Annotated in this window: 108 protein-coding genes, 4 tRNA genes, 1 riboswitch and 1 other annotated feature (2 of these 114 cut by a window edge); of the genes, 70 read left to right on the top strand and 42 right to left on the bottom strand. The window is 42.1% G+C overall.

Annotated features, from left to right (window positions below; translation table 11 throughout):
* Window positions 1-136: the 3' portion of a betaine-aldehyde dehydrogenase gene (gene betB / locus HFU86_RS07225; protein WP_132494689.1), read on the top strand. It extends 1,343 nt beyond the left edge of the window; the window shows 136 of its 1,479 coding nt (coding positions 1,344-1,479); its start codon lies beyond the left edge, outside the window; it ends in the stop codon at window positions 134-136.
* Window positions 137-169: 33 nt separating this feature from the next.
* Window positions 170-1,837 (top strand): choline dehydrogenase, encoded by a 1,668-nt coding sequence (betA, locus tag HFU86_RS07230; RefSeq protein WP_187128982.1) that lies wholly within the window; start codon window positions 170-172, stop codon window positions 1,835-1,837.
* 61 nt (window positions 1,838-1,898) lie between these two features.
* Here betA and HFU86_RS07235 read toward each other — a convergent pair whose 3' ends face one another.
* Complete coding sequence (locus HFU86_RS07235; protein ID WP_036951341.1) at window positions 1,899-2,246, bottom strand: carboxymuconolactone decarboxylase family protein; 348 nt, start codon at window positions 2,244-2,246, stop codon at window positions 1,899-1,901.
* A 359-nt stretch (window positions 2,247-2,605) separates the two neighbouring features.
* The gene (gene cutA / locus HFU86_RS07240) at window positions 2,606-2,953 is read right to left on the bottom strand and encodes a divalent-cation tolerance protein CutA (RefSeq protein WP_132494695.1); all 348 of its coding nucleotides are present in this window, start codon (window positions 2,951-2,953) and stop codon (window positions 2,606-2,608) included.
* 697 nt (window positions 2,954-3,650) lie between these two features.
* Here cutA and HFU86_RS07245 point away from each other — a divergent pair.
* Complete coding sequence (locus HFU86_RS07245) at window positions 3,651-5,123, top strand: anion permease (RefSeq protein ID WP_036951333.1); 1,473 nt, start codon at window positions 3,651-3,653, stop codon at window positions 5,121-5,123.
* 291 nt (window positions 5,124-5,414) lie between these two features.
* The gene (locus HFU86_RS07250) at window positions 5,415-5,735 is read left to right on the top strand and encodes a lipoprotein (protein ID WP_036951331.1); all 321 of its coding nucleotides are present in this window, start codon (window positions 5,415-5,417) and stop codon (window positions 5,733-5,735) included.
* A gap of 90 nt (window positions 5,736-5,825) precedes the next feature.
* Here HFU86_RS07250 and HFU86_RS07255 read toward each other — a convergent pair whose 3' ends face one another.
* Window positions 5,826-6,917: an NADH:flavin oxidoreductase/NADH oxidase gene (locus tag HFU86_RS07255; RefSeq protein WP_187128983.1), complete on the bottom strand. Its 1,092-nt coding sequence runs from the start codon at window positions 6,915-6,917 to the stop codon at window positions 5,826-5,828.
* 607 nt (window positions 6,918-7,524) lie between these two features.
* Here HFU86_RS07255 and HFU86_RS07260 point away from each other — a divergent pair.
* The 4 genes from HFU86_RS07260 (at window position 7,525) to HFU86_RS07275 (ending at window position 12,056) form a co-directional block, all read left to right on the top strand.
* Window positions 7,525-8,841: a CitMHS family transporter gene (locus HFU86_RS07260; RefSeq protein ID WP_108479059.1), complete on the top strand. Its 1,317-nt coding sequence runs from the start codon at window positions 7,525-7,527 to the stop codon at window positions 8,839-8,841.
* Window positions 8,842-9,174: 333 nt separating this feature from the next.
* Entirely contained in the window at window positions 9,175-9,996 is an 822-nt protein-coding gene (locus HFU86_RS07265) for a VanW family protein (protein ID WP_187128984.1), read from the top strand.
* Window positions 9,997-10,215: 219 nt separating this feature from the next.
* The gene (locus tag HFU86_RS07270; RefSeq protein WP_132494703.1) at window positions 10,216-10,926 is read left to right on the top strand and encodes an RNA ligase family protein; all 711 of its coding nucleotides are present in this window, start codon (window positions 10,216-10,218) and stop codon (window positions 10,924-10,926) included.
* Window positions 10,923-12,056, top strand: a complete 1,134-nt coding sequence (locus HFU86_RS07275) for an AAA family ATPase (protein ID WP_187128985.1) — start codon at window positions 10,923-10,925, stop codon at window positions 12,054-12,056. Before HFU86_RS07270 ends, HFU86_RS07275 begins: the two co-directional genes overlap by 4 nt.
* Before the next feature lie 48 nt (window positions 12,057-12,104).
* Here the strand turns inward: HFU86_RS07275 and HFU86_RS07280 are convergent, their stop codons facing one another.
* The 8 genes from HFU86_RS07280 to citC form a co-directional block, all read right to left on the bottom strand.
* Window positions 12,105-13,160, bottom strand: coding sequence for a 4-oxalomesaconate tautomerase (locus HFU86_RS07280; protein WP_187128986.1), 1,056 nt, complete (start codon window positions 13,158-13,160; stop codon window positions 12,105-12,107).
* A gap of 83 nt (window positions 13,161-13,243) precedes the next feature.
* Complete coding sequence (locus HFU86_RS07285) at window positions 13,244-14,677, bottom strand: anion permease (protein WP_036951311.1); 1,434 nt, start codon at window positions 14,675-14,677, stop codon at window positions 13,244-13,246.
* 269 nt (window positions 14,678-14,946) lie between these two features.
* The gene (gene citG / locus HFU86_RS07290; protein WP_187128987.1) at window positions 14,947-15,840 is read right to left on the bottom strand and encodes a triphosphoribosyl-dephospho-CoA synthase CitG; all 894 of its coding nucleotides are present in this window, start codon (window positions 15,838-15,840) and stop codon (window positions 14,947-14,949) included.
* A complete protein-coding gene (citX, locus tag HFU86_RS07295; protein WP_154600281.1) occupies window positions 15,821-16,366 on the bottom strand; it encodes a citrate lyase holo-[acyl-carrier protein] synthase in 546 nt (181 codons plus the stop codon). Before citX ends, citG begins: the two co-directional genes overlap by 20 nt.
* 3 nt (window positions 16,367-16,369) lie before the next feature.
* A complete protein-coding gene (gene citF, locus HFU86_RS07300) occupies window positions 16,370-17,896 on the bottom strand; it encodes a citrate lyase subunit alpha (RefSeq protein WP_108479053.1) in 1,527 nt (508 codons plus the stop codon).
* 11 nt (window positions 17,897-17,907) lie between these two features.
* Complete coding sequence (gene citE, locus HFU86_RS07305) at window positions 17,908-18,804, bottom strand: citrate (pro-3S)-lyase subunit beta (RefSeq protein WP_006657569.1); 897 nt, start codon at window positions 18,802-18,804, stop codon at window positions 17,908-17,910.
* Window positions 18,804-19,100 carry a citrate lyase acyl carrier protein gene (gene citD, locus HFU86_RS20095; RefSeq protein WP_187128988.1) on the bottom strand — a complete coding sequence of 99 codons (297 nt, stop codon included), beginning with the start codon at window positions 19,098-19,100 and terminating at the stop codon, window positions 18,804-18,806. Before citD ends, citE begins: the two co-directional genes overlap by 1 nt.
* A gap of 18 nt (window positions 19,101-19,118) precedes the next feature.
* Window positions 19,119-20,171, bottom strand: a complete 1,053-nt coding sequence (gene citC, locus HFU86_RS07315) for a [citrate (pro-3S)-lyase] ligase (RefSeq protein ID WP_187128989.1) — start codon at window positions 20,169-20,171, stop codon at window positions 19,119-19,121.
* 371 nt (window positions 20,172-20,542) lie between these two features.
* Here citC and dpiB point away from each other — a divergent pair, with 371 nt between their 5' ends.
* The 7 genes from dpiB (at window position 20,543) to HFU86_RS07350 (ending at window position 27,877) form a co-directional block, all read left to right on the top strand.
* Window positions 20,543-22,180 (top strand): sensor histidine kinase DpiB, encoded by a 1,638-nt coding sequence (dpiB, locus tag HFU86_RS07320; RefSeq protein ID WP_187128990.1) that lies wholly within the window; start codon window positions 20,543-20,545, stop codon window positions 22,178-22,180.
* Entirely contained in the window at window positions 22,173-22,853 is a 681-nt protein-coding gene (gene dpiA / locus HFU86_RS07325) for a two-component response regulator DpiA (RefSeq protein ID WP_132494753.1), read from the top strand. Before dpiB ends, dpiA begins: the two co-directional genes overlap by 8 nt.
* A 64-nt stretch (window positions 22,854-22,917) precedes the next feature.
* Window positions 22,918-24,072 (top strand): ATP-grasp domain-containing protein, encoded by a 1,155-nt coding sequence (locus HFU86_RS07330; protein ID WP_187128991.1) that lies wholly within the window; start codon window positions 22,918-22,920, stop codon window positions 24,070-24,072.
* Complete coding sequence (locus HFU86_RS07335) at window positions 24,069-25,208, top strand: GNAT family N-acetyltransferase (protein WP_187128992.1); 1,140 nt, start codon at window positions 24,069-24,071, stop codon at window positions 25,206-25,208. Before HFU86_RS07330 ends, HFU86_RS07335 begins: the two co-directional genes overlap by 4 nt.
* Complete coding sequence (locus HFU86_RS19945; protein WP_187128993.1) at window positions 25,205-26,209, top strand: Rieske 2Fe-2S domain-containing protein; 1,005 nt, start codon at window positions 25,205-25,207, stop codon at window positions 26,207-26,209. Before HFU86_RS07335 ends, HFU86_RS19945 begins: the two co-directional genes overlap by 4 nt.
* Window positions 26,210-26,818: 609 nt before the next feature.
* Complete coding sequence (locus tag HFU86_RS07345) at window positions 26,819-27,370, top strand: helix-turn-helix transcriptional regulator (RefSeq protein ID WP_036951284.1); 552 nt, start codon at window positions 26,819-26,821, stop codon at window positions 27,368-27,370.
* A 24-nt stretch (window positions 27,371-27,394) separates the two neighbouring features.
* Window positions 27,395-27,877 (top strand): glutathione peroxidase, encoded by a 483-nt coding sequence (locus HFU86_RS07350; RefSeq protein ID WP_187128994.1) that lies wholly within the window; start codon window positions 27,395-27,397, stop codon window positions 27,875-27,877.
* Between the two features lie 42 nt (window positions 27,878-27,919).
* Here HFU86_RS07350 and HFU86_RS07355 read toward each other — a convergent pair whose 3' ends face one another.
* Window positions 27,920-28,981, bottom strand: a complete 1,062-nt coding sequence (locus tag HFU86_RS07355) for a tetratricopeptide repeat protein (protein ID WP_187128995.1) — start codon at window positions 28,979-28,981, stop codon at window positions 27,920-27,922.
* Between the two features lie 1,019 nt (window positions 28,982-30,000).
* Between HFU86_RS07355 and dtpA the strand changes: the two genes are divergently transcribed.
* Window positions 30,001-31,470, top strand: a complete 1,470-nt coding sequence (gene dtpA / locus HFU86_RS07360; protein WP_108479045.1) for a dipeptide/tripeptide permease DtpA — start codon at window positions 30,001-30,003, stop codon at window positions 31,468-31,470.
* Between the two features lie 78 nt (window positions 31,471-31,548).
* Here dtpA and glpX read toward each other — a convergent pair whose 3' ends face one another.
* Window positions 31,549-32,526, bottom strand: coding sequence for a class II fructose-bisphosphatase (gene glpX / locus HFU86_RS07365; RefSeq protein ID WP_181478713.1), 978 nt, complete (start codon window positions 32,524-32,526; stop codon window positions 31,549-31,551).
* Between the two features lie 173 nt (window positions 32,527-32,699).
* On the bottom strand, window positions 32,700-33,623 hold the full coding sequence (locus tag HFU86_RS07370; protein WP_036951272.1) for an AEC family transporter: 924 nt from the start codon (window positions 33,621-33,623) through the stop codon (window positions 32,700-32,702).
* 508 nt (window positions 33,624-34,131) lie between these two features.
* Between HFU86_RS07370 and HFU86_RS07375 the strand changes: the two genes are divergently transcribed.
* From HFU86_RS07375 to HFU86_RS07450, 16 genes are all read left to right on the top strand, one after another.
* Window positions 34,132-36,888 carry a DUF2339 domain-containing protein gene (locus tag HFU86_RS07375; protein ID WP_187128996.1) on the top strand — a complete coding sequence of 919 codons (2,757 nt, stop codon included), beginning with the start codon at window positions 34,132-34,134 and terminating at the stop codon, window positions 36,886-36,888.
* Between the two features lie 2 nt (window positions 36,889-36,890).
* A complete protein-coding gene (locus HFU86_RS07380; RefSeq protein ID WP_243698951.1) occupies window positions 36,891-38,420 on the top strand; it encodes a DUF3999 family protein in 1,530 nt (509 codons plus the stop codon).
* 61 nt (window positions 38,421-38,481) lie between these two features.
* A complete protein-coding gene (locus HFU86_RS07385) occupies window positions 38,482-38,892 on the top strand; it encodes a GFA family protein (protein ID WP_132494767.1) in 411 nt (136 codons plus the stop codon).
* A gap of 223 nt (window positions 38,893-39,115) precedes the next feature.
* Entirely contained in the window at window positions 39,116-39,523 is a 408-nt protein-coding gene (gene psiE / locus HFU86_RS07390) for a phosphate-starvation-inducible protein PsiE (protein ID WP_187129826.1), read from the top strand.
* Window positions 39,524-39,815: 292 nt separating this feature from the next.
* Window positions 39,816-41,369: an AbgT family transporter gene (locus tag HFU86_RS07395; protein ID WP_036951266.1), complete on the top strand. Its 1,554-nt coding sequence runs from the start codon at window positions 39,816-39,818 to the stop codon at window positions 41,367-41,369.
* Between the two features lie 16 nt (window positions 41,370-41,385).
* Window positions 41,386-42,618: a peptidase T gene (gene pepT, locus HFU86_RS07400; RefSeq protein WP_187128997.1), complete on the top strand. Its 1,233-nt coding sequence runs from the start codon at window positions 41,386-41,388 to the stop codon at window positions 42,616-42,618.
* A gap of 229 nt (window positions 42,619-42,847) precedes the next feature.
* Window positions 42,848-43,534 (top strand): LuxR C-terminal-related transcriptional regulator, encoded by a 687-nt coding sequence (locus HFU86_RS07405; RefSeq protein WP_036951262.1) that lies wholly within the window; start codon window positions 42,848-42,850, stop codon window positions 43,532-43,534.
* Window positions 43,501-45,333 (top strand): excinuclease ABC subunit UvrC, encoded by a 1,833-nt coding sequence (uvrC, locus tag HFU86_RS07410; protein ID WP_036951260.1) that lies wholly within the window; start codon window positions 43,501-43,503, stop codon window positions 45,331-45,333. The genes HFU86_RS07405 and uvrC overlap by 34 nt, the downstream gene beginning before the upstream one ends.
* A 56-nt stretch (window positions 45,334-45,389) precedes the next feature.
* Window positions 45,390-45,938 carry a CDP-diacylglycerol--glycerol-3-phosphate 3-phosphatidyltransferase gene (gene pgsA / locus HFU86_RS07415; RefSeq protein WP_006657588.1) on the top strand — a complete coding sequence of 183 codons (549 nt, stop codon included), beginning with the start codon at window positions 45,390-45,392 and terminating at the stop codon, window positions 45,936-45,938.
* A 164-nt stretch (window positions 45,939-46,102) separates the two neighbouring features.
* A tRNA-Gly gene (locus tag HFU86_RS07420) sits at window positions 46,103-46,178 on the top strand.
* A 25-nt stretch (window positions 46,179-46,203) separates the two neighbouring features.
* Window positions 46,204-46,277: transfer RNA gene (locus tag HFU86_RS07425), tRNA-Cys, on the top strand.
* Between the two features lie 7 nt (window positions 46,278-46,284).
* A tRNA-Leu gene (locus HFU86_RS07430) sits at window positions 46,285-46,371 on the top strand.
* Window positions 46,372-46,476: 105 nt separating this feature from the next.
* Window positions 46,477-46,563: transfer RNA gene (locus tag HFU86_RS07435), tRNA-Leu, on the top strand.
* A 236-nt stretch (window positions 46,564-46,799) separates the two neighbouring features.
* The gene (locus tag HFU86_RS07440) at window positions 46,800-46,958 is read left to right on the top strand and encodes a hypothetical protein (protein WP_036953708.1); all 159 of its coding nucleotides are present in this window, start codon (window positions 46,800-46,802) and stop codon (window positions 46,956-46,958) included.
* 98 nt (window positions 46,959-47,056) lie between these two features.
* The gene (gene fabV / locus HFU86_RS07445) at window positions 47,057-48,256 is read left to right on the top strand and encodes an enoyl-ACP reductase FabV (RefSeq protein ID WP_036953705.1); all 1,200 of its coding nucleotides are present in this window, start codon (window positions 47,057-47,059) and stop codon (window positions 48,254-48,256) included.
* 131 nt (window positions 48,257-48,387) lie between these two features.
* Window positions 48,388-49,590 carry a nicotinamide mononucleotide deamidase-related protein YfaY gene (locus HFU86_RS07450; protein ID WP_132495140.1) on the top strand — a complete coding sequence of 401 codons (1,203 nt, stop codon included), beginning with the start codon at window positions 48,388-48,390 and terminating at the stop codon, window positions 49,588-49,590.
* A 68-nt stretch (window positions 49,591-49,658) separates the two neighbouring features.
* Here the strand turns inward: HFU86_RS07450 and HFU86_RS07455 are convergent, their stop codons facing one another.
* The gene (locus HFU86_RS07455; protein WP_132494773.1) at window positions 49,659-50,078 is read right to left on the bottom strand and encodes a hypothetical protein; all 420 of its coding nucleotides are present in this window, start codon (window positions 50,076-50,078) and stop codon (window positions 49,659-49,661) included.
* Window positions 50,079-50,378: 300 nt separating this feature from the next.
* Between HFU86_RS07455 and map the strand changes: the two genes are divergently transcribed.
* Together map and HFU86_RS07465 are read left to right on the top strand one after the other, a co-directional pair.
* A complete protein-coding gene (gene map, locus HFU86_RS07460) occupies window positions 50,379-51,149 on the top strand; it encodes a type I methionyl aminopeptidase (protein ID WP_187128998.1) in 771 nt (256 codons plus the stop codon).
* A 262-nt stretch (window positions 51,150-51,411) separates the two neighbouring features.
* A complete protein-coding gene (locus HFU86_RS07465; RefSeq protein ID WP_036953694.1) occupies window positions 51,412-52,218 on the top strand; it encodes a bestrophin-like domain in 807 nt (268 codons plus the stop codon).
* A 59-nt stretch (window positions 52,219-52,277) separates the two neighbouring features.
* On the opposite strand, the gene HFU86_RS07470 is transcribed toward HFU86_RS07465, so the two are convergent.
* From HFU86_RS07470 to HFU86_RS07480, 3 genes are read right to left on the bottom strand one after another with little or no spacing between them, the layout of a single operon-like run.
* Window positions 52,278-53,534 (bottom strand): PTS ascorbate transporter subunit IIC, encoded by a 1,257-nt coding sequence (locus tag HFU86_RS07470; RefSeq protein ID WP_006659411.1) that lies wholly within the window; start codon window positions 53,532-53,534, stop codon window positions 52,278-52,280.
* An 11-nt stretch (window positions 53,535-53,545) separates the two neighbouring features.
* Window positions 53,546-53,833, bottom strand: coding sequence for a PTS sugar transporter subunit IIB (locus HFU86_RS07475; RefSeq protein WP_006659412.1), 288 nt, complete (start codon window positions 53,831-53,833; stop codon window positions 53,546-53,548).
* Between the two features lie 20 nt (window positions 53,834-53,853).
* A complete protein-coding gene (locus tag HFU86_RS07480; RefSeq protein ID WP_036953691.1) occupies window positions 53,854-54,300 on the bottom strand; it encodes a PTS sugar transporter subunit IIA in 447 nt (148 codons plus the stop codon).
* Between the two features lie 236 nt (window positions 54,301-54,536).
* On the opposite strand from HFU86_RS07480, the gene HFU86_RS07485 reads away from it, so the two are divergent.
* Window positions 54,537-55,571, top strand: coding sequence for a LacI family DNA-binding transcriptional regulator (locus HFU86_RS07485; RefSeq protein ID WP_187128999.1), 1,035 nt, complete (start codon window positions 54,537-54,539; stop codon window positions 55,569-55,571).
* A 222-nt stretch (window positions 55,572-55,793) separates the two neighbouring features.
* Window positions 55,794-56,687: an endonuclease/exonuclease/phosphatase family protein gene (locus tag HFU86_RS07490; RefSeq protein WP_036953685.1), complete on the top strand. Its 894-nt coding sequence runs from the start codon at window positions 55,794-55,796 to the stop codon at window positions 56,685-56,687.
* Between the two features lie 54 nt (window positions 56,688-56,741).
* On the opposite strand, the gene HFU86_RS07495 is transcribed toward HFU86_RS07490, so the two are convergent.
* The 3 genes from HFU86_RS07495 to HFU86_RS07505 all read right to left on the bottom strand — a co-directional run bounded on the left by HFU86_RS07495 (window position 56,742) and on the right by HFU86_RS07505 (window position 59,934).
* Window positions 56,742-57,029, bottom strand: coding sequence for a hypothetical protein (locus HFU86_RS07495; RefSeq protein WP_036953682.1), 288 nt, complete (start codon window positions 57,027-57,029; stop codon window positions 56,742-56,744).
* A gap of 517 nt (window positions 57,030-57,546) precedes the next feature.
* Window positions 57,547-59,169 (bottom strand): FGGY-family carbohydrate kinase, encoded by a 1,623-nt coding sequence (locus HFU86_RS07500; RefSeq protein ID WP_187129000.1) that lies wholly within the window; start codon window positions 59,167-59,169, stop codon window positions 57,547-57,549.
* 36 nt (window positions 59,170-59,205) lie between these two features.
* Window positions 59,206-59,934, bottom strand: a complete 729-nt coding sequence (locus tag HFU86_RS07505; protein ID WP_036953676.1) for an SDR family oxidoreductase — start codon at window positions 59,932-59,934, stop codon at window positions 59,206-59,208.
* A gap of 238 nt (window positions 59,935-60,172) precedes the next feature.
* On the opposite strand from HFU86_RS07505, the gene HFU86_RS07510 reads away from it, so the two are divergent.
* Window positions 60,173-61,222 (top strand): LacI family DNA-binding transcriptional regulator, encoded by a 1,050-nt coding sequence (locus HFU86_RS07510; protein ID WP_132494781.1) that lies wholly within the window; start codon window positions 60,173-60,175, stop codon window positions 61,220-61,222.
* Between the two features lie 56 nt (window positions 61,223-61,278).
* On the opposite strand, the gene fetB is transcribed toward HFU86_RS07510, so the two are convergent.
* Window positions 61,279-62,064, bottom strand: a complete 786-nt coding sequence (gene fetB, locus HFU86_RS07515; RefSeq protein WP_132494783.1) for an iron efflux ABC transporter permease subunit FetB — start codon at window positions 62,062-62,064, stop codon at window positions 61,279-61,281.
* A gap of 9 nt (window positions 62,065-62,073) precedes the next feature.
* Window positions 62,074-62,727, bottom strand: coding sequence for an iron efflux ABC transporter ATP-binding subunit FetA (fetA, locus tag HFU86_RS07520; RefSeq protein ID WP_132494785.1), 654 nt, complete (start codon window positions 62,725-62,727; stop codon window positions 62,074-62,076).
* 144 nt (window positions 62,728-62,871) lie between these two features.
* A riboswitch (Fluoride riboswitch) is annotated at window positions 62,872-62,941 on the top strand.
* A gap of 108 nt (window positions 62,942-63,049) precedes the next feature.
* Between fetA and crcB the strand changes: the two genes are divergently transcribed.
* The 3 genes from crcB (at window position 63,050) to HFU86_RS07535 (ending at window position 66,515) form a co-directional block, all read left to right on the top strand.
* Window positions 63,050-63,430: a fluoride efflux transporter CrcB gene (crcB, locus tag HFU86_RS07525; RefSeq protein WP_132494787.1), complete on the top strand. Its 381-nt coding sequence runs from the start codon at window positions 63,050-63,052 to the stop codon at window positions 63,428-63,430.
* Between the two features lie 596 nt (window positions 63,431-64,026).
* Window positions 64,027-65,250, top strand: a complete 1,224-nt coding sequence (locus HFU86_RS07530) for a hypothetical protein (RefSeq protein ID WP_036983683.1) — start codon at window positions 64,027-64,029, stop codon at window positions 65,248-65,250.
* Between the two features lie 80 nt (window positions 65,251-65,330).
* On the top strand, window positions 65,331-66,515 hold the full coding sequence (locus HFU86_RS07535; protein ID WP_132494789.1) for an amidohydrolase: 1,185 nt from the start codon (window positions 65,331-65,333) through the stop codon (window positions 66,513-66,515).
* 160 nt (window positions 66,516-66,675) lie between these two features.
* Here the strand turns inward: HFU86_RS07535 and HFU86_RS07540 are convergent, their stop codons facing one another.
* Together HFU86_RS07540 and HFU86_RS07545 are read right to left on the bottom strand one after the other, a co-directional pair.
* On the bottom strand, window positions 66,676-66,852 hold the full coding sequence (locus HFU86_RS07540; protein WP_108479034.1) for a DUF2526 family protein: 177 nt from the start codon (window positions 66,850-66,852) through the stop codon (window positions 66,676-66,678).
* Between the two features lie 27 nt (window positions 66,853-66,879).
* On the bottom strand, window positions 66,880-67,449 hold the full coding sequence (locus HFU86_RS07545; RefSeq protein WP_132494791.1) for a helix-turn-helix domain-containing protein: 570 nt from the start codon (window positions 67,447-67,449) through the stop codon (window positions 66,880-66,882).
* Window positions 67,450-67,520: 71 nt separating this feature from the next.
* Here HFU86_RS07545 and HFU86_RS07550 point away from each other — a divergent pair, with 71 nt between their 5' ends.
* Both HFU86_RS07550 and HFU86_RS07555 read left to right on the top strand, forming a co-directional pair.
* The gene (locus HFU86_RS07550) at window positions 67,521-68,195 is read left to right on the top strand and encodes an AzlC family ABC transporter permease (protein WP_187129001.1); all 675 of its coding nucleotides are present in this window, start codon (window positions 67,521-67,523) and stop codon (window positions 68,193-68,195) included.
* Window positions 68,192-68,515 carry an AzlD domain-containing protein gene (locus HFU86_RS07555; RefSeq protein WP_132494795.1) on the top strand — a complete coding sequence of 108 codons (324 nt, stop codon included), beginning with the start codon at window positions 68,192-68,194 and terminating at the stop codon, window positions 68,513-68,515. Before HFU86_RS07550 ends, HFU86_RS07555 begins: the two co-directional genes overlap by 4 nt.
* A gap of 154 nt (window positions 68,516-68,669) precedes the next feature.
* Here the strand turns inward: HFU86_RS07555 and HFU86_RS07560 are convergent, their stop codons facing one another.
* The 5 genes from HFU86_RS07560 to hxpB all read right to left on the bottom strand — a co-directional run bounded on the left by HFU86_RS07560 (window position 68,670) and on the right by hxpB (window position 72,869).
* Window positions 68,670-68,978: a hypothetical protein gene (locus HFU86_RS07560; RefSeq protein WP_187129002.1), complete on the bottom strand. Its 309-nt coding sequence runs from the start codon at window positions 68,976-68,978 to the stop codon at window positions 68,670-68,672.
* A gap of 212 nt (window positions 68,979-69,190) precedes the next feature.
* A complete protein-coding gene (locus HFU86_RS07565; protein ID WP_187129003.1) occupies window positions 69,191-69,580 on the bottom strand; it encodes a YkgJ family cysteine cluster protein in 390 nt (129 codons plus the stop codon).
* Window positions 69,581-69,863: 283 nt separating this feature from the next.
* Complete coding sequence (locus HFU86_RS07570; protein WP_036950508.1) at window positions 69,864-71,255, bottom strand: L-cystine transporter; 1,392 nt, start codon at window positions 71,253-71,255, stop codon at window positions 69,864-69,866.
* 166 nt (window positions 71,256-71,421) lie between these two features.
* Complete coding sequence (locus HFU86_RS07575; protein ID WP_132494801.1) at window positions 71,422-72,012, bottom strand: metal-dependent hydrolase; 591 nt, start codon at window positions 72,010-72,012, stop codon at window positions 71,422-71,424.
* Window positions 72,013-72,203: 191 nt separating this feature from the next.
* The gene (gene hxpB / locus HFU86_RS07580) at window positions 72,204-72,869 is read right to left on the bottom strand and encodes a hexitol phosphatase HxpB (RefSeq protein WP_132494803.1); all 666 of its coding nucleotides are present in this window, start codon (window positions 72,867-72,869) and stop codon (window positions 72,204-72,206) included.
* Window positions 72,870-73,172: 303 nt separating this feature from the next.
* Between hxpB and HFU86_RS07585 the strand changes: the two genes are divergently transcribed.
* A complete protein-coding gene (locus tag HFU86_RS07585) occupies window positions 73,173-73,712 on the top strand; it encodes a YniB family protein (RefSeq protein WP_132494805.1) in 540 nt (179 codons plus the stop codon).
* A 118-nt stretch (window positions 73,713-73,830) separates the two neighbouring features.
* Here the strand turns inward: HFU86_RS07585 and HFU86_RS07590 are convergent, their stop codons facing one another.
* The 5 genes from HFU86_RS07590 to HFU86_RS07610 all read right to left on the bottom strand — a co-directional run bounded on the left by HFU86_RS07590 (window position 73,831) and on the right by HFU86_RS07610 (window position 78,685).
* Complete coding sequence (locus HFU86_RS07590) at window positions 73,831-74,700, bottom strand: fructosamine kinase family protein (protein WP_132494808.1); 870 nt, start codon at window positions 74,698-74,700, stop codon at window positions 73,831-73,833.
* A 436-nt stretch (window positions 74,701-75,136) separates the two neighbouring features.
* Entirely contained in the window at window positions 75,137-76,003 is an 867-nt protein-coding gene (locus HFU86_RS07595) for a metal ABC transporter permease (protein ID WP_132494812.1), read from the bottom strand.
* Window positions 75,996-76,886 carry a metal ABC transporter permease gene (locus HFU86_RS07600; protein ID WP_108479029.1) on the bottom strand — a complete coding sequence of 297 codons (891 nt, stop codon included), beginning with the start codon at window positions 76,884-76,886 and terminating at the stop codon, window positions 75,996-75,998. Before HFU86_RS07600 ends, HFU86_RS07595 begins: the two co-directional genes overlap by 8 nt.
* Window positions 76,883-77,773 carry a manganese/iron ABC transporter ATP-binding protein gene (locus HFU86_RS07605; RefSeq protein ID WP_036950494.1) on the bottom strand — a complete coding sequence of 297 codons (891 nt, stop codon included), beginning with the start codon at window positions 77,771-77,773 and terminating at the stop codon, window positions 76,883-76,885. Before HFU86_RS07605 ends, HFU86_RS07600 begins: the two co-directional genes overlap by 4 nt.
* A complete protein-coding gene (locus HFU86_RS07610) occupies window positions 77,774-78,685 on the bottom strand; it encodes a metal ABC transporter substrate-binding protein (protein ID WP_132494814.1) in 912 nt (303 codons plus the stop codon).
* 369 nt (window positions 78,686-79,054) lie between these two features.
* Between HFU86_RS07610 and HFU86_RS07615 the strand changes: the two genes are divergently transcribed.
* Window positions 79,055-79,714, top strand: coding sequence for a transglycosylase SLT domain-containing protein (locus tag HFU86_RS07615; protein ID WP_036950490.1), 660 nt, complete (start codon window positions 79,055-79,057; stop codon window positions 79,712-79,714).
* On the opposite strand, the gene HFU86_RS07620 is transcribed toward HFU86_RS07615, so the two are convergent.
* Window positions 79,708-80,412 carry a MarC family NAAT transporter gene (locus HFU86_RS07620; RefSeq protein WP_132494818.1) on the bottom strand — a complete coding sequence of 235 codons (705 nt, stop codon included), beginning with the start codon at window positions 80,410-80,412 and terminating at the stop codon, window positions 79,708-79,710. The two genes, HFU86_RS07615 and HFU86_RS07620, sit on opposite strands and share 7 nt — an antisense overlap.
* 543 nt (window positions 80,413-80,955) lie before the next feature.
* Between HFU86_RS07620 and HFU86_RS07625 the strand changes: the two genes are divergently transcribed.
* The 13 genes from HFU86_RS07625 to ihfA all read left to right on the top strand — a co-directional run bounded on the left by HFU86_RS07625 (window position 80,956) and on the right by ihfA (window position 91,072).
* The gene (locus HFU86_RS07625; protein WP_187129004.1) at window positions 80,956-81,354 is read left to right on the top strand and encodes a hypothetical protein; all 399 of its coding nucleotides are present in this window, start codon (window positions 80,956-80,958) and stop codon (window positions 81,352-81,354) included.
* 113 nt (window positions 81,355-81,467) lie between these two features.
* On the top strand, window positions 81,468-81,917 hold the full coding sequence (locus HFU86_RS07630) for a methyltransferase family protein (RefSeq protein WP_132494820.1): 450 nt from the start codon (window positions 81,468-81,470) through the stop codon (window positions 81,915-81,917).
* A 182-nt stretch (window positions 81,918-82,099) separates the two neighbouring features.
* Window positions 82,100-82,462, top strand: coding sequence for a hypothetical protein (locus HFU86_RS07635; RefSeq protein WP_187129005.1), 363 nt, complete (start codon window positions 82,100-82,102; stop codon window positions 82,460-82,462).
* Between the two features lie 121 nt (window positions 82,463-82,583).
* On the top strand, window positions 82,584-82,739 hold the full coding sequence (locus tag HFU86_RS07640) for a hypothetical protein (protein ID WP_165906922.1): 156 nt from the start codon (window positions 82,584-82,586) through the stop codon (window positions 82,737-82,739).
* A 284-nt stretch (window positions 82,740-83,023) separates the two neighbouring features.
* The gene (thrS, locus tag HFU86_RS07645; RefSeq protein WP_036950480.1) at window positions 83,024-84,952 is read left to right on the top strand and encodes a threonine--tRNA ligase; all 1,929 of its coding nucleotides are present in this window, start codon (window positions 83,024-83,026) and stop codon (window positions 84,950-84,952) included.
* 3 nt (window positions 84,953-84,955) lie between these two features.
* On the top strand, window positions 84,956-85,495 hold the full coding sequence (gene infC, locus HFU86_RS07650) for a translation initiation factor IF-3 (protein ID WP_071992134.1): 540 nt from the start codon (window positions 84,956-84,958) through the stop codon (window positions 85,493-85,495).
* Window positions 85,496-85,783: 288 nt separating this feature from the next.
* Complete coding sequence (gene infC, locus HFU86_RS07655) at window positions 85,784-86,323, top strand: translation initiation factor IF-3 (RefSeq protein WP_071992133.1); 540 nt, start codon at window positions 85,784-85,786, stop codon at window positions 86,321-86,323.
* Between the two features lie 93 nt (window positions 86,324-86,416).
* Window positions 86,417-86,614: a 50S ribosomal protein L35 gene (gene rpmI, locus HFU86_RS07660; protein WP_004263702.1), complete on the top strand. Its 198-nt coding sequence runs from the start codon at window positions 86,417-86,419 to the stop codon at window positions 86,612-86,614.
* 44 nt (window positions 86,615-86,658) lie between these two features.
* Window positions 86,659-87,015 carry a 50S ribosomal protein L20 gene (rplT, locus tag HFU86_RS07665; protein ID WP_006659451.1) on the top strand — a complete coding sequence of 119 codons (357 nt, stop codon included), beginning with the start codon at window positions 86,659-86,661 and terminating at the stop codon, window positions 87,013-87,015.
* A gap of 120 nt (window positions 87,016-87,135) precedes the next feature.
* Window positions 87,136-87,266: a sequence feature (Phe leader region), on the top strand.
* Window positions 87,142-87,186 (top strand): pheST operon leader peptide PheM, encoded by a 45-nt coding sequence (gene pheM / locus HFU86_RS07670; protein WP_126437459.1) that lies wholly within the window; start codon window positions 87,142-87,144, stop codon window positions 87,184-87,186. Its footprint overlaps the feature before it by 45 nt.
* Before the next feature lie 119 nt (window positions 87,267-87,385).
* Window positions 87,386-88,369: a phenylalanine--tRNA ligase subunit alpha gene (pheS, locus tag HFU86_RS07675; RefSeq protein WP_036950469.1), complete on the top strand. Its 984-nt coding sequence runs from the start codon at window positions 87,386-87,388 to the stop codon at window positions 88,367-88,369.
* A gap of 14 nt (window positions 88,370-88,383) precedes the next feature.
* Entirely contained in the window at window positions 88,384-90,771 is a 2,388-nt protein-coding gene (pheT, locus tag HFU86_RS07680) for a phenylalanine--tRNA ligase subunit beta (protein WP_187129006.1), read from the top strand.
* Between the two features lie 4 nt (window positions 90,772-90,775).
* Window positions 90,776-91,072 (top strand): integration host factor subunit alpha, encoded by a 297-nt coding sequence (ihfA, locus tag HFU86_RS07685; protein ID WP_004263721.1) that lies wholly within the window; start codon window positions 90,776-90,778, stop codon window positions 91,070-91,072.
* A gap of 85 nt (window positions 91,073-91,157) precedes the next feature.
* Here ihfA and HFU86_RS07690 read toward each other — a convergent pair whose 3' ends face one another.
* Window positions 91,158-92,084 carry a RhoGAP domain-containing protein gene (locus HFU86_RS07690; RefSeq protein ID WP_187129007.1) on the bottom strand — a complete coding sequence of 309 codons (927 nt, stop codon included), beginning with the start codon at window positions 92,082-92,084 and terminating at the stop codon, window positions 91,158-91,160.
* Window positions 92,085-92,200: 116 nt separating this feature from the next.
* Here HFU86_RS07690 and btuC point away from each other — a divergent pair, with 116 nt between their 5' ends.
* The 11 genes from btuC to HFU86_RS07745 all read left to right on the top strand — a co-directional run bounded on the left by btuC (window position 92,201) and on the right by HFU86_RS07745 (window position 103,232).
* Window positions 92,201-93,205 carry a vitamin B12 ABC transporter permease BtuC gene (gene btuC, locus HFU86_RS07695; RefSeq protein ID WP_132494824.1) on the top strand — a complete coding sequence of 335 codons (1,005 nt, stop codon included), beginning with the start codon at window positions 92,201-92,203 and terminating at the stop codon, window positions 93,203-93,205.
* Between the two features lies 1 nt (window position 93,206).
* Window positions 93,207-93,974 carry a vitamin B12 ABC transporter ATP-binding protein BtuD gene (locus HFU86_RS07700; RefSeq protein ID WP_132494825.1) on the top strand — a complete coding sequence of 256 codons (768 nt, stop codon included), beginning with the start codon at window positions 93,207-93,209 and terminating at the stop codon, window positions 93,972-93,974.
* A gap of 124 nt (window positions 93,975-94,098) precedes the next feature.
* On the top strand, window positions 94,099-95,244 hold the full coding sequence (gene arnB / locus HFU86_RS07705; RefSeq protein WP_132494826.1) for a UDP-4-amino-4-deoxy-L-arabinose aminotransferase: 1,146 nt from the start codon (window positions 94,099-94,101) through the stop codon (window positions 95,242-95,244).
* Complete coding sequence (arnC, locus tag HFU86_RS07710) at window positions 95,244-96,236, top strand: undecaprenyl-phosphate 4-deoxy-4-formamido-L-arabinose transferase (RefSeq protein ID WP_036950457.1); 993 nt, start codon at window positions 95,244-95,246, stop codon at window positions 96,234-96,236. Before arnB ends, arnC begins: the two co-directional genes overlap by 1 nt.
* Entirely contained in the window at window positions 96,236-98,221 is a 1,986-nt protein-coding gene (gene arnA / locus HFU86_RS07715; RefSeq protein ID WP_108479020.1) for a bifunctional UDP-4-amino-4-deoxy-L-arabinose formyltransferase/UDP-glucuronic acid oxidase ArnA, read from the top strand. Before arnC ends, arnA begins: the two co-directional genes overlap by 1 nt.
* Window positions 98,221-99,114 (top strand): 4-deoxy-4-formamido-L-arabinose-phosphoundecaprenol deformylase, encoded by an 894-nt coding sequence (gene arnD, locus HFU86_RS07720; RefSeq protein ID WP_187129008.1) that lies wholly within the window; start codon window positions 98,221-98,223, stop codon window positions 99,112-99,114. Before arnA ends, arnD begins: the two co-directional genes overlap by 1 nt.
* 7 nt (window positions 99,115-99,121) lie before the next feature.
* Window positions 99,122-100,780, top strand: coding sequence for a lipid IV(A) 4-amino-4-deoxy-L-arabinosyltransferase (arnT, locus tag HFU86_RS07725; RefSeq protein ID WP_132494830.1), 1,659 nt, complete (start codon window positions 99,122-99,124; stop codon window positions 100,778-100,780).
* Window positions 100,777-101,124, top strand: coding sequence for a 4-amino-4-deoxy-L-arabinose-phosphoundecaprenol flippase subunit ArnE (arnE, locus tag HFU86_RS07730; RefSeq protein ID WP_108479018.1), 348 nt, complete (start codon window positions 100,777-100,779; stop codon window positions 101,122-101,124). Before arnT ends, arnE begins: the two co-directional genes overlap by 4 nt.
* Window positions 101,121-101,528 carry a 4-amino-4-deoxy-L-arabinose-phosphoundecaprenol flippase subunit ArnF gene (arnF, locus tag HFU86_RS07735; protein ID WP_036950445.1) on the top strand — a complete coding sequence of 136 codons (408 nt, stop codon included), beginning with the start codon at window positions 101,121-101,123 and terminating at the stop codon, window positions 101,526-101,528. The genes arnE and arnF overlap by 4 nt, the downstream gene beginning before the upstream one ends.
* A gap of 127 nt (window positions 101,529-101,655) precedes the next feature.
* Entirely contained in the window at window positions 101,656-102,141 is a 486-nt protein-coding gene (locus HFU86_RS07740) for a C40 family peptidase (protein ID WP_132494832.1), read from the top strand.
* 74 nt (window positions 102,142-102,215) lie between these two features.
* On the top strand, window positions 102,216-103,232 hold the full coding sequence (locus HFU86_RS07745) for a lipoate--protein ligase A (protein ID WP_187129009.1): 1,017 nt from the start codon (window positions 102,216-102,218) through the stop codon (window positions 103,230-103,232).
* Window positions 103,233-103,315: 83 nt separating this feature from the next.
* Here HFU86_RS07745 and HFU86_RS07750 read toward each other — a convergent pair whose 3' ends face one another.
* From HFU86_RS07750 to ppsR, 4 genes are all read right to left on the bottom strand, one after another.
* On the bottom strand, window positions 103,316-103,687 hold the full coding sequence (locus tag HFU86_RS07750; RefSeq protein WP_006813273.1) for a helix-turn-helix domain-containing protein: 372 nt from the start codon (window positions 103,685-103,687) through the stop codon (window positions 103,316-103,318).
* A gap of 490 nt (window positions 103,688-104,177) precedes the next feature.
* Window positions 104,178-106,310 carry a TonB-dependent receptor domain-containing protein gene (locus tag HFU86_RS07755; RefSeq protein WP_187129010.1) on the bottom strand — a complete coding sequence of 711 codons (2,133 nt, stop codon included), beginning with the start codon at window positions 106,308-106,310 and terminating at the stop codon, window positions 104,178-104,180.
* A gap of 272 nt (window positions 106,311-106,582) precedes the next feature.
* On the bottom strand, window positions 106,583-107,632 hold the full coding sequence (locus HFU86_RS07760) for a 3-deoxy-7-phosphoheptulonate synthase (RefSeq protein WP_132494838.1): 1,050 nt from the start codon (window positions 107,630-107,632) through the stop codon (window positions 106,583-106,585).
* 136 nt (window positions 107,633-107,768) lie between these two features.
* Complete coding sequence (gene ppsR, locus HFU86_RS07765) at window positions 107,769-108,611, bottom strand: posphoenolpyruvate synthetase regulatory kinase/phosphorylase PpsR (RefSeq protein ID WP_132495142.1); 843 nt, start codon at window positions 108,609-108,611, stop codon at window positions 107,769-107,771.
* 281 nt (window positions 108,612-108,892) lie between these two features.
* Here ppsR and ppsA point away from each other — a divergent pair, with 281 nt between their 5' ends.
* Window positions 108,893-111,271 carry a phosphoenolpyruvate synthase gene (ppsA, locus tag HFU86_RS07770; RefSeq protein ID WP_132494840.1) on the top strand — a complete coding sequence of 793 codons (2,379 nt, stop codon included), beginning with the start codon at window positions 108,893-108,895 and terminating at the stop codon, window positions 111,269-111,271.
* A 683-nt stretch (window positions 111,272-111,954) separates the two neighbouring features.
* On the opposite strand, the gene ydiK is transcribed toward ppsA, so the two are convergent.
* Window positions 111,955-113,070: an AI-2E family transporter YdiK gene (gene ydiK, locus HFU86_RS07780; RefSeq protein ID WP_187129011.1), complete on the bottom strand. Its 1,116-nt coding sequence runs from the start codon at window positions 113,068-113,070 to the stop codon at window positions 111,955-111,957.
* Window positions 113,071-113,324: 254 nt separating this feature from the next.
* On the opposite strand from ydiK, the gene ydiJ reads away from it, so the two are divergent.
* On the top strand, window positions 113,325-115,343 hold the 5' portion of the coding sequence (gene ydiJ, locus HFU86_RS07785; RefSeq protein WP_187129012.1) for a D-2-hydroxyglutarate dehydrogenase YdiJ. 1,038 nt of this gene lie beyond the right edge of the window; the window shows 2,019 of its 3,057 coding nt (coding positions 1-2,019); its start codon is at window positions 113,325-113,327; its stop codon lies off the right edge, out of view.

The raw sequence follows: 115,343 nt of genomic DNA on the forward strand, positions 1-115,343 counted from the left end.
ATCCCCTGCGCAAATGCCAGTGGGGGGTTATAAACACTCTGGTGTAGGGCGCGAAAATGGTCTGATGACGCTACAAAATTACACTCAAATCAAATCCATTCAAGTTGAACTCGGAGAGTTTTCATCCATTTTTTAATCACTTAATTTGACTGAAACAGAGGAGATAACAATGGTCTATGACTACATTATTATCGGTGCTGGTTCAGCCGGTAACGTTCTTGCTACCCGCCTGACAGAAGATACTGATGTTACTGTGCTGCTCCTTGAAGCAGGAGGACCGGATCACCGGTTCGACTTTCGCACACAAATGCCAGCGGCATTAGCTTACCCACTTCAGGGGCGCCGTTATAACTGGGCGTATGAAACAGAGCCTGAACCTCATATGAACAACCGCCGTATGGAATGTGGGCGAGGAAAAGGGCTTGGCGGCTCTTCATTGATTAACGGCATGTGCTATATCCGTGGAAATGCCATGGACTTTGATGGCTGGGCGCAAGCGCCGGGGCTTGAAGATTGGGCTTATGCCAACTGTTTACCGTATTTTCGCAAAGCTGAAACCCGCGATATTGGTGGAAATGATTACCACGGCGACCAAGGTCCCGTGAGTGTGACGACGCCAAAATCCCACAATAATGTGCTATTCCACGCGATGGTTGAAGCTGGCGTTCAAGCGGGTTATCCGAAAACAGCTGATTTAAACGGCTACCAGCAAGAAGGGTTCGGTCCGATGGATCGTACGGTGACGCCAAAAGGTCGTCGTGCGAGCACCGCCAGAGGGTATCTAGACCAAGCTCGCACCCGTAAGCATTTGACGATAGTCACTCATGCCACCACAAATACCATTGAGTTTGAAGGGAAAAAAGCGGTTTCTGTGAAATATCATTTAGGAAAACATCAGCAAGTGCATGTGGCGAAAGCTCGCAAAGAAATCTTGCTATGTGCAGGGGCTATTGCATCCCCGCAAATTTTGCAGCGTTCCGGTGTCGGTCCTAAAGCGGTATTGGCACAGTTTGAGATCCCTCCCGTTCATTATCTGGAAGGGGTTGGGGAAAACTTGCAAGATCATCTGGAAATGTATTTGCAGTATGAATGTACGCAGCCGGTTTCCCTGTATCCCGCATTGAAATGGTTTAATCAGCCAATGATTGGTGCGCAGTGGTTATTTAAAGGCACCGGTATTGGTGCGAGTAATCAGTTTGAGGCGGGCGGGTTTATTCGTAGCAGTGAAAAATTTGCATGGCCAAATATTCAATTTCACTTTCTGCCGGTGGCGATTAACTACAATGGCAGTAATGCGGTGAATCAACACGGTTTTCAGGCGCATGTGGGTTCTATGCGTTCACCTAGCCGAGGTCGAGTGCAGATAAAATCTCGTGACCCGCATCAACACCCAAGCATCTTGTTTAATTACATGTCTTGTGAGCAGGATTGGGAAGAGTTTCGTGCAGCGATTCGTATCACGCGGGAAATTATGGCTCAACCCGCGTTAGACCCGTATCGAGGTGAGGAGATTAGTCCCGGTAAGCACATTGTCACTGATGAACAACTTGATCAGTTTGTGCGAGAACGCGCGGAAACGGCGTTTCATCCTTGTGGAACGTGCAAAATGGGCTCGGATGCTATGGCGGTTGTCGATGGTGAAGGGCGTGTTCATGGGGTTGATAACCTGCGAGTGATTGATGCATCCATTATGCCGCTGATTATTACAGGTAATTTAAATGCCACAACCATTATGATTGCGGAAAAAATAGCGGACAAAATTCGCGGCCGAGAGCCTTTAGCACCCAGCCAGGCTCCCTATTTTAAAGCGGGTAGTCAGGCGGTTAGAACGGGCTAAAACGTGGTTTATGGGTGACGTATTTTATGGGTGAGGGGACATCCTCACCCTTTGTACATGCTTATTCGCAATGGTTGGTAAATTCTTTATACGCATTCCATGTCTGCGTTGCATACATAACTGAAGGGCCTCCCCCCATAAAAATGGCAACAGCTAAAGTTTCAGCAAGTTCTTGTTGGGTTACTCCTAAATCGACCAAAGCTTTTGTATGAAAAGCAACGCAGCCATCGCAGCGATTGGCAACCGCAATACCAATCGCAATCAGCTCTTTGGTTTTTTTATCTAGAACTCCCTCTGTCGAGGCAGCTGCAATTAAGTTAGAAAAATGCATCATGACTTCAGGAATAAATTGAGCTAGCTCAGGCATGGTTTGCAGTAGGTTTTGATTGATTTCAGTAAACTTTGACATTGTTTCTCCGTCTTACATTATGTAATTAAATAATATATATTTTAATATAATTTAAGGATAACATTGAGCAAGGAAAATATTCGAAATAAGATATAAAACAGATTTATACCTTTTATTTAATAAAGGATAGTGTATTAAATTGAAAGATTCATATTTAGATGTTTAATCTGAAATTTAACGCTATTGGTGTCAATTTGACAAAAAAATCCTCCAAACGAAGGAGGAAAATAAATATTAAGCGAGACTACTTATATAACACTAATTTTGTATTTACCAAAGCTGACCAGCTAATAAAAATGATCATAATTTGCTATGTGAAAAAGGAATATAAACTAAAAATAATATGGCAAGTGTTAATATTAACGGACAGAATTAACTAGCCATTGTAAATAGTTATCCTCAACTTGGTTAGGGTCTAAACGAATTAACTCAGGGATTTCATAGGGATGAATTTCCTTGATTGCATCAAATAGCGCTTGCTGATTACCAATCGTGCTTTTTATCAGTAATAGAATTTCTTTATCTTCTGTCACATTTCCTTTCCACAAATAGACTGATTTCATTTCTGGTAATAATGAAACACAGGCAGCAATATGGTTATTCAACAGGTACTGTGCAATTTTTATGGCACTTTCTTGGCTGTTAGTCGTGCTTAAAACGATGCAAGGTTGTTGCTGGTTCTTATAATGATTATCGTCAAATGTCATTTTAATCTCCTTTATTTAAAGGGCTTATTTAAATGAGTAGCCTGATTCATTCTAGTTTAGCTGCCCGTAAGAAAACGTAGCCACATAATGATACAAATAGAGAAGTACGTGATTAATGTGGAGATGATTATTACTGATAACGATTATCTTATTGGGTAATGAATTGGCTGCCCATGAGATAGCAATATATGTACCCTAATAGCTTAAGGCTTGAGCTAAATAATTTCATTAATCAATTAGCCTGGTTGATTTTTATTCGCTCTAGTAAACGAAAGTAAATCTATTTACAAGGGGCTTTATTGCTATTCTTGATTAATTATGAGTAATTCGATTCAGCATTAAGTTTTAGATAGGTAAATATCAATAATTATTGAATTTTTGTATATTAATTGAGTTTTGGGAAATATTTTAATATTTAATCGCTTTAATCCGATGGAAGAGTTAGTGGCGTTTTTATACATAACTGTTACTCGTTTTTATTTCACAGCCACTTTTAACTCATTTTAAGGGTGTGTGACTGTTTGTGAATTTCAATTACATTTTGTTACATAATGGCTTGAAATTCATATGAAACTCAGTAACCAAATGATAACGATCAATATTTTCAGGTGATTATTTGCTAACATCGACTGAGAATAAAAAAATATATATTGCACTTTCTCTGTCATTCCATCTCAAAAACTGTATGGATACCCTTATGAATAAACTGACTCCGTTAAAACCGATACCTACCTTAATCGCGGTCGCGATTACGTTAATTATCTGGTTTGCTATTCCTGTTCCTGAAGGTGTTAATCCGAATGCATGGCATTTATTAGCCCTGTTTGTCGGAACTATCGCTGCGATTATCGGTAAAGCGTTACCTATTGGTGGTGTTTCTATCGTTGCGATTTCCTTGGTGGCCGCGACTGGGGTCACCAATCCTGAATCCACAAAAGGCGCGATTGCAGATGCATTAAGTGGTTTTTCTAATGACCTGATTTGGCTGATTGGTATTTCCATCATGGTCTCCATGAGCTTGAATAAAACGGGGCTGGGAGCGCGTATAGGTTATTACGTTATTTCACTGTTTGGTAAAAAAACCATTGGGATTGCTTATTCACTGGCCATTGCAGAAACCATTCTTGCGCCTGTGACGCCAAGTAACACTGCGCGAGGCGGGGGAATTATTCACCCGATTATGCGTTCGATTTCAGACAGTTTTGGTTCTAAGGCGGAAGACGGTACTTCAGGGAAAATAGGGCGCTACCTCTCTTTAGTGAACTACAATATCAACCCAATTACTTCCGCGATGTTTATTACGGCAACGGCACCGAACCCGCTGATTGTGAGCTTAATTGTCAGCGAAGCGGGTAAAGGTAATGAGCTAACTTGGGGAATGTGGGCGATTGCGGCATTTGTACCGGCGATTGTTTCTCTGATTTTAATGCCACTGGTTATCTACTTTATGTATAAGCCAGAAATTACCTCTACACCGGATGCCCCTAATTTTGCCAAAGAACGTTTACAGCAATTAGGACCAATTTCATTGCCTGAAATGATCACATTAGGGGTTTTCATCCTGTTATTAATGATGTGGGCAGGGGTTCCTGAAATGCTGTTTGGTCCATCATTCAGCGTGAATGCAACCACGGCAGCCTTTATTGGTCTGAGCGTATTATTGGGCACAGGGGTTATTAACTGGGATGATGTCCTGAAAAATAAAGGGGCATGGGATACCGTTGTCTGGTTCGCCGCACTGGTGATGATGGCAAGCTTCTTAGGTAAATTAGGTCTTATTAAGTGGATGTCTGTCACGGTAGGAAGCTCCATCGATAGCATGGGAATTAGTTGGGTTTGGGGTACCTTAATTTTGGTACTAATCTATGTTTATTCCCACTATTTCTTCGCCAGTACAACTGCGCACATTACTGCAATGTTTGGGGCTTTCTTTGCGGCGGGTCTTGCATTAGGTGCACCGCCAATGCTGTTAGGTTTAACCTTAGCATTCTCCTCATCCTTAATGATGTCATTAACTCACTACGGCACGGGTACGGCACCAATTATCTTCGGTTCGGGCTATGCCACACTGGGCGAATGGTGGAAAGCGGGCTTTGTGATGAGCGTTGTTAACTTAATTATTTGGATCAGTTTAGGAAGTATTTGGTGGAAATTCCTGGGTTACTGGTAATGCCATTGAATATTAATTAAAAATACGTATTCACCAAAAGCCGGAATTATCTTCCGGCTTTTTTGTCCTCTATTGACTGTGAGTGAAATTATATTTTACTGAGAGAAGAAACATAAAATTTAAACCTTAAATCAGTGAATTTATTGAAATAAATAGGGCAATTAAATATTCAATGGAAACAAGATTTTTTAATTTAAAGCAGCTATGATTAATACTAAGGCATGTTGTAGGGTTTTAATGTAATCCGATATAAACTGTAATCCGATGTAAACAAAGATAAATAGGTTAAAAATGAAAAAGACAGCATTAGTATTGGGTATGGCGGGTATGATGGCATTGTTGTCAGCGTGTTCAGACGAGAAAAAAGAGATTGCAGAGTATCGTTCTGAGTTCGTAAACAACTGTGTAAAAGCAGCGGGCGAATCTGATACAGAAACAGCACAAGCTATTAGCGCAATCTGTGGCTGTGCTTATGATAAAACTGTTGAAAAATATGGTTTAAAAGAATTTAAGCGTTTAGACAGTGAACTGCAAAAATCACCTGCTGCTGCGCCTGAATTCCAACAAACTATGATTTCATTTGTTCAAGAGTGTGCAACTAACGCGCGTTAATTGAATAACTTTAGTCATTGTTAAATAAAGCCACGGAGATGAAAAATCCCGTGGCTTTGTTGTTTTTAGGATAGGTTTTTAAATCAACGCTTATTTAAATAGCTGTTTAAATTGATGTGGAGCACAGCGTAAATATTGTGGTGCCACATTAATTTGTTCATTGAGCACACTAGCGGCACGCCATGGCCAGCGTGGTTCATATAAAATGCCACGACCAATCGCAATAAAGTCAGCTTGCCCAGTCGCAATAATCGCTTCCGCTTGGTGAGGCTCGGTGATCAGCCCCACAGCAATAACTGGCATATCGGTATGTTCATGAATAGCTTGCGCCAGTGGTACTTGGTAATTTGGGCTGACCGGGATCTGTTGCTTGTCTGATAATCCACCGGAAGAAACGTGGATATAATCGCACCCTAATTCTTCTAGCACTTCAGTGAGTTCGATGGATTGAGCCAGATCCCAGCCCCCTGCAACCCAATCTGTTGCAGAAATACGGATACCGACAGCAATATTTGGACTGACCGCCGCACGTACTTCACGGAACATATCCACTAAAAATCGAGTACGGTTAACAAAACTGCCACCATATTCATCTTGTCGTTGGTTGGAGATAGGAGATAGGAATTCATGCAGTAAATAGCCATGAGCCGCATGGATCTCAATTAAATCAAAACCTGCTTGTTCAGCACGTTTTGCTGAATCAACAAACTGTTGCGTTATTTCGTGGATTTCATTGATGGTGAGAGCCTTTGGTGAATAGCTATCGCCAAAAGGCAGAGCGGATGGCGCGACTGTTTGCCAACCATGTGGATCGTCTGGCGCTAAATTTTGCCCGCCTTCCCACGGTAGTGCGCAAGAGGCTTTTCTGCCTGCATGGGCAATTTGAATACCTAATTTTGCATTGGCAAAACTCTTGATATTCGTTAACAGGGTTTTAAACGCCTGCATCTGAGCTTCATTCCATAAACCTAAATCTTGGTAAGTAATTCGCCCATCGGGGTTTACAGCACTGGCTTCGACAATCACAAGGGAAGCGCCGGATAAGGCAAGGTTCATATAATGAGCCTGATGCCAAGGACTGATAAGCCCCTCATGTGCGGAATATTGGCACATAGGTGGCACAATAATGCGGTTAGTTAGCTGAACTTGACCTAAGTTAGCGGGTGAAAATAGGTAACTCATTCCTTTTTCCTTATAACGAAACTTAAGATAATTCTGACAGTATACAAAAAAAGGAAGAGCATTCTTGTGATAAAACGGCAAATTTAGGGATTCAAAAAAATTTTTCGTTATAAGCAAGCTGAAAAAGCAATAACGTGAAGATAATTTTGAGGAAAAGAATAAAAAGTATAAATCTCTGCTTGCTATTTTTTTTATAAATAAAAGAACCAGAGATAGAATGTAGATATATTGCAATGTGTCATTTCAAATCATGATAAATACTCGCTTAGTTCCCCCTTTCTTTGTTAACTCCATGATAATTCAAGCATGATAAACTTAATTGAGTTTTATGGTTTTTATGGTGCTAATAGATTTTCACACTGGGTTTTTATTTTATTCAATGATTTTATTTACCTTTAAATGAATATTGTTGCCGCAAAAAAACAATTTTCATCTTGCAACCTAAATAAGGGATTTATATAAGCAACGATAGCCCTACGTAATATTAGTTTTATGTAAAAAGAGTAATGGAGATGAAAATAAAATTACAACTGTAAGAGTGTAGCAGTTTTATTTTCAACAACGTGTATTAGCCTGTGAAAATATAATTCTAAAAAGGAAGGTCAATGTGTTAACAATTATTGGTATTTTAATCATCGTGACAATCGTCACTTTACTGATGATGGGTAAAGCTAGCCCAATTATTGCAATGTCTTGTATTCCTTTTATTGGTGCACTGTTAGCGGGATATTCTATTGGTGAAATCTCGGTCTTTTTCGAAAGCGGCATTAATAAAGTGGCAAAAGTGGCAGCGATGTTTTTGTTTGCCATTTTGTTCTTCAGCATGATGAAGGACTTACATATTTTTGACCCATTGATCCGCATGATGGTTAAAATGACCCGTGGTAATGTGATTATCGTCTGTATCATGACCACGCTAATCGCGGGGGTAGTGCACTTAGATGGCTCTGGCGCCGCAACATTTTTAATTATTATTCCTGCATTATTACCGCTATACCGACAATTAGGTATGAGTCCATACCTTATGTTGCTGCTGATGTGCGCAAGTATGGGGATCATGAATATGGTGCCATGGGGCGGACCATTAGGTCGCGCGTCAGCGGTAACAGGCATAGATGCATCCACACTATGGCAAGGTTTAATTCCCGTGCAATTGATTGGTATGGGTGGCGCGGTGGTATTTGCCATCATTATGGGAATGCGTGAAAAGCGTCGCATTGCTGCGGCCGCGTTAAATGGCACTACGCCGTATCAAATGGATTCACTGTTAGGCGAAAGTGAGCAAATCGCAGATGTGGTTGATATTGCCCATAAACCTAAAAAGCCATTAATTAATGGTGGATTAATTGTAGGGGCGATTATCTGTTTAGCATTTGGGTTACTTTCAGCTCCATACGTATTTATGATTGCGCTTTCTTTGGCGTTACTAATTAACTACCCAAATCCCAAAGAGCAGATGAAGGTGCTCTCCCTGCACGCCCCACAGGCGTTAGGTATGGTGGCAATTATTCTTGCAGCGGGCGCGTTTCTCGGCATCTTATCCGATGGTGGAATGTTGAAATCCATCGCGATGGATCTGACATCAATTCTGCCAACGGAATGGGTATCAAAAATTCATATTTTTGTGGGTATCCTCGGCGTACCAATGGATATTTTCACCAGTACTGACGCTTACTATTTTGCATTGCTGCCAATTATTCAGCAAATTGCCGCAACGGCAGGGGTTGACCCTTCAGCAGTGGTGTACGCCATGGCGATAGGGAATAACGCGGGTACGTTTGTGAGTCCGTTCTCACCGGCAGCGTGGTTGGCGATGGGGCTGGCGGGAATTGATATGGGGCGTCATTTGCGGTATTCGTTTGGGTGGATTTGGGTGTTCAGCTTTTTCACGCTAGCCGTCGGGGCGGTTCTTGGATTGTATTAATCGCTCGTCGTCTTTTACGTCGTAACGTTGTTGGCTTCAAAAGAAAACCCTAGTCACATACTTATGTATGCTCCTAGGGATTTTCTTTTTTGCCGCCTAGTTACGGCGCAAAATCCATAGAGCCAATGTTTGGGAGTATTAGGTCAAAAGCGACAAATAAAACCAATGTATGAGGAGGTTAAGGGAAAAATTAACATCTTAGAAGATAGAAGATAAAAAACAGTGAGATAAAATAGTTGCTAAGTGGAACATCGATTATCAGACAGTGACTATATTGATGATGAGGGAATTATGTGAAGATGCCTTTATTATCTGAAATCTATAAGGCTCGACATGCGCAGACCACTTTCTTCCTATCATCCTATCTTGTATTGGCTGCGCGTGAATCAAAAACGGTTACTTAGGCGCTGGCACTGGGCATTTTCAGGGCGCAAGTATACCCGTCATTTGGCGGAGCAACCGCTGGAATACCGTTACCATAAACACACATCGCGCCTTATCCGTAAATTGGGGCAATCAGACCTTCGGCTACAACATAACAAAGTGATAAACCTTGGAATTGCGATTGAAACGATGAACGGTGTTACCATCGCGCCGGGTGAATACTTCTCATTTTGTCGCCTTGTGGGAAAACCCACGGTTAAACGAGGTTTTGTGGAGGGAATGGAACTTTCTTACGGAGAAGCCCGAAGCGGGATTGGCGGAGGAATTTGCCAACTCAGCAATTTAATCCACTGGATGGCGCTGCATTCTCCATTGCAAGTGGTGGAACGAGCCAACCACAGTTTTGACCCATTTCCTGATGAAGGGCGCGTGTTGCCGTTTGGTTCCGGCGCCGCTATCTTCTATAACTATATCGACCTTGTGCTGTATAACCCCACTCAAGCAACATTTCAGTTAGTGTTTAAAATGGGTGAGCACCAAATTGAAGGGGAGCTACTATGTTCAGAACCCCGCGAAAATAAATACCATATTTACCAACAAAATCATAAGTTTGTTCGGGAGCACGGCGTGATTTATCGCCATAATGAAATTTGGCAACAAATCACCACCAAAGGGCAAGAGCCGCTCACGCTCAGCGACCGCTGTTTGTACCGCAATAAAGTGGTGGTGAAATACCCACTGGATGAATCTCAATTGAGTGATGTGGGTTAATACGAGCATAATTAGGAATATGTTACTGGCTTTTACCTAATTAATTCGTTTAGAATCCCCCCAACTAAGTTATTTCTTGCTGTTTTTCTGATAAAACACCCAAAATGAGGCCGTCTCGCGGACTAGATATGTAATACCAACACTTGATTTCTCAATTATCACAGAGGCAAATCTTACACAAGATTTGTTGTGTTTTGTTATTTCTGTAGAGAAAGCATAATGAATATGCAATCAAGGAAGTATGGTAGAACGTATCACTATCCGTTCTCACCGGGCACCACCAGCGACGATCGTATTAATAGCGATTGGTGGGCGCACATCCAAAATATTGAACAACTGGTTCATACTGAAAAACTCGATGGTGAAAATAATTGCCTGAATCGTCACGGCGTATTTGCTCGTTCCCATGGTGCTCCGACTCAGTCGGCATGGTCGCAGCAAATCCGTCAGCGGTGGCAATTAATTAAAGACGATCTGGGTGATATCGAATTGTTTGGCGAAAATCTGTATGCCGTGCACTCCATTGAATATCAACATATCGAAGATTATTTTTACGTGTTCGCGGTGCGACAAGGGGATTATTGGCTCAGTTGGGATGAAGTGAAGTTTTACGCCTCACTGTTTGATTTCCCGACTGTACCCGAGCTTCATTTGGATATCGATAAAACCCTCACCGCCCAGCAGTACAGCAGCGGGTTAATCGCCGCGGCAGGGGAAGATAGCCAATTTATTGCACGGGATACCCATACCGGAAAACCGTGCAGTATGGAAGGCATAGTGACACGCAATCGCCAAGGTTTTGCCGTGGATGATTTTATGCAGCATGTTTTTAAATATGTGCGCAAAAACCATGTCAAAACCGATATCCACTGGAAGCGAAATTGGCAGCGCGCGAAATTAGCGTTTGAGATGCAAGGAGGTGACCAATGAGTTGGCAGCTGACAAAACAACGAGAATGGTCACAACTTGCTGAACAGTTTGAATTTGTGCGTGATATGCATGGCGTCCCTCAAGATGCGATACACCATGCGGAAGGGGATGTGGCTATCCATACTCAAATGGTATTAGCTGCGTTGGAGGCGTTACCGGAATATCAGCAATTACCTGAAGCGCAACAGCAGATTGTCTGGACAGCGGCGCTCTTACACGATGTGGAAAAGCGCAGCACCACTCGAGAAGAAGAGGGGCGTATTCGCTCACCCGGACACGCAAAAAAAGGCGAGTTATCCGCTCGCCATATCCTGTTTCGTGAAGTGGAAACGCCATTTGCTATCCGCGAGCAGATTGCCACATTAGTACGCTTTCACGGTTTGCCATTATGGTTGATGGATAAGCCCGACCCAGAGCGAGCGTTGTACTCCGCCTCATTACGGGTCGAAATGTCCTTGCTGTGTATGTTAGCGAAAGCGGATGCGATTGGTCGTGAATGTGAAGACAAAGCGGACTTATTAGCGCGCATCGAGCTATTTGAACTGTTTTGCCGTGAGCATGATTGCTGGGATCAGCCGAAAGCTTTCGCGTCACTGGCGGGGCGTTTTCACTATTTCCATACCCAGCGCGGCACGCCGGATTATCAACCGTTTGATGAAGACTGTAGCGAAGTGATGATGTTGTGTGGTCTGCCAGGAATGGGAAAAGACCATTTTATTCAACAACATTACCCACAAACGCCGATGGTATGCTTGGATGAAATTCGCCGAATTCATAAAATCAGCCCAGCGGATAAAAATGCCCAAGGCTGGGTCGCGCAGCAAGCGAAAGAACAGGCGAAAGTTTATTTGCGTAGTAAACAAGATTTCATCTGGAATGCGACATCGCTAAGTGCCTCACTGCGCGAAAGCATGATCAGCCTATTTGCTCGCTACCAAGCCAAAGTGCATCTGATTTATCTGGAAGTGCCGTATAAGCAGTGGCAGCAGCAAAATCGTCAGCGCAAATATGCGGTTCCGGAAAATGTGATGGAAAGAATGGCGGGGAAACTGGAAATACCGACCCCTGATGAAGCTCATCAAGTTTCCTATTTTATCAATGGTGAATTTTTGAGTGAGCCGGTGAAGTAAGTTTTATCATCCTGCCTCTGTCAAAGAGGCAGGACAATCAGTTCGCCATCATGGCACAAAAACCTTTCCTTCAAATAATTTTCTAGCAGTACGAATAATTGAAGCTTGAATGCCTTCCGGTTTATCCGTCGGGTTAGTTAGCGCGACCTCAAATTTGCCACTGAGATGTTCAATGGCAATCTTCTGCATATCCACATCACCTTGCAGATAACGCTCGATAACGGTACCTGAAATCACGCAGCCGGTGGCAATAGCAATTGCGCCCGTTACCGCTAATGCGCCATGGCATTTATGGGGCATAAAGTAGCGCACATTAATGGTGCCGCCGTGAATAGCAGGGGAGACCAAAATCGGTTTGGGGATCACTTTTTTGCTCACATCCCCTAACCCCATCATGGCGCCAGCTTGCAGACGAAGATGCTCCAGTTTTTGCATAAACTCGCTATCGCCTTCAAGTTGATCCGCCGTTTCATACCCCGTTTTATTAAGTTGAGGGGCATCGATAAGCACCACAGGCGTCGCCATATCGAGGCAAGAGACTTCAACACCATCAATGATATCGACCACATTTCCGGTAGGGAACAATTTCCCTGTTTTGGTTCCACTGGCATTAAGAAAAGTTAAACCAACAGGGGCAGCCTGACCGGGAACACCCGCAATCGTTGCATTACCGTTATATTCCACTTGCCCATTGGGGGTTTGAATAGTGGCGTTGATAAAGGTATTGGTGTTGACGTTACGCACCCTGACGGTGGTCACATCTCCAGTGATAGGTAATAACCCTTTTTCTAACGAGAATGACCCGACCGCACACAGAATATTGCCACAGTTAGGGGCAGTATCGACAATACGCTCAGTAATGGCGACTTGCGCAAAAAGGTAATCAACATCTGCATCTGAGTGTGTCGATGTGCTGATGATGGCAACTTTGCTGGTTTGCGGGCTACCGCCGCCAATACCATCGATTTGTAAAGGATGACCAGACCCCATAATGGCTAAAATCAGTTCATCACGTTGTTGAATGTTGGTCGGGAGAGAGTCGGCGAGGAGAAAAACACCTTTTGATGTGCCTCCGCGCATTAATGTACAAGGAATTTGTTTCATCACGCGTCCTTTTTGAACGCCTCACCGTAAGAAAAATGGAGTGCGTTATATTGCACTCCATCTTTTTTATGGGGTAAGGGCGATTAGATTAAGCCCATGTTGATAAGAATTTCCCACCAACCTAAACCAATAGTCATGTGAACTAATAGGCTGAGGAACGCGATAATCCCACCAATGATCCACCAAGAACGAATATCGTTATAACCTGCACCGAAGACGATTGGAGCTGCCGCGCCTCCGTAATGGGTTAAGCTACCGCCGTAAGCGTTAGAGAACAGCAGACCCAGCGCTAACAGCATCGGCGGTGCGCCTGCAACCATACCAACGGTGGCGAAAACAGGAACCATCGCCGCTACATAGGCACCACCAGAGGCGAACAGGTAACGAATCGCGACACTGATAAACATGATGACAAAGAACGCTAACATCGCTTGGTCACCGAAGGAGAGGTGTTCGCTCATCACATCGGCTAACCATTTGAAGAAGCCTGCTTTGGTGAGCACGCCGGACATCCCGATAATACCACCGTACCAAATCAGGGTGTTCCAGCCGCCTTTGTTCTTCAACACATCATCCCAAGTCACGACACCGAGGATCAGCGTTAATGCCATCACGGCAATGGCGACGCTTGAGGCGCTCACACCGATTTTATCTGCAAATATCCAGCCGGATAACGCCAGCACAAAGATAATGCTGAGCAGTTTTTCACGCACGGTCATTGGACCTAAATCCGCTAAACCTTTCGCTGCGATTTCTTTGTTATTCACCTTTTTCAATTCAGGTGGATACAGTTTGTAGATAATCAACGGGGTCAGAATCAACATGATTAAGCCCGGCACAGCAGCGGCTAATGCCCAGCCACCCCAACTTAAATGGATACCCATAATGTCGGTCATCATCGCTAATGCCAGTGCGTTTGGTGCCATAGCCGTTAAGAACATATAGCTGGTGGTTTTGGTCACCATATACACGTTTACCAGCAAATAGTGACCTGCTTTACGGGGGCTTTTTTCAGGATCAGACCCTAATGCAACCGCCACACTGTTGATGATAGGGAAGACAATCCCACCGGCACGCGCGGTGTTAGACGGCGTTGCTGGGGCGATAATCAAGTCAAGAATAGCGGTGACATATCCCAGTCCAAGAGTGGTGCCACCTAATTTTCCAATAAGAATATAGGAGAGGCGTTTACCTAAGCCTGTTATGACGAACGCGGCACTCAAGGTGAACGCGGCGAAAACTAACCACGTTGTACCGGATGAGTAACCACTCAATACTTCGCCAACTTTGACGTCTTTAGTGCCAGTAACACCGATGATCACCGCACTGGCGGCAATCGTGGCTAACAAGATCACAGGCTCGGAATAAGGTTTTAAGACCAGCCCCACAATGGCGGCAAGGTACAAACCAAATAACAGCCATGCAATACTCGGTAGCCCTGCGGGCGTCGGTATTAAGGCAATGATTATTGGAATGGCTATTAAAACTAATAGCTTCCATATTTTATCTTTTTGCATAGGCTAATCCTTCAAGAATATAAAACTTTAAATTTCTTAAATCACATAAAACGAATATCTAAAATGTGTGGAAACCTATTTCTGGATATAGCGGTATCTTGAATAGTGTTATTTCTTAATAAAACTATTGGTTAACGCTTATTGACAGAAATGTTATTAATGATTGAAAAGCAAAATCAGTTTTTATTTAAAAATTATTTTCTCTGGTTTTAATTAATCAATTTTGTGATGTTTGTTCCTTTGTTAATGAATATTTAAGTTGTTTTTATTTATGAAGCTAAATAAGTATTCGTAGGCAATCGCGCAAAAAACCACGTTAGAATTAATAAATCTGCGCTGCCTCCGGGACTTAGATTTTTTTCAATACACTGCAAGTCAAATTGTTGGACTTTGCTTAAATCCTGTTCGTCTTGAATTCCTTGATGTAACAAGTTGGTTGCTTGCTGTTTTATCCACTGAAGCCCTGCCATTCCACCGCGATTGGCGATGTTGGTATCGTCATTGAGACTCATCAGTAAAATCAGTGTATCGAGTAGGGCGATATCGGCTTGTTTACCATCAGCCAGCTGTTTCAAGTAGTGGGGCAGTGCATAGGCAATCACCAACTGATAACCTTGCTCAGCTTCCCCTCTAGCGCCGGTAAATCCATACTCTTGGAATAAACGTTGCCCTGCTGTTGGGTACTCTGCGGGCTGTTGTAGCTCAGCGGTTAATCCTTGGCACATGTCAGAAACAACTTGGCTGATTGCGTTAGGCGTAACACGTTGCTGTAACCCTAATAAACGCCCTACGGCTGTGAGCACTAAACCTAATGAAAAAATGGAACCTTTGTGGGTGTTCACGCCTTGAGTGGCACAAAACATCGCTTTTTCACAATTGATACCGATACCGCGAATTTGGCGAAGTAGCTGATTAATCGGTAATTGACAATGTTCATAACCTGCCCGCAAAAATAGCGGAAAGAATTTTGCAATCGCATTGGCACTTAAATGAAAATCGGTCAGTGCCATATCTTTATGAGCACCAGTGTTGCATTTATCCACCAAGCCCGGTTTAGGGGTTAAATTCACTTCAGCCAGCATCGCTTGCCAAGCCAGTTGGCTGTAGTGATTCACTACGTCATCATTTAACGTACGTTCTCGGTTAATTTTTTGCTGGAGCATGGGCTAACTCCTCGATACGACGCAAAATCTCTTCAAGGGAATGGCTGCGTTGGCGCGCACATACCTTGGCTTCATTGTCACAAATCAAGCAGCGCCTAGTCGGTAAATTGAATTGGCTGCGAGAATATAAAACGCCATTTGCATCAAAAACATCAAAGTCCCAAAGTCGGCCGACGGGGGATAATTCTTCCGCTTCCATTAAGGCTTTTTTGACCTCAAGGGCATCGGCATTGACGGCGACTAAACATTCCGGTCCGGTAACGAAAGGGAATGATTGTTGTGATAAAAGTACCCACTGCCTGCATGAAGCAACTTGCTTAAGCGCATTTAAGCCTTGATTAAAAATGTCTCTGACCAGTTGATTGTCTTTAACGGGTCCCGGAAAAACGACAGTAAATGAAATCAAGGTTACCTGATGGAGACCAATCCACTCTTGCTGACGAGCCTGACGGGCATCACGGCTCGCCAGCAAGTCAGGTAAGGAAATGTCAAATTGCTCTTGGGTATCAGGCAGTGGGTAAAACATGTTCTACTCCTTCACTTGATGGACAACATCAATCACAGAACCGTCACGATAACGCACCACGGCCACAACTTTATCGGTAAACTCGATAGGGTTTGGTGTGCCTGTTAATAATTGGGCGCGTTCACGTAACCATTGAATAGAAACGGTTTTGATACCTTGGCTTTCCAGCTGTTGCTTCAGCTCAGGGCGTGCTGGGTTAACGGCAATACCATGGTCAGTCACCAAAATATCGACGCTAGAACCCGGTGTAACACAAGTCAGCACATCATCCACCAACGTTGGGATACGACCGCGTACTAACGGCGCGACGATGATAGACAGTTTCGCCGCCACCGCCGTGTCGCTGTGTCCACCAGATGCACCGCGAATAACCCCATCTGAGCCAGTTAACACATTGACATTAAAGCGAGTATCAATCTCTAAAGCACTGAGTACTACCACATCGAGCATGTCCACTGAGGCGCCTTTAGAATCAAAGCATGCATATTGGTTGGCACTGATTTCAATGTGATTTGGGTTACGCGCGAGAGACTCGGCAGCAGCGCGGTCAAAACTTTGCACATCGAGTAATTTTTTAATTAAACCTTTTTCATGGAGATCCACGATGGTGGAGGTGATCCCACCTAACGCAAAGCCTGCATGGATATGATGACGGCGCATTTTATCTTCGAGGAAGCGAGTAACCGCCAGTGAAGCCCCGCCAGTACCGGTTTGCAGTGAAAATCCTTCTTTGAAGAAGCCTGATTTTTCAATCACATCAGCGGCGGTACGCGCTATCAATAACTCACGCGGGTTGGAGGTCATGCGAGTGGCATCGGCACCAATTTTGTCGGCATCCCCCACACGTTTGACTTTGACAATGTAGTCCACTTCATCTTGCTTAATGCTGGATGGGTTATGTGGGTAAGGCAGAAATTCTTCGGTCAGCATGACCACTTTTTTGGCATTTTCCGCGTCGATTTTGGCGTAACCCAGTGAGCCGCAGCTCGCGTTGCCTGTGTATCCGTTCGCATTGCCGTATTCGTCGCAAGACGGAACGCCGATAAATGCCACGTCGATTTTTAATTCACCGCTATGAACAAGGTTGGCACGTCCACCATGGGAGTGAACTTGTACGGGTTCCGCTAATTCGCCACGAGAAATGGCTTCGGCTAATGGGCCACGTAAGCCAGAGGTGTAAATCTTAGTGACGACGCCATGGCGAATATGTTCAACCAGTGGCGAGTGGCATGCGCTGAGTGAACTGGATGCTAAGGTGAGGTTGCGAAAGCCCATTTCGGCAATCACTTGCATCACCATGTTGATGGTTAAATCACCGCCACGGAAAGCGTGGTGGAAAGAGATGGTCATGCCATCTTTTAATCCTGAACGGCGGATAGCCACTTGCAGGTCATCACACAGTTTGCGGTTGCGTGGTTTTTGAACTTGCTGCTGAACTTTGCCGATATCTTTGAATTCACGCAGTAATTCATCGTCTTTAGGTGCTAAGTAGGCTGATACGCGAGCCTGACGCAATGTATTGGTTGTCATAATGTTCTGCCTCACTCTTCCCGAATGCCTGATAATGCCGCGCGTGATAACACTAAGCGGGCTCTTTCAATTACAGGGCTGTCTACCATTTTACCGTTGAGGGATACGACGCCTTTGCCTTCTCGCTCTGCGGCATCAGCGGCATCTACAACACGCTGTGCATGGTCGACTTCTTTTTGGGTTGGGGCATACAAGTTATGCAGTAACTCAATTTGTCTTGGGTTAATTAATGATTTGCCATCAAAACCAAGCTGTTTAATGAGAGCGGCCTCTTTGAGGAAGCCTTCTTCATTGTTGGCGTCAGAATAAACGGTATCAAAGGCTTGAATACCGGCCGAACGCGCAGCTTGTAAAATGGCGCACCGAGCATAGAGGAGTTCAATGCCGTCTGGAGACCGCTCGGTGCGCAAATTGCGGACATAGTCCTCGGCACCTAATGCGATGCCTATTAATCTTGGAGAAGCGTGGGCAATATTCACGACTTGAGTGATCCCCATTGGGGATTCGATAGCCGCGAGTAACCCGGTGCTACCTTCTTCACGCCCACAGCTTTTTTCAATGCGTAAAATTTCGTTTTCAATATCAATAATATCTTGTGCGGTATCGGTTTTCGGTAAGCGCACAATATCGGCACCACCGCGAACAACGGCTTCGAGGTCAGCAACCCCATAAGCGGAGTCGAGGGCGTTAACGCGCACAATGGTTTCAATATCTTGATATAACGGGTGTTGCAGTGTGTGATACACCAAACGACGCGCCGTGTCTTTTTCTCGAATGGTGACGGAGTCTTCGAGGTCAAACATCAGGGCATCGGCTTTATAAATAAAGGAGTTACTGAGCATCGCGGCATTGGAACCTGGGACGAACAGCATACTTCTGCGAGTGCGGCTTTTTCTTTCCGGTGTCATTATTTATCCTCCCATGGCAGAGCATCGAGATCACAGGCGCGAGCCAGTAAGGCTTCGAGGCGAGCGCGTAGAACGCACTCCAATGCACCTTTGTCATCCACCACAATTTCAGCGCCTTGAATATCGTATTTTTCAATGATTTCAAGCACGATGGCATTGATGGCATCACCAAATTGTTTTTCAACACTGCTGGTGATCTGCAATGAGACCTCAAGAGTGTCTTCAAGAGGTTCGATTCGTACCATGACATCACTGGATTCGAGTGTGCCGGCAACCGCTGCGTGTAGTATCTTCATATTTCACCTATAACTAATTCAAGCTTGTAGTGCGGGAGTCGGCGACGGTGTCTGCGCTGCGAGCATCTCTTGTAAATAGTGATACGTGGCAGGGGGCACAATCGGCTTGATCGCCGCAAGATCTTTTTTAGCGAGCAGTTTTCGAACTTGCGAGGCGGAAACCGCCGTACCGTCGATCACTGTTCGCGGAAATTCGACTAGTTCAATGGGTGGGAATGGCATTTCATCGGTTTCCAGCCAGTAGCGCATGTCTTGGTTATATTGATTAGTGACTTGGCAGAATGGCTCTGAGCCGACGAAACGATGGGTAATTCCCAGCGCCGGAGCAATATATTGGCGAAAAATCTTAATATCGATTTCTGTATAACAGTTGTTGGCTACAGTAATGTCTTTAATAAAATAACAAGGGAATGTAGCCCGTGAAATAATGTATTCTGAACCTTTATGAATGGTGAGGTTATTAATTCCTTTTGTGCCTTCTTCAATTAATCTCAGGCGAACTTTATACGGAAAACGGGAAGTATCTTCTTTGACGACAAATAAATGTAGCCAGTCACAGTTCTTTGAGGCTTGTTCAATTAAGTAACGATGCCCCAATGTGAATGGGTTGGCATTCATCACGATAGCGCCAATTTTTTTTCCTGCTTTATATTGGGCTTTTAAACTTTTAATATAGCGATTTAAATAACAGCAGCTATTTTCCATTAAAACCATTACATTGGGTACAGTAGCAATGGTATGAAACCCGCATTGATGAAATAGCTCTTCATTTTGGTATTTAGTATAGATAAATAGGTGAGTAGTATTATTCTCGTAAGCGAGATTCACCAATTCAGTCGCTAATTTTAAGGCTAAACCTTCACCACGAACTTCATCGCTAATAGCAACGCATTTAATGACATTCTTAGCGAGACCACCACAGGCAATTAACTTTTCGTTACGTGTGATCGTAATAAAGACGTCAACGCTGGCATCAATGTCTAAATCATTCTCTTTTAAAAACTGAGTGATATCATTGAGTTTTCTGTTCTCATGACGTTTTACTTGGTTAAACGTTATGCTGTCGAACATAATGGTATCCTGCATCTCATTTAGAGATGTATTAAAAATGTTGCTAATGTTAAAGTTAATTAAATAAATATTTTTGGCTTGCCGTTAATTACCTAAGTTCTCAATTTTTATTTAATTATCCTTTTCAATATTCATATTAAATACCCTGCATATAATATATTTGACCTATTTCATGTTTCTAAAATGAGTTTGTATTTGTTTAATGGTTTTAATGTTTTTAATTACGAGTTATGAACTTTACTCAGTGGTTTTAATGTGTTTAATTAATATTATGTGCATTACTAAGCGGACTACGTTATCTTTTATCTTCATTATTGGTATTTTTGCGTGTAACAATAATTTTACTTTTTAGCGAGTTATAGAGAGACGAGATGAAAACAGAGTTTTCACAGATCCCATTTAAAAAAGGGAATATTTTTTCATTCTCAGGAAGAGTCTTTCTTCTATTGTTACTGGCTTCAGTGTTATTGACGTTTGGATTGGGCAAATATTTTACGGATACCACAGAAAACCGCATGATGGCGAACATTCGCGTACTCGCTATGAGCCAAGCAAAAATGATCGCTTCATTGGATGGCATCGTCAGTACTGTAAAAGATAAAGATATTCCTAAGCTAAAAGTTATTGCCGATAAGCTCAATCAAGATTCGAGTTATGACTATGTCGTTATTGGTGATGAACATTCGATTCGCTTATATCATCCGAATAGCGAAAAGATTGGCTACCCAATGCAATGGAATAAGCCGGGAGCGCTAGAAAATGGTGAAAGCTATTTTATTAAAGGCGAAGGCTCCATGGGGAATGCAGTACGTGCAAAAACACCTATCTTTGATGAAAACGGTAAAGTCATTGGTGTTGTTTCCATTGGTTATCTCACTACCAAAATAGATACCTCATTAGCTGAAGTGTTTGTGCAAACGTCAGCAACATTTTTAGGGGTGTTGGTGATTTTGCTATTTCTATCCTGGGCATTCGCCCGATTAATTCAGCGGCAAATGCTTGGCATGGAACCTGAAGAAATAACCCAATTAGTGTTGGTGCAAAAAGGGATTTTTGATGCGGTGTTTGAAGGCATTATTGCCGTCGACCGTTATGGGAAAATTATCAATATCAACCATAACGCCAGAAAAATGTTGGCGCTGAGTGAGTCTGCTAAACAGTTAATCGGTAAACCGATTTCTGAGTATGTTTCTCCCGCAGGCTTTTTCACGAAAGAAATCGCGAAAAACCATCATGATATAGTTTGCGAATTCAATGGGTTGAATGTGATAGCCAGCCGAGTTGCCATTATGGATGGTGAGTTGCTGGCGGGAGCGGTGATCAGCTTCCGCAGCCAAAATGATATTGAATCCTTAAATGCGCAGCTTTCTCAAGTTCGCCAATATGTGGATAATTTGCGTACATTGCGCCACGAACATTTAAATTGGATTTCTACTTTAAGTGGTTTGCTGCAAATGAAAGAGTACGACCAAGCCTTGGCGTTAATTAAGGGGGAGTCCGAATCTCGGCAACAATTAATAGATTCACTGCGAGAGCAATTTGCAGATAAACAAGTGGCTGGGTTGTTATTTGGTAAATATCACCGTGCGCGAGAACTGGGCTTACAGCTTATTTTTGTGCCGGGTTGCCAACTCCGTGAATTACCTAACTCATTAAATAGCACGGAACTCTGTGCTGTATTAGGAAATTTATTAGATAATGCCTTTGAGGCGAGTTTAAAGAACGAAGCGGGTAATAAGCAGGTAGAACTGTATATCTCAGATGAAAATAATGAGATTGTGATTGAAGTTGCTGATCAAGGATGTGGTTTTCCCCTTGAGCTGCAAGATAAATGGTTTGAACGCGGAACAACAACAAAAACGGATGCTGTCGATGGACATGGCATAGGGCTATTTTTGGTGGCCTCCTATGTCAATCGATGTAATGGGGCGGTGATCATTGAAGATAATCAACCGTATGGTACTGTATTCTCTATTTTTATACCGAAAGTGAAGACGCAAAATGGCTAAGATAAAAATCCTCATTGTCGAAGATGAACTGCTCCTTGCGGAGATGCACGCGGAGTACATTAAAGCTTATCCTGCTTGTGATAAAGTCTGGCTTGCGGGCAATCTTGCAGAAGCAAGAAAAATGATTGAGTACATGAAGCCTGACTTGATTCTGTTGGATAACTATTTACCTGACGGGAAAGGAATTGATTTAGTTCATGAACTACTTCAGGAGCGCAATAGTGCGGATATTGTATTCACCACCGCTGCCAGTGATATGGAGACAGTCTCTGAGGCGATTCGCCTCGGTGTATTTGATTATTTGGTTAAGCCGATAGCTTATGAGCGTTTAGGGCAAACGTTAGATCGCTATATTCAGCGTAAAGCGGTTTTGCAGGGTGCCAATAAAACCAATCAAAGCCAGATTGATGATATGTTTAATACCTATGCCCGTGGTGAGAGTAAAGAAGAGCTACCGACGGGGATTGATGCTATTACGCTTGATAAAGTGCTTGCGTTATTTGCAGTACCCGATGCGGAATATACGGCAGAGTCGATTGCAGAAACTATAAAATTAAGCCGCACCACCGCTCGCCGTTATTTAGAGTATTGTTTAGCTCAACGTAAAATTGAAGCGGAAATTGAATACGGCAAAGTAGGGCGTCCCCAGCGGATATATCGGGGTAGTCATTAGTTGCCGTAGGTAGACGATTGAAGTCTGCGTGAAGGTGTTTGCGTCAATTTCCCAAAAGGTTGTTATGAACGTACTGATCCTTGGCGCTCGTGCGCCGGCCTGTCTCGAATGGGCGCGAGCGTTTAATGAAGCAGGATGGACTGTCAGCGTCGGTGATTCGCTCAGTCAGCCGCTGAGCCGCTTTAGTTGCTCCGTGCAACATTATGTCCGCTTGCCTGAACCTCGACAGAACCCGATAGCTTGGGTTGAAGCCCTTGCGGCGACGATCGAAAATCAGCATATCGACCTACTGCTACCCACTTGCGAAGAAGTGTTTTATTTGGCCTACGGTCTTGAACGCTTGCAGCCGTTGTGTCGGGTGTTAACCAGTGATTTTCCACTGTTGCATCGTTTGCATCATAAAGGGGATTTTGCAGCCATGACGAATGGCTGGTCTTTAGCCGCCCCTGAAACCCATCTACTGACAGACAGCCAAGCATTACTCGCCTTTGCGGGCGATGCTGCAAGCTGGGTATTCAAACCTGCGTATTCGCGCTTTGCCTCACAAACCTTGATCCGCCCATTAGCCCATCAGCTAAATAAAGTTCGACCCACTCAGACCGAGCCTTGGGTAGCGCAGCGATTTATCGAAGGACGGGAGTTTTGCAGTTTTAGTATCTTGGTTGATGGTGATCTACGCGCTCATAGCTGCTATCAGCCGCGCTACCGAGTAGGTCGTGGCTCAGGGATCTATTTCCAACCGAGCATGCCGGAACCTATACGCCAGTTTATTGAGCATTTTGGGCGTGAAACCCGCTATAACGGACAAGTAGGGTTCGATTTTATTCAAGATAAAAATGGTTGTTTCCATGTGCTGGAGTGCAACCCAAGAGCGACCAGTGGTGTGCATTTGTTCGACAACCAGCGACGGTTACTAGTGAATAGATTGAGTCACCCATCTGAGCAGATCCTTGAACCAACATTAGAGCCTCGAATGATTGCATTGGCGATGCTGCTATTTGCCGCACCACGACGAGCTCTGAGCCCGACGTTCTGGCGTGATTATGCCGCCGCCCGCGATGTTATCGTGCAAAAAGGTGATTGGTGCCCGTTGATAGCACAAGTCGGAAGCCTCACGGAAATTGTTGCTCGGGCGGTATCTCGACGCTGTGGATTATTAACGGCATCTACGGCAGATATTGAATGGAACGGTCAGCCACTAGATGAGCGTACACCATGAGATTATTGTTCGAAGATCAAATCGTTAGTGAGAACGCTAGCTCGAATGATAGCTTGGCTCGGCGCTATGTGCGTGCTTGTGCCAGCGAGTGCTTGATAGGTAATGTCAGCACGAAAATGGCGTTGCTCGATACGAGGACGCAGCAATTTCCGGTCAGTATCACAGATGGTAACGAACCCGATGACAACTGCTATGTGGTGTCTCCTCAAACAGCCTACAGTGGCTATGCCCGCGAGGAAATCAAACGCCTCGGTCGCCCCTATCTGACTTGGCCGTTGAAGCTGCTGACTCAAGCTGTCGAACGCTTACTGAATGCGGGTAAGGTCAACAAATTGGTGCAGGTAAACAACTGGCTGCTATCGACCAATCTTTATCCTGCTGATTGGGATGTTACTGAATTGCCAGCTATCACGACATTGCTGAAGCAAAACTTTCCTGAGCATGGAATTGGTTTTCGTTCGCTCAATGATTTCAGTAACCGAGAGTTGCGCCAATGCTTGCAAAGTCACGGATACTTGAGCATTCCTAGCCGGCAAGTCTATTTGTTTGATGGGCGAGCAGGGGAGCAAGCGCCGTTTCTCAAACACCACAATACTCGGCTGGATGCCACTTTATTGCGGCGCAGCCCGTATACCATCGTACCCGGTAACGAATTGAATGATGACGATTTCAAAAGAATAGAGCATCTTTATAACCTGCTTTATTTGGATAAATATTGCACACTGAATCCCCATTATAGTGCGCAATGGATGCAGCAGGGACAGCGTGAGGGTTGGCTAGAAATTCGCGCTTTACGTAATGCAGAAGGGCGTATTGACGGCGCATTGGGTTGGTTCTCATCTTCCACAGTGATTAGCACGCCAATAGTGGGTTATGACACCGCGTTGCCCCAAAGGCTTGGATTGTATCGACAATTGACCCGCCTGTGCCTGCAAGAAGCGGCTGAGCGTCGTCAGGTGCTGAATTTTAGCTCTGGCGCGGCTGAGTTCAAACGCTTGCGGGGTGGCGAGCCGCAGATCGAATACAGCCTAGTCTACGTCGCCCATTTATCTTGGGGACGACGCCTTGTATGGAAGGTGCTGAGTGCTCTGTTACATGGTATCGGTGTGCCGATGATGAGGAAGCTAAAACTGTGAAGCCGTTTGAACATCAATGGTGGCCTGTGGCTATCAGCGACAAATTGCGAAACCAACCGGTGGCTTGCCAGCTACATGACACTCCGCTGGTGCTGTTTCGCGACAATGACGGGCATGCTGCTGCGCTACCCGATCGTTGCCCGCATCGTTTTGCACCATTGAGCGCGGGAAAAGTTTGTGATGGGCTGATTGAATGTCCTTATCATGGCTGGCAGTTCTCTGCCGATGGGCGTTGTACGCGAGTGCCTGGTACTGACCTTGCAGCGGGAAGTAAGCCGCTGCTTGAGAGTTTTCCTTGTTGCGAAGCTCACGGGCTAGTTTGGGTTAGCCTGAGCATGGAGCGTCCGCAGATCCCGCCAGTTGCTCCTTCCGATAGCTCGCAGAGAGTCGATACATTTTGGATCACCGATGAAGTGCAGTGTTCGCTGCAAGACGCCGCAGAGAATTTTCTCGATGGTTTTCACACCCATTTTGTTCACTCTGGCTGGATCCGTCACGACCGGCAACGGCAACAAATCAGCGTCCGAGTTCGCCCTCTGGCTGATGGCGTCGAAGCCGTGTATAGCGAAGAGGACAAACAGTCAGGATTTATTTCTCGATTGTTTGAACGTGAGCGCGGTGTCAGTATGGGGCGTTTTCGTCTGCCGTGTCTGGCAGAAATTGAGTACCGTGACCGTAGTGATGAGCTCAATCTGCTGGTTAGCGCTTGGTTAGTACCTTGTGGAAATGAGCAGTTACGCCTATTTGCACGAATAGCGACTCGGCAGGGCAAGCTTCCGGCAGTCATCAAACGTTATGTATTGAGCAAATTATTCCGCGTGATCCTCCGTCAAGACCGCCAAATATTGGAAAAAGTCAGCGCCAATAAATTGCGTTTTCAAGGAACCTTACCGACACCGCTCGATGGTGAGCAAGATCTACTAGGTCCTAGTATTCGCCAATTACTTGAAGATGGTGAGCCGCTGATGTTTGAGGAGCGGAAGTTCTGTTTTCGGCTTTAAGTCGCAGCGAGGAATATTGTATATGCTTTCCAGACATATTTGGAGCCTATAAAAAGGCTCTTTTTATAGGTTCAGTGCCATCAACCCCATCTCATCATTTTTCTCAAGTATAAGCCTTCAATTGTATTACTCAGCACTACTCATTGGTTTCAAAAGAAATAATTGCAGAAATTTTTAATGAGAATAAGTCTCATTATGATATTTTCGTACCAGTACAGTGTGATAGTAAATACGCGGTATGGGAATGTTCATACGTCAACACTATTCATGGCGTTGACGTGTGTCAACGATTTGTATATTATTAGCGCACCAGGAGGCTGATGAGCAAAAAGCACCCTAACAAAGAAGTACGTGAGGCTCTCCGTTATGCAGAGGAAAAGGGCTGGATCGTTGAAGACGCGACGGGGCATCCTTTCTGTATTGTTAAATGTGGAAATGCTGATCATGGACGAACTCACGCGATGAGCGTAAACAGCACACCCAAAAATCCGGAAGTGCACGCAAAGCAAATCCGTAGAATGGTTGACCGCTGTACCCCGAGGAAACCTAAGGGTTGATCCGGTTGTTTAAGGCAAGGCGGGTAACCGCCTTTTTGATGAGGAGAGCGGAATGGAACTCTACAATTTCACCCTAACGTTATCAGGTGTTCAAATGGAGACAGAGGGGCTTGCGGGTGCTCTGTATACCAACGGCTGTGATGATGCGCTAATTTGCTACTACGGTAGTTCAGTGTATTTAGAATTTGACAGAGAAGCGAAAAGCTTAGATTTAGCAATCAAATCAGCGATTAATGACATTGAAACGGCAGGTATTGGGGCTGTCGTTGAGTCGGTGGACTCGGCTCTAGTTGGTTTGAGTGATATTGCCCAACTTTCCGGTTTAACTCGCCAAGCCATTGCTTTACTAAAAGACGGCTCACGAGGTAAAGGTGATTTCCCTTGTCCTATCCAACGTATTAGTGGTCAATCACCACTTTGGGATTGGTCAGACGTTGCTAAATGGTTGAATGATAGCGGCCGCCTCGACAGTAAAGGCGTTCAGGCTCGAGAGCAGTTGGTGTGTAATGCACATATATTGAGTAAGTGGAACCTTGCGTTAAGAATGCGGTCATTTGGAAACATTAAAGAAGTAGAATCAATCGCATATTCACTTATTTCATAATATTTGATCTTTGAGGACTTTACGATGACCCACTTTTATCAACTGACAGCAATGAGCCTTGGCGGGCAGCACATTTCTATGGCGGACTACGCGGGTAAGGTGGTTTTAGTTGTAAATACAGCTAGCCATTGTGGTTTTACGCCGCAATACGAAGGTCTTGAAGCACTCTACAAAAAATATGCAGATCAGGGTTTGGTCGTGCTTGGCTTTCCTTGCAACCAATTCGGAAAACAGGAACCAGGCGGCGCAGAGGAAATCGGGCAGACCTGCTACATTAATTACGGTGTGAGCTTTCCGATGTTCGAGAAAATAGACGTCAATGGAAGCGCAGCGCACCCAGTATTTCGTTATCTAAAAAGTGAGTTACCTGGGCTGCTGGGTGGTAGAGTTATGTGGAATTTCACTAAATTCCTGATTGGACGTGACGGTAAACCGCTCAAGCGTTTCGCTCCGTTCACGACCCCTGAGAAAATGGAAGCGGCGATAGTTGCCGCACTTGGAATTTGAGTGATCGGACATTCTAGCTATTTCATGCAGATAATCTTAGGGCTATTTCCCTGTCCCCGAATTCTGTAACTCATTTTCCATAATCATCACTTTCTTTTGGGCGCGCTCGTCGCCTTGTTTCGCGGAGAGCCGATACCAATATAAGGCTTTCGTATCATCTTGCGGTACGCCCATTCCATATTGATAACACGCTCCGCTGGCATACTGTGCATCGCGGCTGCGTTGGTTGGCGGCCTTGATAAACCACTGGCAGGCTTTAGCTTGGTCGGCGGTGATGCCATCACCTCGAGCATAAATTAACGCTAAATTAAACTGGGCGGACACTTCCCCTTGCTGAGCGGCTTGGGTTAACCACTTAATGGCGGAAGCGGTATCGCGTTTGGTGCCTTGCCCTGCCAAGTAGAGCATACCTAAGCTATTTTGTGCGGGGGAAAAACCTAACTCCGCAGAGCGCGTAAAATACTGAAATGCCGCGGGGTAATTGATTTTGTCATACATTCCCGTTGCTGCTTGATAACCTAATAAATAGAGCGCTTGTGGCTGATTTTTTTCAGCCAATGCTAGGTAGATTTGATTGGCTTTTTGGGGATCTTTATCTCCGACGACACCTTTTTCATACCAATAAGCTAAAGTTAGCTGCGCTGCGGGTAACTGCTGTGCCGCGGCTTTTTCTAGCCAACTTAATGCTTGTTGTGAATTTTTCTCTAACAGGTTTGGAATGCCTTCTAGAGTATATTCCGCCATATTCATTTGACCAATAGGGTCGCCTGCGTTGGCTGCCGCTTCCATCCAATGCAACATCTCTTTGGGATTTTTACCGATGCCAGCACCTTGTTGGTACATCAGGGCGAGGTTGATTTGTGCCTTGGTAAAATTTTGACTGGCAGAAAGTTTATACCAATAGGCGGCTTTATCTAACTGACCGTGAGATTGATAAAACATCGCTAAATTAAACTGAGCTTCAGCTTTCCCGCTATCGGCTAATTGCGTGAGTGTTTTTTCATCCACAATTGAAGAAGGTGCAACAGGGGCGACAGTTTTAGCATGGCTCATGTTAATAAAAAGCGAGCAAAAGATAATGAAGGGGAGGGTAAACTGTTTCACTGAGCTTCCTTGGGATGAATTTTAGCCATTTATTCCTAGTGGGTAGGTTAACGGGTTGCTGTTAGCGGCGCAATTGCCATTCTTGCTATTCTGAAAATTATTTTTACGCATTAAACGAAGATAAATCATGATGTTATAAAAAAGATTAAAAATAATTAAAAAAAAGATGAACCTTTTAAGTCTATCGAGGGTCTTAATTACATATATATCACTGTTTGCTTGTGTAAACATTCATATATTTACCCTCAACATTCATTTCTTTACATGAAGTAATGCAATAATGCATCTATATCGTGTAGTTTGAATTAGTAGTACGATCCTTAATAGAATGCATTATGCCCAGTTTTAGTCGCTGGGCTTTTTTTTGCATAAAATACGACTCTTCCTTCAAATACCGCTTTATTTTTATCTCACTCCGTTATTTCGTTCGATAAATAAACACGTAATAGTGACATCAATAAATAATCACCTATCTAAATTCATTTTCTATTCAATTTTTATTATCACCAAGACGAAATATCCGCAGGGTACCGCGCGGTATGTTTGTGGTGTATATAGGGTGTTACTCTACGAGTAAAATGATTACAGATAGAACAATATGCTTAACATATAGTGAACAAGTGATTATTTAATGGGCGATAATAATTTCATGATTTTGTAAAAAATTGAAGTTAATCACGATATGAATCTATAAGCATGGTAATTAATGCTAGCTAAATTATTAGTTTTGGTGCATAAATAGCATATATTGCTTAATTGATTATTCTGTTTGGATTGGCATATATTCGCCATAATGCTGAATAAATAATCAAATATGCTTTAACTCATTGAATTTTATGTTCGCGATTCATAAACAATATTTACACACAGTTTTGTTTGTTTTGAGGTCAGGGATTGATACTCCTCCTACCAAAAGTGAATCTTCTAAAGCTTGAATTCTTGAGACCATAACAATGCGAGGGTGCAGACAGCGTCCCGTGGTTTTTTTGCATACGTACAGGTTGTATTAGAGGTAACTTGTGTCCACAACAAATAACAAAGAGGAAGTCAGTCTTAACGCGTTTAAGCAACCTCGTTCATTCTATCTCATCTTTTCTATTGAACTCTGGGAACGTTTTGGTTACTACGGTCTTCAGGGGATCCTCCCAATCTATCTCAGCCAAGTGCTTGGCATGTCGGAAGCGGAATCTATTACGCTGTTCGCAGCATTCTCTGCCCTGGTTTATGGCTTCGTTGCCATTGGTGGTTGGTTAGGGGATAAGGTTTTAGGGACTAAGCGTGCGATTGTTCTTGGAACGGTAGTACTGATTGTCGGTTATGCCTTCGTTGCCTACTCTGGGCATGATGTGTCGATGGTTTACCTCGGTCTAGCTACCATCGCGGTAGGTAACGGTCTGTTTAAAGCGAACCCATCATCATTATTATCCACTTGTTATGACAAAAATGACCCACGTTTGGACGGTGCATTCACCATGTACTATATGTCCGTTAACATTGGTTCATTCTTCTCAATGCTGGCAACGCCATGGTTAGCCAAACATTACGGCTGGGATGTCGCATTCTCCCTCAGCGTAGTGGGTCTGATCATCACCTTAATTAACTTCTACATGTGCAAAAAATGGGTCGCAGACCACGGTTCAAAACCGGACTTTGCGCCTGTTGTGATTTCCAAATTGCTGATGACCATCGTCGGTGTGGTTGCACTGATTGCGATTTCAAACTGGTTACTGCACAACTTAGGCATTGCGCGTGCGGCACTGGCGGTGATTTCTCTGGGTATTTTAGTTATCTTTATCAAAGAGATGATGGCGCTCAAAGGTATTGCTCGTCGCCGTATGGTGGTCGCGTTGATCCTGATGCTCGAAGCGATTGTTTTCTTCGTACTGTATAGCCAAATGCCAACCTCACTGAACTTCTTCGCACTGCATAACGTAGAGCACGAAGTTTTCGGTTTTGCGATTGAGCCTGCTCAGTATCAAGCCTTAAACCCATTATGGATCATGATTGGTAGCCCAATTTTGGCGGCAATCTATAACAAAATGGGCGATAACTTACCGATGCCACATAAATTCGCTATCGGGATGTTACTGTGTTCTGCAGCGTTCTTAGTGCTGCCATTAGGGGCAAAATTCGCGAACGAAGCGGGTATTGTTTCTGTTCAATGGTTAGTTATCTGCTACGGTTTCCAAAGTATCGGTGAGCTGATGATTTCAGGTCTGGGTCTGGCGATGGTGGCACAGTTAGTTCCACAGCGTCTGATGGGCTTTATCATGGGCGCATGGTTCTTAACTAACTCTGCAGCGGCATTTATCGCGGGTTATGTTGCTTCTATGGCGGCTGCGCCTCAAGGTGAGATCACCAGCAAAGTTGAATCACTGGCTGTCTACAGTGATGTCTTTATGAAGATTGGTCTGGTAACGGGTGCAATTGCTATTGTGATGGTATTCACCGCGCCGTTATTAAACCGTATGACACAAGAACAGCATTAATTTGTTCGGTAAGTTATAAGATGAAAAGGGCGATAGAAATATCGCCCTTTTTTAATGAATGATGATTCAAAGCATCCGTTATTTAAAATAGCGATTGCTAATTAACTTCATCGAACGGTTATTGCCGTTGACTAAAATAGTGCTCGCGCTGCGGCTATGTAGATCATTCGAGATACCATTCATCAGCACTGTTGGGGTGATAGCAGTTGCCGAGAAAATTACATCGGACGTATTCACCATCATATCCAACGTTAAAATCTCGCCAATTTCGATACCCATCTGCTGGCAACGAATCGCTTCTTGCGCGGCTAACAGTTTATTTTGTTCGGTGTCTTCTTTGGCTTTGTTACGTGGAACAAGACGTGCTTGCATGTCGCCACCTAATGCGCGGGCAATAGCTGCACTAATAATGCCTTCTGGTGCACCGCCGATACCATACATCATATCAATAGGGTGCTCAGGTAAGATTGTCAGCAGTGATGCCAGAACATCGCCATCTGGGATTGTGATGACATTGGCGCCAAAGTTACGGATGGTTTTAATAATGTGCTGGTGGCGAGGTTTATCGAGAATGGCAATGTTGAGCATGGAAATGGGTTTATCCAATGCGGCAGAGAGAAACTCGAGGTTCTTCTCTAATGGGTTTTTTAGGTGAACGGCATCTTTCGCTGCTGCGCCGACGACCATTTTTTCCATATACATATCGGGGGCTTGCAGCAATGTTCCTGTTGGGGCGGCCGCCAAAACGGCAATCGCATTGTGCTCATTACATGCCACCATACGGGTGCCATCAATGGGGTCGACTGCGATATCTAAATGATGTTCGCTAGATTGTTTGCCGACTTGTTCACCAATATACAGCATTGGGGCTTCGTCAATTTCCCCTTCGCCAATTACGATTTTTCCATGAAAATCAATCTCATTAAGTCGATTTCGCATGGCTTCAACCGCAGCGTTATCCGCTGCATTCTTATCTTGTTTCCCTACCCATTCAAACGCGGCAATGGCGGCAACTTCCGTCACTGACGCGATAGCAGACGCGAGTTCATCGCTAATTTTCATTTTGGTGTTATTCCTAGGACTAAAAAATTATCGCGCCTATGATACGTTTTTTGTGATCAACTTGGTAATTTTTTGGCGAATAAAACGGCGTTTTATTGAGTTCGGAGAGGGTAATTAAGCAGATGGAAGGGCGGAGCGAACTCCGCCAATTGATATTCAAAGACGCATTACAGCATTTCGACGATGGTGATCCCGCCAATAATTGAAATCAATGCCGCAATGGTACTGAGTAATACGGTTCCCGCAGAGGTTTCAGTATAGGCTTTATTACTGATAGCTAACGCTGGTACAGCTGTTGCCGTCGGTAACACACCAATAATAAATGCCGCTTTTAATAAATCACTTTGTAATCCTAATGCGAGGCCGGTTCCAAGAATAAGCGCCGCCTGTACAAAGTTTTTCACAAAAACGTTAAAGATAATTTCTTTATTGATTGTGAGTTTAATACCTGACAGCAATAAACCGAGGAAGAAGAGAGCCACACCACCTGCCGTTTTCCCGAGTTCATTGACTGAGTTTTGTAGAATTTCAGGTAATTTTACGCCACAAATTGCCAGAATGGCCCCTAAAACAGGCAGGAAAACTAATGGTTGAATAACGGCTTTACCGACAGATTTCAGAATACCGTTACCATTCGCTGATCCACTGATCATCAATAAGGTAAATGGAATTATGATGACGGTATAAATTAAGTTACCGAGAACCATAGCAATTAAGCCGGATGAACCGACAGTTGCCAGTAAAACTGGTGGTCCACAGTACGCCATATCCGGGAATGAAACAGACAATGCTTGCATCGCAGCATCGGTTTTATTGTGGCGGAAAAATACTTTACCGACTACAAAACCAATGACATAGGATGCAATTAACCCGACTGCGAGCGCTATCAAGTAATCAACATTCAGTAAAACTGAAGGTGGGGCTTGAACGGCAGCAAGGAATAATGCGAATGGTAAGGCGATTTTGACAACAAAGTCAGCAAACGCTTGCGAATATTCCCGTTTCACGAAGCCATATTTACCCGATAACCACCCTACGGCAAGACCGAGTACGATGGGGCTTAGGGCTTCAAGTATTATATGTAATAACATAGGTATTCCTTTGCGTTATTTAGGACAATACATATTTTTTAAATATATCGATAAAAGACAGTCGTTATTTGTTAAATAACTTATTGGTGATTTTGTCTATAAATTAATAACATAATCACACGAAAAAACACCTATTATCTGCATATTTTCTCTAATAAATAGAAAGTATCAAAAATGGATTATTGAAATTAATAAGTTATTAATAAAGTAATAGGGGATTCAGTAGCGAGAAAAAAATTATTTGAAAATGTGCTCTTAGAGACTAAAAAATATTAAAAATGTACTATCATTTTATGATAGTTAAATAATAAGATGATAGAATAGATTAATCCGTGAATACTCTTAAAAAGAGTTATTTTGTAACAGTTTGTTACCCACTGTTGGCAATTTAGTTATTCGTCTCTAAACTAGGATGATTATTGAATAATGTCGATTGATACTGTGTATTCTAAGATCCTGTTAACTAATCTTGGGTTACTGGCATTGGATTAAAGAAGGAAACCTATTTGTGGATACATGGATACTCCTCGGGCTCATTTTAATTGCGTTTGTGATAATTGCCCCTGTACTGGCTATCATTGCGATTAATCGTACTGGTCGAATGCAATATCAAATTAGCCAGTTAAACCAAAAGGTTGCCTCGCTAGAAGCAGAAATGACTCGTGATAATGGTCATCAGTCTACACATGCTATTAATGAAGATAATCCAGTATCCCATCAAGTTGATACCCAACATAATGAGAATCAAGTGGATGCACTCAAAATTGCAGCCCAAGATCCTCTACCCCAAGCACCTCAAATTATGCCTCAACCGATGGCAGTTTCCAGCGATAAACAAGCTAATGCAGTTAACCCGATAGCAATTAATCTAAATCGTTTTGATAAACCAAAGCCAAGTCAGCCTGCATCATCTCAGAATAAAGCAGAAGATAAATCCATTTTTGCACATTTCTTCACGTGGTTAGTGACAGGTAATCCGCTAGCGAAGATAGGAATTTTATTATTATTTTTAGGTGTTGCTTACTTACTGAATTACAGCGTACAAAATGAGATTATTTCACCTGAACTAAGGCTCGTCTTCAGTGCAGCAGGTTGTTTAGTTTTATTGGGTATAGGTTGGTGGTTACGCACGAAAAAAGCATTATTTGGCCTGATATTACAAGGTGGCGCTATCGGTTGCTTATACATTACCGTTTTTGCCGCTTTCAAGTTATACACCATGATCCCTTATGGGTTCGCATTTGTGGCGATGCTAATCATCTGTTGTGCAAGTATCGGGTTGGCATTATTACAGCGTACGATTAGCTTAGCAATTTTAGCGTCTTTAGGTGGTTATTTAGCGCCAATATTACTGTCCACTGGGGGCGGTAGCCATATCGTTTTATTCTCCTATTACTTAATGTTGTCGATAGGTATTTTAGTTATCAGCTTCTGGCAAGCATGGCGTCCGTTAAATTTAGTCGGCATGTTTATGACCTATGGCGTGGCAATATTATGGGGAATGGACAATTATCATTATGATTATTATCTATCATGCCAGCTATTTATTATTGCTAATTTGATTGTATTCAACGCATTAACTCAGTTATTCGCCTTACGTTTCGAACATAATAAACAGCTCGTTGTCGATAATACGCTATTATTCTTCCCACCATTAATGAGTATTACCTTGCAATTTGCTATTTCGGATGGCATCGGATTATTGCCAGCATTTATTTCTCTACTTATTGGCTTACTGTATCTCATTGCCAGCTTACAGCTTCATAAACGCTTTAATGCCGCAGGCAAGAATATGGCTCTAGGCAATATCATTATTGGGGCTAGCTTCGTCACATTGTCGGTACCACTCGCCTTGTCATTTGAATGGACGACGATTGTTTGGTCATTGCAAGGCTTTGCTATGTTGTGGTTTGCCCTCAATCAAGGGCATAAAAAATTAGCATTGACCTCGTCATTGCTGATTGCTGTTAGTGCTTTAATAATATTAAGCGAGTATCCATATTATTATTGGAGCGATAATGTTATTTACATGCTACCAAGCCTGATAGCCGCCTGCTTCTTTGCAGGTGGGTTATTTCATGTGCGCCAGAAAGAGGCGAGTTATTTTACTGCGCTTAGTTATGCTTTTTTGATCCTCGGGTTATTAGTCTGGTTAGCCTGGGTGCCTGAATTTACTGGTATGCTGTCATGGAACAGCGAAACGGAAAGCTTAATTATTTTGGCGGTAGTGCTGATCTCCGCGTGGTGCTGGCGTCTTGGCGGTCAGAAAATCAATTGGATACCATTAGTTTTATGCCAGTTCTCATTATGGGCAGTGGCTTATTACTATTTAACATTAGATTTTATTTATGCAGAAAATCCGATGGGGCGTGGTGAGGGTTCGCTGATTTGGCCTGTGATCTTGGGCAGTTCAGTTCTGTATGTGATGCACGCTTATCGTACCCAAAACCTGTATATTCGACGTGGAATGCACGTTGCCAATCTATGGTTAATTATTGGGTTTGGTGCGACGCAAGTTAACTGGTTTGTGGCCAACCTTCCATGGGGAATGCACGAACTGGGTTACTTCATTTACATTATGTCGATAACCTTAGTGGTATTAATCCTTTACTGGTTACAACATAACAAATTTGTACCAATGCGCCGTAAAGGCTTGCTGTATTGGTATAGTTTATTACCACTTATGGCTGTATTGGCGGTGCTTTCATGTTGGTCAAACTTTGAAGATGGCAAACTCACGTTTTGGAGTTACGTCCCATTAGTTAACCCGTTAGATGAAGCGGGGCTGTTTAGCATTGCAGCACTGTTATTGATGCGCAAAGGTTTTATAACGAAGTTAAGAAAAATAACGCCTATTGAAATTGGGGTAGTGAAAGGTCTGATGGTGGTGATCATTGGATTAGCTATCTTCTGGTATAACGGCATCATTCTTCGTGCGACGGCAGATTTTGCACATATTCCTTGGAATAGGAATATCTTATTTGATTCGCGTCTTGTTCAAACGGTTCTTTCCATTAGCTGGGCAATAGCCGCGCTATTTTGCATGGTGATTGCAGCTGTGAAGAAAAGTCGAACATGGTGGTTTGGTGGTGCAGCGATTTTCGCTTGTGTGATTGCAAAACTATTTCTTATTGATGTGTATGGGCAGGATGGCATTTCCCGTGCGGTCTCCTTTATTGCCGTGGCGGTGTTGATCTTGGTTGTGGGGTATTTCTCCCCATTACCACCAAAGCATAAAACGGACATTGAGGTACAGGATAAATAGTGATGAACTGCATGAAAATAGCCGTGAAAAAGATAACAACATTATGTGCATGGGGCGCTCTCTTTTCCTCAATATGCTTAATATCATTTGGAAGCTATGCTAGCGATTCTAAAGCCAATGACTCTAAAGCTAATGATTCTAAGCAAGCAAGTCCTTACGATTTTTATCAAGGAAAAGAGCTGACCACACCGGATAGGAACAGTCCGTTCTATTGGTTAGAGTTGCCCGCAGCTGCTTATATGGGATCTGCGTATCCAGATACTCTGCAAGATATTCGTGTTTTTAATGGTACAGGAAATGAAATTCCAACAGCGTTATTTTTTGATACCAATAAATCTATTGCGACGACCAATGTTAAATTTAATTTTCAACGTTTAGTCACTCGTGCAGATAATGTGAATCCTAACGACGATGATCAATTTGATAGCCAATATATACTGGTGGAAGCTGAGCCAGGAAAAACAACCCGTATTGAATTGCCGAATTTACAACGAAAAGATAAAACCAACTATCAAGCCTATTTACTGACGCGTGATCAATTCAAAGACAACGGTGTTTTATCGACTTTAAATTTAGGTTGGGATCAAAATAATCAGGACTGGCAAGCCAAAGTTTTTGTTTATTACAGTACCGATAAGAAAAATTGGGTAAATATTGCATCGAATCAGCCTGTCATGAGCCTGAGATTAGACTCAGGCGTTGTGGCAAGTAATACGATTGAATTATTAAAAGGGGAAAGTACTGGGCCTATTGCACCATACCTAATGTTAGTGACGGTCAGCGCTCAAGAACATGAAATTCCACTTCTTCAATCTGTGACGGGATTGCAGTATGTGATGAACTCTTTCCATCGTCAGGAATCTTTTCTCTTTGAAGTGACAAACGATGGAATTACTCGAGAACAGGTGATTTATCGCTTGCCAACGCCGCAGCCATTGAATGAAATCAGCATTAAACTACAACAATCAAATCGCGTGGTACCGCTGAAAGTAGAATATATTGCTAATAGTGATGAGGAATGGAAATTGTTGGCGAATGTGATGGTTTTCAACCAAATCAATGATGGTGATAAAGCGAGCAATCCGAATTTAATGATCCACGATAAGCAAATTAAGGGACTCAGAATAACTGCATTAAAAGGTAGCTGGGATGAGCTGCCACCTACGATTTATGGGTTGCGTGATGCGGTAAATCTAATTGTGAATATACAAGGTGCTTCGCCTTATTTGCTTGTGTGGGGAAATAAACAAGCCACCTTAGATAATGTTAACTACACTCAACTTATTGGTAAAAATGAAAGCGTTGAAAGCGTGATGGATGATTTCCCTGAAATCACAACGACAGGTAAAATATTGGAATTAGGTGGTTTGGAGAAAAGAACCCAAGATAAGCCAGTGGAAGAAGGTTTACATTGGATGACTATCGCACTATGGATGTTACTTGTTGTCGGTATTTTCGCGCTACTTTATTTCTGTTGGTATCTTTTCAAAGAGGTTGGGTCATCAAATAAATCCAATCCAGACGATCTTTAATTAAAAAGGGAACCTAAGGTTCCCTTTTTTGAATCTAACTGCATCAATAGAGGACAGGATCATGCCTAAAGGACAGTGTTTATGTGGGTCAGTCAAACTGACTATCAATCAGCCTATCGATACCGTTCATGTTTGCCATTGTGGCATGTGTCTAAAATGGAATGGCGGTCCCGGAATGACCATTGGCTATGAAGGTGAACCTGAAATTGAAGGCAGCGAGTTCATTACCCGTTTTGCTTCATCGGAATGGGCTGAAAGGGCTTTCTGTAAGCAGTGTGGTACGCATCTATTTTATCATTTGCATTCACCGTCAACGTATTACCTCTCAGCTCCGCTATTTGATGAAAGCAAAAATGCTAAAATGGGAACACAGATTTATATTGACTGTAAGCCGAATTATTATAATTTTGTTGAAAAGACGCCAATGCTAACTGAGCAAGATATATTAAACCTGTTTACCAACAAATCCTAAACTCCAATCTTATAGCAGGTATTATTGCCTGCTATTTATCTTAAGGTAATCTAAACATTCATTTGTAATGTCAGCGTCAGAAATTTCAATTATAATTAAGCCATTCTATTTTGTTTTTTTACATAATGTTGAAAGGTTATGCTTAATCTAAGGTAAATAGAAAAGGATAAATCATCTATTTTAAACGTAGAGAGAGTAACTTGAGGGATGATTAATGAATAATATGAAAGGAATGCGCCATGCTAGTAATATCGCTTGGGTATTACAATGGGTTCTTAACGCAGGTTTAATTGTGCTTGCTGCGGTGTTAGTTTTCTTTTTAGCAAAAGAAACATTTACGATGGCATCATTAATGTTTGGAGGTAACCAAGAGGCTAAAGCGTATGAACTTTTAGAAGGAATTGTCATTTACTTTCTATATTTTGAGTTTATTGCTTTGATTATAAAGTATTTTATGTCAGGTTATCATTTTCCATTACGCTATTTTATCTATATTGGTATCACGGCAATTATCCGCCTAATTATCGTCGACCATAGTGATCCGATGACTACGTTGCTGCATGCTGGCGCTATCTTAGTTTTAGTTGTTGCACTTTATATTGCTAATACAGAAAAACTTAAACGAGAATAATCTTTAGATTAATTTATCAATCACGCTAAAGGGAATAATAATCATTTCTTTTAGCGTGAGCTTAAATAAATAAAAAAATGACTTAAACAATATAAAACGAGATTAAACATAAGATAAAATAAAATTTCAGGCAATTGGATTTGGAATAAAACTAATAATATAAGCATTATTAACTAGAAGGATTACTTGATTTTTATTCTGTTAAAATAAAGTAAGAAAGTGTTTTACTTTTCTAAATGGGTTATTTACTGTGATAAAGTTTCTATTCTAATAACATAAGTAACTTGCAACTATGACAACTAAAACACTACCTCAGAAAAAGGGTTTTTTAAATCGTGTTGAGCGCATCGGTAACGTTATGCCAGATGTGACAATGCTATTTGTTTACGCCCTAGTAATATGTTGGTTTTTATCCTATCTACTCTCATTTGTAGATTTCAGTTATCACCATCCTATTTCTAAAGAAAAAATTTCCGTTATTAATATGTTTCAGTATGAAGAAATCATATTATTTGTGACATCAGCGGTTAAAAATTTTATTAATTTCCCTCCTCTCGGAATAACAATTGTTGCCACCTTAGGTATTGGGATTGCAGAAAGCAGCGGCTTTATTAATACCGCGCTGAAAAAAATGCTTTCTTTTATTTCACCTAAAATGTTGACTCCAACAGTTGTTTTCGTCGGGATTGTCTCTCACGTTGCTTCTGATTCAGCCTACGTTATTTTGATGCCAGTCGCAGCAATGATGTTCTATGCCAGTGGTCGCCATCCTTTAGCGGGAATTGCAGCGGCATTCGCTGGTTTAGCAGGGGGATTCACGGCAAGTTATACGCCATCGATTATTGACCCGATTATGCAGAGCTTTACGCAAGATGCCGCGCAAATGTTAGCGCCAGGCTACAGTGTAAATGTGTTGTGTAACTACTTCTTTAGCTTGGGTGGAACTTTCGGCGTTATTTTTACTTGCTGGTTTATCACCGAAAAGATCGTAGAGCCGTGGTTAAATAAAAATGCACCAATCACCAAATCTGACGTTGATACTGATGCTGAGCAAGATTTAGGTAAAATCACACCGCAAGAGCACCGCGCATTCCGTGTTGCGGGATTAATGGTGATTGCATTAGGCGTGGGGTTATTTGCGCTGTTATGGCCTGAAAATTCACCACTAAGAGGCCCAGATGGCAGCTTAACCAGCCCGAAAGCACCAATTATGCAAATTGTTGTACCATTATTGTTCATCTTCTTTGCATTGCCAGGCATAGTGTATGGCTATATGACTAAATCTTTCACCTCGACCAAAGATGTGGTTAAGGCGATGGAAAATATTACCAAGTCACTGATCCCATTTATTGTGTTTGCTTTCTTTGCAGCGCAATTTCTGTATTCGTTCCAACACTCTAATTTAGGTACATTATTAGCCTTATCGGGGGCGGAATTACTGCGAACTTTAGATATGCCATCTGGAATGACGGTATTTGGGGTGATTTTATTAACTGCCGTGTTAAATATCATGATCACGTCAGCGACCTCAAAATGGGCGATTATGGCACCAGTTTTAGTACCAATGTTAATGGCAGTCGGAATTTCGCCAGAATTAACCCAAGCCGCCTTCCGTGTGAGTGATTCTGCGATGAACGTGAGTACGCCAATGTTCCCGTTCTATCCGCTGATTTTAATGTATTGCCAGAAATATTATAAAAATGCAGGTATCGGAACTTTATGTTCCATGATGATCCCATTCACTATCGGTTTATTAATTACCTTAACAGCGACACTGTATCTGTTCTGGGCATTTGATATTCCAATTGGTTTTGACAGTGGCTATACATGGCAGCCTGCGCAATAAGTAAAAGGTATGTGAAATGAAAGAATTAGGTAAGAAATTAGAAGAACGTTTTTATCGCTATGTGGCTATTGAAAGTCAAAGTGATGCGGCAAGCTCTGTTGTACCAAGCACAGAAGGCCAGCGTGAACTGGCAAATCTTCTGGCGAAAGAATTAGAGAGCTACGGCTTGAAAGATGTGTATGTTGATGAACATGCCATTTTATATGGAATGCGCCCAGGTAATAAACCCAATGCCCCTAAAATTGGTTTTGTGGCTCACTTAGATACTGTTGATGTCGGTTTATCTCCGGTGATCAAGCCGCAAACCTTGAAGTATGAAGGTGCGGATTTATGCCTGAATGTGCAGGAAGATGTGTGGTTTAAAACCGCGGAACACCCGGAAGCCGCCGCTTATGTGGGCGATGAAATTATTTTCAGTGACGGCACCAGTGTTCTGGGCGCGGATGATAAAGCGGCCATTACCGTTGTCATGGAGCTGATGGATAAACTGCAAAACGCAGATTTTGATTGCGGCGATATCTATGTGGCGTTTGTGCCAGATGAAGAAATTGGTCTTCGTGGCTCCAAAATCATGGATCTTTCTCGCTTCAAAGTGGATTTTGCTTACACCATCGATTGCTGTGCGCTCGGAGAGGTGGTTTTTGAAACCTTTAATGCGGCTTCTATTGAAGTGGAAATTAAAGGGATCACCGCTCATCCAATGTCAGCGAAAAACGTATTGTTAAACCCAATTCGTGTGGCGCATGATTTTATTGGTTGTTTCGATCGTTTCGATACGCCGGAACACACTGAGCACCGTGAAGGTTACTTCTATATCACAGATTTAGCAGCAAACCCGAATGAAGCAAAAATCAAGATGGCGATCCGTGATTTTGATCGCCCAAGTTTTGAAGCCCGTAAGCGTTTCATTGCTGAAAGTATTGAACTGATTCGCGCTCGTCATCCACGCGCGAAAGTGGAATTCAAAATTGATGATGTGTATAGCAATATCAGTGACTCAATCGGTGAAGACCGTACAGCGGTAGATATTATTCTCGAAGCGTTAAAAATTCATAATATCGAGCCAAATATCATTCCAATGCGTGGAGGCACTGACGGTTCAGCGCTGTCTGCTCGCGGAATTGTGACCCCAAACTATTTTACGGGTGCGCATAACTTCCATTCTCGCTTTGAGTTTTTACCAATAACTTCATTCGAGAAGAGCTATTTAGTATCTGAAACTATTTGCCGCCTTGTTGGGCAAAAGTAATTCATACTGGATTTAGCTTTAGCTCGTTAAAAGTCAGAGTATTAAGACCGATAGCTGCTAATTATTTAGCGGCTATTTTTTTGAAAGAAACTCATTCAAGTTTTAAATGTTAATTAATGAATTATAACTAGAATAATAGTTTTAAATATTGATTTAAAAAGAAGATATGACTTATTAATTTTTTCATTTATTATCCTCCCATTATGGCTGCAAGTAATAGGAGAGGTATTTGATTAATATAATAATTATTGATGATAGTAATATTTCGATTCGAGGTATTGAAGCGATACTCACTCGAAATACTCGCTATAAAGTTGTCGCAACGTTCCCTTCTTTAGATCCGGTGATCACGTGGAACCGGCAAAATAAAGCAAATATTATTTTGATTAATCGGGAACATTGCCATTTCGATTCATTGAAAACCTTCACGACAATCCGTCGTACTCAACCTGATGTAGGGCTCATTATCTTCAATGTGCGTCATAATGATATGTTTGTTGTGAAAGCGTTGGATATTGGCATTTTTGGCATACTGAGCGCTAGTATTGCAGAAGAAGAGCTAATTGAAGCCTTGCAAATCGTGAATGCGCGTCAACGAATTATCTCTCCTGATATTGCTCAACAGCTGGCTTTACAAAGATTAAATCAACGTGAACAGCTAGATATATATGAATTGCTTTCTGCAAGAGAGCTGGAAATTATGCTCATGATCACAAGAGGGCTTCCGGTTAAGCATATTGCGGAGTCATTATCTTTAAGCCCTAAAACGGTAAATACCTATCGATATCGAATGTTTGGTAAACTTAATATCAGTAGTGATGTAGAATTAACACATATAGCAATCGGTTATGGTTTAATTACCGCAAAACAGGGTTCATCAGGGTGGAACAACAGTTTGATCCAAAAGTTTTCTTAAAAACAGTCACAAACCAACCCGGCGTTTATCGTATGTACGACGCTGGGGGAACCGTGATTTATGTTGGGAAAGCGAAAGATCTGAAAAAAAGGTTATCGAGCTATTTCCGTGAGAATGTCGGTAGCCGCAAAACAGAGCAACTCGTCAAGCATATCGCTTCTATTGATGTGACGGTAACCCATACCGAAACTGAGGCGCTACTGCTGGAACATAACTATATAAAGCTGTATCAGCCTCGTTATAACGTCTTGCTACGAGATGATAAATCTTATCCTTATATTTTTCTAAGTAGCGAAACACACCCTAGAATTTCAAGCCACCGAGGTGCGAAACATGGGAAAGGTGAATATTTCGGCCCATTCCCAAGTTCTTATGCGGTACGTGAAACCTTAGCCGTGATGCAAAAACTATTTCCCATTCGTCAGTGTGAAGATAGCGTTTATAGAAACCGTTCAAGGCCTTGTTTGCAGTATCAAATTGGTCGTTGTTTAGGACCTTGCGTGAAAGGTTTAGTGACGGATGAAGAGTATGACCAGCAAGTCAACTATGTCCGTCTGTTCTTAACGGGGAAGGACAAGCAAGTCTTAACTGGGTTAGTCGAGCGCATGGAAAAAGCTAGCCAAGAGCTACGTTTTGAGGATGCTGCGCGTTTTCGTGACCAAATTCAAGCCGTGCGCGCGGTAACAGAAGAGCAATATGTGTCAGGCGGTGATGATGACCTCGACGTTATCGGAGTCGCATTCGATTCTGGATTAGCTTGTGTTCATGTTCTATTTATTCGCCAAGGAAAGGTTTTGGGGAGTCGCAGCTACTATCCAAAAATTCCGGCGGGGACTTTATTAGAAGAAGTAGTGCAAACCTTCTTAGGGCAGTTCTATTTACAAGGCAGTGAAAATCGCACATTGCCAGGGGAAATATTAATTGATTTCCCATTGACGGAAAAAGAGTTACTGGCGGAATCGTTGTCCGGCATTGCTGGTCGTAAAATTAATATTCAAAGCCAGCCACGAGGCACCCGTGCTCGTTATTTAAAACTGGCTCGAACCAATGCATCCATCGCATTATCTACCAAGTTAGCGCAGCAATCGACGATCCAACAACGCATGGCTGCGCTGTCAAAAGTCGTGAATATAGAAAATATTTCGCGTATGGAGTGTTTCGATATTTCCCATACGATGGGGGAGCAAACGGTGGCTTCCTGCGTGGTGTTTGATAAAACGGGTCCTGTGAAATCAGAGTATCGTCGATACAATATTACGGGGATCACGCCTGGGGATGATTATGCGGCGATGCACCAAGTGCTGACTCGCCGTTATGGTAAACATCTGGATGAGAGCAAAGTTCCCGATATTATCTTTATTGATGGTGGTAAAGGGCAGCTGAGTCAAGCGCGGGATGTATTTGATTCCCTTGAGGTGGATTGGGATAAAAACCATCCTTTATTAATTGGGGTTGCTAAAGGTAGCGACCGTAAAGCAGGGTTGGAAACGCTGTTTTTAAAACCCGAAGGTGAAGGTTTTGCGCTTCCGCCTGATTCGCCAGCATTACATGTGATCCAGCATATTCGTGATGAGTCGCATAACCATGCGATTACGGGGCATCGTCAGCGTCGCGCGAAAGTGAAAAATACCAGTGCGCTTGAATCTATCGAAGGCGTAGGGCCAAAACGTCGCCAAATGTTATTGAAGTACATGGGAGGATTACAACCTTTGCGTAATGCGAGCATAGAAGAGATCGCAAAAGTGCCCTCGATCTCATACGCGCTGGCAGAAAAGATTTATAATGCATTGAAACAGTAGATATCTTAGGGCAACATACTAAGGTATCCGTCTTGGACAAAGAGTTAGTGAGCGCGATGAAATTAAATATACCAACGTGGTTGACCTTATTCCGTGTCATCCTGATACCGTTTTTTGTATTAGCATTTTATCTTCCTGTTAGTTGGGGACCTTTTGCTTGTGCGCTGATTTTTGTGATCGCCGCTGTGACGGATTGGTTCGACGGATTTTTAGCGCGTCTATGGAAGCAAACGACCAAGTTTGGTGCTTTCCTCGATCCTGTTGCAGACAAAGTTATGGTTGCGACAGCATTAGTCTTAGTGACTGAAAGTTACGATGTTTGGTATGTAACGTTACCCGCAGCAACCATGATTGCCCGTGAAATCATTATCTCTTCACTCAGAGAGTGGATGGCAGAAATTGGTAAGCGCAGCAGTGTGGCTGTTTCTTGGATTGGTAAGTTCAAAACTACCGCGCAAATGATGTCGCTGGTGGGCTTATTATGGCGTCCAAATCCGCTGATCGAACATCTGTCTATTGCGCTTTTATATGTGGCTGCAATTCTGACTTTCTGGTCAATGTTCCAATATTTAAAGGCTGCGTGGGGCGATTTGAGCGAAGCGTGATCGAAATGATTGAAAAAACAGCGAACGATCCAATTATTTCAATAATTGTATTGACTCGATAGGTGAAATCAGTAGAATGCAACGCATCGAACGGCAACGTGGTTTACGAAAATAAATAAGTAAATCAGCCAGTTTGAGAGCAGAAACTGAAAAGTGAAGCTTAAGCGGGAATAGCTCAGTTGGTAGAGCACGACCTTGCCAAGGTCGGGGTCGCGAGTTCGAGTCTCGTTTCCCGCTCCAAATCTTGAAAAAGACTAGGGTGTAAGGCGCGTTAGCAAAGCGGTTATGCACCGGATTGCAAATCCGTGTAGCTCGGTTCGACTCCGGGACGCGCCTCCAAATTCTAGCCCAGGTGGTGAAATCGGTAGACACAAGGGATTTAAAATCCCTCGGCTGTAAGGCTGTGCGGGTTCAAGTCCCGCCCTGGGCACCATATTTAGTGAATGGACCAATAGGTCCATTTTACTTTAAAGATTTAAACTAGTTAGTTAATAAAACTTAGCTACTAGATAAGCAGTAAAGCAGTATTAAAAATTTGGCCCAGGTGGTGAAATCGGTAGACACAAGGGATTTAAAATCCCTCGGCTGTAAGGCTGTGCGGGTTCAAGTCCCGCCCTGGGCACCATACAAAACTTAACTGAATTTAATCAGTAAGTTAGAAAAAGCCACCCAATGGGTGGCTTTTTTGCGTTTGAATATAAAAATAATTATTGGCTCTTCAATGGATTTTACGAATCCAATTTTTTGTCATTTTTCTCCCATTTTTATCAAGATCCCGAAAGACTAAGTAAAAATAAGTAAGTCAGACCCATCCCACCTTGAACTGTGCCAATATCTGCGTTTTAGAAAAAGGAGAGGGTGATGTCTAATATGAAAACTGAAATTGTGGTTGTCCGCTTAACCAAGCATGAGCGCGCGATGTTAGATGCGATAAAAACCACGCCATTACTTGCTGATTGGTTGAAATCGCTCGCTTTTTCTCAAGTGGAACAGCACGAAAAGAGTCAAAATCCTAAATAAACTGGTCTGTTCACTATGTTTCTTGCCTATACATCTTAAGTATAAGATGAATATCAGGTATATTAGTGTTCGATTGTAAGCTACCAAGAAAAATTACTATGATTATCAAACCTAAAATTCGTGGTTTTATCTGCACTACAGCTCACCCAGCAGGCTGCGAAGCCCATGTTCGTGAGCAAATTGCCTATGTGAAATCTCGTGGTGAACTGAAAAATGGACCGAAAAAGGTTCTGGTAATTGGTGCATCCACTGGTTATGGTCTGGCTTCACGCATCAATGCGGCTTTTGGCAGCGGTGCAGCGACCATCGGTGTTTTCTTTGAAAAACCGGGCAGTGAGAGCAAAACAGGTTCCGCAGGCTGGTACAACGCCGCTGGTTTTGACAAGGCAGCGAAAGAAGCGGGTCTGTATGCGAAAAGCATCAACGGTGATGCATTCTCCAATGAGTGCCGTCAAACCGTAATCGACTTAATTAAACAAGATTTAGGTCAAATCGATTTAGTGGTTTATTCACTGGCTTCTCCAGTGCGTAAAATGCCTGAAACGGGTGAAGTTGTACGTTCAGCATTAAAACCAATTGGCGAACCGTACAAATCTGTTGCGCTGGATACCAACAAAGATGTGCTGATCGAAGCCGTTGTTGAACCTGCCAACGAGCAAGAAATCGAAGACACCGTAAAAGTGATGGGCGGTCAAGATTGGGAATTGTGGATGAACGCATTAGCGGATGCTGGTGTTCTGGCTGACAATGCACAATCCGTTGCTTACTCCTATATCGGTACTGATTTAACGTGGCCAATCTACTGGCACGGTACATTAGGTAAAGCGAAAGAAGATTTAGATCGCGCAGCCCATGCTATCAATGAAAAAATGGCGAAGAAAGGCGGTTCCGCACATGTTGCTGTACTGAAATCTGTGGTTACTCAAGCATCTTCAGCAATTCCTGTAATGCCTCTTTATATCTCAATCGTGTTCAAAATCATGAAAGAGCAGGGCATTCATGAAGGTTGTATCGAGCAAATTCAACGCCTGTTCGCAACTAAATTATTCAGCGGTGAAACACCAGAAACTGACGAGAAAAACCGTCTGCGTCTGGATGACTGGGAACTGCGTGATGATGTGCAAGAAACTTGTCGTCAAATCTGGAAACAGCTTAACGACGATAACATCAATGCGCTGACTGACTATCAAGGCTACAAAGCTGAATTCTTACGCTTATTTGGCTTTGGCTTAGATGGTGTTGATTACGAAGCAGACTTAAGCGGCGAAGCTAATTTTGAAGTGAAAGAATTAGTTTAATAGATAGCTATCTATTTCGCTGAAAACCCCGAGCGCTGGTAAACCAGTTCTCGGGGTTTTACTTTTTTCGCTCTAGGATAATAATGATCAAATTGGCTTTTCATGGTAAGCCTCAAAAAGGGAGCGCAGGGATGTTGATTGTAGAAATGTTAAGTACCGGTGATGAAGTGCTGCATGGCCAAATTATTGATACCAATGCGGCGTGGCTAGCGGATTGTTTGTTTCAGCAAGGATTACCGCTGCATAGCCGTACAACGGTCGGTGATTCTCTTGATAGCTTAGTGGAAACATTTATCGAGCGTAGCCATCATGCAAATGTGGTTATTGTTAATGGTGGGTTAGGTCCAACGAGTGATGATCTCAGTGCCTTAGCGGCTGCAACGGCTGCGGGTGTACCGCTTGTTGAACATCCAGAATGGATTGCGGTAATGGAGAGCTATTTCACTGCTCGAGGGCGTGAAATGCCAGCTACCAATCGTAAGCAGGCCCTGTTACCCGTCAATGCCGAACTTATTGATAATCCAGTGGGAACCGCTTGTGGTTTTGCAATGCATCTTAATGATTGTTGGTTCTTTTTTACACCAGGCGTCCCTTCTGAGTTTAAAGTCATGGTCAATGAACAGATCATTCCTCGTTTACGTCAAAAGCTTACGTTGCCAGAGCCACCAATTTGTTTGCGTCTAACCAGTTTTGGTCGCAGTGAAAGTAGTCTTGCAAGGCAGTTTGACCCACTTGAGTTACCAAAAGAGTGCGTATTGGGCTACCGTTCTTCAATGCCAATCATTGAATTAAAATTGACCGGACCTGCAAATCAACGTGATGCGATGGAGCAAGTTTGGCAAGTCGTGAAAGCGGGTGTCGGTGACAATAAAGTATTTGAAGGCACCGAAGGTATTGGCGCGTTAGTACGAGAATCACTTGAACAACAACAGCTTTCAGTTGTGACACACGAACAGTTCAGTGCCGGCTTACTCTATTGGACATTGAATGCAGCAAAAGCGCCTGTCACTCAAGGAAATATTGAAAAATCAGCAACGCATGCAGATTTGGCAGCCTTAGTCCAAACTGCAAAAAATAATCGGTCGCTAAATCAGCGTGAGATTGGTTTAGTCATTGGCGAATATTATGATGGAACTTTATCTTTAGCATTATCCACCCCAACAGGTAGTTATGCTCAGTGTGTAAATTATTTACCTCGCAATCACTCAGAACTGGAAAAACAGCAGGTTAGCGTGATGTTGATGTTGGATATGTTATCTCGTTGGCTAGATGGTCGCCCAATCATTGGGGATTATGAATGGCTAGAGCAAATTCAAGTGATGGAAGTTAACTAAAGTAATTAACGTGGCGCTAGGATTATTTGCAAAACCACCCTCAATGAAAATAGGGTGGTTCATATCTATTATTCAGTGGGCGAGATAGTTTCAATCATAAAATTAAGCCCAGAAATCCCTTTTTCACAGGCTTTATCTTGAAAAACAGAAGGGGCTTTTTCAATTTTACGTTTTAATGCGGCAATTTGATTGGCATAAATATCTGCGCCTGCAATGTCTGGGTTATCTTTCAAGTATTCGATAAACACATCCACATTCTGATAAAAATAGTCGCAAGGTTTATCTGTGACATCAATCTTAGACAAACTTTTTAAAGAGTCAGGTAAAATATTCTCTTTGGCCAACTCAATATATTCACCATCTTTTACTTGTTGAATTGCGTTATCCACCTTCGCTTTTAAATTAAATAGCATCACAGCGACAGCGATTAGCGCAACGAGTAAAACAGCATTGGCAGCTATACTAATACTCAGTAAATATTTTTTCATTTGCTCTCTCAAATTAGTCTCAATAACTGATTAATAATATAAGAAATTTAAATTTTCTACTTAACAATTTAGCAGCAATAATTCTAGCTGTAATTAAGACAATCCTTGAAGCTTAAGAAATCATCACGTATTTATTTTATGCCGTTTTGTGCCTTTCAATAGTGGAGTGCTTTAATGGGAGCAATTGATACGTTATGATCATACCAATTTATAGCCATAACCAAGTTATGTTAAGTCAGATTTTTAGCACGTTATTTAACGAAAAACTGAATACGTGAACGGCAGTTTAAAGGAAACTCAATGGACAATATCACGATTAAAAATGTTGAAGAGATAGAATTAATGCGAGAATCTGGTCGATTGCTTGCTAGCGTTTTTAAAATGTTGGATGAGTTTATCGTTCCCGGAATATCCACAATGGCAATTAACGACAAAGTCGAAAGCTATATTGTGAATGAACTTCAAGCGCGTCCTGCCAGTAAAGGCCAATACGGTTATCAATATGTTCTAAATACATCAATTAACGAAGTGGTGTGCCATGGTGTGCCAAAAGTCGATGAAATCTTAAAGCCAAAAGATATTATTAATGTGGATATAACCCTTGAGAAAAATGGTTTTATTGCTGATTCAAGTAAAATGTATGTGATGCCAGAAGCTTCCCCGCTTGCCCGAAAATTAGTGAAAGATACCTATAATGCAATGTGGGAAGGGATCAAGCAGGTAAAACCAGGTGCTACGTTAGGTGATATTGGATCAGCTATTCAACATCATGCGGAATCAAATGGCTATAGCGTCGTTCGTGAATATTGTGGGCATGGAATTGGTCGAAAAATGCATGAGGACCCGCAAGTATTACATTATGGAACCCGTGGGCGGGGTGTGGTTCTAAAAGAAGGAATGACATTCACCATAGAGCCAATGATCAACCAAGGCGGCATGAAAATAAAAACAAAAAAAGATGGTTGGACGGTCGTGACGCGAGATAAAAAGCTTTCTGCGCAGTCGGAACACACCATCTTGGTCACTAAAGATGGTTATGAAGTACTGACTTTGCGTGATGAAGAGCGCTAATTCGATTTAGTTCTAATACAGTTTTGCAAATCGCCATATTCACCATATTCACCATAAATGGAATATGGTGATTTTTTTCATTAAATTTAATACTTAAATTCTGAAAATATTCATTTATTGATGTCATTTCAACTTGGGTTATCGTTATTGGGTAACAGATCTGAAGCTTATTACTAAAATACCCACCAAAAAGGTAATTTACATAGATATTCCGCATTTGATCGTGTTATATATCGGCAAATAAACTTTTTTGGTGCCACGCATGTTTAACCTCTCTGAGTTAATTAACGATACGCCCATTGATTCTATTCTTTTATTTATTGTCACCTTCGTTTTATTAATTATTTCTGCGTATATTGGAAAATATATTTTTAAACGCCGCAGTGCTCATGAAGAGCTAGCGGATGATGAGGCAAAAATTATTTTAGGCGCGATTTTGTCGTTATTGGGTCTGTTGATTGGCTTTGTATTATCGATTTCCATCAATGGTTATAACAACCGCCAGCAAACAGAAGAAAACGAAGCAATTGCGATTGGAAATGCTTATCAACGAGCACAATTACTCAGCGGTGATGAACGAGCAGAAGCCTCATTGCTTATTCAACAATATCTTGAAGCGCGCATCGAATTTTTTAAATCGGGAGTGAGTGATGAAAACAGCCAATGGCGAATGACCTCCCTGACTAAACAGGGGCAACTCTGGGAAATCGGTGTGAAACAGGCTCAAGAATCGCCGAACCCTGTGGTCTCTTCGGTTTTATCGGCATTTGGTGATTTATATGTTTCTCAACAAAAAACCATGGCGAGCTGGCGACACCAAATCCCGAATGCTGCTTGGTTCTTACTGATATTTTTCGCTGTCTGCTCGAATGTCTTGATAGGTTATAACATTCGAGGAACAAAAGGTAAAAACTGGCTTATTGTTATTCTGCCATCTTTGACAACATTGGCGCTATTTATGATTGCAGAAATTGATATCCCAGGAGAAGGGGTGATCCATGTTACGCCGGATGATTTACTTTTATTGCAGGACTTCTTATTTAAGGATGGTGCTTGGCTGGGAAAGTAAGTTAGGCAGTGCAGGAATGATGGAAAACCCTCTGAGTATAAACTCAGAGGGTTGAAGGATTATCGAACGATAATACCTAATAAAATTCCGATAGCGCCGAAGTCAGCGTCACTAAAGGTCGTATTTGCAATACCGATATCGCCGAGGACTGGCAGCAAGAATACAGGTAAGAAGGTAATTAACAGACCTTGAGCAAAGGCACCAAGGATAGCACCACGGCGTCCACCCGTAGCGTTACCGAATACCCCAGCCGCCGCACCTACGAAGAAGTGTGGTACAACTCCCGGAATAATTACCGTCATGTTCAGTGCATACAGAACAAACATGCCTAATACACCCGCTGCAAAGCTGCTTAAGAAGCCAACTAACACCGCATTCGGCGCGTAAGGGAAGACCACAGGGCAGTCTAATGCAGGTTTTGCATTTGGCACTAATTTATCAGAGATCCCTTTAAATGCAGGAACGATTTCGGCAATAACCATACGCACACCTTGCAGAATGATGTAAACACCCGCTGCAAAAGTAATGGATTGCATCAACGAGAACATGAACCAGTTTTTACCACCGCTCACTTCACGAACAAAATCACTGCCTGCAAACAAACAAGTAATGATAAAGATGATGAACATAGTGAACGAAATAGCGACTGGTGTATCACGCAGGAACAATAAGCTTTTTGGCACATTCATATCTTCAGTAGAATGTTCTTTATTACCAAATTTGCTACCGATAAAGCCTGCTAACACATAAGAAATAGTGGAGAAGTGACCAATTGCCACATCATCAGAACCAGTGACTTTTTTCATGTACGGGTGTGCAATCGCAGGGAAGAACACCATACAGAAACCGACAATCAGTGAACCGACAGCAACTAGCATGGTTCCTTCCATACCTGCGGTCGCTAAGATAACCGCAATCATCATGGACATGAATAAAGTATGGTGACCTGTCAGGAAGATAAATTTCCATGGGGTCAGGCGAGCAATCAAGATATTGATTAACATCGCAAAGAACATGATCATTGCCATTTCACGACCGAAGCTTTTTTGTGCAATAGACACGATTGCTTCGTTGTTAGGCACGACACCATTGATACCAAATGCGTGTTGGAAAATCGCGGAAAAATCACCTAAAGAGCTGACAACTAACCCTGCACCGGCACCTAAAATTACAAAACCCATGATGGTTTTGATGGTGCCTTTAATACATTCAGTAACAGGTTTCTTTTGAGCAATCAGACCGATAAGTGCGATCAGGCCGACGAGTACCGCCGGTTCAGAAAGCACATCTTGCATCAGAAAACGAAAGAATTCCATGAAGCCTCCGGTTACATCGCGCCGAGTTTCTGTAAAGCCACGCTCAGACGTTCTTTCATCGCGACTTTATCAATCATATTTTCCAGAGCAACAATTTCGCCGCCAACTTGTTGAGCAACTAATTGTTCGGCGATATCTGTAGTGCCGACAAAAATATCGCTGACAGTACCTTTGGCTGAACCTAAGTCAACGTGGTCAACATCAGCCGCAACTTGTAGGTCTTTTAAAATTGTCTTGATGCTCATTTCCATCATCAGACTTGTACCTAAACCATTTCCACAAACAACAGTGATTTTCATAATATTTACCTATGACTCAATTATTCATATTTAGCGATGATGTTAAGGATGTCATCTACGTTTTCTGATTGCATGATGCTATCAATATCTTCTTGGTTATCAAAAAGTTCAGCCAGTTTTGCAATCGCACCGATATGGCTGTTGCTGTCTGTTGCTGCAAGAACAATCAATAACTTAATTGGATCGTTACCTTCTGAACCAAACTCAACCCCTTGTTTGATGACGGTTAAACCAAGAGATAACTGGTTAACTCCGTCTTCAGGGCGGGCATGTGGCATTGCAATACCTGGGCCTAATACATAGTAAGGGCCGATTTTTTCGTGGGATTGAATGATGGCATCAATATAACGAGGTTCGATGAACTTATTATTAATTAAGGGATTACAGGCAATTTTTATTGCATCACGCCAGTCATTGGCGCTGTCAACCACCTGAACCACATTCGGGGTTAGTAACGTAGTTAGCATTGGCTTGGCTCCTGGTAAAAAAGAAATTCTATTAGATGTTTTAGTAATGGAATGAATAGTAGTGATCTATGGTAGCGCTATCTAGCTGAATTATTCATTTTCGTGATAGCGCTATCATTTTGGCTAAATATCGTTAATAAAATCATTTTTAGTGCATTTGGCAGTTAATTAACAAATCGGAGCTGTGATAAGTTATCGTCGTTGAATAATAAGTTTAGACGAAACAAAGTAATTTCATGCAGAAAACCCGAAAAAGAAAGAATACAGGCAGAGTCACATTACAAGACGTCGCGAAATATGCGGGGGTAGGTTCAATGACGGTATCGCGTGCTTTGCGGACACCGGAGTTAGTCTCGGACAAATTGAGGGAGAAAATCAATGAAGCTGTTGAGGAGCTCGGCTACATTCCCAATTCCGCTGCGGGCATTTTAGCGTCAGGTCAAAGCCGAACAATTGCAGTATTGATCCCATCATTACGAGACAATGCAAGCTCAGTTTTTCTGCAAGCTTTACAAGAAGTCTTGAACAAAAATAATTATCAAGTGGTGATTGGTAGTCACGATTATCAGCATAAAAAAGAGTCTGAGGTGCTACTCACACTGTTGCAAAGTAGCCCCGCCGCATTGGTAATTTTTGGTGCAATGAATTCTGAAAGTGCCTTGGGGACTCTGAATAATTTACCTATTCCCGTAATTAACGTGACGGGGGATCCCGCTCATCGTTTTACACTCAATATAAAAAATAATTTAGGGGAAGCAGTCAGTTTCCTCACACACTATTTGCTGCAAAAAGGTCACCAGCGCATTGGCTACATTGGTGCGCAAATGGACAGCAAAATGCAGGGTCAACAACTGAGTGGTTGGAATAACACGCTGTTAAAGCATAACTTAAGCGCTGAGCAAAGCATTATGACGCCGTATGTGGCCACCATGGACTTTGGTCGGCAGGCGATTAGTGAAATGTTGACCCGTCAACCAGAATTAGAAGCCGTGATTTGTAGCCATGAAATGATAGCGTTAGGGGTCATGTTTGAATGTCAGCGACGGCTAATTAAAATTCCGAAGATGTTGGCAGTGGTGTGTGTTGAAGGGTCGGAAAATTGCGATCATATTCATCCATCGCTTACATCTGTGCGCATTGATTACAGTAAAATGGCGCGAGAGACCGCGAAAAAACTCTTAAAATGGTTAGGGGATACGGAAGAAAGCTTTGCCAATATTCAGGATGAAATTGTCTTCCCTTATAAATTTGAGGCAAGGCAAAGTGGCTAGAAATCACTGTATTTGTTGCACTATATTGTGTATCCGGTCACAGAATTATGTAAAGGTTAAAAGTTATTTTTAATCTCGAAATAAGAATGCTGTAGAGGTCACTGTTTATTTATTCTTCTGTGCTAATTTTCTCCTTATATCTATCGTGCATGTTCGGATTTTATGCAGAGATAGATGCTTTGTTTAACTTGAGATAGTTATTACACTGGGGATAAGTACATTATGAAATCAATAAAAACACTCGTGTCTGCCGCAATTTTAGTTTCGTGTGGTGCGACAGCGGCAACAACAGGTTCTGAAGTTTTAATGGTACAAAATGGTGGAACGCCGAATAAGGTGTATTCTGCAAATAAACCAACGATCAAAGTTGCTACTTATAATATTGGTAAAAATGAGTTGGCAGCGGATGTCGCTAATTTAGATGAATTGAGCAAAGCGATCGCTAAGATTGATGCGGATGTTATTGTCTTAACTGAAATTGACAATAAAACTGCACGTAGTAAGAAAGTGAACCAACTAGAGGAAATTGCCAAAGCGAACAAAATGGATTTTGCGTTTGGTAAGGCACTCGATTTTGATGGTGGTGAATATGGTGTAGGAATTTTATCAAAATATAAAATTGAGAAATCTCAAGTCGTGAATTTACCATCAGGCGGAGCAGAGCAGCGAGTGGTATTATTATCACAAATTACAAAACCTGGTTTTGACTCACCCATTATTATCATGGGAACTCACTTAGACTGGCAGAAAGATCCTACCATCCGCATAGGTCAAGTTCGCCATATTCTCGATGCGACGATTGGTGATACCGAAACAGGTTTTGATAATATTGCTGCCTCCATCAAAATCCTCGCAGGGGATTTTAACTCAACCGCAAAAGAGCAACCTATTCAGGAAATCAGCTATTTTTGGGATCCAGTTGAGAAAAAAGGGGTGAATTATCGCACATGGCCTGCTGTTAACCCTGCCATAGATATCGACCATATCTTTACCTATAAAGGTCAGGTTTGGGATGTGAAAACCATGACAATTCCAACAGACAGTAAAGACTTTCAATGGTCAAAAGTCAGTGACCATTTGCCGGTTATTGCAGAACTTGAGTTACAAGAACAGTAAGTTATTAGGATAGTGGACAGGCCTCTATTTGAGGTCTGTTTTTATTAGAATCACTTACTTTTGCAGTAATTTTTGGCGCTGAATATAACGGACTTGAGCTATCCCTAAGTACTCTTCAATAGCGGCGTAAATGCGTGAGCTTAATGCGTGAAAATCCGCTTCATTTTCTAAGGCGGGTTTAGTTAATATAATGAATTCATACATAAATTCTTTAATTGTCGAGAACTTATTGGCGACGTTTTCATAGTAATATTGATAAACATAGGACTCTTGAGAATGGCTGAGTTCGGTATTATTTTTGATGTTGTTGGTTGCCAACAACAGTAGTTGTGTATTTGTCATGATGGGTCCTATTTTTGTTTTTTTGAATAGTACACAAGTTACTATAAATCTTTTATCAAAATTAGTCGGATAATTTTAGTTTTTGGTTTTTAAATTAACCCTAAAATCGTATTTTCTATTATATCATTATGTTAGCAGTTTATTTCTCTGAAAGAATGTTGAAGGGTGAAAGTCAGAATTTAACCCTTGTAAATATTAATGGAATTCTATCATATTAAAAAATATGAAAATGAATATTTCATCAGATGATCTCTCTAACAAATCTGAGGTTTTCCTTACTTTCCGCATGTAATGGGCGGATTTTCGATGTCCTGAATCATACATTAGTGCGTTTATTTCATATGTATCTAATGGTTATTTATATTATGGTTTTATTTTAATTATAATGATTATTATTAACTCTAATATTTAATGTTAATTATTTATTTGTACGTTGTTTTAATATTGTTTTATTGCCTTTAATAAAAAGGGATAAATAAAATTTATCCCTTTTTATTTGATTGTTTAAATTAGCAAATTAACCTTTCAATTCTCTAGCACATTGTTGTAAATGCTGGAAAGAAGTGAACCGAGTTTGATGATGTGATTTAAACTGCTCATTAGGTTGATAAGTTAAATCAATGTTTGCAAATTGAGCCATTGCTTGTGCAACATTCTCACAAACACCTCCCGCGACTGCACCCAAAATAGCAGAGCCCAGTAATACAGGTTCATCCGCTTGAGTTGAAATCACAGGAACACCACAGGTATCGGCTAGAAGTTGGCGGATAAGTGGGTGCTGACCAGCGCCACCGCTGATAGCGATGTTTTGGATAACAGCGCCTGATTGTGCCTGAGCATCAATGATTTGTCGTAATCCATAGCCGATACTGCAAACGCCAGCGGTATAGAATGCAAGTAAGTTATCAAAGCTGTTATCCATGGTTAAGCCCGCAATGATGGCTTTCGCGTGGGGATCGGCGAAAGGAGCTCTATTGCCTAAAAATTCAGGAACAATATGAATACCTTTAGCTAATTCAACTGCTTGAGATGGAGTACCTGATTTTTCTAATACTTTATCTGCTAGCATAACGGGTAATGACTTGCCTTGCTCTTTTGCCATCACTTTGGCTTGTGCGGCCATCGGATGTAACGAAAGTAGTTGGTCAATTGCCGCACCGGCAGCACTTTGTCCCCCTTCGTTGAGCCACATTCCTGGGACCATTGCAGAATAATAAGGTCCCCAAACACCAGGGATAAATACCGGGTCTTGGGTGGTGGTCATCGTGCAGGAAGACGTACCGAAAACATATGCCATATTTGCAGTAGCATCACCATTCACCCCAACTGTACCAATTCCACCAGCATGAGCATCAATCATTCCTGCGGCAACGGGCGTCCCAACCAACAGTCCCATTTGTTCAGCCGCTTGGACGGTTAAGCCGTTTTCGTTTGGTGTGCCTGGTTCGACAATTTCTTGACCAATGCGAGCAAAGTTTTCGTCCGCTAATTCAGCGAGACCAATTTGGCGAAAATAGTCAGCATCCCAGCGTTTTTCATGTGCCAAGTAAGTCCACTTACAGGTTACTGTGCATGTAGAGCGCGCTAAAGAGCCTGTTGATTTCCACGTTAGGAAATCTGCCAAATCAAAAAATTGCCACGCATTATCATAGGTTTGGCGACGGTTTTCTTTTAACCAAAGAATTTTTGGGGTTTCCATTTCAGGGGAAATCTTACCTCCAACATAATTCAATACTGGATGTTTTAGGCTATTGATGCGTTCAGCTTGCTCCGTGGCGCGGTGGTCCATCCAAACAATAATATTGCGTTCAGGATCCTCACTCGGGCTGACGGAAATAGGTTGCTGGTTTTTATCTAAAACAACCAGAGAACAGGTCGCATCAAAGCCAATTCCTGCGACGCGTTTCGCATCAATCTTGGCATTTGCCATTGCATGTTTCACACAATAACAAACGGCATTCCAGATTTCGTTACTTGATTGCTCTGCGAAATTGGCTCCATCACGGTAGAGCGTAATATCGTGTTTAGCTGACGCAAGCATGTTGCCATGCAGATCAAAAATACCTGCACGGGCACTGCCTGTACCGACATCAATACCAATGACGACGTCGTCATTTTTACTTTGCGTAGGGCTGTTCATATGTCCTCTCACAATCTTTATGGTTATCGGTAAAAACTAGAGATCAACGCTGTTTGGCAGGATCACAAGATCACGGATGGTGATATTTCTTGGACGAGTCAGCATAAATAGAACTGCTTCAGCGACTTCGATAGGTTGCATTAAGCTGCCATTGGCTAGCGCTTCTTCCATTTTTTCTTTTGGCCAGTCATCCAGTAATGCAGTGACAACAGGACCTGGTAATACCGCGCCAACGCGAACACCGTGTTGGGACACTTGGCGGCGAGTTGAATGGACAAACGCTTGCACTGCAAATTTAGACGCGGTGTAGATAGGCTCCCAAATCACGGGCACCATCCCTGCGATTGAGCTAGTAAATAGGACATCCCCAGATTTTTGCTCAATAAAGTGTGGGAGAACGGCGCGCACGCTGCGAAATGCAGCATTGATGTTGAGGTTTAATACTTTATCCCAAACATCTGGGTCGCCTTCTGCGACAGGACCACCGATATAAGCACCTGCGTTAGCGTGGAAAATATCTAGGCGACCTGCTTTGGCTAAAATGGCGTCTAACATGCCATCCACTTGTTCTGGTTTCATTAAATCAACAACCAGAGGAATTGCATTGTCGCCTAATTCGGCAACTAACTGATTTAATCGCTCTTCGGCACGGTCAATTAAAACAACTTTCGCGCCAGCTTTGAGTAGGGTACGTGCGCACTCAAGTCCAATACCAGAAGCCGCACCTGTGATGGCGGCAACTTTGTTTTCTAATGAGATAGCCATGATGTTCACTCCGGATAAGTTAGTTAATCAATAGGGAAGTCAAACTGAGTATTAGAAATTAATTTAATTTTAATAAGTTACGAGGGGATTTGGCGGAATGTATTCAGTGAGTGAGAATGCAGGCAAATCGCCATATCAACTCGATTCTAGGTTAATTTCGATGTCGCTCAATCGATGGAGCAGTATTGCGACTTTTACGCTTTGGTGTCAAGCTAGGAAAAAATGGAGGCATAAATTTGTGAGCAAGATCAGACAAAACAAGAAAACCACGATCTATGACCTTGCAGAATTGGCAGGGGTTTCAGCCAGTGCCGTTAGCGCTGTATTAAATGGAAATTGGCAAAAAAGACGTATTAGTGCCCAATTAGCTGAAAAAATCATGCGAATAGCGCAAGAGCAAAACTATTCGGTGAATAAGCAAGCGAGCCTATTACGCAGTAATAAATCCAAAATTATTGGGATGTTGGTTCCTAAATATGATAACCGTTATTTTGGGTCGATTGTAGAGCATTTCGAGGAGATGGCGCGTGAACGTGGGCTCTTCCCTATCATTACCTGTACACGCCGTGATCCCCAATTAGAATTGGAAGCCGCAAAGGCAATGCTTTCATATCAAGTGGATTGGTTGATTTCAACGGGGGCAACCGATCCTGATAAAATTACGCAAATCTGCCACGCATCAGGTGTGCCGACACTCAATTTGGACTTACCCGGTACGTTGGCTCCTTCGGTGATTTCCGATAACTATCACGGTGCAAAGCAGTTAACGCTCAATATCTTACAGAAAAGGCAGCAACGAGCCGCATCCTCAGAATCGCTGGTGTTTGTGGGGGGACGGGAAGAGGAGCATAACACTCGAGAGCGAATTCGAGGGTTTATTGATGCTCACAATTCTTTGAATATAGAGGTTCCTCAACACCATATTTTGACTTGTGGTTATGCGCCAGAAAAAGCCGAACGAGCACTCTCCATATATTCTTCCCAACATTCGTTTTTACAAAAAGGAACACCTCCAGATATTGAACTTTGTGGGTTGTTTGTCAATTCGACCATTTCATTGGAAGGGGTGATGAGGTGGTTAATGAAAGAGGGTCATACGGGTGCACATCAGCCGCCGATGGGATGTTTTGACTGGGATCCATTTGTCGCATTACTTGGGAATGATATTGAGATGGTTAAACAGGATGTTCCCGCTATGCTAGAGCAAATTTTCGCCTTGATAGAATCGGGAGAAAGCCAGCCTCAGCTGATTGAGGTGATGCCTGTCATGATAGGAAAAACAGAATAAAATAAAATCAGGCTTAAAGCAGAAATGTTAAGCCTGATTTGGTCTACTTAATATTTTTATTTAATGCTTTTATTTAAAGCATCTAAACGCAATTGATGGCGCTGATTATAAAATTTTACGTAGGTTAAATACCCCGCCAAAATCGTGGAGAGACTTGCCGTCGCTAATAGCATAAATGTCACCATAATTTGGTATTTAACAGCCTGCAAAGGATCGACCCCCGCAAAAATTAGCCCTGACATCATACCGGGCAAGCTCACTATCCCAACCGTCTTGGCAGAATCCACAGTAGGAATTAATGACGCTCGAATACTTTCACGAATAATCGAGGCAGAAGCAATTTTAGGTGTGGCGCCCAAGCTGAGCATTTCTTGAATTTGCTGTTGTTGGCTATTAAAGCGCTGTCCTAAGTTATTGAAGCAGAGTCCGACGGCAATCATGGCATTCCCTGCAATCATCCCTGTAATTGGAATCACTTGCATTGGGGTAAACGCGATAGCTTCAGTGAGAATTAATACTAGCAAGGTTAAAAATGTGCCTGAAGTAATCGCAATTAACGCGGTTGGAAATAGTTTATCGAGGTATTTACTGCGTTTTTTCGCATTCCAGGCGGCGTTAAAGCAGATAAATAATACCAATAAAACAGTGAGTGCCTTATGGTCAACGTGGAAAATATATTTGAGGATATAACCGGCAATTAATAGTTGAACAATGGCACGGAACGTACTCCAAATAATATCTTTCTCAAGAGAGAGCTTCTCTTTATGGCTAATAAAAATAGCCACTAAGACTAACATGATAGAAAATGCAAGCGACTCATTGGAAATAGTAGGTTGATGCACGATTAATTCCTATTTTTCGCTATGGTGTACGGGAAGGGTAATAATATCGTCAGCATGACCAATTTCATCTTGGTCATGAGTCACCCAGAGGACGGCAATATTATTCTTGACCGCTAATTGATGAATAAGCTCATTCACTTTGATTTTATTTTGTTCATCTAAGGCACTGGTGATTTCATCCAGTAATAAAATTTGAGGCAAGAATTGTAAATTACGGATCAATGAGACCCGCTGTTTTTCTCCGCCTGAAAGCTCATTAATGCCTTTTTCTAGGATGGTATCAGGTAGTGAAAAATAGCTTAAATCACCGAGGATTTTTTGTTTATCAAATGGTTTATTCCGTATTTGATAAGGAAAAAAGAGATTGTCATACACGGTATTACCAAAGAGTGTGGGCGTTTGAGTGCAATAGGAGACTTGTTGACGATATTTCTCTGGTGCAATTGCGTTGATATTTTCGCCAGCAAACAGAATTTCACCGCAACTCGGTGGGATGAGTGAAGAGACAATTTTTAATAATGTACTTTTGCCACAACCAGAAGGACCCGTGATCAATTTAAATTCACCTGGATATAGGTCAATCTGCACATTATCTAAAATTATCTTCTGACCAACCTGAAAACCGATATTCTTAAGCTGTAATAAAGGTTGTTTTGTTTCCATATTTGACCTAATCCATCTAATTCTATTATCGATATTACGGATATTATGCGCCAATTTAGGGTAAATAGACACCGCGTTATCTGGAATAGGTTTGGCAAATTAGATTTGCATGAAGAAAATAGTTGCCTTATTATTTTAATCAACGTCTCGTTAGGAGATGGCATTCCTCCTAGTTTAACCGTCCTTGATGTGGACTGATGATGCCTACGTAAACCTTTTCATTTGAATGGGCGCGTAGGTTATGTGCCCGAATTTAGGGCATAAATGTCTGCAGGAGATTTTCCTTGCATTTATTCCCATCTAACTTGTAAGGAAAGTGGCAATGTATGCATCCCTCATTTCTATTGCTTTAGGTTCCGTTTTAGGTGGCTGGCTAAGATGGTTGATTGGCTTAAAGCTCAATAATCTGCACCCTCACATTCCATTTGGTACTGTTTTCGTCAATTTAGTTGGCGGCTTTATCATCGGTTTTGCTGTCTCTTACTTTGCTAGCGCCAATATTAACCCTGCTTACAAACTGTTTATTGTCACAGGCTTTTGTGGGGCGTTTACGACGTTTTCGACATTTTCGTTGGAGGTGTTGGTGATGCTGCAAGAAGGGAAATTGGCGGTAGCATTTAGCACGATCGCGATTCATGTTCTCGGCGCTTTATTATTTACGTTGCTCGGTATGCTGTGCCATAACATGCTTTCTCAAGGTTAATAGATTTTAATTAAGTATTTATTTCCCGCCCATTATTTTTGTACAATTAATAGCCTATTTCCATGTGTGAATAGGCTATTTTTGTTTCTATTTTGAGCAAAAAAAGAGAATGACAAAATAAAGCAGAATATATTACTAATGGTGATAATAAGCCATTTTTATCATGATATAACTGCATCAAAATTGTGAATGTATAAAAATATATTGCAAGGCAATAGATTATAAATTTATCGTTTTCCCTAAGCTGAAAAAGTATGAATTATCATCGAATATAAAGCATAAAACATATCCTATTAAAAACGGAGCTGAATGCGAAATTATCGCTCTGCATTTTCATTATCTTCCCTCATATATGACTTTTTAATCTACAGTTTTTCACTAGTGTATTTTTAGCCTTACACTGTAACTTAATCTATACATCTATTTATTCAATGTTATGATGAAATTGTTGTTTAAATGTAATGGCTTGGATGGATATGTTCTATTTGGTTTTATTCTGTTCTTTGTTTTGAATGAATAAATCTGATATATCAAAATTAATAGATTAAATAACTAAAATAGAAATAAATAAAAATAATAAATACGGGGAAAAACCTATGTCACAAATGTTAGCTCTGTTATTAATTGTCGGGATACTGTATATCGGGGATGCCATTGCAGTACGAACAAAAGCATGGATCCCATCGGTGTTTGTTTGCGCTGTATTATTCCTTTTAGGTTATTGGACATTCTTTCCTAAAGATATTGTGAGCATTGCGGGAATACCAAAGGTTGTCGCCGTGATGTTGATGTATTTACTCATTACCAATATGGGTACATTGCTCTCATTGAAAGAACTATTACACCAATGGAAGACTATCTTAATTTCGTTATCCGGTATTTTGGGGATTATTGTCTTTATTTATGGGGTAGGTCTGGCGTTATTTGATTTAAATACAGTATTAGTGGCAATCCCGCCATTAGTCGGTGGCATCGTCTCTTCATTAATTATGTCAAAAGGTGCCGCGGAAGCTGGGCTGGTGGATCTCTCGGTATTTGCCATCTTAATTTATGTGATGCAAGGTTTTGCCGGTTATCCACTCACGGCCATCATGTTGAAACGTGAAGGTCGCCGAGTGCTTGAGCAGTATCGCAATGGTACTTGGAAAGAGTCATTGGCCGTTGACGGTTCGGATGATGTCGAAGTCAAAACACTGGCATCTGAAAGTGCAATGCCTCGCATGTTCAAGCGAATTCCGAGCCACTATAACACCAGCTATTTCCAATTTTTACGTTTAGTGGTGGTGGGATATCTCGCCTATTTAGTCTCTACCGTTGCTGCACCTTATGTGAGCATCAGTCCGTTTGTTTTGTGCTTATTATTTGGTGTTATTGCCTCGTCGATGGGCTTTTTAGAAAGGCAGCCTCTGCAGAAAGCGAACGGCTTTGGCTTTGCTATCATGGCATTAATGCTATTTATCTTTGATACGTTAAATCATGCGACACCGGATATGTTGTTGAGATTAGTCTACCCAATGGTGGTGTTGATTGTGGCAGCGGTCATCGGCATGTTTATCGCGTCTTGGATTGTTGGAAAAATTCTAGGGGTATCAAAAGAGATGGCTTTCGCAGTCTCATTGACGGCGCTGTATGGTTTCCCCGCGGATTATATCATTACCAATGAAGCCATTAACGCACTGACCAAAGATGAAAAAGAGCGTCAGATTTTAACTAGTCATATGTTAGGGCCAATGTTAGTTGGTGGTTTTATCTCTGTCACAATGGTTTCCGTGGTATTAGCGGGGATTATGGTCGCCTACATTGTGCCTGTTGCGGCATAACGATAAATAGAATATTAGAATTTAACACGCTGAAAAATAATAGTTTAAGAAAGCGAAAAGAATAGAAAAAGGACAGAAAAATGGTCAATAACAGCATCACAGCATCCATTAAAAAACACACAGAAGCGATGATTGCTTTTCGTCGTGACCTTCACTCACATCCAGAATTACCTTTTGAGGAAGTGAGAACCACGAAGCGTATTGCTGAAGAATTGGCAAAAATTGGTATCGAGTATCGCCTCACAGAACCTACCGGAATTATTGCGGACATTAAAGGCGGAAAACCTGGTAAAACGGTCGCCTTACGTGCGGATATCGATGCATTACCTGTTCAGGAATTGAATGATTCCCTTGAGTATAAATCGACAAATCAAGGGAAGATGCACGCATGTGGGCATGATGCGCATACCGCGATGTTATTAGCCGCAGCCAAAGCGTTATATGAAGTGCGTGATGAGTTAAAAGGAAATATTCGTCTGATTTTTCAACCGGCTGAAGAAATAGCGCAGGGTGCGAAAGCGATGGTGAAACAAGGCGCTGTGGACAATGTGGATAACGTGTTTGGTATGCACATCTGGTCTACGACACCATCAGGAAAAATATCATGTAATGTCGGCGGGACATTCGCTTCTGCGGACTTGTTGGTCGTGAAATTTAAAGGGCGAGGTGGACACGGCTCGATGCCGGAAGCAACCGTTGATGCCGCAATCGTTGCCTCGTCATTTGTGATGAATTTGCAAGCGGTGGTTTCCCGTGAAACTTCCTCGCTAGACTCAGCCGTTGTGACTATTGGCAAAATGGAAGTCGGCACCCGATTCAATGTGATTGCAGAGAATGCGGTGCTAGATGGAACGGTACGTTGCTTTGATATTGAAACCCGTACTCGCATTGAAGCGGCGATCCGCCGTTATGCCGAACATACTGCCGCGATGTACGGCGCCACTGCTGAAGTGGATTATATCTACGGTACGCTGCCAGTGATTAATGAAGAGCGCAGCGCATTACTGGCGCAGTCGGTGATCAGCGAAGCATTTGGTGAAAATGCATTAATGGCAGAAAGACCAACCCCTGGTGGGGAAGATTTCAGCTTTTATATGGAAAACATTCCGGGCTGTTTTGCATTATTAGGTTCAGGTAACCCAGAAAAAGATACCCAATGGGCGCATCACCATGGCTGTTTTAACATTGATGAAGATGTGATGGCGTCAGGTGCAGAACTGTATGCGCAATATGCATGGTCTTATTTACAGCAAGATAAGTTCTAATAAAAGAATAGGACTTAGTGCAGAAAATAGGCTGTTAGGGTTTCACATCATGATAATAGATTATTAAATCAAGCCTGAGTAATAAATAGATTGCTCAGGCTTTTCTTTTGTATTTTAAATCGAGATATTAACCGCCAAATCCCATTTAATTAAACGTTAATTACGAATTATGGTGAACAAAAATGGCGTCTCTAAGGCGTTGTTGCAGCTCAAAGCGTTGTTCTTGGGTTAGCTTATCATCATGAGAAAGCTGCATTAGCATTTCATTCATATTATGAACGGAGTTTTCATCTAGCAATAAGGCGACTTTGTTTGTTATTTCTTGATAGTAATTCACAGCAAATCCTCCAGCTTATTGGGCTAATTAATTCTGTTTATCAATCACCATGACTGCCATGGTGTTTGGTTCAAGTGCGCGCATAATGTGGGGTTCATCACCTCGGTAGTGAATATAGTCACCGACATTGAGCTCAACAGGGTTGTCGAGTGGTCCAACTAATGCTTTGCCTGACATCAAAATAATATGCTCAGTGACATCATGCATATGGGGTTCTGAAACGCGATCTCGGCCGGGCTGTGCAACAACTGTATAAATATCCCGTTGAGAATTAGGGGGCGCAGAAGAGAGTAAATAGGCCAAATAGTTTGCGTGCTCTGCGCTCACTGGGGTGCCTTCGCCATGGCGGATCACAGTCACAGCTGCGCGTTTTTCTTCAATTAAACGTGAGAATGGAATATCCAGCGCAACACATAATGCCCATAGGGTTTCAATGCTGGGATTGCCGCTACCGGATTCCAATTGGGATAGCGTGGATTTGGCGATCCCCGCTTTACGCGCAAGTTCAGAGAGGGAAAGCCCACTTTTTTGCCTTTCACAAGCCAATGATTTTGAGATTAATTCGATAGGGGGCGTGAATAAGGTCAACTTTAACATCCTATTTGATTGCACTTAGCCTAAAGTAACGACATAATGAACGAATGTTTTTTATATCGAACGGTCGTTCTATGCAGACATCTAAATTTCAGTTTTCTATTCTCCATAATAGCACAGTGAAAAATATTGCACTGGTGTGTATTGCAGACTTAATTGTGGGAATTTCCTACGGTGCATTAGCCCATTCACAAGGTTTTGATTGGTGGGTGCCGTTGATGCTGTCCATTTTGGTATTAGCGGGCGCATCCGAGTTTCTGTTTATTGGCGTGGTATTTTCAGGGGGAAGCCCTCTGTCAGCTGCCTTAGCTGGGCTATTAGTCAACTCGCGCCATATTCCATTCAGTTTTGCCGTTAGTGAATTAACGGGAAAAGGGGCAAAATCGTTGCTGGGATATCACATTATGAATGATGAAAGTGTGGTTTTTGGCTTGGCACAAGACAGCGAACGCGAGAAAACCGCCGCATTTTGGTTATGCGGATTAGGAATTTTAATCTGTTGGCCTGTTGGTGTGGTCATCGGAGAAATTCTGGGAAGCTTTATTAAAGCTACCTATGCTCTAGGGATGGATGCCATGTTTCCCGCTATTATTTTAGCGCTGAGTTTACCCGCGTTGAAAGATAAGCGCTTAAGACTCGCGGCGATAGTCGGGGCTGTCGTTGCTGTGGTAACAACACCGGTATTACCGGCGGGGATCCCCGTTTTACTGGCCTTGTTGAGTTTAGTTATCTATATAAGGAAATCATGATGATGGAACATCCTTGGTTAATTGTCAGTGGGATTTTCATTTTAGCGGTTGGGACGTACTTAATGCGGGCATCCGGCGCATTGCTAAAAGGGCGGGTCAATTTAACAGAACAAAATAAAGCCCTATTTTCAGCTGCCGCCATTGTAATTTTATTTTCAGTCGCGATGACTTCAACGCTCTTTTCAGGCAATGAATTATCGGATTTACCGAAAATAATTGGGGTAGTGGTGGCAGGTATTCTGACTTGGTACCGCAGGCCATTTATTGTGATTGTTTTGTCGGCGGCGATAGTCACAGCGGTAATGCGTGGGTTATTTTAGTTAAAAAAAAGCCCCTATGGCATTAGGGGCTAAAAATAGGGATATACCTAAACGTTATTGTGTCTATTAAGATACTGATTTTTAACTAACAATGCTAAAAGGTTGATGTTATCAGTGTAACAGGCACAGCCTATGGCTTAGGTTGGCTCATTCATTATTTAGCTGCGGGCGCCGTAGCAGGAACCGGCATTGGCATCGGTTGTGCTGGTTTGAATTCAGGCACTTCCACGACAGACATTTTTACCATGTAGCGTTTGCCATCTTCAATTTTAGGTGTATCGTTCGCCAGTTTTTTCAAGGTTTCATTAGGTTTGGTGGTTTGTTCAGTCACGCTATACACCATATTATGATGATTTCCGCTGTGATGGCGTGGCGATTTATTCATATCAACATTAGCGGCTGCGGCGGCAAAGCCGACAGACAGTAAAACGGCAGCAAGTAAACCGTGGTTTAATTTGTTCATCTTTTATCTCCTCATTAACGTGATGAGAGGATAATTCATCAATTAGATTTCCCTCGCAATGGCTTTTACCTGCTTTGACTGAAGCTCCATATTTCCTGCACGTTTTATCCTTTCTTTGCACATTTTATTGAAAATAATGAGATTATTTTACGTAGAGAAGATTATGTGAAGGTAAAGAAGATAACCCAGAAAAATCTCTGGGTCATTGACGGTTAGCACGCGATTTGCGGTTGCTGTGGCTCGAGAGGAGGTAAACCATAGGCTGCGCGAGCACGGTCGCAGGCTTCATTGTGAATGCCGTTATGCCACGACTGTTCGAATTCTCGGCATGGCGTAGGGCGCTGTTCATAAATAGAGCAAGAGACACATTCCCCGACGGTGCCACCAAGTGCAGTACAGCGGGTATTAGATTTTTGGTTTGTACCTTGCATGCAGCTCATAAAGGGAGTGATTTGCTCTGTTAAATGTTGAGGAACCGAACCACCCCCAGCCTCAGCTTCTGCCCAGTAAAATGAGACACGAAAGTAAGCACAACAAGCACCACAGCTAACACAAGGATTATCTGAAGGATCAGTTTTTAGTATATGAATAATATTGGTCATATAAAAAATCTAACAATGAAGTTGATAGTTCCCGTAGGAAACGGGAGACGCAACACAGGCAGGAGGCCTAAGAAAATGTTGCTCAGACACTATTATGTTACGCAGCTTTACGTATTGGCAATATTTTTTAGAGTAAAAACCCGATATTTCCTATCAAGTCAAAATAAAGTAAAAAATTCAATCTGTTGCAGTTTGATAAAATGTCGAACACAGAAAATAGCAGACACAAAAAAACCTGCCGTTTGACGGGCAGGTTTCAATGAGTGTTAGGAGATTAGGGTGATTAAACGTGTTTTAAATCACCATCGTCATCTTGATTGAAGATTGACTTGTCTGTTTCGCCCATCAACTGGCTAGTGACGGTACCTGCTGTCATTGAACCACTTACGTTCAGAGCAGTACGACCCATATCAATCAGAGGTTCGACCGAAATTAACAGCGCAACTAACGTGACTGGTAATCCCATTGCTGGCAGTACAATCAGTGCGGCGAAGGTTGCACCGCCACCCACACCGGCAACACCAGCAGAGCTGATAGTCACGATACCGACTAAGGTTGCAATCCACAGTGGGTCAAATGGGTTGATTCCCATCGTTGGAGCCACCATCACTGCTAACATTGCAGGGTAGATACCCGCACAACCGTTTTGACCGATAGTTGCACCGAAAGAAGCCGAGAAGCTCGCAATGGATTCTGGCACACCAAAACGACGAGTTTGCGTTTCAATATTCAGTGGAATACTGGCGGCGCTCGAACGGCTGGTGAATGCAAATGTCAGTACTGGACCCGCTTTCTTAAAGAACTTGATTGGGTTTAAGCCCGTTGTTGCCACTAAAATACCGTGAACCACAAACATAATGGCTAGCGCGACATAGGACGCGACGACGAAAGTCCCTAAGTTAATGATATCGGCTAAGTTAGAGCTTGCGACCACTTTGATCATCAGCGCCATCACACCGTAAGGGGTTAAACGCATGACTAAGCGAACGAGTTTCATTGCCCATGCTTGCATCACATCGATAGCGGCTAAGGCTTTTTCACCGCGCTCTTTATCATCTTTAAACAGTTGCAGCGCAGCTACCCCTAAGAAGGCAGCAAAAATAACCACACTGATGATAGATGTCGGGCTTGCGCCTGTTAAATCAGCAAACGGGTTTTTCGGGATAAAGGACAGGATCAACTGAGGAACCGTTAAATCCGAAACTTTACCAATGTAATTTGTTTCAATGGCCGCTAGACGTGCAGTTTCAGATTGACCTTGAACCAGACCTTCAGCGGTTAAACCGAACAGGTTTGCGATCAAGATACCCACTAAAGCCGCAATGGCTGTGGTAAACAGCAGTGTGCCAATGGTTAAAAAGCTAATTTTCCCTAAAGAAGATGCCTTATGAAGTCGAGCGACCGCACTCAGAATAGAGGCGAACACCAGAGGCATAATCACCATTTGTAACAGTTGAACGTAACCATTACCGACGATATTAAACCAAAGAATGGAGTCTTTTACCGTTTGGTGACCGGAACCATACACAAGGTGAAGTCCGACACCATAAGCAACACCGAATACGAGACCCAGTAAAACTTTTTTGGACAGGCTCCAACCATTCGATCCGAGTTTTGCTAACAGTATTAATAGTGCTACGAAAACCAGCACATTGATAATCAGAGGAATATTCATTCCGCACTCCAAATTGTAATTATTTTACATAATGATTCTTGTTGTTAATCCTTAATAGGTATAAGGATTTCATTTCTTCTAACAACTGGTTATATGATATCAGTTGAAGTTAGTCATTACTTATAATCAAAAGTTATAATTTAGGTTGATTCATGCTTACAGTATATTACAAAAGTGAGCTTTTTGTCGGTAAGTGTATATTTATCTGATTATTAAAATAATTTATTGCGTTTTCAATTTGCTGGAACCAATCAGCGGGATGACCAGTTGGAATTAAGACAGCACAGACGGTCAAAAGCACAGCAATAAAGCGTTCCCCGCGTTTACTGGACTTGCCGCGTAAGATAGGAAAACAAAAACGTGTTGGTAGAGGCCATAAAAAAGGAACCCCCGATGGAGTCAGCATATCAGCCACTAAATGGCTCATATAACCTAATAAAAATGCTTGGATAAGATCGCTAGGTAAGTCCCAGTAGTGAGGTATCCATTGGTAGCTGCTGATCAGTAAGATTAGCCAAGCGATCAGGCTGTGAGTGAATCCGCGATGCCCACACAGTTTTGATATAGGTAGTGAAATAATACGAAAAAGCCGCCCGAGGATAGATGAAGGATGGTCAATATCAGGCAATAAGGCACCTAGCAACACTCCTGGCACCATATGCAACCAATCGCCCTGAGCGAACTCTGGGGTAATTTGCAATTTATGAGCCATTACAAGTGAGGCGACGGAAAAAAGCAGATGCCCTTCAGCAGTCATGGTGGATAAAATACCATCTGTTTATCTATACAGTAGGCGGGCAGTATAAAGGGTTTGTAGGAAATATGGTAGTGGGAGAGAGTTAAAAAAACTCTTATTTATTAGTTAATAACCGTAGGTTTTTATACTTTTTAAAATTTCCCCTACGTGAAAAACGTAAGGGAAATTGTGTTCGGTTAATTTATTTAAGATTAACGTAAATTTTCTGGGCGTAAATCGTTCAATGAGGCGATTTTAACATCAGCCAAACCCCAGCGTGGGTCATTGAAATGCTTACTATCAGGCACGACGATAGAACGCATTCTTGCCGCTTTTGCAGAAATCATTCCATTAAAGGAGTCTTCTAAAGAAGCACAATGGATAGGCTTAGTGGATAACTCAGCGGCGGCTTTTAAATAAACTTCGGGATGAGGCTTACTTAATGGTAAGTCTGCTGCTGAAACGACGGCAGAAAAATAATGGCGAATATCAAATAAGTTCAGCACTTTTTCTAGCATATAATCCGGAGATGCAGATGCTAAAGCGATGTTTAGATCCATTGAGCGGCACAGTTCAAGTGCATGCTGTACACCTGGCAGTAATGGGCGTTTTTCTTCCACTAAACCAATAACGCGGTCAATAATACGCTGTTTTGTTGCTTCTAAACTACAACCCTGCCAAGGAGATGCGTTGTACCAAAGTTCAACAACGTGATCGATACGTAAACCGAGGGTGTCAGGAAGAGTGTGCTTAATGGATAAATCGACGCCTAACTCTGCAAAAACTTCATCTTCCCCTTGTTCCCAAAAAGGTTCCGAGTCAATCAGCAAACCATCCATGTCAAAGATGACAGATTGGATAGGTAATTTATGATACATAGCAAACTCCATTCATTTAGATACCCGCTTAAAAAGAGGGTATGGGGATTGTCGCTGTACTTTAATCACAGTCATTTTGGTTTCTGAAACGATTCTAACAAGCTATGACTTGGGGTTATAGAGATATATGTGCTATCACATGATTTTATTAGAAATTTGAGTTTAGTTATTGATGTGAATTCAATTCAATTTTTGAATAATCCGAAACTCGGTTTTTAACTATCATTTTTTTATAGAAATTTGGAGCCAGCAAATATTATCGGCTATGATTAGCGTAGAAAAAAACTTTAAGGAATAGTTGTAATGAATTACCACAAGGCAAATTCTCTTGCGATTGGCAAACGTATTTTGGGCTGGATCGTATTTTTTGTGGCGTTAATTTCCACATTGACATCGTTAATTAAATTAGCGGCTCTGAAAGGAATTCAAGGCGAAGGAATTAACGCAGTTGCCAATGATTTTGTTAAATTAATGGCGGAGATGACTCGACAAAGTACGCCGTTTCTCAATGTATTTTGGAATAATTCACCAGTTCCTGAAGTGAGCCATGGTTTTTCAGGTAGCTGCGTCGGATTTTTTGTTATTTTTATTTTTATCTTTGTGGGACTTGCTTTAAGTGCATCAGGCTTACGCATGTATCGACAAATTAAATTCATTCGCGAAAGCATTGAAGATCATGTCATTCTTGAAAATGCAAAAGGCAGTGAAGTGACCAAAGAAGAATTAGAATCTAAAGTCACTATTCCTCGACATACTATTTTCAAACAGTTCTTCTTGATGTATTTCTGGCCGATTGTTTTAGGGATCGCCATTTATTTTGCATTGAAACTTCTGAATTGGTAGTTTTTCATCATGTGGGTCATTCCCCGTCATGTTGATGTTTTCCCATCATGAAAAATGCACAGCATCGGTATTTACTCCGCCGCTGTGCATCTCTTATTTCCGTCTATTTGATTCGCAGTTATTCGTCGTCTAATAAATTATCAATAATGCTTCGAGCGTGCAGATAGCTTTGCTCATTACCAAACATGTTGGCTTGATTGAGTAAGAAATAGAGTTGATAGATTGGTTGTCTGTCTAAGAAGCCCGTTGGTAATGGCCAAACACTTTGGTACCCATCAATAATTTGAATCGGAATTTCTTTATATAATGGCAACATGGCGATATCACATTCCCGATCACCCCAATAACAGGCAGGGTCATAGAGTACGCCATCCATTTGGTTGGTGACCGCACAGTTTGCAGGCCACAGATCCCCATGTAATAAAGAGGGTTGAGGTTGATGGCCGGATAAGCGGTGTTTAACAATATCCACGAGTTTTTGAATATCACCAAAAACCATGCCTTTCTCAGATGCAATTTGTAATTGAAGACCAATACGTTTTTCTGCAAAGAATGCATTCCAACGCTTTTCCCATCCATTAGGCTGAACAATGGTACTGAGCATAGTATCAAAATCGAACCCATAGCTCGGCTGTTCTTCCCATTGATGCAATCGTGCCAATTGTTGACCAAAATGCCAGGCATTGGTGCTATCAAAATGTTTTAACGGGAAATATTCGAGGAGAAGAAAGCTGTGGTGCTTGTTGCTACCCAAGCCGTAGACTTTGGGAACGGTGATGGTTTGGCTTTTCGCTAGCATTTCGAGCTGCTCTGCCTCTTGTTTAAAAAGAGGGAGAAACTCGCGGCGATTTTGTTTTACGAACACCGTATGCTCGCCATAATCGATTCTTAAGGTGTGATGAATATCTCCACCAGAAAGAATCACTTTATTTCGCAGCTCTGCCTCACCAAAGTGTTCAATTAATAAACGATTCATCGCTTGCCACATGATCCACCTCGCTGTGATTTGGTCTTCACTCATACCATACTATAGCGTCAATTTAGGAATTAACAGTGATCATTGTTTAATAATTACGCCTTATTTCGAAATGATTGATGGCTGATTTTGTTCAAGAATTGGGAGAGGATTGATTTTGGCGATAATGGATGGATATCGCGTTTCTTCTTTTATATAGAGCAAACTTCAAGATAAAAGAGAGTCGAATAGAAGAAAGAAAAAGCTGAATAGGTTTTCACCGTATTCAGCTGAGGTTGATGACAAAGAGGGATAAAAGCGTGGTTTTTCCCTCTTTGTGTTATCAGGCGAAAATCAATAAATTGATTTTCCTCGTTAATTTTACAACCCAAACGAGCCATTTCCAAACCTGATGGGTTTGCCAATGGCCTGAGCTGAATAGGTTTTGGCCGTATTCAGCTTTATATCATTAGGCAGTATGTAAATCTTGGCGTGTGCTATGGGATTTGCGGCGCGCGAGGATTAATTTGCTATAGAGCAGGGCGATAACAAAGTAGCCCGCTTGGATCACAACAATCGTTGGGCCTGTTGTCGCATTAATATGGAAGCTGACAATCGTACCCAGCACGCTGGAGGTGACTGAAGCGATAATTGCTACCACCAACATCCAACCAAAGCTCCGGCACAGAACAAAGGCGATGATCCCTGGTGAAATCAGCATTGCAATCACCAGAATGATCCCGACAGCTTGCAGTGATGCCACGATGGTTAAAGCTAATAGCGAAAGTAATCCGTAATGTAGCCATTTAACCGGCAAGCCGATAACACGTGCTTGGTTTGGGTCAAAGCAGTACAGCATAAAGTCTTTACGTTTGAGTAAGATAATCGCAATGGTTATCCCCGCAAACAGTAAAATTTGTTTAAATTCTTCGTCGGTGATCCCCAAAATATCCCCGAATAAAATATGGGTAAGATGTTGTTCAGTATCAATTTTTGCGAACATTACCAAGCCGACAGCAAACATACCCGAGAAGACAATGCCCATGACGGTGTCTTCTTTTATTCGACTGTTCTCTTTTAAATAGCCGGTAGCAACGGCGCAAAATAGCCCCGAAACAAAAGCCCCAATAGCAAGCGGAATGCCAATGAGTGATGCAATGATAATTCCGGGTAATACTGCATGGGAGATGGCGTCTCCCATTAATGACCAACCTTTCAAGACTAAAAAGCAGGATAAAATAGCGCAGACGGTTCCTGTAACAATCGCCGTAATCAAGGCTTTTTGCATAAATGGAAATGCGAAAGGATCCATCAGTAAGTCCATAAAATCACTCATGGGTGGCTCCTTGCTGTTTACGGTGATGCAAGTCAGCGACTTCGCTACGGGCTTTGCGACGAGAGGCAAACAGCCCGTGTTTTGGAGCAAAGAAGAATGCCAGTAAGAAAATTACTGTTTGGAACGTAACAATTAGCCCGCCCGTTGCCCCATTTAAAAAGTAGCTGAGGTAGGCACCAATTGCGCTGGTGGCAGTACCGATAGAGACGGAAATGATCAGCAATGTTTTAAATTTATCTGTCAGTAAATAGGCAGTGGCACCTGGCGTAACCACCATCGCAATGACCAATATCGCTCCAACGGTTTGCAGTGCGGCAACGGTACATGCGCTTAATAAGGTGAAGAAAATGATTTTTAGGCGTAGTGGGTTTAAGCCAATGGAACGCGCATGGCTTTCGTCAAAAAACACGGCTAGTAAGTCTTTCCATAGGCACATCAGGACAATAAATGAAACGGCAATGATAATCTCGACTTGAAGCACGTCAGCATCGGCGATCCCCAAAATATTACCGAAGATAATACTTTGCACGTTTACTGAGGTTGGGTTCAACGAAACAATTAATAACCCCGCCGCAAAAAAGGTGGAAAAGATAAAGCCGATAACGGCATCTTCCCGTAAGCGGGTGAGATGTTTAACAAATGTCATGGCGAGGGCGGCAAGAATACCCGTAAAAAAAGCCCCCGCAGCGTAAGGTAATCCAAGCGCATAAGCGCCCGCCACACCGGGCACAACAGAGTGGGAGAGGGCATCTCCCATCAACGACCAACCTTTGAGCATTAAATAAGCTGATAAGAAAGCACACACCGCTCCGACGATGGCACTCACCCATATGGCTTTAACCATAAAGTTGTACTCAAAAGGTTGCAGTAACAACTCAATCATTCAGATTCCTTAGGCTGATTTTTTCTAACCGGTGCATCGTGATCGTGACCATAGAAGACGGCGGCGCGTTCATCATCAGTAATTACCGTGACAGAGCGTGGGTCATCATCGTCGTGAAGCTCTTGACCAGACAGGTTAATATGACGCAGTACGCCACCAAATGCTTTTTGCAGATTACGCTGAGTAAAGGTGGTTTCTGTTGGACCACTCGCCAACACTGTGCGGTTTATTAAAATCACATGGTCACAAAATTCAGGCACACTTCCCAAGTTATGGGTTGAGACTAGAATTAAATGCCCTTCATCGCGCAGACTGCGGAGTAGGTCAATAATGGCATTTTCTGTTTTTACATCGACCCCTGTAAAGGGTTCGTCGAGTAACAGAACTTTACCTTGCTGGGCGAGGGCGCGAGCCAAAAATACCCGTTTTTTCTGACCACCAGAAAGTTCACCAATTTGGCGATGCTCCAAACCCGCTAAATCTACGCGTTCTAAAGCCATTTTTACGGCTTCTTTGTCTTCCTTTTTAGGAATACGAAAGAAGCCCATTTTGCCATAACGCCCCATCATCACCACATCAGAAACTAGCACTGGAAAATTCCAATCCACTTCTTCTGTTTGTGGAACGTAGGCAATCACATTCTCTTTTAATGCCGCTTTAATCGGCTGATCATTGAGGGTCACACTACCAGACGATGGTGTGACTAATCCCATAATGGTTTTAAACAGTGTTGATTTACCACTTCCGTTCACGCCCACAAGGGCGCAAATGGAGCCACCGTGAATATTGAAACTTGCATCATAAATCGCGGTATGACCATTGTTGTAAGTGACAGTTGCGTCATCAACAACCAGAGTCGGATGTTCAAATTGATTTGTATGGCTCATTTACTGTGAAAATCCTTTTGCGATAGTATCGACGGTTGTGTTCAGCAGATCTATGTATGTTGGTACAGGGCCTTCAGCGGTTGATAGTGAGTCGACGTATAATACTCCGCCGTATTTCGCGCCAGTTTCTTTACTGACCTGCAGAGCTGGCTTGTCTGAAATGGTACTTTCGCTGAAAACAACGGGAATGTTGTGTTCACGAACCGTATCAATCACTTTTTTAACTTGCATTGGTGAGCCTTGCTCTTCAGCATTGATTGGCCACAAATAGACTTCTTTAAAGCCATAATCTTTAGTGAGGTAGCTAAATGCGCCTTCACTGGTCACTAACCAACGCTTATCTTCAGGAATACGATTTAAACGTTCACGTAAAGGTGCATCAAGCGCCGCAATTTCTTGGGAATATTTTTTCGCGTTAGCATTATAAATGTCGGCGTTTTCTGGGTCATATTTCACCAGCGCCTTACGGATATTTTCGATATAAATTTGTGCGTTAGCAGGTGACATCCAAGCGTGAGGATTAGGATTATCTTTATATTCCCCTTCACGGATTGGCATAGGTTCAATGCCTTCAGTGACGACAACTGCAGGCACATCTTTAAGGTTTTCAAAGAAACGCTGGAACCAAACTTCCAGATTCATTCCGTTCCATAAGATAAGGTTTGCATCGTAGGCTTTCATAATATCTTTTGGTGTCGGTTGATAACCGTGGATTTCTGCACCCGGTTTAGTGATGGATTCGACAATTGCGGCATCACCGGCTACATTTTGAGCAATATCTTGTATTATAGTAAATGTGGTGACCACTTTAAATTTTTTAGCCAAAGCAGGTTGGCTGACAAATAAAACGGCAGCTAATACAATGAATGTGGTACGTAATAGCGTTGATAATCGGAATAAACAGTTTGTCATAAAATAGATCCTAACGTTGGGTCACGAGTTCTATGAACTAAATTAATCTCAATAAATGGTTAATCTAAATAAGTGTGTTATTGGGCTTGAATGTATTTTCTCATTTATATTGACCTATTTGACTCTACAATGAGTATGGTCTTTCAGGCTGATAGTATTTATATCCCAATTGATAATGATTATCAATATCAATTATGAAAAATCCCGTTAAATGGTAAAAGGGGTATTTTTGTAATCGATGAGTTGCTGGCTATCATTATTATTTAACATGACTAAAACACGTCCAGAAGTAAAAGTTAAGTAAAAAATGTATTATTTTTCTAAAGATTAGCTATTCTTTTGGTGTTTTAATTTGCAGAGGATACAACAGTGAAAAAAATGGTCGGCAGTGCGCTTGTACTTTTGCTATTGGCAGGTTGTTCAAGTGACCCCAATAAAACAGCGAACAGAACAAGAATGCTAGATAATCGCAATCAAATGCCAAATACGACAGCCAATACTAGCTATCCGCGAACCCCTTATGATGAGTTTATTCGTGAATCCGCGAATCGCTATAGTGTGGATGAAACACTGATCAGAGCCATTATTGAAGTAGAATCTAACTTCCGACCTGAAGTGGTGAGTAAATCTAATGCCATTGGTTTAATGCAAATTAAAGCATCAACAGCAGGGCGTGATGCATATCGTTATCAAGGACGTTCTGGTGAGCCAAGTTCTAACGATTTAAAAGATCCACGTAAAAACATTGATATCGGTACAACCTATATTCGTATTCTCAAAGAGCAACATTTGGCGGGTATTAGCCACCCGCAGACTATGTATTATGCGACCGTTGTGGCTTACGTAAATGGGGCTGGGGCATTATTAAGAACGTTTGATAATGATAAAACTAAAGCTATCGCGATGATAAATAATTTATCGCCAGAAGAGTTCTATCAACATGTTCAGTCTAAACACCCCGCGCCGCAGGCTCCACGTTATTTGTGGAAAGTTAAGAATGCGTATAATGCATTAGCGGTGAATTACTGATATTCCGTCATTAAGTGTGGGAGCTGCGCGATAATTTCAACGATACCGTTGATGACAAATTGCACTCCCATACAAATTAATAAAAAACCCATTATCCGCCCAATTGCATCAATCCCACTGTTCCCTAGCCATTTCATAATTGACGTCGCGCCCCGTAACCCAATCCAAACAATCACACTGGCGATCAGAAAAACAATAATGGGTGCGACAGTGATAACCCATGGCGCAAAACCAATATCCCCTTGTAAAGAAGCGGTGGAACTAATAATGATCGCGATGGTACCAGGCCCTGCAGTACTTGGCATTGCGAGAGGGACGAATGCAATATTTTGGTTACCTTGACGTTTTTTGGGAACACTTAAATCGTCAGTGGAGACATTACTGTTATCTTCACTATTCTCTGAATTAGGAAATAGCATCCCAAAACCAATAAAAACAACAATAAGCCCACCCGCAATACGTAGCCCAGGAATCGAAATTCCGAAGGTATTCATGACTAATTGACCAGCATAAAAAGCGACGAGCATGATACAAAAGACATAAATTGCAGCCAGCAGTGATTGGTGGTCACGTTGTTCTTTGGTCATGTTGGCGGAAATACTGAGCATCACGGCAATGGCGGTCAGTGGGTTAGCCAGTGGAAGGAGTAAAACTAAGCCAAGGCTAACGGCTTGAAAAAGTTGTAAAATATCTTGCATGTCGAAAATTACCCTCCAAATTAATCTAGAATGGCTTCTCGTTGGAACTATAACAAACATTGTTACTAATTTGTGGAATCAGAAGGGTATTCTCCCACCAAATTTAGGACAAAGAGATTTTTTTACGTGAGATTGCGTAATGTTTTTACTTAATGAATGACAAAGTTGTTCACATTAACTGTGGATAACATTCCGATTCATGTGTGAATAAGTGTAATTATTTGTTGAATAACAAAGGGGTATGTCACTGGATTAAAAATATTCAATATTTTGAACAAAAAAAAACCTTTTTATGTGAGATAAAAAGGTCAAGGGCATTATTGCTAGAGGGGGTTTATGTTCATTTGTTAGTGAGTATATACAGTGCTATCTGTTTTACTGACAGGTTATGTAAATTCGTTAAAAGATTATTGTCAGACGATAATCTTATTTCTTGGTAATATAATTGGAATATTCTTTACAAACTCTTTTTTATTTTAAAAACTGCTTTACGGTTTATTGTGTATTCTAAATTTCATGTTAAATAGAATTTTAGGATAGCCAATGAGAAAGTTACTGTCACCATTAGTTACTTCATCAATGCTGCTTGTTTTGGCTATTGCCGCTGTGCTGATCCTGTTCCCACAAACGTGGAAACAATCTATTTTTCCTTCGCTCTCTCAATTATTACCAGATTCAGTTAATTCCTTTATGGTACAAAACGGATTGGCGAATAATGCGTGTGATAATTTAGAAAATAATTTAAGAAGTTTTGCAGATTATCTGCAAGCAAATGCAGACGTTGTTGAAGTGAAGGGAATGAATGGATTAGAAGAGCAAATTGCTAATATTCAAGCCAGATTAAATAATTTACCCAGCGATGTGCGTAATTCCGTATGCCAGCAAGAGTATGCCAATCTTGAAGGTCTAAAAAGCGTTTTTTCTTTAGGATACCGTTCATAAAATAATAGAGTATTCATTTACACTGTGTTATTGAATATTATTGATATCGGTGCCAATTCTTATCGTTTTATCCATGATATGCTTACCAGATGAATATCAATTTAGGATCTGTGATGAGCATATTTAAACTTCCATTTGTGAATTGGTTAGTACTTAATGGATTTGCTGCTTATTATCTGCATATCAAAGAGGGCTTTTTCTGGAGTTTTTCTGGTTGGATGGGGATTATCGGTATCCTGATTGCCTTAGAGGCTTTCGGCTGGATTGGCGCAAGTTTATATTATTTTGTTCAGCAAAAAACCTCACCAAATCCTATTAGCCCCGCATCTTCTCTTATTACTAGGGGTCCTTATCGGTTATCTCGTAATCCGCTGTACCTTGCTTTTACCTCGATGAGTTTAAGCTTCGCTTTGTTTTCGCATTCACCTTATTTTTTGGTTTCAGGTTTGGTCTTTTGGTTAATTACTGACTTATACACCATTCCCCAAGAAGAAAAATTCTTATCTGAACGTTTTAAAGAGGAGTGGCGTACTTATACTCAGCAAACACGACGCTGGCTATAATTCATCTTGGTTTAATCTGTTGTTTATTCATTCACTGTAAGTGATATAACCTATTTGATATTTAATTATTGCTATTATTATCTATTAATTTAGCTTTATATGCTAATTTTGATATTTTTCAAGGCGATTTCCTTTTTGTACATATAAACTGGTATAACCCATAGGCTTGTGAGGTTATTGCCGTGAACAAAAAAGTGTTATTAGGTGCTATCGTTTCTTCAGTATTACTGTATTCGGCATCGGCTGCTGCATGCCCTTACTGCAATGGAAACTATGATCACCGTTATCAAAACAATTATCACCAGAACAATTATCGCCAAAACAATGAAATCGCTAAGCTAGTGAAAGAGTTTGATGATAAGCGTTTTGAATTGAATAAGCTGTACGATGCTGGCGCCAAAGATGATGACGCGAAAGTAAAAGCGTTGGTGAAAGAACTTGATGATTTATCACTGCAACTTCGAAACGAAGAAGACAAACAATATAACCGCCCATATCGTGATGGTGGATGGGGTGGACGCGGTAATCATCGCGGTTGTTGGTAACGTTTTGTTGTAATAAGGCTATTCAAAGTCATGTTGGGTAGCCTTTTTGTCTTTTTTCACAGGATGATGGAATGATATTTTTCTCCCCTTAACGATTTATCGTGAAAAAGTGTGGTGAGAGATGAAAAAAGTAATAATTACCGCGTTAGAGCATCCCACAACCCTGAATATTTCATTATCGCGTTCAAAATCACGTATTGAATGGTTACCTGAATATGCAGTGAGAACGGATTGCAATGGCTATGGTGATAATATACTTATTATGATGGCGGATTAAACGTTAATGAGCCCTGAGCATCAGTAATTTTAGCGCTACAATAATCAACAACTGGCTATCGCCATAAAATATGTCTGTGTTATGATTACGAGTTGAGTTGCTAGCGATGTGCATAATTGCGTTATCAATTATATCTGCTTTAGCTTATATAATGTGTACATAATTGTGTACCTATCTCGCATAGTGAAGTGAGAAATCGTCAGTAACGTATTGATTTATAAACTTTGGAATAATCAAGCAAGTGATCTTTCGTGTGGGTCACCACTGCTGATAAGGATTTTTTAATGCCTGTTATTACTCTTCCTGATGGAAGTCAGCGTCAATTCGACCATGCAGTTTCTGTCATGGATGTGGCTCGCGATATCGGCGCCGGTCTAGCAAAAGCATGTATCGCTGGTCGTGTTAATGGTGAGCTGGTAGATGCTTGTGAACTGATCGAGCATGACGCAAACCTGTCAATTATCACGAGTAAAGATGATGATGGTCTAGAAATCATTCGTCACTCTTGTGCTCACTTATTAGGTCATGCAATTAAACAATTGTGGCCAAATACCAAAATGGCGATCGGTCCGGTTATCGACAACGGTTTCTATTATGATATTGACCTTGACTATACGTTGACCCAGGAAGATTTGGACAAGCTAGAAAAGCGTATGCTTGAGCTTGCCAAAACAGATTATGACGTGGTTAAAAAACGTGTTTCTTGGGCAGAAGCTCGTGAAACATTCGTAAACCGTGGCGAAGATTATAAAGTTGAAATCTTGGATCAAAATATTAGTCAAGATGATCGCCCAGGTTTATATCACCACCAAGAATATATTGATATGTGTCGCGGTCCACACGTACCAAATATGCGTTTCTGTCACCACTTTAAATTACAAAAAGTGGCAGGGGCATACTGGCGCGGTAACAGCGACAATAAAATGCTGCAACGTATTTACGGTACTGCGTGGGCAGATAAAAAGCAGCTTGCTGCGTATCTGCTGCGCTTAGAAGAAGCGGCGAAGCGTGACCACCGTAAAATTGGTAAGCAATTAGATTTATATCATATGCAGGAAGAAGCGCCGGGTATGGCATTCTGGCATAACGATGGTTGGACAATTTTCCGTGAACTGGAAACTTTTGTACGTACCAAACTAAAATCCTACAATTACCAAGAAGTTAAAGGCCCATTTATGATGGACCGCGTATTGTGGGAAAGAACAGGTCACTGGGAAAACTACAAAGATGCAATGTTCACAACCTCATCTGAGAACCGTGAATATTGTGTTAAACCAATGAACTGCCCAGGTCACGTTCAGATCTTTAACCAAGGGTTAAAATCATATCGTGATTTACCACTGCGTATGGCAGAATTTGGTAGCTGCCACCGTAATGAGCCATCAGGTGCACTGCATGGTTTAATGCGCGTACGTGGCTTTACCCAAGACGACGCCCATATCTTCTGTACTGAAGATCAAATTTTGGGCGAAGTGACTAGCTGTATTGAGATGATTTATGACGTTTACAGCACTTTCGGTTTCGAAAAAATCGTTGTAAAACTGTCTACTCGCCCTGAAAAACGTATCGGTACAGACGATATGTGGGATACAGCAGAAGCAGACTTAGCCAATGCGCTGAAGTCGAAAGGTATTGAGTTCGAATACCAGCCGGGCGAAGGTGCATTCTACGGCCCGAAAATTGAATTTACACTGTATGACTGCCTTGACCGTGCATGGCAATGCGGTACTGTACAATTAGACTTCTTCTTACCGGGTCGTCTAAACGCTTCTTATGTTGGCGAAAATAATGAGCGTATTACGCCTGTTATGATCCACCGTGCGGTTCTGGGTTCACTAGAGCGCTTTATCGGTATCTTAACGGAAGAATATGCAGGTTTCTTCCCAACATGGTTAGCACCACAACAAGTTGTTGTGATGAACATTACAGATAGTCAAGCAGACTATGTTCAAGAATTAGTTAGCAAGCTGCAAAGTGTTGGCATTCGTGCGAAAGCGGACTTACGTAACGAGAAAATCGGCTTTAAGATCCGCGAACACACCCTGCGTCGTGTTCCTTACATGTTGGTTTGTGGTGAGAAAGAAGTTGAATCAGGTAAAGTGTCTGTTCGTACCCGTCGTGGTAAAGATTTAGGCAGCCTTGATGTTAACGAATTCATGACTAAACTACAGGAAGAAATTCGCAGTCGTCAGCTCAATCAGATGGAGGAATAAGGTATTAAAGGCGGAAAAAAACTCCCAACAGCACGTCCGAATCGTATTAACGAAGAGATCCGTGCAACTGAAATTCGTGTTACTGGCATTGACGGTGAACAACTTGGTGTAATGAGTGTGCGTGACGCACTTGCCAAAGCGGAAGAAGCTGGTGTTGATTTAGTTGAAATCAGCCCAAACGCAGAGCCACCAGTTTGTCGAATCATGGATTACGGCAAGTATCTTTATGAGAAGAGTAAATCTCAGAAAGAGCAGAAGAAGAAACAAAAAGTTGTTCAAGTGAAGGAAATTAAATTCCGTCCGGGAACAGATGAAGGGGACTACCAAGTTAAATTACGTAGCCTCATTCGTTTCTTAGAAGATGGTGATAAAGCGAAAATCACACTGCGTTTCCGTGGTCGTGAAATGGCTCACCAACAAATCGGTATGGAAATGCTTAACCGCATCAAGGCTGATTTGGAAGAGCTAGCCGTCGTTGAATCATTCCCTTCACGTATTGAAGGGCGCCAAATGATCATGGTGATGGGACCTAAGAAAAAATAATAGGTCATGATTAAGAACGCGAGTGGGGATTGTACCTCACTCGCGTTTTTTTATTGATAGACCCAGTTATTTACATGATCCTTAGTGAATAATTTGAATATCTGCTTGAGTAATCTCACAATAAGCAGTAAAATCCGCGGTCGAATCGCTTTGTAAAACTCGCCTTGTTCGAGTTAAAGCTAAAAAAAGAATATCGCGTTTGGGTAATAAGTTGTTTAAAAAGGCATTACTGAGACGCTTGCTTTAGAGAATGTAGCAAATCTCTTTATCCAGTTGGAGGAATGAAGTATTAAAGGCGGAAAAAGAATCCCATCAACACGACCAAATCGTATTAATGATGAAATTCGTGTTCCTGAAGTCCGTTTAACCGGTTTAGACGGCGAACAGTTAGGCATCATGAGCGCGCGTGAAGCGCTTGAAAAAGCTGAAGAAGCAGGTGTTGACCTCGTAGAAATCAGCCCAAATGCTGAACCGCCAGTTTGTCGTATTATGGATTACGGCAAATTCCTTTATGAGAAGAGCAAATCTCAAAAAGAACAGAAAAAGAAACAAAAAGTTGTTCAGGTGAAGGAAATTAAATTCCGCCCTGGTACAGATGAAGGTGATTATCAGGTCAAACTACGCAACCTGATTCGCTTTCTAGAAGATGGTGATAAAGCAAAAGTAACCCTGCGTTTTCGTGGTCGTGAAATGGCTCACCAGCAAATCGGTATGGAAATGCTTAACCGCATCAAATCTGATTTGGAAGAGTTAGCATCTGTTGAATCATTCCCTTCGAAGATTGAAGGGCGTCAAATGATTATGGTGCTGGCACCGAAGAAGAAATAATTAGGCAACCAAGTAATAGTTTCACAGTAATGTGAGTATTATTCGCCTAATTAATTCGTAGTTAATCACAATGCGAAGTTGGAAATAAAAGAAATGCCAAAGATTAAAACTGTACGTGGCGCAGCAAAGCGCTTTAAAAAAACTGCAGGCGGTGGCTTTAAGCGTAAGCATGCAAACCTTCGTCACATTCTGACTAAAAAGTCTACTAAGCGTAAACGCCATTTACGTCCGAAAGGAATGGTATCTAAGGGCGATCTGGGTCTGGTTGTTGCTTGCCTGCCTTACGCATAAGTAAACATTTAGTTAATTAAGAATAAAGACGATAGGAGATAGCTATGGCTCGCGCAAAACGTGGTGTAATCGCACGTGCACGTCACAAAAAAATCATGAAACAGGCGAAAGGTTACTATGGTGCACGTTCACGTGTTTACCGCGTAGCGTTTCAAGCGGTAATCAAAGCTGGTCAATATGCTTACCGTGACCGCCGTCAACGTAAACGTCAGTTCCGTCAACTGTGGATCGCGCGTATCAACGCTGCGGCTCGTCAGAACGGTCTGTCTTACAGCCGTTTCATCAATGGCTTGAAAAAAGCTTCAATTGAAATCGACCGTAAGATCTTAGCAGACATCGCAGTTTTCGATAAAGCAGCATTCACTGCTTTAGTTGAAAAAGCAAAAGGCGCTTTAGCTTAATGTTTGCTTGAAGAGAGGAAGGAAACTTCCTCTTTTCATTTATAATATTTGTATTAAAAATCAGCTTGTGTTAATACTTTCAGTCAATATTAGTCACTTTAAACCTGTATTTTTGAGACTCTTTTAATGAACAACGTTATTTTTCGTTTCTTTTTTTACTTTAGCACCTGAATCTCGGGGGCTTTTGCGTATAGCGAGTAGAATAGAAACGAAAAGTTACGCTAAAGCCTCCGTCAGGAGGCTTTTTTGTTTTTGGTTTGATAGAAAATACAGTAAAATCAGTCAAGTATTCACATCTTATTAATATGATTTGTGATGATAAATTTAGTGAATAACTAGCAAAAGACCGAGTGGTCATAAAGGGGAAACAATGCCACATCTCGCTGAATTGGTTGCACAGGCAAAAGCAGCCATTGAACAGGCCCAAGATGTTGCGACGTTAGAGTCAGTGCGTGTTGAATTTTTAGGCAAAAGCGGCCACTTCACACTCCAGATGAAAACGTTGCGTGATCTGCCTGCGGATGAACGCCCAGCAGCAGGGGCTGTGATTAATGAAGCTAAAGTCCAAGTTCAAGATGCACTGAACGCCCGTAAAGACGCAATGCAAGCCGATATTCTGAATGCACGTTTAGCATCAGAAAAAATCGACGTTTCATTACCGGGTCGCCGTATGGAAAATGGTGGATTACACCCAGTAACTCGCACCATTCAGCGAATTGAAGAGTTTTTTGGTGAATTAGGTTTCTCTGTTGAGACAGGGCCTGAAATCGAAGATGACTACCATAACTTTGATGCACTAAACATTCCTGCTCATCACCCCGCGCGTGCTGATCACGATACTTTCTGGTTTGATGCAAAACGTTTATTACGTACTCAAACATCCGGTGTGCAGATCCGTACGATGAATGGTCAGCAACCACCAATCCGTATTATTGCGCCAGGTCGCGTTTATCGTAATGACTACGACCAAACTCATACCCCAATGTTCCACCAAACTGAAGGCCTGATTGTTGATAAAGACATTAGCTTTACCAACTTAAAAGGCACACTTCATGACTTCCTGAACAACTTCTTTGAAGAAGAAGTCCAAGTTCGTTTCCGTCCATCCTATTTCCCGTTCACTGAGCCTTCTGCTGAAGTTGATGTTATGGGGAAAAACGGTAAATGGCTGGAAGTATTAGGCTGCGGTATGGTGCACCCTAATGTATTACGCAATGTCGGTATTGACCCTGAGGTCTACTCTGGATTTGCATTTGGTATGGGTATGGAGCGCTTAACCATGTTGCGTTATGGCGTTTCTGACCTTCGTGCATTCTTCGAAAACGATCTTCGTTTCCTCAAACAGTTTAAATAAGGCGGGTCTATCTCATGAAATTCAGTGAACTATGGTTACGCGAATGGGTGAACCCGGCGGTAAGCAGTGAAGAATTATCAGACCAAATCACTATGGCGGGTTTGGAAGTTGATGGCGTTGAAACCGTTGCGGGTCAATTCCACGGTGTTGTTGTGGGTGAAGTTGTTGAATGTGGACAACACCCTAACGCAGATAAATTGCGTGTCACGAAAGTGAATGTCGGCGGCGATCGCTTATTAGATATCGTATGTGGCGCACCCAATTGTCGCCAAGGCCTACGTGTTGCTGTGGCAACCGTCGGCGCTGTATTGCCGGGTGATTTCAAGATTAAAGCGGCGAAATTACGCGGCGAACCGTCTGAAGGCATGCTGTGCTCATACTCTGAGCTAGGTATTTCTGATGACCACAGCGGCATTATTGAGTTACCGCAAGACGCTATTATCGGTACCGATATCCGTGAATACCTAAAATTAGATGACCACGCGATTGAAATCAGCATTACACCAAACCGTGCAGATTGCTTAAGTATCTTAGGTGTAGCGCGTGATGTAGCGGTTATCAATAAATTAGATTTAGTTGAACCTGCAATCAGCCCAGTAGCAAGCACAATTAAAGACACATTCCCAATTCGTGTTGAAGCGCCTGCTGCATGCCCACGTTTCTTAGGTCGTGTTATCAAAAATATCGATGTTAGCGCACCAACGCCAATGTGGATGAAAGAAAAACTGCGTCGTGGCGGTGTTCGTTCTATTGATGCAGTGGTTGATATCACAAACTATGTTCTGTTGGAATTAGGTCAGCCACAACACGCTTACGATTTAGATCGTTTAAATGGCGCAATCGTTGTGCGCATGGCGAAAGATGAAGAGAAGTTAGTACTGCTAGACGGTACAGAAGCGACTTTGAAATCTGATACGCTGGTTATTGCCGATGAAACTAAAGCTTTGGGCATCGCGGGCATCTTTGGTGGTGAGCACTCAGGTGTTAACACTGAAACCAAGAACATTTTATTAGAATGCGCATTCTTCGAACCACTGGCTATCACTGGCCGTGCTCGTAATTATGGTCTGCACACTGATGCTTCACATCGTTTTGAACGTGGCGTTGACTCGCAGCTGCAATTTAAAGCGATGGAACGTGCAACTTCATTGATCGTTGAAATTTGTGGCGGTGAAGTTGGCGACATCATTGATGTTTCTAGCGAAGCTCATTTACCGAAACAAGCAAACATTAAGTTAACGCGTAAAAAGTTAGACCGTTTAATCGGTCACGTAATTGCAGACGAAACTGTGACAGATATTCTGACGCGTTTAGGTTGCCAAGTACAAGTTTCAGCCGATTGCTGGGATGTGGTGGCACCAAGCTGGCGTTTTGATATGCAAATCGAAGAAGATTTAGTTGAAGAAGTCGCTCGCGTATACGGATATAACAATATCCCAGACGTACCGCTGCGCGCTGATTTGATTATGACTGACCATAAAGAAGCTGATTTACCGCTGAAACGTATTAAAGCGATGTTAGTTGACCGTGGTTATCAAGAAGCGATTACTTATAGCTTCGTAGACCCTAAAATTCAGAGCCTATTACACCCGCAGGAGGAAGTACTTTCCCTGCCAAATCCAATTTCAGCTGACATGTCCGCAATGCGCTTGTCTCTGTTAACTGGTTTATTAGGCACGGTGGTCTATAATCAAAATCGTCAACAAAACAGAATTCGTTTATTTGAGACAGGTCTACGCTTTACGCCTGATAATCAAGCAGAATATGGTATTCGTCAGGAAAACATGCTGGCGGGTGTGATCACGGGCAACAAATTCGATGAACATTGGTCATTAGATAAACAAGTTGTTGACTTCTTTGATTTAAAAGGTGATCTTGAAGCTGTTTTTGAATTGACTGGAAAACTAAATCAAATTACATTTAAATCTGAAGCACATCCAGCACTACATCCTGGGCAAAGTGCTGGGATTTATCTGGAAAATGAACATATTGGCTTTATCGGTGTTGTTCACCCAGAACTAGAACGTAAACTCGATTTAAATGGTCGTACAGTCGTGTTTGAAGTTCGTACTGATGCAATCGCACAGCGTGTTATTCCAGAAGCGAAAGCGATTTCGCGTTATCCGTCGAACCGTCGTGACATTGCTGTGGTTGTGCCAGAAACTGTAGCAGCTGCCGAAGTTTTAGCAGAATGTAAAAAAGTTGGCATAAATCATATAGTTGGCATAAACTTATTTGATGTGTATTGTGGTGAGGGGATAGCAGAGGGTTATAAGAGTCTCGCTATCAGTCTCGTCTTCCAAGATACTCAGCGTACCATGGAAGAAGAAGAGATTACCGCGACCGTTGATCTGTGTGTTGCTGCGTTAAAACAGCGATTCCAAGCCTCCTTGAGGGACTAAACTTATGGCGCTTACTAAAGCTGAAATGTCAGAAAATTTGTTTGAAAAACTAGGTGTTAGCAAACGTGATGCGAAAGACCTTGTTGAAACTTTCTTTGAAGAGGTTCGCCTTTCCTTAGAAAACGGTGAGCAAGTTAAATTATCTGGATTCGGTAACTTTGATTTACGTGATAAAAATCAACGTCCCGGTCGTAACCCTAAAACTGGGGAAGATATTCCAATCACTGCTCGTCGTGTTGTTACTTTCCGCCCAGGCCAAAAATTAAAAAGCCGTGTGGAAAAAGCAACGCCAAAAGAGTAATCCTATTCTCTGAATAGCAGAGTAATAAAAAAGACCGCCTAGGCGGTCTTTGTTTTTTGAAGTGCAAATGATAGCTTTGAGTTGATTAGGTATCATAGGATTGTAATTCTAAATCGTGATTAATGAGTGCTTCTATGTAAATTTGTAAGTCGCTATTCAATTTAAGCTTAGATGCAATAGGAAGGTCAGAGTCGGTGGCTAAATTTGGAGCAAAGCAAGCGGCTAAGTTATAAGCATCCATTTTATTTGTGTGTTGGTTTTTTGTGATTTCAGCAAATAGTGGAATGACTAATTGCAGTGTTAACGGTGTTTTTTCAAGAGATAAAAATGCGTGCTGAATCATTGAGTCCGCATCTGTAAGTTGTGTTCGTTCGTTTTGGTTGATTGAATTTTGAGCGAAAATTTCTTTTAATAGTGTAGTTTTTTGTTGTACTGCATCGGCTAAGTTATGAATGGATTCAGGTTTTTTTTCTAATGAATGAATGTTTTTTTCTATTAGATTAGCCGCAATCTTTTTATAGGCTGATGTAAGAATTTTAATATCAACAATATCTTTGTTTAAGAAATATTCTTTAAGTGATTTACCTGCGCTAAGATGTGAAACTAACTTGTCTCGCTCAAGCGCGTTTCCTGATGTGCGGAAAAGGCCAACTGTTTTACTATACATTGGGTGATTTAAAATTGCGCTACCCAGTTGGTTAAGCTGAAGATAACTGGTTTTTTCATCATCAGTGAGTTCTTTACAGTTATTGATAGCATTTATGTTTTCTTGCTCTATTTTATGAGCAGCTAACCTTGAAGTATTATCAGGCTTGATATGTTCAATTTTAGGTACCTCCACGGCTTTCTTGTTAATACTAAAAAGGTTAACAATGAAGCTTTTAAAAGTAGCTAAATTTCGAATTTGCTTAATAGATTGAATAAAACTGTTTTTTTTAAGGTTATTCGAAGAGTCAAACCCAGCCGTATTGAGTGCAGTTGGCTCGTTGGGGGGAAATGATTTGATAACCATAAAGTTTCCTTGGTAAATAGGTAGTTAAAATTGGCAGTAGTTTAAATTTTTTCTTATGCTCTCTCTTATATAAAACGCGCTTATTTTTTTAAAAAAAGATAACTATTTTAAATGTAATGACTATTTCCTTGAAACAATTACAAAAACAACAGCATCAATCCGATATGGGATTGATTTTTTTGTTGTCACTGAGTCTTTGTATCATTGTGATGCTATCGCTCTGTGCGGGGGAAATTTGGTATTGGCCGAACCAATGGATGGACGAATCAGCACAATTATTTGTCTGGCAAATTCGCTTACCTCGGCTCCTTGCGGTTATCACCATTGGGGCAGCATTGGCAGTAACGGGCGCTATCATGCAAGCGTTATTTGAAAACCCATTAGCGGAGCCTGGATTGCTAGGGATCAGTAATGGTGCTGGAGTTGCAGTTGTTTTTACGGTGTTGCTCTCATCAGGGGTGACCTATTACTGGCTAGTGAGCATGAGTGCCATTCTCGGTGCGTTAGCTCTCACCGGTGTTTTACTCTATTTTGCTCGCCACCAACATTTGAATAATGCCAGCTTATTATTAGTTGGCGTTGCGCTTGGCGTGATCAGCGGTGCGTGCATGACATGGATGGTCTACATGAGCAGTAATTTAGATTTACGCCAATTACTGTATTGGATGATGGGTAGTTTCAGTGGTGTTGATTGGCGTCAAATAGGATTAGTCATTGCCTGCCTCCCATTTTTATTTTGGGTCATAGCTCAGGGAAGAATTTTAAATTATTTATTACTGGGTGATATTCAGGCCTATCAATTGGGTATTTCTACGCATCGTTGGCGATTAATATTAATTATCATTACCGGAATATTAATTGGGCTCAGTGTAGCAATTGCGGGGGCAATTAGTTTTATAGGATTAGTGATCCCCCATATATTAAGGCTAAGTGGGATCACCGATAACCGTTTTTTATTACCAGCCTGTGCAATTGCTGGGGCCCTATGCTTATTAATTGCAGATTTATTGTCCCGATTACTGATGGACAATGCTGAAATTCCGATTGGCGTGATTACAGCGACCTTGGGCGCTCCTATTTTTATTTATCTTCTCGTCAAAAATCATACATGGCGACAGTAATATGAATAAAACAGTGATGATTGAAACGCAAAGTCTGCGTGTGAAAAACCGATTACGGGATATTAACCAGTCCGTTTTTGCAGGGGAGCAGATACACCTATTAGGTGCCAATGGGGCAGGAAAAAGTACGTTACTTTCAGCGTTGAGTGGCTGCACTTCTTACACAGGAACGATTTTTTTTAATAGTGTCAATCTGAAAGATTATGCTGTTCAGGATGTTGCAAGGTATCGTTCGTATCTCACACAGCAAACAGGAATTTTACCGAGTTTAAAAGTGTTTCAATACTTATCCTTGTTTATTGAGCAGCATGTCGTTCCGCCCACGATTTTTAGCGAATTATGTGAAGATTTCCAGCTTTCTCCATTATTATCTAAGCCTATTAACCAATTATCTGGTGGGGAATGGCAGCGAATTAGGATAGTTGCTGTATTTTTGCAGGTATGGGATAGGGACTGTTTGAGCGGGAAAATAATCTTATTTGATGAACCAATAAACAATTTAGATATTATTCAGCAAGGAATGCTAGATAAATGGGTGAAATGTTTTTGTCATTGCGCAGGAACAGTTATAATGAGTGGACATAATCTTAGTCATTCTTATAAAAATGCAAGTCGAATTTGGATGATAAAGAAAGGCACAATTATCTATGCAGGTGAGCCTGACAATGTCATGACAGAAAGTCATTTGTCAGATGTATTTATGGCTGATATAAAACTCAATCAGAGCTCATTGAATAAAGTATGGCAAATTAACGATCATACTAATTAGCTAATCGTGTTCTTATTGCCCGTATCACGGTAATTATTGCAGTAATGATGACTGGTGTTGAGGTTCGGTTAAAGTAATTTTAACTAGAATATCCTATTCATAATGAAACTAGGCTACAAACAATATGAGCAATTTCCTTCCGTTTTCAAAACCAGCAATCGGGGATGAAGAGGTTAAGGCAGTAGAAAACGTTCTGCGTTCAGGCTGGATCACGACAGGCCCACAGAATCATCAATTAGAAGAAGATTTTTGCAAACGTTATGGTTGCAAGCATGCGATTGCCCTTGCATCGGCAACTGCAGGTATGCATGTTGTTTTGATGGCGCTGGGTATCGGTCCAGGTGATGAAGTTATCACTCCGTCACAAACATGGGTTTCAACTATTAATATGATTGAGTTGCTAGGTGCAACGCCAGTTATGATTGATGTTGATCGTGATACCCTTATGATTCAGCCAGAAGCGGTAGAAAAAGCCTTAACGAGCAAAACGAAGGCAATAATCCCTGTTCATTATGCTGGTGCCCCTTGTGATTTAGATGCCCTACGTGCCATCGCACAAAAAGCGGGCGTTTTCCTCATTGAAGATGCGGCTCATGCAGTCGGAACACGTTATAAAAATGAGTGGATTGGTGAGAAGGGCACTGCCATTTTTTCATTCCATGCCATCAAAAACGTAACCTGTGCGGAAGGTGGCTTAGTTGCCACTGATGACGATGCACTCGCTCAGCGTGTTCGTGCATTAAAATTCCACGGTTTAGGCGTGGATGCGTTTGATCGCCAAATGCAAGGTCGTAAACCACAAGCAGAAGTGGTTGAGCCGGGTTTCAAATATAACCTATCTGATATTCATGCGGCGATTGCAGTAGTACAATTGTCCCGCGTTGAGCATTTAAACCAGCGTCGAGCTGAACTGACGGCACGCTACCGTGAGTTACTGAAAGACTCTCCATTACAGATGTTATCTGTGCCAGAATACCCACATTTACACGCCAACCACTTATTTATGGTGCGTGTTGATGAGTCTGTATGTGGTATTGACCGCGATACATTTATGGAGAAGTTGAAAGAGCATAATATTGGTACGGGATTACATTTCCGTGCAGCTCATACGCAAAAATATTACCGCGAAAAATACCCAGAGCTGTCATTACCAGAATCAACATGGAATAGTGCAACGCTTTGCTCATTGCCTCTGTTCCCAGACATGACTGACGCGGATGTTGAACGGGTAGTGAGTGCGATTAATACAGTCCTTTTGGAGTCAAAATAGTGTCATTAGCTGATGAATTTGATGAGATTAAAAAAGTCTCAGTGGTAATCCCTGTTTATAACGAAGAGCAAAGTCTGCCTCAGCTGTTAGAACGTACGATTAAGTCCTGTAAACAACTGACTCAAGCTTATGAGTTAATTTTAGTTGATGATGGAAGTAGCGACCGTTCTGCAAAAATGTTGGTTGAAGCGGCTGAAAATCCAGATAACCATGTCATTGCGATCATTTTAAACCGCAACTATGGTCAACACTCTGCGATTATGGCGGGTTTCAATCAAGCAGATGGCGACTTAGTTATCACTCTTGATGCGGATTTACAAAACCCACCGGAAGAGATCCCTCGTTTAGTGCAAACAGCGGCTCAAGGCTATGATGTTGTTGGAACTCGTCGCGCTAACCGTCAAGATTCATGGTTCCGCAAAACGGCATCAAAAATGATCAATGCGATGATCACTAAGGCGACCGGTCGTTCAATGGGTGACTACGGTTGTATGCTGCGTGCCTATCGCCGTCACATCATTGAAGCCATGCTTCAATGCCATGAGCGCAGCACATTTATTCCTATTTTAGCGAATACATTTGCGCGTAGAACCATCGAAATTGATGTAGCGCATGCTGAACGCGAGTTTGGTGATTCAAAATACAGCTTTATGAAGCTGATTAATTTAATGTATGACTTATTAACTTGTTTAACGACTGCGCCTCTGCGTCTGTTAAGCGTAGTTGGTAGCATTATCGCTGCTGGCGGATTTGTGCTGGCAGTGTTGTTAATTGTTTTACGTTTACTGTTCGGTGCGAGCTGGGCAGCTGACGGCGTATTTACACTGTTTGCGATACTCTTTATGTTTATCGGCGCGCAGTTTGTTGCTATGGGATTATTGGGCGAATACATCGGTAGGATTTATAATGATGTGCGCGCGAGACCTCGTTATTTTATTCAAAAAGTCGTCGGTGCAGACCTTAAAACCGACAAAAATCAGGAAGAAAACTAATGAAAGCTATTGTTTTTGCCTATCATGATATTGGCTGTGTAGGGATAAAAGCGCTTGAGAAAGCGGGTTTTGATATTCAGGCAGTATTTACTCACACTGATGATCCAAATGAAAACCACTTTTACTCTTCTGTAGCTCGTGTCAGTGCAGATATGGAACTTCCTGTTTTCGCTCCAGAAAACGTTAACCACCCACTGTGGATTGAACGTATTCGTGAGATGAAACCTGATGTGATTTTCTCTTTCTACTATCGCGATATGTTAAGCGAAGAACTGTTAGCATTAGCACCGAAAGGGGCTTTCAACCTACACGGTTCTTTACTGCCTAAATACCGTGGTCGTGCACCAATCAACTGGGCACTGTTAAATGGTGAAAGCGAAACTGGCGTGACGCTGCACAAAATGGTCGCTAAAGCTGATGCTGGCGACATCGTAGCGCAAGAAAAAGTGGCTATCACGGACACTGATACTGCTCTGACTCTGCACGCGAAAGTTCGTGAAGCAGCAGAAGTTCTGTTAGATAAAACTCTGCCATTAATCGAAGCGGGCAGCTATAAAACTGTTGCTCAAGATGAGAGCCAAGCAAGCTACTTCGGTCGTCGTTGTGCTGATGACGGTCAAATCGACTGGAGCCGTAGTGCGAAAGAAATTAGCTGCCTGATCCGCGCAGTGACTGAACCATATCCAGGCGCGTTCACCTATTTAGGTGCGCGTAAAATGATCGTATGGCGTGCGCGTGTATTAGACGATAACCAAGGTAAAGCTGCGGGTACCGTATTATCTAGCGACCCACTGCGTATCGCTTGTGGTCAAGGCGCACTGGAAATCGTTAGCGGTCAAAGCGAAACCGGTTTATATATGCAAGGCAACCGCCTAGCTAACGAAATGGGCATCGTCACTGACGTTCGCGTTGGTGCTAAACCAACTGCACAAGTTAAGCGTCGTAAACGTGTTCTGATCTTAGGTGTGAACGGCTTTATCGGTAACCATTTAACTGAGCGTCTGTTACAAGATGACAACTACGATATCTATGGTATGGATATTGGTTCATCTGCAATTGAACGCTTCATTGGTAACCCACGCTTCCACTTCATCGAAGGTGACGTAAGCATCCACACTGAGTGGATTGAGTACCACATCAAAAAATGTGACGTTATTCTGCCATTGGTTGCTATCGCGACGCCAATCGAATATACCCGTAACCCACTGCGTGTATTCGAATTAGACTTCGAAGAAAACCTGAAAGTTGTTCGTTACTGCGTGAAATACAACAAACGCATCATCTTCCCATCAACTTCTGAAGTTTATGGTATGTGTGATGATAAAGAGTTTGATGAAGATGAATCACGTCTGATCGTTGGTCCAATCAACAAACAACGTTGGATTTACTCTGTATCTAAACAGTTACTTGACCGAGTAATCTGGGCATACGGCGCGAAAGAAGGTCTGAAATTCACCTTATTCCGTCCATTTAACTGGATGGGGCCACGTTTAGATAGCCTGAACTCTGCGCGTATTGGTAGCTCACGTGCGATTACTCAGTTGATCCTGAACTTAGTTGAAGGTTCACCAATCAAGTTAGTCGATGGTGGTGCACAAAAACGCTGCTTCACAGATATCAAAGATGGTATCGAAGCACTGTTCCGCATCATTGAAAACAAAGACGGCAAATGTGATGGTCAAATCATCAACATCGGTAACCCAACTAACGAAGCAAGTATTCGTCAGTTAGCGGAAATGCTGTTAGAAAGCTTCGAAAAACACCCAGCTCGTAGCAAGTTCCCTCCATTTGCTGGCTTCCGTGAAATCGAAAGCGCGAGCTACTATGGTCAAGGTTACCAAGACGTCGAGCATCGTAAACCAAGTGTTGAAAACGCACGTCGTTTACTTGACTGGGTTCCGACTATCGACATGAAAGATACCATTGAAGAAACATTAGACTTCTTCTTACAGGGTGCTGTAGAAGAGCTGGAAAGCAAAAAATAATGAAAAAAGTTGGCTTGAGAATCGATGTGGACACCTATCAAGGTACATTGAAAGGGGTTCCTCAATTACTTAAAGTGCTCAAAGAGCATGATATTCAGGCCAGCTTTTTCTTCAGTGTAGGACCCGATAATATGGGGCGCCATTTATGGCGCCTTTTGCGTCCTAAATTTCTGTGGAAAATGCTACGGTCGAATGCGGCATCTTTGTATGGTTTAGATATTTTACTGGCGGGTACTGCGTGGCCAGGTAAAAAAATCGCCAAAGATTTAGGCTATTTGATGAAACAAACCTTGGACGCTGGGCATGAAGTCGGCTTACATGCGTGGGATCATCAAGGATGGCAAGCCAAAGTGGCTAAATGGAGCGAAGCTCAACTCACTGAACAAGTGAAATTGGGTGTCGATGCATTGCAGCACGCGACAGGTCAACGAGTCACTTGTTCTGCGGTAGCAGGGTGGCGTGGCGACGAGCGTGTACTCGAAGTTAAACAAGGGTTTAATTTCGATTACAACAGTGACTGCCGAGGAAAATTCCCATTTAGACCTATTCTACGTGATGGTTCGTTGGGGACAGTACAAATTCCTGTGACGTTACCGACCTACGATGAAGTCGTCGGTACAGTGGTAACAGACGAAGAATTTAATGATTTTATTCTTCAAGCAATAAAAGATGACCAAGGTGTTCCGGTTTACACTATCCATACGGAAGTGGAAGGAATGTCAAAGTCACAACAATTTTCACAATTATTGGAACGAATTAAGCAAGAAGAAATCCAATTCTGTACATTGAGTGAATTGTTGCCTGAAGACATCAATACGCTTCCAAAAGGAAGAGTGGTTCGCGCCCCATTCCCGGGACGAGAAGGTTGGCTGGGCTGCCAAGAAGAGGAATAAAATACCCATGTTGAATAACCGAGCGAGCAAAGTAGGAGCCTCTCTGCTGGCTCTTTTTTTTGTCTTGACCTATTTGTTGCCGTTAAACAGCCGTTTACTTTGGCAGCCGGATGAAACCCGTTATGCGGAAATCAGTCGCGAAATGCTACAACGCGGCGACTGGATCGTGCCGTACATGCTGGATATTCGTTACTTTGAAAAACCAGTGGCGGGGTATTGGATCAACAATATTAGCCAAATGATTTTTGGTGACACAAACTTTGCAGTTCGTTTTGGTTCTGTCTTCTGTATTTTATTGAGCACTCTGTTGGTTTACCGCATGGCAAAAATGATGTGGCGTAATAGCCATGTTGCTTATGTGGCAAGCTTCATCTACATCTCGATGTTCTTGGTATTTGCAGTAGGGACATACAGCGTTCTTGACCCGATGCTATCGTTATGGATAGCCGCCAGTATGTTTTGTTGCTTATGGGCGATGAAGGCTCGAGAGGTTAAGACCAAACTCGCCGCATGGGGAGCTCTTGGGCTGGCCTGCGGTATGGCGTTTATGACCAAAGGCTTTTTAGCTTTAGCTATTCCTGTCATTGTGATGCTACCTATCACCTTGTATCAAAAACGTTTCCTTGAAATGCTTAAATATGGTCCATTAGCGATTGTTACTGCGGTGATCATCAGCTTGCCGTGGGCATTGGCCATAGCCAAACAAGAACCAGATTACTGGAATTACTTTTTTTGGATTGAGCATGTGAAACGCTTTACGGCGGATGATGCTCAGCACGTTGCGCCATTCTGGTACTACATTCCGATTATTTTGCTTGGGGCTATTCCGTGGATGGGCTTAGTACCTGGCTCATTAATTAAAGGATGGAAAGAGCGTAAATCTAGCCCAGATATGTTCTTTTTACTATGTTGGTTTGTAGTTCCGGTGATTTTCTTCAGTATTTCACGCGGAAAACTACCGACTTACATGCTGCCGTTTATGGCGCCATTGGCGCTGCTAATGGCGAAATATGGTGTGGATTGTGTACGTAATGGCACCATGAAGGCATTGAAAGCCAACGGAATTATTAACATTGTTATCGGGATTGCCGCCGTGATAGCGGTGATTATCGTCAGCAGCGTGATCAAAAAGCCCCTATATGAGCATGATGAATGGTCAAAAATGGTGCTGGGGGTTGTGGCGTTTTCCATTTGGGCGATCATCGGTTATCTCTGTACCGTATTAAATGCGAAATATTGGCTGTGGGCGGCATCTTGCTCATTGGCGGTCAGCTTATGTATTGGTAGTGCATTACCAAATAACACTATTGATTCGAAGTTACCGCAAAATTTTATTCATCAAAATCATGATCTCTTGATGAACAGTCAATATTTGATGGCAAGTAACGTCGGCGTAGCTGCGGGGCTGGCATGGGAAACCAAAAATTCCAATATTTATCTCTATAATAGCAGCGGTGAATTAACCTATGGCTTGGAATACCCAGACAGTGCGCATCGTTTGGTTAAACCGGATGAATTTGCTGCATGGCTGGCAAAAGCTCGCCAAGAAGGGCAGGTCACCGTGGTATTCTTGTTAGGTAAAAAAGAAGGGTTGCCAGACATTCCGAAGCCGGATGAAGTCATTAAGAATTCCCGTATGGCGATAGTGGTTTACCATAAACAATGATAGCGCAATTACTTCTATTACTTCTTGTCAGCGTGTTGACTTGCATTGGGCAAATAGCCCAAAAGCAAGCGGTCGTCGTTTGGCAAGGAGACAAACATAATAAAGCCGCATCCGCCATTCGTTGGCTGGTGCTGGCAGTATTAATGTTGGGATTGGGAATGCTGTTTTGGCTAAAGTTATTGGAAACAATGCCACTCAGTATTGCCTACCCGATGCTCAGTATTAATTTCGTTTTGGTCACATTGATAGGGCAATTTGTCTACCATGAGCAAACGGGGCTAAACCACTGGCTCGGAGTTGCCTCAATCATGATAGGAATACTACTGATGAGTATAAGTGTATGAATAAAGGATACTTATGGGTACTCGGTAGTGCGCTATTAGTCACCGTCGCACAGCTCAGCCTGAAAGCGGGAGTTGTTGAGCTTCCATCGTTCTCTCTAGGTTGGCACTGGTTGCAGCTAGAATGGCTGGCAGATAACGCGGCAAGTTTAGGGGTTATCTTTGTCGGGTTAGTCTGCTATGCGTTATCGATGCTGTGTTGGCTATTTGCGCTAAAATATATCGCGCTCAATAAAGCCTACCCGCTTATCAGCCTCAGCTATGTTTTCGTTTACATATTGGCGGTGGTGTTGCCATGGTTCAATGAACCCGCAACGGCGTTAAAAGCGGCGGGGATTGCATTTATTCTGCTAGGCGTATGGCTGATCAGTCGACCTTCTAAGCCTTTAACGAAAAAAGCTAAATAGCATCAGATAATTAGCCTTAGGTGTTTATTTTTTATGCGTTGTACATTATAGTCTCGCGTATTAAGATATCACTTAAGGTTATTATTTTGGGGTTATCTATACCCGCGAGTTATCTATAAGGTACGCTATGATAGTGAATCTCAAATACCTACCATTGCTATGTTGCCTCATGTTGATTGGCTGCTCTTCATCCGTAAAACGGACGTCAGCACCGCCAATGAAAACCCAATTGTCTGATCCCATCATGACTATCGCGCAGCTCAAAGACCAGCTAAGCCAGTGGTATGGCACGCCGTATCACTATGGCGGTATGAGCCAAAATGGTGTGGATTGTTCGGGTTTTGTCTATCGAACATTCAGTGATCGTTTTGCGATTGAAGTTCCGCGTACGACGGTTGACCAAACACGTTTAGGTACGCGCATTGATAAATCGGATTTAATGCCGGGTGACCTTGTATTCTTTAAAACGGGATCAGGGGAAAATGGTCTGCATGTTGGGATTTACGATACTGACAACACATTTATCCATGCATCTACCAGTAAAGGTGTGATACGTTCATCGATGGATAATAGCTATTGGCGAAAAGTGTTTTGGCAGGCACGGCGCATCTAATTTCGCTTCATTCCTCATTAATTCTTCAGTGATTATGCTATCTTAGGAGCAAGTTTTGCTTTTAGGATAGCCGAATGTCTACATTACGTTTATTTATTTCTGAATCCTTCGATCCTTGGTTTAATTTAGCGGTTGAAGAAACCATTTTTCGTCAAATGTCAGCTGATCAACGCGTGATGTTCCTATGGCGTAATGCCGATACGGTGGTCATCGGTCGCGCTCAAAACCCATGGAAAGAGTGTAACACTCGTAAAATGGAACAAGATAATGTTCGATTAGCGCGTCGCAGCAGTGGTGGCGGGGCTGTATTTCAAGATTTAGGCAATACCTGTTTTACCTTTATGGCGGGAAAACCCGAATATGATAAAACCATTTCAACGCAAATTATTGTAGATGGGCTGGCAAAAGTCGGGATCCAGGCAGAAATTTCTGGACGTAATGATTTAGTCCTCGAAACCGAAAATGGTCCACGAAAAATTTCAGGCTCAGCCTACCGTGAAACTAAAGATCGTGGCTTCCACCACGGTACTTTACTGATTAATACCGATTTAAGTCGTCTAGCAAATTACCTCAATCCCGATCCTAAGAAACTGCAAGCCAAAGGGATTACGTCAGTACGTTCTCGCGTTGCCAATTTAAATGAACTGGTACCGGATATTTCCCATGAAAAAGTGTGCGAAGGGATCATAAGTAGCTTCTTTAGTTATTATGGTGAAACCGTCGAGCCAGAATATATCTCACCAGAGAAGCTCCCTGATTTACCTAATTTTGCAGAGACATTTGCGAAGCAAAGTAGCTGGGAATGGAACTTTGGGCAAGCGCCTGCTTTTAGTCACATGGCGGATACTCGATTCCCATGGGGCGGTATTGAATTCCACTTTGATATTGAAAAAGGCGTGATCACGCGCTGCCAATTTTTCACCGACAGTCTCGATCCATCGCCATTAGAATGGTTAAGTCAGCAATTGGTGGGACAAGTTTACCAAACGGAAACCATCCGTCAGTTAATGAAACAAATGAAGACACTGTGGCCCGCATTGGCTGAACAGTTTGCAGATTTAGAAAACTGGCTCGTTAACGAACTGAGATAAAAAAAGAGCCGATGATTATCGGCTCAAAATATAGATTTCGTTGGAATGGGTGTTTGAGGGTGTAACGAAAATCTAATGCGCGTTTAATGATGGCAATTGCAAGTCATAAAAGTTTTGCATTCTGGTAACTCACCCGCTTGACGGAATTTAGCAGGGGTAGTATCAAAATGTTTCTTGAAAATACGCGTAAATGTGGCTTGAGAGCTAAAGCCATATTGCAACGCGATATCTAGAATAGGTAAGTTGCCTTCACGTAATGATTTAGCGGCTTCTAGCAGGCGACGTTTACGAACATATTCGCCTAGCGTGCAGCCCTTAAGTTCTTTAAATACACGCTGCAAATGCCATTTCGAATATCCGCTTTTATCCGCGATAGTATCGATTTTGATGCCTTCATTGCGTTGTAATTGGCTTTCAAGCCATCTAATGATTTCATTGACTACACTTTCTGACATATCTACCTCCTACTCTAGTAGGCTATTGTTCATTAATAACTAATAATAACTCATGAAATTATGGTCTATTCTTCCTTTTTTTCCGATATATCGATAGGCTAATCGTGCGGTTTTTGAATGAGAATAACTATTGTTACGATAGTTTTCATTGAAATGCGAAAAACTAAACATACATAGGTGAATGTTAATTCCTCTTTTAATTCAATTTATTATGATTGTTTTTCTGGATAAAAATAGCTTTATTTAGGCTGTTAATAGACTTATTCAAATTTATTGTTGGTGCTGTTCTATTTTATTAACCAAGTAAATTATTGAAATTTTATTTGATGTTATTATGAACAAAATAACTCAAGGTAATATAACAATTAACAGGAAATTCCGAGGTAAATTGTTTTATTAACAATAGTGCGATGTATTGAAAGGTTCATTTACCCATGAAATTTAAGATTGGGGTAAATGAACCTGATTTCAATATGTAGTTACTTATTAATTACCACTGATAATTCACATTCCAATAAAAATTACGACCTTCCTGCGGTACGCCCATAGAAGAGACATAGTCTCTATCAAACGCATTCTTCAGGGTAAGGGTGGTATTTAGCCCTTTGACAAATTGGTCGGCTTTGTAGTTTACGTAAAAGTCATGCACGCCATAACCTGCATATTGAATCACTTCACGGTGTTTGCGATCTAACCCGTTCTCTGTATTTTGGTTCGATGATTGATATTGTGAGTTCCCCATGAATTTAGTTTTTGCGGTAAATTCACCGGACCAACCCACGTTGACGCCACTGTTTGCAATTGGTGCATTGAAACGCATTATCAGTGTTTCAGGGCGAATGGCCGATAGGGAATAATGCGTATCATTTTCTCGCCCGTCAGTGATATTGTGGTTGATATTGAAGTCAAACCACTCATTTGAATATCGAATGTGGCTATCAAACCCGGATATCGTCGCAGATGGAATATTCTCCAAGAATATTTGCGATGGGAACCAGTTTCCACTGACCTTCTTAAAATCACCACTGGTCACGATGTGATTTTTTGACTTTGTATGGAAATAAGTTGAACCAATTTGCAGTTCATCGCCCTGCAAAACAAAATTATCAAAACTGAAAGTGAATCCAGCCTCAACCGTTTTATTTGTCTCCGGTTTTAAATCGGGTGATGGGCGGAAATCAGAGACAAGACCGAGTAGGGGAACAGTAAAATGGTTAGAGTTATTGTAGAGTTCAGATAGACGTGGGGCACGATAACTTTCGGCATAGGATGAATGTAACTTGACCCAACTCGTTGGTGTGACGGTAGCGGCAAAACGCGATGACCAATTATTGTGCTGCTGTTTGCCAACATTTTCACGCGCAGTTTTGTAATGGGTAAAACGGGTTCCCGCAGACAAAGTCACAGGGACACTTTTTAAGCTTACATCATCGATTAACCACGCAGAAGCATTCGAAATCTCGGCTGGAGGGTAGCTTATAGCATATTCATTAGACACTTGATGTTGCTGAACATAATCAACTCCGCTTTGAACGTGATGACTTAAACGTGGCGTATGAATAGAAAAGTCATTAGAAAACTGACTTCCATAGGTGTATTGATTACGCGTTTCAGTGTCATAACTGTATGACGTAAAAATGTTTGATTTTTTCTGTAAATCCAATTGTGAAAGATGAAGGTTGGTATAATAAAGTGACCAATTTGCCTGCCAATTCAATGGATTATCAGGAGTGAAATTTTGATCAATGATAATGTCTTTTTGTATGGTTTCCCTCTGATGAGGGGAGTTTTTAAATTTAGGTTGACGGGTGTCAATGACCTCGGGTTGCTTCAAGTCAATGGCATCATTGCGGTATTCTTTGTACTGCAAACCGATAGAATAGGCAGGAAGCGCATACCACGTTGTTTTGAGTAACCAGTTATGCACGGATTCATGATGGTCATACTTATTGGAGACTGGCGAACTAGCGAGCTGTTTTTTCCGTTGGGTGTAACTGATGACGCTATCTAGTGGACCTAAACGCCCTAAAAGCGTGGCTCCCGCATGATAACTGGGGTCATTGCGATTCATTCCACCGAATAAACGACCACCAAATTTTTGGTCGGGCTTAAGAATATCCGATGGCGTTAACGTTTTGATAGAAATAGTTCCAGCCAGTGCGCCGCTTCCATGTTGTACAGAAGATGCGCCTTTATGAATGTAAGCTTTACTGATCAATGATGGATCAATGAAGGTGGCATCAAATAAGCCTGAATAAAAATCTTGGGGAACATTATCTACCATAATTTTTACGCCACGTGAATCGTAGCCTCGCATCTGCACTGACTGCCCATAGGTACTACCTGCTCCAGTCACAAAAATACCCGCTTGGCCCTTTAACAAATCGAGAGCCGATGAGGCAGTTTGTTGTTCTGGTGCTGTTGTATCAATGACCTCAAATTGTTCGGCAACGGCAAATTTTTCGTTATTTAGAGGGGTAGAGGTTACGTGGATCACGTCGTTAGCGGCTAAGGTAATGGTACTAAACCCAGTCATAGCAAGGGCGACGGTTAATGTTGATAAAGAAAATGCTTTGCTGTGTGAAGCATCTGAAGTTGATGCTGATCTCAATGTAAACGCCATTAGGAAATCCTTTCCTGAGTAATATGATTCTGGCTACCGAGATAATAAAAAATATCAGAGGTGGCTTATAGTTAAAAACGAGAATCATTATCAATAATAAAATGGCGGCATCAAGTATTTTTTGGTTAATAATACTGAGTTTTTCAAAATAACTAGTTAATTATTTCTTTACGTGAATGTGTTTGCGGTGAGTTATTTAGAGGGTAAATGAAAATAAGCGCTTTAGATTGAAAATAAGCTAAAGCGCAGGTGTCATTTTTGGATGAAAAAGATTATTTAAAGCGGAAGTTAACTGCGTCAGCCAGTATTTCAATCAATTGTTCAGTGTCTTCCCAACCCAAACATGGATCGGTAATTGATTGACCATAAACTAGAGGCTGGTCTGCACAGATTTTTTGATTGCCTTCTTTTAAGAAGCTTTCTGCCATCACACCACTAATTGCTGTTGAGCCTTGCTTAATTTGTTGAGCGATATCTTGCGCTACATCTAATTGGCGACGATGAATTTTCTGGCAGTTACCATGGCTGAAGTCCACCACTAAATGCTCAGCTAAACCAAATTCATTTAATTTTTCACAAGCTTGTGAAATGTACTGTGCTTCATAGTTAGGCTTCTTGCCACCACGCATAATGATATGCCCATAAGGGTTACCACTGGTTTGGTAGATTGTCATCTGCCCGCTCTTATCTGGTGATAAAAACATATGCTGTGCTTTGGCGGCACGAATAGCATCAATAGCGATATTGATATTACCATCGGTACCATTTTTAAAACCAACAGGGCAGGAGAGCGCTGATGCCATTTCACGATGGATCTGGCTTTCGGTGGTACGAGCGCCAATCGCTCCCCAACTAATTAAGTCCGCAATATATTGTCCCGTCACCATGTCGAGAAATTCGGTGGCAGTTGCTAATCCTAATTGATTAACTTCAATCAAAAGCTTACGCGCTAAACGAATGCCGGTGTTCACTTGGCATGAGTTATCAAGGTGCGGGTCAGAAATTAAACCTTTCCAACCCACAACGGTACGCGGTTTTTCAAAATAGGTGCGCATGACAATTTCTAAGCGATCTTGATATTTTTGGCGTAACGTATTTAGCTTATTAGCGTATTCAATTGCGGCATCAATGTCATGAATAGAGCAAGGACCTACAATCACCAGCAAACGCGGGTCTTCACCGGATAGGATCTTTTCAATTCGCTTACGTGACGCTGTCACGTTATCGGCAATTGCTTGGGATATCGGAAATTCCTCAGCGAGCGTTTGTGGAGTAATTAAACTGTCCACTCGCTGAGTTCGTAACTCATCTGTTTTATGCATTTTGTTTCTCAAAACTTTTACTCGGCTGAGCCTTTTTGTACAGCCGTATTAGTGACTAAGGTCACAATAAACGAAACTGGCTCAAATTCAAACCACCAACGTGGGTTGAATGAATAATTTTTTATATTTTATTTTGCTAAAAAATACGACGCTGTAATCCCATCGTATCAATCACTTTGGCTGAAATTTCTTCAACAGAGTAGTTGGTAGTATTTAAGTAATTGATTTTATTCTGTCTAAATAGGGCTTCTACTTCAGCAATTTCAATACGACACTGGCGAAGCGAGGCGTAACGGCTATTTTCTCTGCGTTCTTCACGAATTGCGGCAAGGCGTTCAGGGCTGATAGTTAAACCAAAAAGTTTATGGGTATAGGGACGTAACGCGGCAGGCAACTGTAAATTGTCCATATCATCGGCAGTGAATGGGTAGTTGGCGGCTTGTATACCAAATTGCATCGCTAAATATAAGCTTGTTGGTGTTTTACCGCAGCGAGAGACACCAATTAAGATTACTTGAGCTTGTTCAAGGTTACGTAATGAAATGCCATCATCATGAGCGAGGGTATATTCAATTGCTGCAATACGGGCATCATATTGATTCATATTTTGCATGGATAACCCGTGAGTACGATTGAGTTTTGGCTCCGGTTCTAACCCGACTTCTCGCTGTATTGGGGCGACCAAACTTTGCACAATATCCTGACAAAATCCTGCACTTTGAGTGATGATTTCTTTCACTTCTGAGGAAATTATTGAATAAAACACCAGCGGACGAAGGGTTGTTTCAGCATAAATAGTGTCAATTTTTTGTTTAATTTCAAGCGCTCGTGCTTGCGTGGTAACAAACGGTAAAGTGTAAGAAATAAAGGATAATGGAAATTGAGATAAGACGGCGTGCCCTAACGTTTCAGCTGTGATTGCGGTGCCATCAGAGATGAAAAAAACGGTACGTTGAACTTGGCTGGCATTTTTACTCATAGAATTTAATTCGCTCATAACTGGCTTCTTTTTATCGTATTTTTTCTGAGTTTTGGAAAATATTGTAAGTGAATAAACATTTAAAAATCATTTATGGGGGGAAGTATAGACAAATTTTGAGCAATTTTTAGAACAAAAAAATTTTATTAATTGATGGAACGATTCACCAGTCCATCTTCCCATAACGTCTGTGCTAGTCTATTCGCGAGGCGAATTTTCGCCAACGAGATTTTTTACGATTTGTTGTCTGTCACTAAATTGCTATAAAAGGATCGCTTTCAATGTCCACAAATGGCCTTACTCCGTGTAATGTACTTTGGTATAACCAATTAGGGATGAACGATGTTGACCGTGTTGGAGGCAAAAACGCTTCCCTCGGTGAAATGATCACCAACTTGTCCGATCTTGGTGTATCCGTACCAAACGGTTTTGCGACAACCGCACAGGCGTTTAATGATTTTCTGGAGCAGAGCGGTGTAAACCAGCGTATTTACAACCTGCTAGATGAAACGGATATTGATGATGTGAACCAACTGGCGGCAGCCGGTGCTCAGATCCGCCAATGGGTGATTGATACCCCATTGACGCAAGCATTAGAGCAGGATATTCGCGAAGCTTTCCTTCAATTATCTGAAGGTGAAGCAGAAGCGTCATTCGCTGTTCGCTCATCAGCAACCGCTGAAGATATGCCTGATGCCTCATTTGCTGGGCAGCAAGAGACATTCCTCAACGTTCAAGGGATTGATGCGGTATTAGTCGCCATTAAACATGTATTTGCGTCTCTGTTTAATGATCGTGCTATTTCTTACCGTGTACACCAAGGCTACGACCATCGTGGCGTCGCGTTATCTGCAGGTGTACAACGAATGGTACGTTCTGACCTCGCTTCTTCCGGTGTTATGTTTACTATCGATACTGAGTCTGGTTTTGACCAAGTCGTGTTTATTACCTCCGCATATGGTCTCGGTGAGATGGTTGTACAGGGCGCGGTAAACCCAGATGAGTTCTATGTCCATAAACCAACCCTGCAAAATAATAAGCCTGCGATTGTACGGCGTACATTAGGTTCTAAAAAATTGCAGATGGTCTATGCCGACAGTAAAGAGCACGGTAAACAAGTGAAGATTGAAGATGTGCCAGAAGCGCTACGCAATCGTTTCTCTTTGGCTGATCACGAAGTGGAAGAGCTGGCTCGCCAAGCTTTACAGATCGAAAAACACTACGGTCGTCCAATGGATATCGAATGGGCAAAAGATGGTCATAATGGTCGCCTGTATATTGTTCAAGCACGTCCGGAAACCGTTCGTTCTAACCAACAGGTTATGGAACGCTATCAACTGAAAGATCAAGGGCAGGTCTTAGTTGAAGGTCGTGCAATCGGTCATCGTATCGGTGCAGGTTCGGTTAAAGTTATCCATAACTTAAGTGAGATGGATAGAATTCAGCCGGGTGACGTATTAGTGACGGACATGACGGATCCTGATTGGGAACCTATCATGAAAAAAGCCGCTGCTATCGTAACAAACCGTGGTGGTCGTACTTGCCATGCGGCGATCATCGCGCGTGAACTTGGGATCCCAGCCGTTGTTGGTTGTGGTGATGCAACTGAACGCCTGAAAGAAGACCAAGATGTCACTATTTCTTGTGCTGAAGGGGATACTGGCTTTGTTTATGATGGCAAATTAGATTTTGAAATTCACAGCTCCAAAGTGGATAACATGCCTGATTTGAATGTCAAAATCATGATGAACGTGGGTAACCCAGACCGTGCATTTGATTTTGCTTGCTTACCAAACGAAGGTGTCGGCTTAGCGAGACTCGAATTTATCATCAACCGCATGATAGGTGTTCACCCAAGAGCACTGCTAGAGTTCGATGCTCAGACGCCAGAATTACAAGCAGAAATCCGCAATATGATGGTCGGCTATGACGACCCTGTTGAATTCTACGTTAGCAAGCTGACGGAAGGGATTTCAACACTCGCCGCGGCATTCTGGCCAAAACGCGTGATTGTGCGTTTATCTGACTTTAAGTCCAATGAATATGCCAACTTAGTCGGTGGGGATATTTATGAGCCTGAAGAAGAGAACCCAATGTTGGGCTTCCGTGGGGCTGGACGTTATGTGTCAGATAGCTTCCGTGCATGTTTTGCACTGGAGTGTGAAGCCGTTAAACGCGTTCGTAATAAAATGGGCCTAACTAACGTTGAAGTGATGATCCCGTTTGTTCGCACAGTAGCACAAGCCGAGTCGGTGGTTGCTGAGCTGGCAAAACATGACCTGAAACGTGGTGAGAATGGCTTAAAAGTGATTATGATGTGTGAAATCCCATCTAACGCACTGCTAGCTGATCAGTTCCTTGAACATTTCGATGGCTTCTCCATTGGTTCTAACGACATGACTCAGTTAACCCTCGGTCTTGATAGAGACTCTGGTGTTGTATCTGAATTGTTTGATGAACGTAATGATGCAGTTAAGGCAATGTTGTCAATGGCAATTAAGGCTGCGAAGCGTCAGAACAAATATGTCGGTATTTGTGGGCAAGGCCCATCAGACCACCAAGATTTCGCACAATGGCTGGTGGATGAGGGCATTGATAGCCTATCGTTGAACCCAGACACAGTAGTGCAAACTTGGCTAACAATCGCTGAAAATCAATAATTTAATTATTCATTTTTAGATTGTTCATTATAAGAAGGTCGGTAAATAATTATTATTTGCCGACCTTTGTTTATATATAGAGACAACCTATTACAGCGATAGAATTAAACTCAATGTAAGTTTAATTTACGTAAATATTCATAATATATTATTCAGATTTTCAGCAAAATAAAACTATAGTCTCATAAATGGATTCATTATTAATGTTAAATAAAAAGTTATTAAATAATTAAAACCATTAAATCCATTACTCTAATTATGAGTAATTACGTATATGGAGAGTAATTAAAATATTATATTAACTATGCAATAGAGATGCGGAGTGTGGGGGAGATAGAGATAAAAAAAAAGCCTATCATGGGCTGACAGGCAAAGACTACACACAGCAATTTGGTTAAGTAAGTCACGTTAGAAATTAAATAACATAACTTATTAATTCGTTATCGAAGAGATATTAACAGGGATATATTAAACTGTTTAAATAAGTTAATCACTCGGAACACTCTTAATACCATATTACTTGTTGTTCCCAAATGATTATTCATTCGATGTGGATAATATTAACATAATTAAAGATAAAAACTAACAGTAGTGTGTTAAATATTGTTTCTAAATATTAATGAGAATAGATAGTCGAGAAAACATGTCCAAAATGAAACATGTTTTCTCGAATTAAATGAAATTTATTTCTTCATTAAGAATTCTTCTTCAAGGAATTTTTCGGTGGCTTCTAAATTTTCACTTGGTGGTGCCACTTCATTCATCCACGCTTTGAGCAAGCTATACGAGACAGCCAGTACCACAGGACCAATGAATAAGCCAATCATACCGAATGATAAGATACCGCCGATAACTCCCACTAAAATAAGCACCATAGGAAGATCTGCACCCATTTTAATTAGCCAAGGTCGTAACACTCCATCCATAGTGGCAACCACTGCCGCCCAAACCCCGAGAATAATTGCCCAGGTAGTATCTCCCGTCCAAAATAGCCACAGAACGGAAGGAACCATCACTAATAGTGGACCAAGTTGTGCAACACAGCAGATAAAAATCAAGACCGTTAAAATGGCAGCATAGCTAATACCCGATAGGGCAAGACCGACTCCACCTACAATGGCTTGAATTAACGCAGTAACAACCACGCCAAGTGCGACTGCACGAATAGATTGTGCTGCAAGTACCACAGCTGCATCGCCGCGGATGCCCGCAAGACGTACAGCAAAGTGACGAACACCGATTGTCACCAGCTCACCTTTATAATAGAGCAGCCCGCTAAACAGCAGCATTAATATGAGGTGGAATAAGAAGCGGCTGGCACTAACGGCCTGCGTTGCAAACCATCCTGCGGCTTGACCGAAATAAGGTTGAACTTTAGCCAATAACGCATTACCACCACTTGCTACTAAACTGTGCCAAGCGTAATACAGTTTCTCTCCGACCATAGGCACTTGATTCAGCCACTCTAAATCCGGCAAGGTGATACTGGCCGGTGACTTCGCCAATTCGATAAGCGGCGCACTGTTTTGAATAATGCTGCCAATCAAAATACTGGTTGGAATAACAAAAAGAAGGAAAATCAGTAGAACCATGGTCAGCGAAGCAAGCCAGCGCTTATTCCATAGGCGTGCTTGTAGTCGTAAGAGAATTGGCCAAGTAGCAATCACCATCATCCCCGCCCATACGAATCCTAAAATAAATGGGCTTAAGACCCAAAAACAGGTCGCTATCATAAAGATAATAGAGAGCAGTCCAAGGACGAGTTTGGGTAAATCCAAACGTTTTTGCGATTTTTCCATTAATGATCAATCCTTAACAAATGAAAATTCTGTGGGGTTAGGGCTTTTACAGGTGAAAATAACGTAATTATTTTTCATGCTTAAAAGAAACGATATTGTGATATGGTTTTACTGACAATGTCACCGGCAGATGCGCTATCTTTACAGGCTGCGAGGGAGCACTCCAATAAACCTTGTGCCTATTGTGCTACTTAAACTAAAGATAGTACATAACGACAAATGCGATTACTCAACAACAAGAGTCATGATTAATAATGATCCCGCGTATATCTGAAGCACCACATCTTAGTCAGCTAGCTATCCAATTTCTGCACGAGCTACAACAGCAAGGTTTTACTGGTGATACTGGCACCAGTTACGCTGAGCGCTTATCCATGGCGACTGACAACAGCATTTACCAACTATTACCACAAGCCGTCATCTTCCCGCGTTCCAGCGCTGACGTACAAATCATTACGCGCGTCGCAGGGCAAGACAAATACCGTGAATTAAGTTTCACGCCACGCGGCGGGGGAACGGGCACTAATGGGCAGTCACTCACCGAAGGGATTGTAGTGGACATGTCCCGCTATATGAATCGAATTTTAGAAATCAACCCAGAACAGGGATGGGTAAAAGTTGAAGCTGGCGTGATTAAAGACCAACTCAACCAATTTCTAAAACCGTATGGCTACTTTTTCTCTCCGGAGCTATCCACAAGTAACCGTGCGACATTGGGCGGGATGATCAACACAGATGCTTCTGGGCAGGGATCATTAGTGTATGGCAAAACGTCAGACCATGTTTTAGGTGTTAAAGCGATGGTTTTGGGAGGATCTTGCCTCGATACTCGCGCTATGCCTATCGAACTCGCACAAACGATTGCGTTAGAGGATTCAGTCGAAGGGCGTATCTATAAAACTGTACTTGAGCGTTGCTTAGAGCAACGTCCGTTAATCGAAGAAAAATTTCCAAAACTAAACCGATTTTTAACGGGCTATGACCTACGCCATGTTTTTAATGATGACCTTACTCAATTTGATTTAACGCGAATTCTAACGGGGTCTGAAGGGTCGCTGGCGTTTATTACGGAAGCCACGTTGGATATCACGCCGCTACCGAAAGTGCGCCGTTTGGTGAACGTCAAATATGATTCGTTTGAATCCGCATTGCGTAACGCACCATTTATGGTGCAGGCGCAAGCGCTTTCGGTAGAAACCGTCGACTCGAAAGTGTTGAATCTTGCGAAAGAAGATATTGTTTGGCACTCCGTCAAATCGCTGATCACTGATGTACCAAATAAAGAGATGCTTGGGCTGAACATTGTTGAGTTTAGTGGCGATGATGAAGACGAAATCAATCATTTGACTGATAGCTTATGCCAGCGTCTTGATGAATTGATGGCGAGTCAGCAAGCGGGCGTGATTGGCTACCAAGTTTGTCATGACCTTGCTGATATTACTCGTATCTATAATATGCGCAAAAAAGCGGTGGGATTATTGGGTAACAGCAAAGGTGCCGCGAAACCCATCCCATTTGTTGAAGATACCTGTGTACCACCAGAGCATCTTGCGGATTATATCGCGGAATTCAGAGCGCTACTGGATAGCCATAAACTAAATTATGGGATGTTTGGTCATGTGGATGCGGGTGTTTTACACGTTCGCCCAGCATTAGATATGTGCGACCCTCAGCAAGAAATGTTAATGAAGCAAATTTCGGATGAAATTGTTACTTTGACTGCAAAATATGGCGGCTTACTGTGGGGGGAACACGGTAAAGGCTTCAGAGCGCAATATAGCCCAGAATTCTTTGGTGAAGTGCTTTACGGTGAGCTGCGTAATATTAAGGCGGCATTTGACCCTGATAACCGTTTGAACCCTGGAAAGATTTGCCCACCAGCGGGTATCGATGCCCCAATGAAACAGGTGGATGCAGCTAAACGCGGTACATACGATCGGCAAATTCCTGTTCAAATACGCCAAGAGTTCCGAGGTGCGATGGATTGCAACGGCAACGGGCTCTGTTTTAACTTTGATGTTAAAAGTCAAATGTGTCCATCAATGAAAATTAGCCGCCAGCGTGTGCATTCACCGAAAGGTCGTGCAACGTTAGTTCGTGAATGGCTGCGTTTATTGGCGGAACAGGGCGTAACGCCAGAGCAAATTGAAAAGGGTGTGAAAAGTGAGTCTCCATCGTTACGTGGGTTGATTGAAAAAACACGTAACTCATGGCGGGCGAAGCAAGGGGATTATGATTTTTCCCATGAAGTGAAAGAGTCGATGTCTGGGTGT

The sequence above is a fragment of the Providencia sp. JUb39 genome (assembly GCF_012272845.1).
Taxonomy (GTDB): Bacteria; Pseudomonadota; Gammaproteobacteria; order Enterobacterales; family Enterobacteriaceae; genus Providencia; species Providencia lanzhouensis.

Bases quoted from the DNA above. Each gene is read 5' to 3' on its own strand.
- betA (WP_187128982.1), top strand. From the start codon at position 170: ATGGTCTATGACTACATTATTATCGGTGCTGGTTCAGCCGGTAACGTT.
- HFU86_RS07235 (WP_036951341.1), bottom strand. From the start codon at position 2,246: ATGTCAAAGTTTACTGAAATCAATCAAAACCTACTGCAAACCATGCCT.
- cutA (WP_132494695.1), bottom strand. From the start codon at position 2,953: ATGACATTTGACGATAATCATTATAAGAACCAGCAACAACCTTGCATC.
- HFU86_RS07245 (WP_036951333.1), top strand. From the start codon at position 3,651: ATGAATAAACTGACTCCGTTAAAACCGATACCTACCTTAATCGCGGTC.
- HFU86_RS07250 (WP_036951331.1), top strand. From the start codon at position 5,415: ATGAAAAAGACAGCATTAGTATTGGGTATGGCGGGTATGATGGCATTG.
- HFU86_RS07255 (WP_187128983.1), bottom strand. From the start codon at position 6,917: ATGAGTTACCTATTTTCACCCGCTAACTTAGGTCAAGTTCAGCTAACT.
- HFU86_RS07265 (WP_187128984.1), top strand. From the start codon at position 9,175: ATGCGCAGACCACTTTCTTCCTATCATCCTATCTTGTATTGGCTGCGC.
- HFU86_RS07270 (WP_132494703.1), top strand. From the start codon at position 10,216: ATGAATATGCAATCAAGGAAGTATGGTAGAACGTATCACTATCCGTTC.
- HFU86_RS07275 (WP_187128985.1), top strand. From the start codon at position 10,923: ATGAGTTGGCAGCTGACAAAACAACGAGAATGGTCACAACTTGCTGAA.
- HFU86_RS07280 (WP_187128986.1), bottom strand. From the start codon at position 13,160: ATGAAACAAATTCCTTGTACATTAATGCGCGGAGGCACATCAAAAGGT.
- HFU86_RS07285 (WP_036951311.1), bottom strand. From the start codon at position 14,677: ATGCAAAAAGATAAAATATGGAAGCTATTAGTTTTAATAGCCATTCCA.
- citG (WP_187128987.1), bottom strand. From the start codon at position 15,840: ATGCTCCAGCAAAAAATTAACCGAGAACGTACGTTAAATGATGACGTA.
- citX (WP_154600281.1), bottom strand. From the start codon at position 16,366: ATGTTTTACCCACTGCCTGATACCCAAGAGCAATTTGACATTTCCTTA.
- citF (WP_108479053.1), bottom strand. From the start codon at position 17,896: ATGACAACCAATACATTGCGTCAGGCTCGCGTATCAGCCTACTTAGCA.
- citE (WP_006657569.1), bottom strand. From the start codon at position 18,804: ATGACACCGGAAAGAAAAAGCCGCACTCGCAGAAGTATGCTGTTCGTC.
- citD (WP_187128988.1), bottom strand. From the start codon at position 19,100: ATGAAGATACTACACGCAGCGGTTGCCGGCACACTCGAATCCAGTGAT.
- citC (WP_187128989.1), bottom strand. From the start codon at position 20,171: ATGTTCGACAGCATAACGTTTAACCAAGTAAAACGTCATGAGAACAGA.
- dpiB (WP_187128990.1), top strand. From the start codon at position 20,543: ATGAAAACAGAGTTTTCACAGATCCCATTTAAAAAAGGGAATATTTTT.
- dpiA (WP_132494753.1), top strand. From the start codon at position 22,173: ATGGCTAAGATAAAAATCCTCATTGTCGAAGATGAACTGCTCCTTGCG.
- HFU86_RS07330 (WP_187128991.1), top strand. From the start codon at position 22,918: ATGAACGTACTGATCCTTGGCGCTCGTGCGCCGGCCTGTCTCGAATGG.
- HFU86_RS07335 (WP_187128992.1), top strand. From the start codon at position 24,069: ATGAGATTATTGTTCGAAGATCAAATCGTTAGTGAGAACGCTAGCTCG.
- HFU86_RS07345 (WP_036951284.1), top strand. From the start codon at position 26,819: ATGGAACTCTACAATTTCACCCTAACGTTATCAGGTGTTCAAATGGAG.
- HFU86_RS07350 (WP_187128994.1), top strand. From the start codon at position 27,395: ATGACCCACTTTTATCAACTGACAGCAATGAGCCTTGGCGGGCAGCAC.
- HFU86_RS07370 (WP_036951272.1), bottom strand. From the start codon at position 33,623: ATGTTATTACATATAATACTTGAAGCCCTAAGCCCCATCGTACTCGGT.
- HFU86_RS07380 (WP_243698951.1), top strand. From the start codon at position 36,891: ATGAACTGCATGAAAATAGCCGTGAAAAAGATAACAACATTATGTGCA.
- HFU86_RS07385 (WP_132494767.1), top strand. From the start codon at position 38,482: ATGCCTAAAGGACAGTGTTTATGTGGGTCAGTCAAACTGACTATCAAT.
- psiE (WP_187129826.1), top strand. From the start codon at position 39,116: ATGAAAGGAATGCGCCATGCTAGTAATATCGCTTGGGTATTACAATGG.
- HFU86_RS07395 (WP_036951266.1), top strand. From the start codon at position 39,816: ATGACAACTAAAACACTACCTCAGAAAAAGGGTTTTTTAAATCGTGTT.
- pepT (WP_187128997.1), top strand. From the start codon at position 41,386: ATGAAAGAATTAGGTAAGAAATTAGAAGAACGTTTTTATCGCTATGTG.
- pgsA (WP_006657588.1), top strand. From the start codon at position 45,390: ATGAAATTAAATATACCAACGTGGTTGACCTTATTCCGTGTCATCCTG.
- HFU86_RS07440 (WP_036953708.1), top strand. From the start codon at position 46,800: ATGTCTAATATGAAAACTGAAATTGTGGTTGTCCGCTTAACCAAGCAT.
- fabV (WP_036953705.1), top strand. From the start codon at position 47,057: ATGATTATCAAACCTAAAATTCGTGGTTTTATCTGCACTACAGCTCAC.
- HFU86_RS07450 (WP_132495140.1), top strand. From the start codon at position 48,388: ATGTTGATTGTAGAAATGTTAAGTACCGGTGATGAAGTGCTGCATGGC.
- HFU86_RS07455 (WP_132494773.1), bottom strand. From the start codon at position 50,078: ATGAAAAAATATTTACTGAGTATTAGTATAGCTGCCAATGCTGTTTTA.
- map (WP_187128998.1), top strand. From the start codon at position 50,379: ATGGACAATATCACGATTAAAAATGTTGAAGAGATAGAATTAATGCGA.
- HFU86_RS07465 (WP_036953694.1), top strand. From the start codon at position 51,412: ATGTTTAACCTCTCTGAGTTAATTAACGATACGCCCATTGATTCTATT.
- HFU86_RS07470 (WP_006659411.1), bottom strand. From the start codon at position 53,534: ATGGAATTCTTTCGTTTTCTGATGCAAGATGTGCTTTCTGAACCGGCG.
- HFU86_RS07475 (WP_006659412.1), bottom strand. From the start codon at position 53,833: ATGAAAATCACTGTTGTTTGTGGAAATGGTTTAGGTACAAGTCTGATG.
- HFU86_RS07480 (WP_036953691.1), bottom strand. From the start codon at position 54,300: ATGCTAACTACGTTACTAACCCCGAATGTGGTTCAGGTGGTTGACAGC.
- HFU86_RS07485 (WP_187128999.1), top strand. From the start codon at position 54,537: ATGCAGAAAACCCGAAAAAGAAAGAATACAGGCAGAGTCACATTACAA.
- HFU86_RS07490 (WP_036953685.1), top strand. From the start codon at position 55,794: ATGAAATCAATAAAAACACTCGTGTCTGCCGCAATTTTAGTTTCGTGT.
- HFU86_RS07495 (WP_036953682.1), bottom strand. From the start codon at position 57,029: ATGACAAATACACAACTACTGTTGTTGGCAACCAACAACATCAAAAAT.
- HFU86_RS07500 (WP_187129000.1), bottom strand. From the start codon at position 59,169: ATGAACAGCCCTACGCAAAGTAAAAATGACGACGTCGTCATTGGTATT.
- HFU86_RS07505 (WP_036953676.1), bottom strand. From the start codon at position 59,934: ATGGCTATCTCATTAGAAAACAAAGTTGCCGCCATCACAGGTGCGGCT.
- fetA (WP_132494785.1), bottom strand. From the start codon at position 62,727: ATGGAAACAAAACAACCTTTATTACAGCTTAAGAATATCGGTTTTCAG.
- crcB (WP_132494787.1), top strand. From the start codon at position 63,050: ATGTATGCATCCCTCATTTCTATTGCTTTAGGTTCCGTTTTAGGTGGC.
- HFU86_RS07530 (WP_036983683.1), top strand. From the start codon at position 64,027: ATGTCACAAATGTTAGCTCTGTTATTAATTGTCGGGATACTGTATATC.
- HFU86_RS07535 (WP_132494789.1), top strand. From the start codon at position 65,331: ATGGTCAATAACAGCATCACAGCATCCATTAAAAAACACACAGAAGCG.
- HFU86_RS07545 (WP_132494791.1), bottom strand. From the start codon at position 67,449: ATGTTAAAGTTGACCTTATTCACGCCCCCTATCGAATTAATCTCAAAA.
- HFU86_RS07550 (WP_187129001.1), top strand. From the start codon at position 67,521: ATGCAGACATCTAAATTTCAGTTTTCTATTCTCCATAATAGCACAGTG.
- HFU86_RS07555 (WP_132494795.1), top strand. From the start codon at position 68,192: ATGATGATGGAACATCCTTGGTTAATTGTCAGTGGGATTTTCATTTTA.
- HFU86_RS07560 (WP_187129002.1), bottom strand. From the start codon at position 68,978: ATGAACAAATTAAACCACGGTTTACTTGCTGCCGTTTTACTGTCTGTC.
- HFU86_RS07565 (WP_187129003.1), bottom strand. From the start codon at position 69,580: ATGACCAATATTATTCATATACTAAAAACTGATCCTTCAGATAATCCT.
- HFU86_RS07570 (WP_036950508.1), bottom strand. From the start codon at position 71,255: ATGAATATTCCTCTGATTATCAATGTGCTGGTTTTCGTAGCACTATTA.
- HFU86_RS07575 (WP_132494801.1), bottom strand. From the start codon at position 72,012: ATGACTGCTGAAGGGCATCTGCTTTTTTCCGTCGCCTCACTTGTAATG.
- hxpB (WP_132494803.1), bottom strand. From the start codon at position 72,869: ATGTATCATAAATTACCTATCCAATCTGTCATCTTTGACATGGATGGT.
- HFU86_RS07585 (WP_132494805.1), top strand. From the start codon at position 73,173: ATGAATTACCACAAGGCAAATTCTCTTGCGATTGGCAAACGTATTTTG.
- HFU86_RS07590 (WP_132494808.1), bottom strand. From the start codon at position 74,700: ATGTGGCAAGCGATGAATCGTTTATTAATTGAACACTTTGGTGAGGCA.
- HFU86_RS07595 (WP_132494812.1), bottom strand. From the start codon at position 76,003: ATGAGTGATTTTATGGACTTACTGATGGATCCTTTCGCATTTCCATTT.
- HFU86_RS07600 (WP_108479029.1), bottom strand. From the start codon at position 76,886: ATGATTGAGTTGTTACTGCAACCTTTTGAGTACAACTTTATGGTTAAA.
- HFU86_RS07605 (WP_036950494.1), bottom strand. From the start codon at position 77,773: ATGAGCCATACAAATCAATTTGAACATCCGACTCTGGTTGTTGATGAC.
- HFU86_RS07610 (WP_132494814.1), bottom strand. From the start codon at position 78,685: ATGACAAACTGTTTATTCCGATTATCAACGCTATTACGTACCACATTC.
- HFU86_RS07620 (WP_132494818.1), bottom strand. From the start codon at position 80,412: ATGCAAGATATTTTACAACTTTTTCAAGCCGTTAGCCTTGGCTTAGTT.
- HFU86_RS07625 (WP_187129004.1), top strand. From the start codon at position 80,956: ATGAGAAAGTTACTGTCACCATTAGTTACTTCATCAATGCTGCTTGTT.
- HFU86_RS07630 (WP_132494820.1), top strand. From the start codon at position 81,468: ATGAGCATATTTAAACTTCCATTTGTGAATTGGTTAGTACTTAATGGA.
- HFU86_RS07640 (WP_165906922.1), top strand. From the start codon at position 82,584: ATGAAAAAAGTAATAATTACCGCGTTAGAGCATCCCACAACCCTGAAT.
- thrS (WP_036950480.1), top strand. From the start codon at position 83,024: ATGCCTGTTATTACTCTTCCTGATGGAAGTCAGCGTCAATTCGACCAT.
- rpmI (WP_004263702.1), top strand. From the start codon at position 86,417: ATGCCAAAGATTAAAACTGTACGTGGCGCAGCAAAGCGCTTTAAAAAA.
- rplT (WP_006659451.1), top strand. From the start codon at position 86,659: ATGGCTCGCGCAAAACGTGGTGTAATCGCACGTGCACGTCACAAAAAA.
- pheS (WP_036950469.1), top strand. From the start codon at position 87,386: ATGCCACATCTCGCTGAATTGGTTGCACAGGCAAAAGCAGCCATTGAA.
- pheT (WP_187129006.1), top strand. From the start codon at position 88,384: ATGAAATTCAGTGAACTATGGTTACGCGAATGGGTGAACCCGGCGGTA.
- ihfA (WP_004263721.1), top strand. From the start codon at position 90,776: ATGGCGCTTACTAAAGCTGAAATGTCAGAAAATTTGTTTGAAAAACTA.
- HFU86_RS07690 (WP_187129007.1), bottom strand. From the start codon at position 92,084: ATGGTTATCAAATCATTTCCCCCCAACGAGCCAACTGCACTCAATACG.
- btuC (WP_132494824.1), top strand. From the start codon at position 92,201: ATGACTATTTCCTTGAAACAATTACAAAAACAACAGCATCAATCCGAT.
- HFU86_RS07700 (WP_132494825.1), top strand. From the start codon at position 93,207: ATGAATAAAACAGTGATGATTGAAACGCAAAGTCTGCGTGTGAAAAAC.
- arnB (WP_132494826.1), top strand. From the start codon at position 94,099: ATGAGCAATTTCCTTCCGTTTTCAAAACCAGCAATCGGGGATGAAGAG.
- arnA (WP_108479020.1), top strand. From the start codon at position 96,236: ATGAAAGCTATTGTTTTTGCCTATCATGATATTGGCTGTGTAGGGATA.
- arnD (WP_187129008.1), top strand. From the start codon at position 98,221: ATGAAAAAAGTTGGCTTGAGAATCGATGTGGACACCTATCAAGGTACA.
- arnT (WP_132494830.1), top strand. From the start codon at position 99,122: ATGTTGAATAACCGAGCGAGCAAAGTAGGAGCCTCTCTGCTGGCTCTT.
- arnE (WP_108479018.1), top strand. From the start codon at position 100,777: ATGATAGCGCAATTACTTCTATTACTTCTTGTCAGCGTGTTGACTTGC.
- arnF (WP_036950445.1), top strand. From the start codon at position 101,121: ATGAATAAAGGATACTTATGGGTACTCGGTAGTGCGCTATTAGTCACC.
- HFU86_RS07740 (WP_132494832.1), top strand. From the start codon at position 101,656: ATGATAGTGAATCTCAAATACCTACCATTGCTATGTTGCCTCATGTTG.
- HFU86_RS07745 (WP_187129009.1), top strand. From the start codon at position 102,216: ATGTCTACATTACGTTTATTTATTTCTGAATCCTTCGATCCTTGGTTT.
- HFU86_RS07750 (WP_006813273.1), bottom strand. From the start codon at position 103,687: ATGTCAGAAAGTGTAGTCAATGAAATCATTAGATGGCTTGAAAGCCAA.
- HFU86_RS07755 (WP_187129010.1), bottom strand. From the start codon at position 106,310: ATGGCGTTTACATTGAGATCAGCATCAACTTCAGATGCTTCACACAGC.
- HFU86_RS07760 (WP_132494838.1), bottom strand. From the start codon at position 107,632: ATGCATAAAACAGATGAGTTACGAACTCAGCGAGTGGACAGTTTAATT.
- ppsR (WP_132495142.1), bottom strand. From the start codon at position 108,611: ATGAGTAAAAATGCCAGCCAAGTTCAACGTACCGTTTTTTTCATCTCT.
- ppsA (WP_132494840.1), top strand. From the start codon at position 108,893: ATGTCCACAAATGGCCTTACTCCGTGTAATGTACTTTGGTATAACCAA.
- ydiK (WP_187129011.1), bottom strand. From the start codon at position 113,070: ATGGAAAAATCGCAAAAACGTTTGGATTTACCCAAACTCGTCCTTGGA.